Source organism: Streptomyces sp. XY431 (assembly GCF_001279805.1).
In the GTDB taxonomy this organism is placed as follows: Bacteria; Actinomycetota; Actinomycetes; order Streptomycetales; family Streptomycetaceae; genus Kitasatospora; species Kitasatospora purpeofusca.
The window spans coordinates 1-112615 of the sequence record NZ_LGDO01000116.1 but is presented as its reverse complement, the minus strand read 5'-3'; the positions used below and the strand labels follow the sequence as shown (position 1 = coordinate 112615).

The 112615-nt window shown below is 73.2% G+C and carries 106 protein-coding genes, 1 tRNA gene and 1 pseudogene (1 of these 108 cut by a window edge); 69 read left to right on the top strand and 39 right to left on the bottom strand.

Features of this window, described 5'->3' with window-relative positions:
* On the top strand, positions 1 to 798 hold the 3' portion of the coding sequence (locus ADK60_RS14995) for a DUF2637 domain-containing protein (RefSeq protein WP_053646356.1). It extends 270 nt beyond the left edge of the window; 798 of the gene's 1068 nt are visible here — the last part of the coding sequence; its start codon lies off the left edge, out of view; its stop codon occupies positions 796 to 798.
* A 176-nt stretch (positions 799 to 974) separates the two neighbouring features.
* Here ADK60_RS14995 and ADK60_RS14990 read toward each other — a convergent pair whose 3' ends face one another.
* Complete coding sequence (locus ADK60_RS14990; protein WP_052708985.1) at positions 975 to 3224, bottom strand: ATP-binding SpoIIE family protein phosphatase; 2250 nt, start codon at positions 3222 to 3224, stop codon at positions 975 to 977.
* A 282-nt stretch (positions 3225 to 3506) separates the two neighbouring features.
* Positions 3507 to 3950 carry an ATP-binding protein gene (locus ADK60_RS14985; protein ID WP_234325919.1) on the bottom strand — a complete coding sequence of 148 codons (444 nt, stop codon included), beginning with the start codon at positions 3948 to 3950 and terminating at the stop codon, positions 3507 to 3509.
* A gap of 534 nt (positions 3951 to 4484) precedes the next feature.
* Between ADK60_RS14985 and ureA the strand changes: the two genes are divergently transcribed.
* The 3 genes from ureA (at position 4485) to ADK60_RS14970 (ending at position 8003) form a co-directional block, all read left to right on the top strand.
* Positions 4485 to 5195, top strand: a complete 711-nt coding sequence (gene ureA / locus ADK60_RS14980; protein ID WP_045939407.1) for an urease subunit gamma — start codon at positions 4485 to 4487, stop codon at positions 5193 to 5195.
* Complete coding sequence (locus tag ADK60_RS14975; RefSeq protein WP_053646354.1) at positions 5192 to 6895, top strand: urease subunit alpha; 1704 nt, start codon at positions 5192 to 5194, stop codon at positions 6893 to 6895. Before ureA ends, ADK60_RS14975 begins: the two co-directional genes overlap by 4 nt.
* 64 nt (positions 6896 to 6959) lie before the next feature.
* A complete protein-coding gene (locus ADK60_RS14970; protein ID WP_053646352.1) occupies positions 6960 to 8003 on the top strand; it encodes an agmatine deiminase family protein in 1044 nt (347 codons plus the stop codon).
* A 20-nt stretch (positions 8004 to 8023) separates the two neighbouring features.
* Here the strand turns inward: ADK60_RS14970 and ADK60_RS14965 are convergent, their stop codons facing one another.
* Positions 8024 to 8248, bottom strand: a complete 225-nt coding sequence (locus tag ADK60_RS14965) for a hypothetical protein (protein WP_053646350.1) — start codon at positions 8246 to 8248, stop codon at positions 8024 to 8026.
* Between the two features lie 145 nt (positions 8249 to 8393).
* Between ADK60_RS14965 and ADK60_RS14960 the strand changes: the two genes are divergently transcribed.
* A complete protein-coding gene (locus tag ADK60_RS14960) occupies positions 8394 to 9002 on the top strand; it encodes a TetR family transcriptional regulator C-terminal domain-containing protein (protein ID WP_053646349.1) in 609 nt (202 codons plus the stop codon).
* 28 nt (positions 9003 to 9030) lie between these two features.
* On the opposite strand, the gene ADK60_RS14955 is transcribed toward ADK60_RS14960, so the two are convergent.
* Positions 9031 to 10671 carry a PP2C family serine/threonine-protein phosphatase gene (locus tag ADK60_RS14955; RefSeq protein ID WP_053646347.1) on the bottom strand — a complete coding sequence of 547 codons (1641 nt, stop codon included), beginning with the start codon at positions 10669 to 10671 and terminating at the stop codon, positions 9031 to 9033.
* A gap of 305 nt (positions 10672 to 10976) precedes the next feature.
* On the opposite strand from ADK60_RS14955, the gene ADK60_RS14950 reads away from it, so the two are divergent.
* The 3 genes from ADK60_RS14950 (at position 10977) to ADK60_RS14940 (ending at position 13059) form a co-directional block, all read left to right on the top strand.
* Positions 10977 to 11525, top strand: coding sequence for a hypothetical protein (locus tag ADK60_RS14950; RefSeq protein ID WP_159400446.1), 549 nt, complete (start codon positions 10977 to 10979; stop codon positions 11523 to 11525).
* Between the two features lie 134 nt (positions 11526 to 11659).
* Positions 11660 to 12340: a thioredoxin-like domain-containing protein gene (locus tag ADK60_RS14945; RefSeq protein WP_053646343.1), complete on the top strand. Its 681-nt coding sequence runs from the start codon at positions 11660 to 11662 to the stop codon at positions 12338 to 12340.
* Positions 12337 to 13059: a DUF305 domain-containing protein gene (locus ADK60_RS14940; protein ID WP_078896395.1), complete on the top strand. Its 723-nt coding sequence runs from the start codon at positions 12337 to 12339 to the stop codon at positions 13057 to 13059. Before ADK60_RS14945 ends, ADK60_RS14940 begins: the two co-directional genes overlap by 4 nt.
* A gap of 128 nt (positions 13060 to 13187) precedes the next feature.
* Here the strand turns inward: ADK60_RS14940 and ADK60_RS14935 are convergent, their stop codons facing one another.
* Complete coding sequence (locus tag ADK60_RS14935; RefSeq protein ID WP_199839669.1) at positions 13188 to 14690, bottom strand: MFS transporter; 1503 nt, start codon at positions 14688 to 14690, stop codon at positions 13188 to 13190.
* A 142-nt stretch (positions 14691 to 14832) separates the two neighbouring features.
* On the opposite strand from ADK60_RS14935, the gene ADK60_RS14930 reads away from it, so the two are divergent.
* Positions 14833 to 15348 carry a MarR family winged helix-turn-helix transcriptional regulator gene (locus tag ADK60_RS14930; protein ID WP_078896394.1) on the top strand — a complete coding sequence of 172 codons (516 nt, stop codon included), beginning with the start codon at positions 14833 to 14835 and terminating at the stop codon, positions 15346 to 15348.
* Between the two features lie 89 nt (positions 15349 to 15437).
* Positions 15438 to 15983: a GNAT family N-acetyltransferase gene (locus tag ADK60_RS14925; protein WP_053646339.1), complete on the top strand. Its 546-nt coding sequence runs from the start codon at positions 15438 to 15440 to the stop codon at positions 15981 to 15983.
* A 71-nt stretch (positions 15984 to 16054) separates the two neighbouring features.
* On the opposite strand, the gene ADK60_RS14920 is transcribed toward ADK60_RS14925, so the two are convergent.
* Complete coding sequence (locus tag ADK60_RS14920; RefSeq protein ID WP_053646338.1) at positions 16055 to 16567, bottom strand: methylated-DNA--[protein]-cysteine S-methyltransferase; 513 nt, start codon at positions 16565 to 16567, stop codon at positions 16055 to 16057.
* Complete coding sequence (locus tag ADK60_RS14915) at positions 16564 to 18135, bottom strand: DNA-3-methyladenine glycosylase 2 family protein (protein ID WP_053646336.1); 1572 nt, start codon at positions 18133 to 18135, stop codon at positions 16564 to 16566. The genes ADK60_RS14920 and ADK60_RS14915 overlap by 4 nt, the downstream gene beginning before the upstream one ends.
* A gap of 177 nt (positions 18136 to 18312) precedes the next feature.
* Here ADK60_RS14915 and ADK60_RS14910 point away from each other — a divergent pair, with 177 nt between their 5' ends.
* A complete protein-coding gene (locus tag ADK60_RS14910) occupies positions 18313 to 18768 on the top strand; it encodes an ASCH domain-containing protein (RefSeq protein WP_078896393.1) in 456 nt (151 codons plus the stop codon).
* 76 nt (positions 18769 to 18844) lie between these two features.
* Here the strand turns inward: ADK60_RS14910 and rsgA are convergent, their stop codons facing one another.
* The gene (gene rsgA, locus ADK60_RS14905; RefSeq protein ID WP_078896392.1) at positions 18845 to 20008 is read right to left on the bottom strand and encodes a ribosome small subunit-dependent GTPase A; all 1164 of its coding nucleotides are present in this window, start codon (positions 20006 to 20008) and stop codon (positions 18845 to 18847) included.
* Positions 20009 to 20295: 287 nt separating this feature from the next.
* The gene (locus ADK60_RS14900; RefSeq protein WP_078896391.1) at positions 20296 to 21591 is read right to left on the bottom strand and encodes a YihY/virulence factor BrkB family protein; all 1296 of its coding nucleotides are present in this window, start codon (positions 21589 to 21591) and stop codon (positions 20296 to 20298) included.
* Between the two features lie 243 nt (positions 21592 to 21834).
* Between ADK60_RS14900 and ADK60_RS48100 the strand changes: the two genes are divergently transcribed.
* The 13 genes from ADK60_RS48100 (at position 21835) to ADK60_RS14835 (ending at position 32461) form a co-directional block, all read left to right on the top strand.
* Positions 21835 to 21918 carry a putative leader peptide gene (locus ADK60_RS48100; RefSeq protein WP_310593185.1) on the top strand — a complete coding sequence of 28 codons (84 nt, stop codon included), beginning with the start codon at positions 21835 to 21837 and terminating at the stop codon, positions 21916 to 21918.
* Positions 21919 to 22116: 198 nt separating this feature from the next.
* A complete protein-coding gene (locus ADK60_RS14895; RefSeq protein ID WP_045939397.1) occupies positions 22117 to 23841 on the top strand; it encodes a nitrite/sulfite reductase in 1725 nt (574 codons plus the stop codon).
* Complete coding sequence (locus ADK60_RS14890) at positions 23838 to 24017, top strand: eL43 family ribosomal protein (RefSeq protein ID WP_030391290.1); 180 nt, start codon at positions 23838 to 23840, stop codon at positions 24015 to 24017. The genes ADK60_RS14895 and ADK60_RS14890 overlap by 4 nt, the downstream gene beginning before the upstream one ends.
* A complete protein-coding gene (locus ADK60_RS14885; RefSeq protein WP_234371087.1) occupies positions 23998 to 24699 on the top strand; it encodes a phosphoadenylyl-sulfate reductase in 702 nt (233 codons plus the stop codon). Before ADK60_RS14890 ends, ADK60_RS14885 begins: the two co-directional genes overlap by 20 nt.
* A 70-nt stretch (positions 24700 to 24769) precedes the next feature.
* On the top strand, positions 24770 to 25369 hold the full coding sequence (gene cysC / locus ADK60_RS14880; RefSeq protein ID WP_286185279.1) for an adenylyl-sulfate kinase: 600 nt from the start codon (positions 24770 to 24772) through the stop codon (positions 25367 to 25369).
* Complete coding sequence (cysD, locus tag ADK60_RS14875; protein ID WP_053646332.1) at positions 25366 to 26322, top strand: sulfate adenylyltransferase subunit CysD; 957 nt, start codon at positions 25366 to 25368, stop codon at positions 26320 to 26322. The genes cysC and cysD overlap by 4 nt, the downstream gene beginning before the upstream one ends.
* Complete coding sequence (locus ADK60_RS14870) at positions 26322 to 27668, top strand: sulfate adenylyltransferase subunit 1 (protein ID WP_053646329.1); 1347 nt, start codon at positions 26322 to 26324, stop codon at positions 27666 to 27668. The genes cysD and ADK60_RS14870 overlap by 1 nt, the downstream gene beginning before the upstream one ends.
* A 255-nt stretch (positions 27669 to 27923) precedes the next feature.
* Positions 27924 to 29105, top strand: a complete 1182-nt coding sequence (locus tag ADK60_RS14860; protein WP_053646327.1) for an aliphatic sulfonate ABC transporter substrate-binding protein — start codon at positions 27924 to 27926, stop codon at positions 29103 to 29105.
* Between the two features lie 161 nt (positions 29106 to 29266).
* A complete protein-coding gene (locus ADK60_RS14855; protein ID WP_045939392.1) occupies positions 29267 to 30070 on the top strand; it encodes an ABC transporter ATP-binding protein in 804 nt (267 codons plus the stop codon).
* On the top strand, positions 30057 to 30968 hold the full coding sequence (locus tag ADK60_RS14850) for an ABC transporter permease (protein ID WP_053646325.1): 912 nt from the start codon (positions 30057 to 30059) through the stop codon (positions 30966 to 30968). The genes ADK60_RS14855 and ADK60_RS14850 overlap by 14 nt, the downstream gene beginning before the upstream one ends.
* Before the next feature lie 10 nt (positions 30969 to 30978).
* A complete protein-coding gene (locus ADK60_RS14845; protein WP_053646323.1) occupies positions 30979 to 31782 on the top strand; it encodes a sirohydrochlorin chelatase in 804 nt (267 codons plus the stop codon).
* Positions 31783 to 31823: 41 nt separating this feature from the next.
* Complete coding sequence (locus tag ADK60_RS14840; protein WP_053646321.1) at positions 31824 to 32051, top strand: hypothetical protein; 228 nt, start codon at positions 31824 to 31826, stop codon at positions 32049 to 32051.
* On the top strand, positions 32048 to 32461 hold the full coding sequence (locus ADK60_RS14835; RefSeq protein WP_045939388.1) for a type II toxin-antitoxin system VapC family toxin: 414 nt from the start codon (positions 32048 to 32050) through the stop codon (positions 32459 to 32461). The genes ADK60_RS14840 and ADK60_RS14835 overlap by 4 nt, the downstream gene beginning before the upstream one ends.
* Before the next feature lie 58 nt (positions 32462 to 32519).
* On the opposite strand, the gene ADK60_RS14830 is transcribed toward ADK60_RS14835, so the two are convergent.
* Together ADK60_RS14830 and ADK60_RS14825 are read right to left on the bottom strand one after the other, a co-directional pair.
* The gene (locus ADK60_RS14830) at positions 32520 to 32843 is read right to left on the bottom strand and encodes a DMT family transporter (RefSeq protein WP_053646319.1); all 324 of its coding nucleotides are present in this window, start codon (positions 32841 to 32843) and stop codon (positions 32520 to 32522) included.
* Positions 32844 to 32848: 5 nt separating this feature from the next.
* On the bottom strand, positions 32849 to 33520 hold the full coding sequence (locus tag ADK60_RS14825; protein ID WP_053646317.1) for an FMN-dependent NADH-azoreductase: 672 nt from the start codon (positions 33518 to 33520) through the stop codon (positions 32849 to 32851).
* A 144-nt stretch (positions 33521 to 33664) separates the two neighbouring features.
* Here ADK60_RS14825 and ADK60_RS14820 point away from each other — a divergent pair, with 144 nt between their 5' ends.
* Entirely contained in the window at positions 33665 to 34270 is a 606-nt protein-coding gene (locus tag ADK60_RS14820; protein WP_053646315.1) for a TetR/AcrR family transcriptional regulator, read from the top strand.
* 15 nt (positions 34271 to 34285) lie between these two features.
* Here ADK60_RS14820 and ADK60_RS14815 read toward each other — a convergent pair whose 3' ends face one another.
* The 5 genes from ADK60_RS14815 to ADK60_RS14795 all read right to left on the bottom strand — a co-directional run bounded on the left by ADK60_RS14815 (position 34286) and on the right by ADK60_RS14795 (position 40664).
* Positions 34286 to 35050 (bottom strand): RICIN domain-containing protein, encoded by a 765-nt coding sequence (locus tag ADK60_RS14815; protein WP_052708982.1) that lies wholly within the window; start codon positions 35048 to 35050, stop codon positions 34286 to 34288.
* Between the two features lie 59 nt (positions 35051 to 35109).
* Complete coding sequence (locus tag ADK60_RS14810; protein WP_053646313.1) at positions 35110 to 35835, bottom strand: ricin-type beta-trefoil lectin domain protein; 726 nt, start codon at positions 35833 to 35835, stop codon at positions 35110 to 35112.
* A gap of 313 nt (positions 35836 to 36148) precedes the next feature.
* Positions 36149 to 37813, bottom strand: a complete 1665-nt coding sequence (locus ADK60_RS14805; protein WP_079008369.1) for a DEAD/DEAH box helicase — start codon at positions 37811 to 37813, stop codon at positions 36149 to 36151.
* Between the two features lie 157 nt (positions 37814 to 37970).
* Complete coding sequence (locus ADK60_RS14800) at positions 37971 to 38177, bottom strand: cold-shock protein (protein WP_030391310.1); 207 nt, start codon at positions 38175 to 38177, stop codon at positions 37971 to 37973.
* Positions 38178 to 38477: 300 nt separating this feature from the next.
* Positions 38478 to 40664: an MMPL family transporter gene (locus tag ADK60_RS14795; protein ID WP_053646311.1), complete on the bottom strand. Its 2187-nt coding sequence runs from the start codon at positions 40662 to 40664 to the stop codon at positions 38478 to 38480.
* A gap of 556 nt (positions 40665 to 41220) precedes the next feature.
* Between ADK60_RS14795 and ADK60_RS14790 the strand changes: the two genes are divergently transcribed.
* The 3 genes from ADK60_RS14790 to ADK60_RS47640 all read left to right on the top strand — a co-directional run bounded on the left by ADK60_RS14790 (position 41221) and on the right by ADK60_RS47640 (position 44761).
* On the top strand, positions 41221 to 43485 hold the full coding sequence (locus tag ADK60_RS14790) for an MMPL family transporter (protein WP_063783153.1): 2265 nt from the start codon (positions 41221 to 41223) through the stop codon (positions 43483 to 43485).
* 132 nt (positions 43486 to 43617) lie between these two features.
* A complete protein-coding gene (locus ADK60_RS14785) occupies positions 43618 to 44511 on the top strand; it encodes a phosphotransferase enzyme family protein (protein WP_079008368.1) in 894 nt (297 codons plus the stop codon).
* A 118-nt stretch (positions 44512 to 44629) separates the two neighbouring features.
* A complete protein-coding gene (locus ADK60_RS47640; RefSeq protein WP_286185278.1) occupies positions 44630 to 44761 on the top strand; it encodes a hypothetical protein in 132 nt (43 codons plus the stop codon).
* On the opposite strand, the gene ADK60_RS14780 is transcribed toward ADK60_RS47640, so the two are convergent.
* The 4 genes from ADK60_RS14780 to ADK60_RS14765 all read right to left on the bottom strand — a co-directional run bounded on the left by ADK60_RS14780 (position 44733) and on the right by ADK60_RS14765 (position 48982).
* Positions 44733 to 45434 carry an exonuclease domain-containing protein gene (locus tag ADK60_RS14780; RefSeq protein WP_053646309.1) on the bottom strand — a complete coding sequence of 234 codons (702 nt, stop codon included), beginning with the start codon at positions 45432 to 45434 and terminating at the stop codon, positions 44733 to 44735. The genes ADK60_RS47640 and ADK60_RS14780 overlap by 29 nt on opposite strands.
* A gap of 113 nt (positions 45435 to 45547) precedes the next feature.
* A complete protein-coding gene (locus tag ADK60_RS14775) occupies positions 45548 to 46801 on the bottom strand; it encodes a Dyp-type peroxidase (protein ID WP_053646307.1) in 1254 nt (417 codons plus the stop codon).
* 136 nt (positions 46802 to 46937) lie between these two features.
* Positions 46938 to 47558, bottom strand: coding sequence for a hypothetical protein (locus ADK60_RS14770; RefSeq protein WP_053646305.1), 621 nt, complete (start codon positions 47556 to 47558; stop codon positions 46938 to 46940).
* 143 nt (positions 47559 to 47701) lie between these two features.
* On the bottom strand, positions 47702 to 48982 hold the full coding sequence (locus ADK60_RS14765) for a DUF5919 domain-containing protein (protein ID WP_052708979.1): 1281 nt from the start codon (positions 48980 to 48982) through the stop codon (positions 47702 to 47704).
* A gap of 574 nt (positions 48983 to 49556) precedes the next feature.
* On the opposite strand from ADK60_RS14765, the gene glgX reads away from it, so the two are divergent.
* From glgX to treZ, 4 genes are all read left to right on the top strand, one after another.
* Positions 49557 to 51704, top strand: coding sequence for a glycogen debranching protein GlgX (glgX, locus tag ADK60_RS14760; protein ID WP_045939373.1), 2148 nt, complete (start codon positions 49557 to 49559; stop codon positions 51702 to 51704).
* A gap of 124 nt (positions 51705 to 51828) precedes the next feature.
* Complete coding sequence (locus ADK60_RS14755) at positions 51829 to 52584, top strand: hypothetical protein (protein ID WP_053646303.1); 756 nt, start codon at positions 51829 to 51831, stop codon at positions 52582 to 52584.
* Positions 52585 to 52680: 96 nt separating this feature from the next.
* Entirely contained in the window at positions 52681 to 55242 is a 2562-nt protein-coding gene (gene treY, locus ADK60_RS14750) for a malto-oligosyltrehalose synthase (protein WP_053646301.1), read from the top strand.
* Positions 55239 to 56957 carry a malto-oligosyltrehalose trehalohydrolase gene (gene treZ / locus ADK60_RS14745; protein ID WP_053646299.1) on the top strand — a complete coding sequence of 573 codons (1719 nt, stop codon included), beginning with the start codon at positions 55239 to 55241 and terminating at the stop codon, positions 56955 to 56957. The genes treY and treZ overlap by 4 nt, the downstream gene beginning before the upstream one ends.
* Positions 56958 to 57024: 67 nt before the next feature.
* On the opposite strand, the gene ADK60_RS14740 is transcribed toward treZ, so the two are convergent.
* Positions 57025 to 57918 carry a transketolase family protein gene (locus ADK60_RS14740; protein ID WP_045939365.1) on the bottom strand — a complete coding sequence of 298 codons (894 nt, stop codon included), beginning with the start codon at positions 57916 to 57918 and terminating at the stop codon, positions 57025 to 57027.
* Between the two features lie 22 nt (positions 57919 to 57940).
* Positions 57941 to 58645: a thiamine pyrophosphate-binding protein gene (locus tag ADK60_RS14735; protein ID WP_053646297.1), complete on the bottom strand. Its 705-nt coding sequence runs from the start codon at positions 58643 to 58645 to the stop codon at positions 57941 to 57943.
* 55 nt (positions 58646 to 58700) lie between these two features.
* On the opposite strand from ADK60_RS14735, the gene soxR reads away from it, so the two are divergent.
* From soxR to ADK60_RS14720, 3 genes are all read left to right on the top strand, one after another.
* Positions 58701 to 59210, top strand: a complete 510-nt coding sequence (soxR, locus tag ADK60_RS14730; protein ID WP_045939364.1) for a redox-sensitive transcriptional activator SoxR — start codon at positions 58701 to 58703, stop codon at positions 59208 to 59210.
* Positions 59211 to 59322: 112 nt separating this feature from the next.
* Positions 59323 to 59838: a cupredoxin domain-containing protein gene (locus tag ADK60_RS47635; protein WP_079008366.1), complete on the top strand. Its 516-nt coding sequence runs from the start codon at positions 59323 to 59325 to the stop codon at positions 59836 to 59838.
* Between the two features lie 62 nt (positions 59839 to 59900).
* Positions 59901 to 60638, top strand: coding sequence for an AAA family ATPase (locus ADK60_RS14720; RefSeq protein WP_053646295.1), 738 nt, complete (start codon positions 59901 to 59903; stop codon positions 60636 to 60638).
* A gap of 84 nt (positions 60639 to 60722) precedes the next feature.
* Here the strand turns inward: ADK60_RS14720 and ADK60_RS14715 are convergent, their stop codons facing one another.
* The gene (locus tag ADK60_RS14715; RefSeq protein WP_053646294.1) at positions 60723 to 61568 is read right to left on the bottom strand and encodes an oxidoreductase; all 846 of its coding nucleotides are present in this window, start codon (positions 61566 to 61568) and stop codon (positions 60723 to 60725) included.
* Between the two features lie 67 nt (positions 61569 to 61635).
* Between ADK60_RS14715 and ADK60_RS14710 the strand changes: the two genes are divergently transcribed.
* Complete coding sequence (locus ADK60_RS14710; RefSeq protein ID WP_053646413.1) at positions 61636 to 62304, top strand: helix-turn-helix domain-containing protein; 669 nt, start codon at positions 61636 to 61638, stop codon at positions 62302 to 62304.
* A 60-nt stretch (positions 62305 to 62364) separates the two neighbouring features.
* Here the strand turns inward: ADK60_RS14710 and ADK60_RS14705 are convergent, their stop codons facing one another.
* The gene (locus tag ADK60_RS14705) at positions 62365 to 62739 is read right to left on the bottom strand and encodes a hypothetical protein (protein ID WP_159400445.1); all 375 of its coding nucleotides are present in this window, start codon (positions 62737 to 62739) and stop codon (positions 62365 to 62367) included.
* Positions 62740 to 62791: 52 nt separating this feature from the next.
* On the opposite strand from ADK60_RS14705, the gene ADK60_RS44805 reads away from it, so the two are divergent.
* From ADK60_RS44805 to ADK60_RS48095, 4 genes are all read left to right on the top strand, one after another.
* Positions 62792 to 62929: a hypothetical protein gene (locus ADK60_RS44805; protein WP_159400444.1), complete on the top strand. Its 138-nt coding sequence runs from the start codon at positions 62792 to 62794 to the stop codon at positions 62927 to 62929.
* Positions 62930 to 63149: 220 nt separating this feature from the next.
* Positions 63150 to 64619: a DUF8189 domain-containing protein gene (locus ADK60_RS46550; protein ID WP_053646289.1), complete on the top strand. Its 1470-nt coding sequence runs from the start codon at positions 63150 to 63152 to the stop codon at positions 64617 to 64619.
* Positions 64620 to 64856: 237 nt separating this feature from the next.
* Entirely contained in the window at positions 64857 to 66323 is a 1467-nt protein-coding gene (locus ADK60_RS14695; protein ID WP_053646287.1) for a PLL family lectin, read from the top strand.
* Positions 66324 to 66421: 98 nt separating this feature from the next.
* A complete protein-coding gene (locus tag ADK60_RS48095) occupies positions 66422 to 66694 on the top strand; it encodes a DUF397 domain-containing protein (protein ID WP_353651748.1) in 273 nt (90 codons plus the stop codon).
* A gap of 106 nt (positions 66695 to 66800) precedes the next feature.
* On the opposite strand, the gene ADK60_RS14690 is transcribed toward ADK60_RS48095, so the two are convergent.
* Complete coding sequence (locus tag ADK60_RS14690; protein WP_078879565.1) at positions 66801 to 67259, bottom strand: RICIN domain-containing protein; 459 nt, start codon at positions 67257 to 67259, stop codon at positions 66801 to 66803.
* A gap of 398 nt (positions 67260 to 67657) precedes the next feature.
* Between ADK60_RS14690 and ADK60_RS14685 the strand changes: the two genes are divergently transcribed.
* Positions 67658 to 68743, top strand: a complete 1086-nt coding sequence (locus ADK60_RS14685) for a DNA alkylation repair protein (RefSeq protein ID WP_053646285.1) — start codon at positions 67658 to 67660, stop codon at positions 68741 to 68743.
* Positions 68744 to 68750: 7 nt separating this feature from the next.
* Here the strand turns inward: ADK60_RS14685 and ADK60_RS14680 are convergent, their stop codons facing one another.
* Positions 68751 to 69347: an ATP-binding protein gene (locus tag ADK60_RS14680; RefSeq protein ID WP_053646283.1), complete on the bottom strand. Its 597-nt coding sequence runs from the start codon at positions 69345 to 69347 to the stop codon at positions 68751 to 68753.
* An 11-nt stretch (positions 69348 to 69358) separates the two neighbouring features.
* Positions 69359 to 70675 carry an MFS transporter gene (locus ADK60_RS14675; RefSeq protein ID WP_063783149.1) on the bottom strand — a complete coding sequence of 439 codons (1317 nt, stop codon included), beginning with the start codon at positions 70673 to 70675 and terminating at the stop codon, positions 69359 to 69361.
* Positions 70676 to 70737: 62 nt separating this feature from the next.
* Between ADK60_RS14675 and ADK60_RS14670 the strand changes: the two genes are divergently transcribed.
* The 4 genes from ADK60_RS14670 (at position 70738) to ADK60_RS47630 (ending at position 73493) form a co-directional block, all read left to right on the top strand.
* Complete coding sequence (locus ADK60_RS14670; protein WP_053646280.1) at positions 70738 to 71133, top strand: MerR family transcriptional regulator; 396 nt, start codon at positions 70738 to 70740, stop codon at positions 71131 to 71133.
* 292 nt (positions 71134 to 71425) lie between these two features.
* Positions 71426 to 72160: a class I SAM-dependent methyltransferase gene (locus ADK60_RS14665; RefSeq protein ID WP_053646278.1), complete on the top strand. Its 735-nt coding sequence runs from the start codon at positions 71426 to 71428 to the stop codon at positions 72158 to 72160.
* Between the two features lie 113 nt (positions 72161 to 72273).
* Complete coding sequence (locus ADK60_RS14660) at positions 72274 to 73290, top strand: hypothetical protein (RefSeq protein WP_053646276.1); 1017 nt, start codon at positions 72274 to 72276, stop codon at positions 73288 to 73290.
* 68 nt (positions 73291 to 73358) lie between these two features.
* Entirely contained in the window at positions 73359 to 73493 is a 135-nt protein-coding gene (locus tag ADK60_RS47630) for a hypothetical protein (RefSeq protein ID WP_286185277.1), read from the top strand.
* A gap of 13 nt (positions 73494 to 73506) precedes the next feature.
* Here the strand turns inward: ADK60_RS47630 and ADK60_RS14650 are convergent, their stop codons facing one another.
* Positions 73507 to 73977, bottom strand: coding sequence for an SsgA family sporulation/cell division regulator (locus tag ADK60_RS14650; protein ID WP_053646271.1), 471 nt, complete (start codon positions 73975 to 73977; stop codon positions 73507 to 73509).
* A gap of 326 nt (positions 73978 to 74303) precedes the next feature.
* Between ADK60_RS14650 and ADK60_RS14645 the strand changes: the two genes are divergently transcribed.
* Both ADK60_RS14645 and ADK60_RS14640 read left to right on the top strand, forming a co-directional pair.
* Complete coding sequence (locus tag ADK60_RS14645; protein WP_053646269.1) at positions 74304 to 75956, top strand: alpha/beta hydrolase; 1653 nt, start codon at positions 74304 to 74306, stop codon at positions 75954 to 75956.
* A gap of 87 nt (positions 75957 to 76043) precedes the next feature.
* Positions 76044 to 76448: a hypothetical protein gene (locus ADK60_RS14640; RefSeq protein WP_053646267.1), complete on the top strand. Its 405-nt coding sequence runs from the start codon at positions 76044 to 76046 to the stop codon at positions 76446 to 76448.
* Between the two features lie 4 nt (positions 76449 to 76452).
* Here ADK60_RS14640 and ADK60_RS14635 read toward each other — a convergent pair whose 3' ends face one another.
* Complete coding sequence (locus ADK60_RS14635; RefSeq protein WP_053646265.1) at positions 76453 to 77367, bottom strand: LysR family transcriptional regulator; 915 nt, start codon at positions 77365 to 77367, stop codon at positions 76453 to 76455.
* A 77-nt stretch (positions 77368 to 77444) separates the two neighbouring features.
* On the opposite strand from ADK60_RS14635, the gene ADK60_RS14630 reads away from it, so the two are divergent.
* Positions 77445 to 78164 (top strand): CTP synthase C-terminal region-related (seleno)protein, encoded by a 720-nt coding sequence (locus ADK60_RS14630; protein ID WP_053646263.1) that lies wholly within the window; start codon positions 77445 to 77447, stop codon positions 78162 to 78164.
* Positions 78165 to 78207: 43 nt separating this feature from the next.
* Here the strand turns inward: ADK60_RS14630 and coaE are convergent, their stop codons facing one another.
* Both coaE and ADK60_RS14620 read right to left on the bottom strand, forming a co-directional pair.
* Positions 78208 to 78801, bottom strand: a complete 594-nt coding sequence (gene coaE / locus ADK60_RS14625) for a dephospho-CoA kinase (RefSeq protein ID WP_045940249.1) — start codon at positions 78799 to 78801, stop codon at positions 78208 to 78210.
* A gap of 59 nt (positions 78802 to 78860) precedes the next feature.
* A complete protein-coding gene (locus tag ADK60_RS14620; protein WP_045940250.1) occupies positions 78861 to 79499 on the bottom strand; it encodes an MBL fold metallo-hydrolase in 639 nt (212 codons plus the stop codon).
* Between the two features lie 61 nt (positions 79500 to 79560).
* Between ADK60_RS14620 and ADK60_RS14615 the strand changes: the two genes are divergently transcribed.
* On the top strand, positions 79561 to 79986 hold the full coding sequence (locus ADK60_RS14615) for a MarR family transcriptional regulator (RefSeq protein ID WP_053646262.1): 426 nt from the start codon (positions 79561 to 79563) through the stop codon (positions 79984 to 79986).
* A 99-nt stretch (positions 79987 to 80085) separates the two neighbouring features.
* On the opposite strand, the gene ADK60_RS14610 is transcribed toward ADK60_RS14615, so the two are convergent.
* Positions 80086 to 82317 carry an MMPL family transporter gene (locus tag ADK60_RS14610; protein WP_053646260.1) on the bottom strand — a complete coding sequence of 744 codons (2232 nt, stop codon included), beginning with the start codon at positions 82315 to 82317 and terminating at the stop codon, positions 80086 to 80088.
* A gap of 267 nt (positions 82318 to 82584) precedes the next feature.
* Positions 82585 to 84075, bottom strand: coding sequence for a 30S ribosomal protein S1 (gene rpsA, locus ADK60_RS14605; RefSeq protein WP_030307517.1), 1491 nt, complete (start codon positions 84073 to 84075; stop codon positions 82585 to 82587).
* A gap of 413 nt (positions 84076 to 84488) precedes the next feature.
* On the opposite strand from rpsA, the gene ADK60_RS14600 reads away from it, so the two are divergent.
* The 9 genes from ADK60_RS14600 to tgmC all read left to right on the top strand — a co-directional run bounded on the left by ADK60_RS14600 (position 84489) and on the right by tgmC (position 92754).
* Entirely contained in the window at positions 84489 to 85343 is an 855-nt protein-coding gene (locus ADK60_RS14600) for a class I SAM-dependent methyltransferase (protein WP_053646257.1), read from the top strand.
* Positions 85344 to 85349: 6 nt separating this feature from the next.
* A complete protein-coding gene (gene hrpB, locus ADK60_RS14595) occupies positions 85350 to 87878 on the top strand; it encodes an ATP-dependent helicase HrpB (RefSeq protein WP_053646255.1) in 2529 nt (842 codons plus the stop codon).
* Positions 87879 to 87937: 59 nt separating this feature from the next.
* Complete coding sequence (locus tag ADK60_RS14590) at positions 87938 to 88186, top strand: HAD-IA family hydrolase (protein WP_502687423.1); 249 nt, start codon at positions 87938 to 87940, stop codon at positions 88184 to 88186.
* An 86-nt stretch (positions 88187 to 88272) separates the two neighbouring features.
* Positions 88273 to 88908 (top strand): helix-turn-helix domain-containing protein, encoded by a 636-nt coding sequence (locus ADK60_RS48395; protein WP_502687422.1) that lies wholly within the window; start codon positions 88273 to 88275, stop codon positions 88906 to 88908.
* Positions 88832 to 89356 carry a DUF6879 family protein gene (locus ADK60_RS14580; RefSeq protein ID WP_053646254.1) on the top strand — a complete coding sequence of 175 codons (525 nt, stop codon included), beginning with the start codon at positions 88832 to 88834 and terminating at the stop codon, positions 89354 to 89356. The genes ADK60_RS48395 and ADK60_RS14580 overlap by 77 nt, the downstream gene beginning before the upstream one ends.
* Before the next feature lie 25 nt (positions 89357 to 89381).
* Complete coding sequence (locus ADK60_RS14575) at positions 89382 to 90230, top strand: helix-turn-helix domain-containing protein (protein ID WP_053646251.1); 849 nt, start codon at positions 89382 to 89384, stop codon at positions 90228 to 90230.
* A gap of 147 nt (positions 90231 to 90377) precedes the next feature.
* On the top strand, positions 90378 to 90650 hold the full coding sequence (tgmA, locus tag ADK60_RS14570) for a putative ATP-grasp-modified RiPP (protein ID WP_053646249.1): 273 nt from the start codon (positions 90378 to 90380) through the stop codon (positions 90648 to 90650).
* Entirely contained in the window at positions 90650 to 91615 is a 966-nt protein-coding gene (gene tgmB, locus ADK60_RS14565) for an ATP-grasp ribosomal peptide maturase (protein WP_053646247.1), read from the top strand. The genes tgmA and tgmB overlap by 1 nt, the downstream gene beginning before the upstream one ends.
* The gene (gene tgmC / locus ADK60_RS14560; protein ID WP_053646245.1) at positions 91612 to 92754 is read left to right on the top strand and encodes an ATP-grasp peptide maturase system methyltransferase; all 1143 of its coding nucleotides are present in this window, start codon (positions 91612 to 91614) and stop codon (positions 92752 to 92754) included. Before tgmB ends, tgmC begins: the two co-directional genes overlap by 4 nt.
* 72 nt (positions 92755 to 92826) lie before the next feature.
* On the opposite strand, the gene ADK60_RS14555 is transcribed toward tgmC, so the two are convergent.
* The 4 genes from ADK60_RS14555 to polA all read right to left on the bottom strand — a co-directional run bounded on the left by ADK60_RS14555 (position 92827) and on the right by polA (position 98774).
* Complete coding sequence (locus ADK60_RS14555) at positions 92827 to 93588, bottom strand: GNAT family N-acetyltransferase (protein ID WP_053646243.1); 762 nt, start codon at positions 93586 to 93588, stop codon at positions 92827 to 92829.
* Between the two features lie 106 nt (positions 93589 to 93694).
* Positions 93695 to 94834, bottom strand: a complete 1140-nt coding sequence (locus ADK60_RS14550) for a DUF3103 family protein (protein ID WP_053646241.1) — start codon at positions 94832 to 94834, stop codon at positions 93695 to 93697.
* A 480-nt stretch (positions 94835 to 95314) separates the two neighbouring features.
* The gene (locus ADK60_RS14545) at positions 95315 to 96001 is read right to left on the bottom strand and encodes a hypothetical protein (RefSeq protein ID WP_053646239.1); all 687 of its coding nucleotides are present in this window, start codon (positions 95999 to 96001) and stop codon (positions 95315 to 95317) included.
* 88 nt (positions 96002 to 96089) lie between these two features.
* Positions 96090 to 98774 (bottom strand): DNA polymerase I, encoded by a 2685-nt coding sequence (gene polA / locus ADK60_RS14540; RefSeq protein WP_079008363.1) that lies wholly within the window; start codon positions 98772 to 98774, stop codon positions 96090 to 96092.
* A gap of 379 nt (positions 98775 to 99153) precedes the next feature.
* Between polA and ADK60_RS14535 the strand changes: the two genes are divergently transcribed.
* The 6 genes from ADK60_RS14535 (at position 99154) to ADK60_RS14510 (ending at position 105913) form a co-directional block, all read left to right on the top strand.
* Positions 99154 to 99567, top strand: a complete 414-nt coding sequence (locus tag ADK60_RS14535) for a PaaI family thioesterase (protein WP_045940274.1) — start codon at positions 99154 to 99156, stop codon at positions 99565 to 99567.
* 547 nt (positions 99568 to 100114) lie between these two features.
* Complete coding sequence (locus tag ADK60_RS14530) at positions 100115 to 101347, top strand: branched-chain amino acid ABC transporter substrate-binding protein (RefSeq protein ID WP_045940265.1); 1233 nt, start codon at positions 100115 to 100117, stop codon at positions 101345 to 101347.
* 132 nt (positions 101348 to 101479) lie between these two features.
* Positions 101480 to 102409 carry a branched-chain amino acid ABC transporter permease gene (locus ADK60_RS14525; protein ID WP_045940266.1) on the top strand — a complete coding sequence of 310 codons (930 nt, stop codon included), beginning with the start codon at positions 101480 to 101482 and terminating at the stop codon, positions 102407 to 102409.
* A gap of 5 nt (positions 102410 to 102414) precedes the next feature.
* A complete protein-coding gene (locus ADK60_RS14520; protein ID WP_045940275.1) occupies positions 102415 to 104346 on the top strand; it encodes a branched-chain amino acid ABC transporter permease in 1932 nt (643 codons plus the stop codon).
* An 8-nt stretch (positions 104347 to 104354) separates the two neighbouring features.
* Positions 104355 to 105200, top strand: a complete 846-nt coding sequence (locus ADK60_RS14515) for an ABC transporter ATP-binding protein (protein ID WP_045940276.1) — start codon at positions 104355 to 104357, stop codon at positions 105198 to 105200.
* Positions 105197 to 105913 (top strand): ABC transporter ATP-binding protein, encoded by a 717-nt coding sequence (locus tag ADK60_RS14510; protein WP_053646235.1) that lies wholly within the window; start codon positions 105197 to 105199, stop codon positions 105911 to 105913. The genes ADK60_RS14515 and ADK60_RS14510 overlap by 4 nt, the downstream gene beginning before the upstream one ends.
* Before the next feature lie 62 nt (positions 105914 to 105975).
* Here ADK60_RS14510 and ADK60_RS14505 read toward each other — a convergent pair whose 3' ends face one another.
* Positions 105976 to 106638 (bottom strand): ANTAR domain-containing response regulator, encoded by a 663-nt coding sequence (locus ADK60_RS14505; protein WP_053646233.1) that lies wholly within the window; start codon positions 106636 to 106638, stop codon positions 105976 to 105978.
* 91 nt (positions 106639 to 106729) lie between these two features.
* Between ADK60_RS14505 and ADK60_RS14500 the strand changes: the two genes are divergently transcribed.
* Both ADK60_RS14500 and ADK60_RS14495 read left to right on the top strand, forming a co-directional pair.
* A tRNA-Leu gene (locus ADK60_RS14500) sits at positions 106730 to 106812 on the top strand.
* A gap of 103 nt (positions 106813 to 106915) precedes the next feature.
* Positions 106916 to 107704, top strand: coding sequence for a hypothetical protein (locus ADK60_RS14495; protein ID WP_053646231.1), 789 nt, complete (start codon positions 106916 to 106918; stop codon positions 107702 to 107704).
* A 41-nt stretch (positions 107705 to 107745) separates the two neighbouring features.
* Here the strand turns inward: ADK60_RS14495 and pyk are convergent, their stop codons facing one another.
* A complete protein-coding gene (pyk, locus tag ADK60_RS14490; RefSeq protein WP_030391373.1) occupies positions 107746 to 109176 on the bottom strand; it encodes a pyruvate kinase in 1431 nt (476 codons plus the stop codon).
* A gap of 337 nt (positions 109177 to 109513) precedes the next feature.
* On the opposite strand from pyk, the gene ADK60_RS14485 reads away from it, so the two are divergent.
* The 3 genes and pseudogenes from ADK60_RS14485 to ADK60_RS45700 form a co-directional block, all read left to right on the top strand.
* The gene (locus ADK60_RS14485) at positions 109514 to 110593 is read left to right on the top strand and encodes a substrate-binding domain-containing protein (RefSeq protein WP_159400443.1); all 1080 of its coding nucleotides are present in this window, start codon (positions 109514 to 109516) and stop codon (positions 110591 to 110593) included.
* A 29-nt stretch (positions 110594 to 110622) separates the two neighbouring features.
* On the top strand, positions 110623 to 112266 hold the full coding sequence (locus tag ADK60_RS14480) for a VWA domain-containing protein (RefSeq protein WP_053646227.1): 1644 nt from the start codon (positions 110623 to 110625) through the stop codon (positions 112264 to 112266).
* Positions 112253 to 112615 (top strand): annotated as a pseudogene (locus ADK60_RS45700) (hypothetical protein); the annotation flags it as partial. The gene ADK60_RS14480 and the pseudogene ADK60_RS45700, both read left to right, overlap by 14 nt.

Sequence of the window (112615 nt, the reverse complement as noted above, 5' to 3'; positions counted from 1 at the left end):
GGCGGCTGGGAGTACCTGGTGCCGTTCGGCCTGGACGGGGCGGCGATGTTCTGCTCCGTGCTCGCCGTGCGCGAGGCCAGCCACGGCGACGCCGCACTCGGCTCCCGGCTGCTGGTCTGGCTGTTCGCCGGCGCCTCGGCCTGGTTCAACTGGGTGCACGCCCCGCGCGGTTTCGGCCACGCCGGCGCGCCGCAGTTCTTCGCGGGGATGTCGCTCTCGGCCGCCGTGCTGTTCGACCGGGCCCTCAAGCAGACCCGCCGGGCCGCGCTGCGCGAACAGGGCCTGGTCCCCCGTCCGCTGCCGCAGATCCGGATCGTCCGCTGGCTGCGCGCCCCCCGCGAGACCTACGCGGCCTGGTCGCTGATGCTGCTGGAGGGCGTGCGGAGCCTGGAGGAGGCGGTCGACGAGGTCCGCGAGGACAAGCGCGAGAACGCCAGGGAGAAGGAGCGCCGCAAACTCGCGGGGCGCCGCGAGCGGGCCGAGATCAGGGCCATCAACCGCACCCACAGCGTCTGGCGCCCGCGCGGCGGCGGGTCCGGGTCGTCCTCCCGGCAGCTGGAGCCCGGCCCGGAGTCCGCCATAGCGGGCGGCCCGGGCGGCCCCGGCAGCGCCGACCGGCCCGCGGTCGAGGCGTCGGGACGGGCCGAGGCCGTGGAGGGAGCGGTGGCACAGGCGGGCCTGCCGGCCCGTCCCGAACGGCGCACCGTCGACCTCACGCCCGACGACGACACCGTGGCACTGCCCCGGCTGGACTCGCTGGAGCGCAAGCTGAAGGACCTCGAGCAGCAGTTCGGCTGAGGCCGAGGCCCGCACCGAGGCCGACAGTGAGGCCGACACCGAAGCCGACACCGAGGCCGCCGCAGGGCCCCCGGGCAGTACTCCCCGGGGGCCGCGCTCCCCGACGTCGCACCCCGGACGTCGCACCCCGGGCGTCGCACCCCGGGCGTCGCACCCCGGGCGTCACTCCCCCGACGTCACTCGGCCGGCGTCACCGTGAGCTCGAACCACATCCGCTTGCCCGACCCCCGGGGCTCCACGCCCCAGCCGTCGGCCAGCGCCTCGACCAGCATCAGCCCGCGCCCGGAGGAAGCCTGCTCCCCCGGCGTGCGGCGGGTCGGCCAGAGGTCCGACTCGTCCTCCACCTCGACCCGCAGCCGGGCCCGGCCGCCGTCCGCGGCCGGCTCCCGGTAGAGCCGGGCGGTGAACATCGCGTCCCGGTCGGTGTGCCGGATCGCGTTGGTGACCAGCTCGGAGGAGAGCAGCTCGGCGGTGTCGATCAGGTCGGCGACCCCCCAGCGGCGCAGCGCGTCCCGCAGCTCCGCCCGGACCTCCGCGATCCGGGCCAGGTCGGCCTGCCCGATCCGGCGGCGCAGCTGCTGGGCGGCCAGGCCGCCCTCGGGGCCGTCCCAGCGCAACAGCAGCAGCGCTATGTCGTCCTCGCGCTCGCTGGAGTCGGCGGCCTGCGAGGCGATCCGGTCGGCCAGCTCCTCCAGCGGGTCGCGGCCGGTCCGGGTGGCGTCCGCGAGCGGCTCGGCGAGCACCGAGGTCAGCCGCGCGATGCCCTCGTCGAGGTCCATGTCGCGCGCCTCGACCAGGCCGTCGGTACAGAGCAGCACCGTCTCGCCCGGGTCCAGGCTGAACCGGGTGACCCGGTACTCCTCGTCGGGGGCGATGCCGAGCGGGAGCCCGCCGGCCACCGGGACGCTGCTCGCGGTGCCGTCGGCGCGCCGCACCACCGGGTCGAGGTGGCCGGCCCGGACCGCGTACACGACGCCGTAGTCGACGTTCACCTCGGCATAGGTGCAGGTGGCGAAGTGGTCGGTGTCCAGGTCGGCGAGGAAGCGGGAGGCCCGGGCCATCACGGCGGCGGGCGGGTGGCCCTCGGCGGCGTAGGCGCGCAGGGCGATCCGCAGCTGGCCCATGATCCCGGCGGCGTGCACGTCGTGGCCCTGGACGTCGCCGATCACCAGGCCGACGTGCCCGCCGGGCAGCGGCACCACGTCGTACCAGTCGCCGCCGATCTGGAGCCCGGAGCCGGCCGCGAGGTAGCGGACGGCGGTGGTGACCCCGGGTACGGAGGGCACGGTGCGCGGCAGCATGACCCGCTGCAGGCCGGCCGCCAGCTCGTGCTCGGCGTCGTGCAGCCGGGCCCTGGCCAGGGACTGGGCGACCAGGCCGCCGAGGGTGGAGAGCAGGGTGCGCTCGTCGGCGTCCAGCTGGCGGTCGTCGTCGAAGCTGACCACGCAGACGCCGATCGCCCGGCCGCTGGCGACCAGCGGCAGGAACGCCCAGGAGCTGCGGCTGGTGCGGCGGGCCTGCTCCCAGACGTCCGGGTAGCGCTCGCGGTACTCCTCGCGGCTGGCGCAGAACACCGGGGCGCGGCCCCGCAGCGCCTCGGCGGCGGGGTGGCTCGGCGGCAGCACCGAGCGGTCGTAGCCGGCCAGCTCCTCGGGCCGGTAGCCGGAGGCGCCGATGATCTGCACCCGGCCGGCCTCGAAGGAGGCCAGGACGAGGCCGTCCGGCGGCAGGCCGGGCAGCGGCAGCTCGGTGAAGACCCGGGCCACGTCGCGCACGGTGACCGCCTCCGAGAGCGCCCGGGCGGCCTCCTTGATGAAGCGGGAGCGCTCCTCGCGCAGCAGGGCGAGCCGGTCGGCGCGGTCGCGCTTGTGCAGCTCGACGGTGGCGTCCCAGACGAAGCCGACCATCCGGGAGGCCCGGCCGAAGGCGTCGGCGAGCACCCGGCCGCGGAAGCGGACGGCGCGCGTGGTGCCGTGCGGGCCGACCGTCCGGTAGTAGGCGCCGCACTGGCCGAGCTCGGCGACCGCGCGCTCGACCCGGCGGCGCACCACCGGGGCGTCCTCGGGGTGCAGCAGGGCCAGGAAGGAGGCGGAGCTGCGGTCGAAGCGGCCCTTCTCGGCGGAGTCCAGGCCGACGATGGTGCAGGCCCGCTGGTCACCCTCGAGGATGTCGCGGCGGATGTCCCAGTCGAAGGAGCCGATGCCGTTGGCCGCCATCGCCGGCTCCAGCCAGTCCGGCGTGGAGTCGCCCGGGGAGATCGGCAGGCCGCCGGAGAGCATCGGCGCGAGCCGGCCGGCGGCGAGGCCGGGGGCGGTGCGCAGCGCGTGCCGCCGGGCCGCCTGTGCGGGGGGCCTGGCCCGTCCGGAGCCGGTCGTGGGCGGACCGGACGGGAGGGCCGGCCCCGGTGACTCGGGCTCTGTGGGCATGCTGCTCCTGCCGCTGCCGTGGCGGACCGCGCCGACCGTCCGGACGGGCCGCGTGGCGGTGTGATGGGTGGTGCTCGACGGTCGCGCGCCGACGGGCGGTCATCGGTCGAGACGGTAGGAGTTTCCCGCCGCTTCTCGCTCGTGGGCACACATTCCCACCATCCTGGCCAATGTTCGGCCGAGCGGCAATGGCAACGGGCCGGAAATCTTGCCGCTCACCTTCACTTACGGGCATCGTTCGGTCGCGAACAGTGCTCGTGCGACAAACGGTGGGCCCGGAAGTCAGAGTTCGGCGGTGGCGAGTTCGAACCAGGTGACCTTGCCGTCGCCGCGCAGTTGCACGCCCCAGGAGTCGGCGAGTGCCTCGACCAGCATCAGCCCCCGGCCGGAGGTGGCGTACTCCGCTTCCGGGTCGCGCCGGCGGCCGGGGAGTCCGGCCTCGCCGTCCTGGACCTCGATCCGCAGCCGCTGGTCGCCGGTGAGCACCGCGTCGAAGACCGCGCCCCGGCCGGTGTGCTGCAGCGCGTTGGTGACCAGCTCGGAGGTGAGCAGCTCGGCCGTGTCGGCCAGCTCGGGCACGCCCCAGTGGCCGAGCGCGGCGCGCAGCCGGTGGCGGACCGCGCCGACGGCGACCAGGTCGGCGGCCTCCAGTGCCAGGTGGAGCCGGCGGTTCAGCGCGCACCCCGGTGCCGGTACGCCCGGCCGGGCGACGCCCGCCGCGCCCACGGCGCCCGATGTGGCCGCCGGAGCGCCCTGGCCGGTTCCGGTGATCCGGAAGGCGCCCCCCGAACTCGTCCGCTGCCGCGGGAATCGCGACTGACCGTCCATCACCCCTGCCCCCACCCTCGCTCCGGGCCTCCGATCCGGGCCCCCGCCGGTCGGTCGACCCCTTTGGTACTGACCAATCATCGTCATGCCCACCTTTCGGCATTTGGAACAGTGCGCGGGCGATCACCTGGGGTGAAAGGGGCACGAGGCGGTTCGCGTGATCCAGCCGCCCCCGCCGGACAGGTTTGCGAAGCGTACGGGCGGCTTCCGGACCCCGGACGGGTTCCGGGGGCCGGTGCGAGCCCCGTCGCGGGCGGGTTCCTGGGGCCGGAGCGAGCCCCGCCCCGGGGCGACCGGACGCGTCCCGTGTGCCGAACGGCGCGCGAGCGGCAAGGCTGGACAGGGCGGACGGCTCCGGGTTCAATGGCCGGAGGTGTTTGAACGCCGTTCTAAAAGCCCTCACCCTCTCCTGGCGACCGCGAGCGAGGAACCGTGCGACTGACCCCCACCGAGCGGGACCGGCTGCTGATCTTCACAGCAGCCGAGCTGGCCCGCGCCCGCCGCGCCCGAGGCGTGCGGCTCAACATCCCCGAGGCGACCGCGCTCATCGCCGACGCCGTCTGCGAGGCCGCCCGCGACGGCCGGCGCCTCGCCGAGGCCGTCGAGGCCGGCCGCTCCGTGCTCACCGCCGCCGACGTGCTGCCCGGTGTGCCCGACGTGGTCACCGTGGTCCAGGTCGAGGCGGTCTTCGACGACGGCACCCGCCTGGCCGTGGTCGACGACCCGTTCCGCGGCGCCGGCTCGCTCGGCGAGGACGCACCCGGCGGCGCCCTGCCCGGCGACGGCGCCGGCTACGACCCGGTCGAGGAGACCGTCGTCCTCCCCGTCCACAACACCTCCGGCGTCCCGATCTCCGTCACCTCGCACTTCCACTTCTTCGAGGCCAACCCCCGACTGGCCTTCGACCGCGCCGCCGCCTACGGCACCCACCTCGCGGTCCCGGCCGGCTCCTCGGTGCGCTTCGACCCGGGCAGCACCGTCGAGGTCGGCCTGGTCCCGATCGGCGGCGCACGGGTCGCGATCGGCTTCGCCGGCCTGGTCGACGGCCCGCTCGACGCCCCCGGCGCCAAGGAGTCCGCCCTCGCCAAGGCACGCGCCACCGGCTACCTCACCGGCTTCGACGACGCGGAGGTGGAGTCATGACGTCCATCACCCCGCACGACTACATCTCCGTCCACGGCCCGCGCGCCGGGGACCGGATCCGGCTCGGCGACTCCGGTCTTGTCGTCCGGGTCGAGTCGGACTCCCAGCGGCCGGGCGACGAGTTCCTGGCCGGATTCGGCAAGACCGCCCGCGACGGCCTGCACCTCAAGCCCGCCGCCGTCCGCGACACCTGTGACGTGGTGATCAGCAATGTGCTGGTGATCGACGCCGTCCAGGGCGTCCGCAAGACCTCGATCGGCCTCGTCGGCGGCCGGATCGCCTCGATCGGCCGGGCCGGGAACCCCGACACCCTGGACGGCGTGGACGTGGTGGTCGGCACCGGCACCACGATCGTGTCCGGCGAGGGCCTGATCGCCACCGCCGGTGCCGTCGACACCCATGTCCACCTGCTCTCGCCGCGGATCATGGAGGCCTCGCTCGCCTCCGGCGTCACCACGATCATCGGCCAGGAGTTCGGCCCGGTCTGGGGCGTCGGCGTCAACTCGCCCTGGGCGCTGCGGCACGCCTTCAACGCCTTCGACGCCTGGCCGGTCAACATCGGCTTCCTCGGCCGCGGCTCCTCCTCCGACGAGGCCCCGCTGGTCGAGGCCCTCGTCGAGGGCGGCGCGTCCGGCTTCAAGGTGCACGAGGACATGGGCGCGCACACCCGCGCCCTGGACACCGCGCTGCGGGTGGCCGAGGAGTACGACGTCCAGGTCGCCCTGCACACCGACGGCCTCAACGAGTGCCTGTCCGTCGAGGACACCCTCAGGGTGCTGGACGGCCGGACCATCCACGCCTTCCACATCGAGGGCTGCGGCGGCGGCCATGTGCCCAATGTGCTGAAGATGGCGGGCGTGCCGAACGTCATCGGCTCCTCCACCAACCCCACCCTGCCCTTCGGCCGGGACGCCCTGGGCGAGCACTTCGGCATGATCGTCTCCGCCCACGACCTCAAGACCGACCTGCCCGGCGACGCCGCGATGGCCCGCGACCGGATCCGCGCCGGCACCATGGGCGCCGAGGACGTGCTGCACGACCTGGGCGTCATCGGCATCACCTCCTCCGACGCCCAGGGCATGGGCCGGGCCGGCGAGACCGTGCGCCGCACCTTCGCCCTGGCCGGGAAGATGAAGGCCGAACTCGGCCCGATGGAGGGCGACGGACCCGACGACGACAACCAGCGGGTGCTGCGCTACATCGCCAAGCTGACCATCAACCCGGCCGTCGCCCACGGCCTCGCGCACGAGGTCGGCTCGATCGAGACCGGCAAGCTCGCCGACATCGTGCTGTGGCGCCCCGACCACTTCGGCGCCAAGCCGCAGCTGGTCCTCAAGGCCGGCTTCCCCGCCTACGGCGTGGTCGGCGACCCCAACGCCTCCACCGACCGCTGCGAACCCCTCGTCCTGGGACCGCAGTTCGGCGCCCACGGCGCCACCGCCGCCGACCTCTCGGTCGCCTTCGTGGCCCGGGCGGCCGCCGACGGCGCCTACCTCGACCGCGCCGCCGACGGCCTGCCCACCCGGCGCCGCCGGGTCGGCGTCCGCAACACCCGCGGCATCGGCCCGCGCGACATGGTGCGCAACGCCCGCACCGGGCAGGTCGAGGTCACGGAGACCGGCCTGGTCTCGCTCGACGGCGACCCGCTGCGCTCCGAACCGGCCGAGAGCGTCTCGCTCAGCCGCCTCTACTTCCTCTGACCCGCACCTCCTCCGACCGCACTTTCCACGCCCTCACCCACCCGTTCCACCGAAGGACCTCGCGATGACCACCCCCGCCCCCGCCTCGCTCGGCTACCGGATGCCCGCCGAGTGGCATCCGCACGACCGGACCTGGATGGCCTTCCCCACCACCAACCCGACCTTCGACACCCCGGAGAACCTGCACACCGGCCGCGAGGCCTGGGCCGCGGTCGCCAACACGATCGTCCGGTACGAGCCGGTCACCCTGGTGGTCAACACCGGTGAGACCGAGGAGGCCCGCAAGTACGTCTCCGAGCAGGTCGAGATCGTCGAGCGCCCGCTGGACGACGCCTGGATGCGCGACATCGGCCCGTCCTTCCTGATCGACGGCAAGGGCGGCCTGGCCGCCACCGACTGGATCTTCAACGGCTGGGGCGCCCAGGGCTGGGCCCGCTGGGACAAGGACCAGCACATCGCCGAGCACATCACCGGGCTGACCGGCGTCCGCCGCTTCGCCTCCCGGCTGATCAACGAGGGCGGCGGCATCCACGTCGACGGCGAGGGCACCGTGCTCGTCACCGACACCGTCCAGCTCGGCGAGGGCCGGAACTCCGACTGGACCCGCGAGGAGGTCGAGGCCGAGCTGCACGCCTTCCTCGGCACCACCAAGGCGATCTGGCTGCCGCGCGGACTCACCCGCGACTACGACGAGTTCGGCACCCGCGGCCACATCGACATCGTCGCCTCCTTCGTCCGCCCCGGCGTCGTCGTCGCCCACGTCCAGCCGGACCCGGCCCACCCCGACCACGCGGTGTGCCAGGAACTGGTGGCGATCCTCCGGGCCTCCACCGACGCCCAGGGCCGCCCGCTGGAGGTCCTCGAACTCCCCGCCCCCACCGTCCTGCTGGACGAGGACGGCGAGCCGGTCGACTACTCCTACATCAACCACTACGTCGCCAACGGCGCCGTGGTGCTGTGCGCCTTCGACGACCCGCGCGACCAGGAGGCCGCCGCGATCCTCGCCGAGGCCTACCCCGGCCGCACGGTCGAACTGGTCGACGCCCGCGAGATCTTCGCCAACGGCGGCGGCATCCACTGCATCACTCAGCAGCAGCCGAAGGCCTGATCCGGCCGGGCGCCGGGGCGCTACCGGTGGTACCTCCCCAGGTCGTCGGTGGTGAGTCCGTGGGTGCTGTGCATCGCGATCGAGCTGCAGGAGGAGCGGAGGGCCCGTAGCTGGGCCAGCCGCTCCTGCTCGGCCAGCAGCCCGTCGAGGTTCTCGGTCGGGCCGCTGCGGCGCCGGTGCAGGAACACCGCCAGACCGGCCACCAGGGCGGCGAAGCCGGCGAACAGGAGGATCAGTGCGACCATCGGGCCACCTCCTCGGATCGGGAACGTCCCGATCGGTACGTACCCAAAGGAGTGGGAGGTCGAACCGGCCGACCTCCCGCTCCGTGGCCCGCCGGACACGGTCGGTATCGTGAAACCCCTACCGAACCCCGGAGGAACAGCACCGATGGCCGACGCCCGCCCGCGCCGACCGGCCCGCCCGCGCGAGGAGGTCTTCGCCACCGCCCGCGCCGCGATCGCCGAGCACGGGCTCGCCAAACTCACCATGGCCGGCCTCGGCAAGCAGCTCCGGATGAGTGCCGGCCACCTGCTCTACTACTTCGGCAGCAAGGACCAGCTGCTGCTGGAGACCCTCCGCTGGAGCGAGGAGCAGCTCGGCGCCCGCCGACGGGAGATGCTCGCCGACGGCGCCCGCGACGTCCGGGGGCGGCTGGACGAGTACACCGCGCTGTACCTGCCGGAGGGCCCCGGGGACCCGCGCTGGATCCTCTGGGTCGAGGTGTGGGGCCGGTCCCCCGCCAGCGAGGAGCTGCGGCAGGGGCAGCTGGAGATCGAGGGCCCCTGGCAGGCCGACCTGGTCGCCCTGATCGAGGAGGGCACCGCCGCCGCCCGCTTCGCCCCCGGGGACGCCACCGAGCGCGCGATCCAGATCCGCGCCCTGCTCGACGGCCTCGCCGTCCCGCTCGCCCTGGGCCTGCCCGGCGCCGACCGCTCCCGCGCCCACCGCCTCGCCGGCACCGCCTGCGCCTCCCTGCTCGGCCCCGCCGCGGCCTGACCCCTCCGGCCCGCCCCCCGCGGAGGGATCACTCGGTCCAGATCGCGGCGGCGGTCCGGTCGTCGGTGTAGCCCTTGGCGCGGACCTGGACCTGGCGGAGGAAGTCCACGGTGCCCGGCGGGTGCGGGTGCGCCCAGTGCGAGGCCAGGAAGTGCGCGACGGCGGGCTCGTCCGCGACCGGACGGGCCAGCCCCGGGGTGCAGAGCAGCAGAATGTCCCCCGGGGTCGCCGGGACCATCCGGAAGCGGAACGGGCGCGGGCCCGGCACCGGGGACTCCGGCACCGGCGGCTGGCCGTCGGGGTGGTGCAGCAGCCGGGCCGCGTAGGCGTCGATCCAGTGGCCGGAGCGCAGCAGGTACAGCCCGCCCGGGCCGACCCCGAACGCCGCCCGGTACCCGGCCTCCGGGTCCAGCGAGGCCAGCAGGCAGTGCAGCGAGGCGGGGGACGGCTCGTCCTCCCCGTCCGCCGCCCGGTCCGCCGCGCCGTCCGCCGCACCGACCGGGGCCAGTGCGCGGAGCGGAGCGACGGCGCTGAGCGCGAGCCGCTGGAGGCCGTAGCGGAGGCGGTCGCGGGCGCCGTCGCGGAGGTCCGCGGCGAGGCCCTCGCGGCTGCGGCCGACCGCGCCCGCGAGCTGGCGGCAGGCCTCGGCGCTCGCGGTGGCGACCAGTTCGGCGGCCGGGCCGGAGTGGTCGAACCCGCCGAGCACCGCGAGCAGCAGCCCGTCCGCGCCCTCGCCGAACCGGGTGACCAGCAGCGAGTCCCGCCGGGGCTCGCCCCGGTAGCGGGCGGAGTCGCCGCGCACGGAGGCCGCCCGCAGGGTGGTGGCGGCGTACTGGGCCCCCTCCAGCACGGTGTCGGCGACGATGCCGCCCAGCGCACCGGGGTCGGCCTCGGGGACGGCGGTCGGCTCGGGGCCGTACGTGGGCGGGCGTTCGCCGACGTGCGGCACGGGCGGCGCGGAACCGGCCCGTCCGGGGCGGGGGTCCGGCCGCGGGGCGGGCGGCTCGGGTGCGGACTCGGGTGCGGGTGCGGACTCGGGTGCGGGTGCGGACTCGGGTGCGGGTGCGGACTCGGGTGCGGGTTCAGAGGCTTCGGGCTCGGGCTGGGGCTCGGGCGCAGCAACCGCTTCGGCCGCCGGCTCCGGCTCCGGCTCCGGAACTTGCTCCGCCTCCGAGGCGGTCACGGAATCGGGCTCGGCCCGGGGCTCGGGCACCCGGGGAGCCGGTTCGGCGGCCGCGTCCACGGCCTCCGGCAGCTCGGCCGAGGCCGCCGACCCCGCGTCCGCCCAGGCGGGAGCGGGAAAGCGGCGGGTGTCGTCGGCGCCCGGAGCCTCGTCCGCCGGGCGCTGCGGAGCGATCACGCCGACGGCGGTGTCGAACCAGTCGTCGATGCTGTCCCGTTCCAGCACCTCCTGGTCGGCCCGCACCGCCTCGGGCTCCCCGGGCTCCCCGGACTCCCCGGGCTCCGCAGGCCCTGCGGGCCCCCCGTCCGCGCCCCGCTGCTGCCCGATGAGTCCCGCCGCCGTCTCGAACCAGTCGTCGACACTGCCCTCCCCCGGTCCGGCGTCCGGGGTGTCGGGGAGGGTGCCGGCCGGGCCCGCGTAGACCGTGTCCCACCAGCCGTCGCCCGGCCGGAGCTGCTGCTGCGCGGGTGCACCCTGTTCGGTCATCTGGCGGCTCCTGATCGCTGCTGCTCGTTGCTCGTTGCTCGCTGCTTCGTGCGCCGCCCCCGGGCGGGCCGGGCTCGACGTCATTGTCCCCAAGTGCAACGACGCTGTCCGGGTTTCGGCGACAACCACGCACACATCGGCCGATACCGATCACCGGGTTCGACGCCCGTTTCGCTTCCGTTCCTCCCGCAGTCGCCCGAACCGCCCGGACCAGGGTGTTTCCGGGGTATTCAGGCGGCTCCGCGCCCGAAAATGAGAACCGGGGAGGGGGCTCGCTTCACTCGTTCGGCTGATTAAATGTGCGCATGACCGCGTCGGCCCCCAGCACACCCCGGCCGGGGAGGGCCGCTCTCGCGGTCCGCCCGGTGGGCGTGCTGTGGATCCTGCTGCTGGTCGGGCTGCTGACGGCGCTCCCGTGCGCGGCACACGCCAAGGCGGCCACGGCCGAACGGTCCGGCTTCCCGGTGACCGTCCCGGCCGACCCCCCGGTGGGCCCGCCGACCGGACTCGTCGCCGTTCCCCGGGCCGACGCACCCCCGCACCTCCTCGGCACCGCCGCCACCGGTCCGGCCACCGCGCCGCAGACCCTCGGCGACCGCCTCCGCGCGGAGAGCCACCGGCACTGGACCTGGTGCTCGGTCGACGGCGACCCGCCGCACCGCAACAACGGCTGCTCCAGCCACCCGTACTGCGCCCAGGACGCCCAGCTCCCCAACCCGCCGCCGCACCAGCAACCCGCCGCGGCACCCCGGCCGGAGACCGCCGAGGTGCTGCCCCGGGTGGTGCCCGCCGGACTGCTGGTCGGGCCGCACCCCGTGCCCGACCTGCACAAACTCCAAGTGCACCGGTCCTGAGCGGAACCCGCCGCCGGCCCCGACCCTCCCCCGCCGCCCAACACGCGCCGGGCGGGCGGGACCGACGGATCCGCCCCCTCCCACCACCTCTTCAGACCGCCGTGCCCGATGCGCGGTGGGGACAAGGACACTTCATGGGTTCCGCCTCCAAGCAGTCGAACAAGGCTCAGGGCAACAAGCCGAGCGCCAAGCAGACGAGCACCGACCGCCGCGCCCGGATCGCCGAGCTGCGCGCCGCCGAGCAGCGCCGCGACCGCCGCAACAAGATCCTCGCGAGCTCGGTCGCCGGTGTCCTGGTGATCGCCGCGATAGCCACCGGCACCTGGATCGTGGTCGACGCCAACAAGGACAAGAAGGACAAGGCCGCCGCTGCCGCCGCCCCGATCGACGGCGTCCAGACCTTCGGCGACCTGAGCCGCAACCACGTCAAGGAGAAGGTCACCTACCCGCAGACCCCGCCGGTCGGCGGTGACCACAACGCGGTCTGGCTGGACTGCATGGGCACCGTCTACGACCAGCCGGTCGAGAACGAGCGGGCCGTCCACTCGCTGGAGCACGGCGCGGTCTGGGTGACCTACAACAGCAAGGCCACCCCCGACGACATCAAGGCCCTCTCCGACAAGGTGAAGGCCACCCCGTACTCGCTGATGAGCCCGTACCCGGACGAGAAGGGCACCATCACCCTGAACGCCTGGTCGACCCAGCTGGTCGTGGACAGCGCCAGTGACCCCCGGGTGAGCCAGTTCTTCACCAAGTACGTCCAGGGCAAGCAGACCCAGGAGCCGGGCGCCTCCTGCTCGATGGGGCAGATGTGACCGCCGCCGAAGCGGGCGAGCACGAGGACGCCGTCCCGGAGGACGCCCCGGCGCCCTCGCGGCGACGGGTCTGGTGGCCGGCCGCGCTGGCCGCCGCGCTCGCCCTCGCGCTCGGGGTACCGGCCCTGGTGGCGGGCGGGACCTCGGCCTCCGGCACCTCCTCCTCGCTCAGCGTGCCGGCGGACGACTCCCCGGAGGCCGGGTTCGCCCGCGACATGGCGACCCACCACCAGCAGGCGGTGGACCTGTCGTTCATCGTCCGGGACCGGACCACGGACGAGCCCACCCGCACGCTGGCCTTCGACATCATCAACACCCAGGCCAACCAGCGCGGCATGATGATGGGCTGGCTCGACCAGTGGGGGCTCACCCAGCACTCCCCGGCCAAGCCGATGGCCTGGATGGCGATGGGCGGGCACGGGCACGGCGCCGACTACCAGGCGCACGACGGTTCGCTGATGCCCGGCATGGCCACCACCACCCAGCTCGCCAAGCTCCGCTCGCTGAGCGGGCGGGAGGCCGAGGTGTTCTACCTGCAGCTGATGCTGGAGCACCACAAGGGCGGGGTGGAGATGGCCCAGGGCTATGTCGACATGGCGCACAACGAGTCGGAGAAGCGGCTCGCGCAGTCGATGGTGATCGGCCAGACCTCGGAGATCGGCCTGATCACCGACATGCTCAAGGATCGCGGCGCCGCCCCGGGCGTGCCCGCCTCCTGAGCCGCCCCGGCGGTAGGGCACGACCGAACGACCCGCACCACGGCACAGCACGGCCGGGGCGGTGGACGGAACTCCCGTCCACCGCCCCGGCCGTTGCCGTGTCCGTACCCGCGCCCCCGGACCGCCGCTCAGCGCCGCCGCACCGGCCGGGCGAGCGCGACGGCGAGGCCCGCGACGACGGCGAGCACCAGCAGGACCGCCCGACCGCCCACCGCCGGACCGGCCAGGTGGACGCCGAGCACCGGCAGCGCGGTGCCGAGCGCCGTGCCGAGACTGCGGGCCATGTTGACCATGCCGCCGCCGACCGCCGAGCACTCCGCCGGGATCGCCCGCATCACCAGCGCGTTGTTCGCCGGCAGCAGCAGGCCGAGACCGCTGCCGACCACCAGCAACGGGCCCGCCAGCAGCACCGCGGGCACGCCCAGGGCGGGCAGCAGCGCGCAGCCGAGCAGTCCGGCCCCGGCGAGGGCCGCACCGCAGCGGCAGCGGGCGACGTCGGACCAGCCGCGCGGCAGCAGCCCGCCGCCGACCGTCGCGGCCACCGCGAACGCAGCCGGGAGCACGGTGATCACCAGGCCGGAGCGCGCGGTCGGGAGTCCCGCCTCGGCGAGCAGCACCGGGCCGAGGACCAGCGGGCAGAACAGCAGCAGGTAGCCGATCAGCGCGACCGCGAGGCCGGGGCGGACGCCGGGGGTGTTGACCAGGCCGGGAGCGAGGATCGGCCGGGTGGCCCGGCGCTCCTGGCGGACCAGGGCGAGCGCGCACAGGACGGCGGCGGCCAGCAGGGCGACGACCGCCCAGGCGGGCAGCGGCAGACCGGAGGCGGCGGAGAGGGCGAGCAGCAGCGCGGTGGTGGAGCCGCCGAGCAGCAGCAGGCCGGCCAGGTCGAAGCGCCCGCCGTCCGGCTCGGGGCCGACGACGGGACCGACGACAGGACCGGCGGCGGGACCGGCGGCGGGACCGGCGGCGACGCGCGTGCGCGGAAGCGCCGGTGCCGCCTCGCCCCGGGTGCGGGGCAGCAGGAACCACCCGGCCACGATGCCCACCACGGCGACCGGCACATTGATCCAGAACACCCAGCGCCAGGAGGCGTGCGCCACCAGCAGCCCGCCGAGGCTGGGGCCCAGCGCCAGGCCGAGGCCCTGCGCGGCGGCCTGCACCCCGAGCGCCCGGCGCATCGCGTGCCCGGGGACGCCGCGTGCGACCAGGGCGACACTGTTGGCCTGCATCATCGCGCCGCCGACGGCCTGGACCGCGCGGCAGGCGACCAGGGTGCCGAGGCCGCCGGCGAACCCGGCCCCCAGCGAGGCCAGGCCGAAGACGGCGAACCCGCCCAGGTACACGGTCTTGCGGCCGACCAGGTCGGACAGCCGGCCGATCGGCGCGAGCAGCGCGACCAGGACCAGCAGATAGGCGAGGGCGACCCATTCGACGGCCGCGAACCCGGCATCGAACCGGCGCTGGAGCGCCGGGTAGACGAGCGCGGTGACGCTGGCCGTCAGCTGGCCGAGGAACGCCCCCAGGCAGACGGTCCCGACGGCGAGCCAGTGGGCGTACCGGTGGTCGGCTATGCCGCGCGGTCGGGGGCGCTCGGCGAGCAGCCGGGCGGTGAGCGTTGACGCGGCGTTCATACTGAGAAATATATCGGATGCAGACATGTTCGTTCGACGATCTGTTCTGGGTGCGACCGGTCCGTTACCGGGCGGGACCGGTCGCCCCCGACCGGTCCTAGGCCGTCAAAAGGCACCGGTACCAGGCGCTACGCTGTCGGCCATGCCGTCGTCACCATCCGTTCCCGAATCCACCACAGGCCCGCAGGACATCGAGCCGCAGGACACGGAGCCGACGACGATCGAACGCGCCCGCCGGCTCACCGACACGGTCACCCGGCTCCGCCGCGCCCTGCGCAGCAGCATCCGGACCGACTACCCGTGGGAGTCCCTGCCGATGGCGCAGGTCGAGCTCCTCCAGACGCTCGCCGCCGCCCCGCTGCGGGTCGGCGAACTGGCCGCCCGGCAGCGGCTCGCCCCGAACACCGTGAGCGGACTGGTCGGCAAGCTGCTGGAGTCCGGCTTCGTCGACCGCCAGGCCGACCCCGGGGACCGCCGCACCGCCCGGATCGCGCTCACTCCGGCCGGCCGCCGACAGCTCGACGACTGGCAGCGCGCCCACGAGCGCCGGATCGCCGGCGCCCTCGACACCCTCTCCACCGCCGACCGCGACGCCGTGATGCACGCGCTGCCCGCCCTGGAGAACCTCGCCCGCGCCCTCGCCGAGCCCCCGGCCTGAGCAGCCGGCCCCGAGCACCGGGCCTGAGCACCGGGCCTGAGCTGCGAAAACCGCTACCGTCCGGCCGTCGGGGCCACTATCGTCCGGCCATGGACGCCCCCGCGCTGCGACTCGAACCCTGGACCGACGCCGACCTCGCCCTGCTGCGGCTGATCAACACCCCGGAGATGCGCCGGCACGTCGGCGGTCCGGAGAGCGAGGAGCGGATGCTCGTCCGCCACCGCCGCTACCTCGACTTCGTCCCCGCCGGGATCGGCTGCATGTACCGGGTGGTGCTGGAGACCGAGGCCGGGCCCGACGGGGTGTCCCGAGCGGTGGACGTCGGCAGTGTCGGCTACGCCGAGCGCGCGTGGCAGGGCGGCACCGTCTACGAGATGGGCTGGAACGTGCTCGCGCCCTACCGGGGCCGGGGCATCGCCGCCGCCGCGGCGCGGGCCGCCGTCGGGGCCGCCGCCCGCACCGCGCGCCACCGCCATCTGCACGCCTTCCCCTCGGTGGACCACCCCGCCTCCAACGCCGTCTGCCGCAAGGCCGGCTTCACCCTCGTCGGCGAGACCGACTTCGAGTTCCCGCCCGGCCGCTGGATGCGCAGCAACGACTGGCGGGTGGACCTGGGCGCACCCAGGGACGCCTGACCTGCGCCCGACGGGCAGCGGGCAGCGGGCACCGGCACCGGGCACCGGGCACCGGGCACCGGGCACCGGACTCAGAAGAGGCTGGTGCCGCCCTCCAGGTCGAGCAGCCAGCGCTTGCGGTCGACCCCGGCGGCGAAGCCGGTGAGGGCGCCGTTGGCACCGACGACGCGGTGGCAGGGGCGGACGATCAGCAGCGGGTTGGCACCGACCGCGCCACCGACCGCGCGGACGGCGCGCGGGGACTCCCCGGCCAGGTCGGCGAGCTGCCCGTAGGTGACGGTCTCCCCGTACGGGATCCGGTCGAGCGCCGCCCAGACCCGCCTGCGGAAGTCGGTGCCGACCGGGGCGAACGGCAGGTCGAAGGTGGTGCGCCGGCCCGCGAAGTACTCGGTGAGCTGGGTGGCCGGTGCCGCGAGCGCGTCCGGGTCGTGGACCCAGTCGTCGGCCGGCTCGGCGAGCGCGTACTTCTGGCCGGGGGCGGTGACGGTGGCGAGCCCGGCCGGCCCGCCGTCCTCCGGCAGGACGCCGCTCAGCATCAGCCGGCCGAAGGGGCTCTCCATGAAGGTGAAGACGGTGGTGCTCATGCGGGGGTGTTCTCCGTTCGGGTGCTGAGGTCGTCGGCCGGGGCCGCCCAGAGGCGGTGCACGGCATAGGAGCGCCAGGGGGCCCAGGCGCCGGCCGCGAGGGCGGCGGACTTCGGGTCCCCCGGGGCGCCGAGCCGGAGCAGTCCGTGCTTGACGCCGATGTCGCTCGGGAGGAAGACGTCGGGGTCGGCGAGCGCGCGCATCCGCAGGTAGCCGACGGTCCACGGGCCGATGCCGGGCAGGGCGAGCAGCTGGGCGGCCGCCTCCTCCCGGTCGACGCCGCCGTCGAGCCGGACGGCGCCCTCGGCGAGGGCGGCGCACAGGCCGGTGAGCGCGCGGCGCCGGGCGGCCGGCATCGCGAAGTCCTCCGGGTCGGCGGTGGCCAGGGCGGCGGCGGTGGGGAAGAGCAGCCGCAGTCCGCCGCTGGGTTCGGGCAGCTCGGTGCCGTACTTCTCGGCCAGCCGGCCGGCCAGGGTGCGGGCCGCGCCGACGGTGACCTGCTGGCCGAGGACGGCGCGCACGGCCAGTTCGTGCGGGTCGACATGGCCGGGCGAGCGCAGCCCGGGGCGGGCCCGGACCAGCGGACCGAGCAGCGGGTCGGCGCCGAGCTGCTCGTCGACCGCGACCGGGTCGGCGTCCAGGTCGAACAGGACCCGCAGGCGCTGGACGGCGGTCGGCAGGTCGCGCAGGTCGGTGAGGAACAGCCGGCAGTCGAGCCACCCCCGGGTGGCCGGCCGGTCGGTGCCCAGGCCGTCCACCTCGGCGATGCCGGTGCCGTACGGGAGCGCGAGGGTGCGGCGGTAGGTCCGCACGCCGGGGCCCGGGCCGGGCACGACCTCCTCCACGCCGGGGACGGCCCGCAGGGCGAGGAAGTCGATCAGGTGGTCGCTGTCCAGGGCGCCCCGGTAGGCGAGCCGCAGGGCGAGGCCGCCGGCCGGGGTGGCGCCGCGCCGGCCGGCCGCGACCTCGGCGCGCAGCCCGCTCGGGGTGCGGTCGTAGATCTCGCGCACGGTGTCGTTGAACTGCCGGACGGAGGCGAAGCCGGCCGCGAACGCGATCTCGGTGACCGGCAGCCCGGTGGTCTGGAGCAGCAGCCGGGCGGTCTGGGCGCGGCGGGCGCGGGCCAGCGCGATCGGTCCGGCGCCGAGTTCGGCGGTGAGCTGGCGCTGGAGCTGGCGGGAGCTGTAGCCGAGGCGGTCGGCCAGTCCGGCCACGCCCTCGCGGTCCACCACGCCGTCGCCGATCAGCCGCATGGCCCGGCCGACCAGGTCGGCGCGGTGGTTCCACTCCGGCGAGCCGGGGACGGAGTCGGGGCGGCAGCGGCGGCAGGCCCGGAAGCCGGCGTGCTGGGCGGCGGCGGCGCTGGGGTAGAAGGTGCAGTTGACGCGCTTCGGGGTCACGGCCGGGCAGCTCGGCCGGCAGTAGATGCCGGTCGAGGTGACGGCCGTGAAGAAGACGCCGTCGAAGCGGGCGTCCCGGCTGTCCACCGCGCGGTACCGGATGTCGTCGTCGATCACGCTGTCCAGTCTGCGGCACCGGAGGGGCCTCGACCGGCGGGAATCGGACATGGGCGTCGGCCGCACCGCCGGGCACCGGGCCAGGTGGAAAACCAGGAGCCCGCGCCCGCTCCGGCCGGATAGCCTGCCCAGCGGTCCGCCCGGGCGGTGCTCCGGCGTGCCCCGACCCGACCGACGGCCCCGGCATGCCCCGACCCGACCGACGTACCCCGACCGACAGGAGATCCCGTGTCCGAGCAGCCCTACTCCGGTCCGGACGACCCCCGGGTCGCCGCCCTGCGCGTCGAGCAGTTCGCCTTCCCCGGCCCGCTGCGGGACCGACTGGTCGGTGCCGTGCTGTCCGGGGCCAAGACCAGCACCACCGGTCTGGTCACCCAGTACGAGGCCGAGGACGAGCCGGTGCCGCTGGTCGGGACCAGGGGCGCCGTGGTGGACTCGGCCGGACGGATCGTCGCGGTGACCGAGATCTCCGAGGTCCGGATCGTCCGGCTCGACGAGGTCGACCTGCAGCACGCCCTCGACGAGGGCGAGGGCTACACGACGGTCGCCGAGTGGCGGGCCGGGCACGAGCGGTTCTGGCACAGCGACGAGCTGCGCGCGGTGCTCGGCGACCCGGACTTCACCGTGGAGGACGACACCCGGGTGATCCTGGAGCGGTTCCGGCTGGTCGCCGACTTCCGCTGAACGGCCATCGGCCGCCCGCCCCGACCCGCCACCGGTAGCGGGCCGGACGGGCAGCCGGACGGGCACCGGCCCGGTGTCAGCGCTTCACCGGGCCTCCCGTGGCGCGCATCGACTTGGTGATGGTCTTCCACTTCTTCAACCGCTCGGAGGCGAGCCGGGCGTCCGAGCGGGAGGCGATCCACTCGTTCTCCCGCTGGAGCTTGAGATAGCTGTCCATCCGGCGCTCGGGCAGCGAGCCGTCCTCCAGCGCGGCCCGCACCGCGCAGCCGGGCTCGCCCGCGTGGTGGCAGTCGTGGAAGCGGCACCCCTCGGCCAGCTCCTCGATGTCGGCGAAGGCGAGTGCCACGCCCTCGCCACCGTAGAGGCCGACCTCGCGCAGGCCGGGGGTGTCGATCAGCACCCCGCCGCCGGGCAGCAGGACGAGCTCACGGGTGGTCGTGGTGTGCCGGCCCTTCTGGTCGCCCGCCCGGGCGGCCTGGACGGTCATCACATCGACGCCGGCGAGCACATTGGTGAGGGTGGACTTGCCGACGCCGGACTGGCCGAGCACAGCGGTGGTGCCGGGCGTGCAGGCGCGCAGCACGTCGATCCCCTCGCCCGTCTCGGCGCTGACCACCAGGACGGTGACGCCGGGCGCGGCGGCCTCGACGTCGGAGCGGATGAAGTCGGCGTCGTCGACCAGGTCGGCCTTGGTGAGCACGACCAGCGGCTCGGCACCGGACTCCCAGGCGAGGGCGAGGAAGCGCTCGATCCGGCCGAGGTCGGGCTCGGCGGCGAGCGAGGCGGCGATCACCACGGTGTCGACGTTGGCCGCCAGCACCTGGCCGTCGGAGCGCTTGCCCGCGACCTTGCGGATGATCGCGGTGGAGCGCGGCAGCAGGGCCGCGACCGCGGGCATGGGCAGCCCGGGCGAGAGGTCGACGGCGACCCAGTCCCCGGTGCACGGGCAGTTGATCATGTCGGCGTCGCCGACCTGCCGGGTGTCGGCCCGGACGGTGCGGAGCTCGCCCGTCCCGGGGTCGACGAGGACGGCGTCGCACCGGCCCCGGTCGATCCGGACGATCCGGGCCGGGACCAGCCCGGCCTCGGCCAGCGGCGCGAACAGCTCGTCGAGCGCGGTGGTCCAGCCGTAGCCGGCCAGCGACCCGGCGGCCTCGGCAGGCTCGGAACCGTCGCCGTCGACGAAGGCGGTGGAGCGGAAGGAAGAAGAGGAGGACGGAACGGAGGCAGCGTTGAACAACGCAGTGGGCCCTTCGGGAGGAAAGTGATCCCGCCGGGCTGCTGCGGCTGCGTGCGCGAAGGGCTACGTCAGCCGGCGGCCGGCAGGGAGAGGTGAATGCGGTCGCTGCCCAGGGCAGCCGTCATGGCAATCGTGGCCACGAGACTCACCTCCTGCTTTCTCTCCTCGGACGGCGCACCACGCCGCCCGAACCGGACGCTCACACGCTAGCGGGCCCCTCCGGCCCTGCCAACCGGTTTTTCACCTGCGGTTCCGCACGCCACCTGCAGTTCCGCACGCCCCGGAGCTCACCGCCGGTCCCACGGCGGGCTCGGCGGGCGGCTCGGCAGCGGGTACTCGGGCGGCGGCGCGGTGGGCCGGTCGCTGTCCGGCGGCGGCGGGGCCGGCCGGTGGTGCGGACCGCCGCCGCGCGCCGTGATCCGGCCGCGGACGTTGTCCGCCGCGAGCACGTCGGCCCACCGCTCGGGGTACTCGGAGGGCACGTCGGCGTCCTCGCCGTCCTCCTCCCAGTACTCCTCCTCGCCGCCCTCGGCGAGGCCCAGCTCGCGTGCCCGGCGGGCCCGTTCGACGGCGCGCCGGGCGGCCACCTCGCGGACCACGGCGGCGGCGGCCTCCTCGTGCGCGCGCTCGTTCTCGGCGCGGGCGTCGGCGGTCTCCAGGGTGGGCCAGCGGCGGTCTATGGCCGCGTTCATGGCGGCGCCGATGAGCACCGCGAGCGCGACCACGAAGATCCACAGCAGCACGGCCACCGGCGCGGCCAGCGAGCCGTACACCGAGTGGCCCTCGATCGAGCTGACCAGGTAGAGGCGGAGCGCGACGCTGCAGAAGACCAGCACCACCAGGGCGACCAGCGCGCCGGGGATGTCCTCGCGCCAGGGCGTGGAGACCGGTACCGCCAGGTGGTACAGCGTCGTCAGCGAGACGATCAGCAGCAGGATCGCGAACGGCCAGTAGGCGGCGTCGATCAGCCCGCCGCTCTCCGGCACGGCGTTGGTCACCAGCCCGGGCCCGGCCATCAGCAGCGGCAGCACCAGCGAGCCGATCACCAGCGCGCCGAGATAGAGGCCGAGCGACATCAGCCGGGTCTTGACGATGCCGCGCTTGCCGTCGAGCCCGTACATCACCGTGATGGTGTCGATGAAGATGTAGAGCGCCCGGGATCCGGACCAGAGCGACAGCAGGAAGCCGATCGAGATGAGGTCCGGCCTGGTCTGGTCGAAGACCTGGCGGAGCAGCGGCTGGACGACCTCGGTGATGGAGGAGTCCGAGAGCACCGTGCCGGCCGCCTTGACGATGTCGGCCTTCAGCTTGTCGATGGTGCCCGCACCGAGGAAGTCGTCGAGGTAGCCGAGCGTGCCGGCCAGGCAGAGCAGCAGCGGCGGGATGGAGAGGAGGGTGAAGAACGCCGCCTCCGCGGCGAGCCCGGTGACCCGGTACTCGACGCAGGTGTTGGTGGTGTCCCTGACCAGCGCCCAGACGGTGGTCCGCCAGGTGGCCTGCTTGGCCGCCCGCCGGGATCCCTTGCCCCGACGACGGGAGGGGCGCTCGGGGGCCGACCGGGTCGTTTCGCCTGCTGCTTGCACAGGGCCAACGTTATCGGGCCCGGGCCGGTCGGCCGCTCTCCCGGGGCACGGGCGCGACACGGGCGGCGCGCGGGCGGTACGCGGGCGGTACGCGGGCGGCGCGCGAGCGCGGAAAAGAAGGGGATCCGGGGCCCGGTCGGCGGGAGCGGCGGGAACGCTCCGGCATCTCGCGATCCGAAACTACAAGGTCCAAAATACGGACGTTAGTGGACCGCGAGTCGTGCTCCGTGCGAATCTCTTGCCATGCCGAGCGCCGGAACCACCCTAGTAGGTCGACTTCACGTCGATCTCCTTCGCGTGTCCAGCGCCATCTGTCCGGTGACCTGAGCCCAACCCCGCCGCCTCCCACCGCACCCGGCGCCACCTCACCGCCATCCCCGTCGAAGCGGATGCGCAGGCGCCCGCCCGGCCGCCGCGAATGCTCCCCCGGTCCTGAGAAACCCGCAGGTCACAGCAGCTTCGCCGGGTCGAGCACACCCCGCGACCAACCCGGCGTCAGAGCCACCTGCCCCGAAGGACTTCACCATGGCCACCACCCCCGAGACCGCCGAGCCCACGGCCGAGAGCGCCCCGGCGCGCCGCCCCGCCGCGGCTCGCAAGGTGACCCGTCACCGCGGCGAGGGCCAGTGGGGCATGGGTCACTTCACCCCCTTGAACGCCAACGAGCAGTTCAAGAAGGACGACGACGGTCTCAATGTGCGGACACGTATTGAGACGATCTACTCCCAGCGGGGCTTCGACTCGATCGACCCGGCCGACCTGCGCGGCCGGATGCGCTGGTGGGGGCTGTACACCCAGCGCAAGGAGGGCATCGACGGCGGCAAGACCGCGATCCTGGACCCGCACGAGCTCGACGCCGAGTACTTCATGCTCCGGGTCCGGATCGACGGCGGTCGGCTGACGGTCGCCCAGCTGCGCGCCATCGCCGAGGTCTCCGAGGAGTACGGCCGCAACACCGCCGACCTGACCGACCGGCAGAACGTCCAGTACCACTGGATCCGGATCGAGGACGTCCCGGCGATCTGGCAGAAGCTGGAGGCCGTCGGCCTGTCCACCACCGAGGCCTGCGGCGACACCCCGCGCGTCATCCTCGGCTCCCCGGTGGCCGGCATCGCCGAGGACGAGATCATCGACGGCACGCCCGCCATCGACGAGATCCAGCGCCGCTTCATCGGCAACAAGGACTTCTCCAACCTGCCGCGCAAGTTCAAGTCCGCCGTCTCCGGCTCGCCGCTCCTGGACGTCGCCCACGAGATCAACGACATCGCCTTCGTCGGCGTGGTCCACCCCGAGCACGGCCCCGGCTTCGACCTCTGGGTCGGCGGCGGCCTGTCCACCAACCCCAAGCTCGGTGTCCGGCTCGGCGCCTGGGTCCCGCTGGACGAGGTCGCCGACGTCTACGGCGGCGTCATCGGCATCTTCCGCGACTACGGCTACCGCCGGCTGCGCAACCGCGCCCGGTTGAAGTTCCTGGTCGCCGACTGGGGCACCGAGAAGTTCCGCCAGGTGCTGGAGGACGAGTACCTCAAGTACCGGCTGGTCGACGGCCCCGCCCCGGCGGAGCCGAGCGGCCGCTGGCGCGACCACGTCGGCGTGCACCGGCAGAAGGACGGCCGCTACTACGTCGGCTTCGCGCCCCGGGTCGGCCGGGTCGACGGCAAGCTGCTCGGGCAGATCGCCGACCTCGCCGAGGCCCACGGCAGCGACCGGCTGCGCACCACCGCCGAGCAGAAGATGATCGTGCTCGACATCCCCGAGGACCGGGTCGAGTCCCTGGTGGCCGGCCTGGAGGCACTGGACCTGCGGGTCACCCCCTCGCCGTTCCGCCGCGGCACCATGGCCTGCACCGGCATCGAGTACTGCAAGCTCGCCATCGTCGAGACCAAGGAGCGCGGCCGCACCCTCATCGACGAGCTGGAGCAGCGGCTGCCCGAGTTCGCCGAGCCGCTGACCATCAACATCAACGGCTGCCCGAACGCCTGCGCCCGCATCCAGGTCGCGGACATCGGTCTCAAGGGCCAGCTGGTGACGGACGAGCACGGCGACCAGGTCGAGGGCTACCAGGTGCACCTGGGCGGCGCGCTCGGACTGGAGGCCGGCTTCGGCCGCAAGGTCCGCGGCCTCAAGGTCACCAAGGACGGCCTGCCCGACTACGTCGAGCGCGTCCTGACCCGGTACCAGGAGAACCGCACCGAGGGCGAGCGCTTCGCCCAGTGGGCGGCCCGGGCCAGCGAGGAGCAGCTGTCGTGAGTGAGCGTGCCGCCCCGTTCTTCTGCCCGTACTGCGGGGACGAGGACCTGCGTCCGTCCGAGGCCGGGCACGGCGCCTGGGAATGCCACGGGTGCCGCCGGGCCTTCCAGTTGAAGTTCCTCGGCCTGCTGTCACCGAGCAATGGGGGTAACCGGAGTGACCGGCACGACGACTGACTTCGAGGAGCTGGCCACCAGGGCCGGCCGCGAGCTGGAGGAGGCCGAGCCGCAGGAGATCCTGCGCTGGGCCGCCGACACCTTCGGGAAGCGCTTCTGCGTCACCTCCTCGATGGAGGACGCGGTCGTCGCCCACCTGGCCTCCTCGGTGTTCCCCGGGGTGGACGTGGTGTTCCTGGACACCGGCTACCACTTCGCGGAGACCATCGGCACCCGGGACGCGGTCGCCGCGACCATGCCGGTCAACGTCATCACGCTCACCCCGGCGCTGACCGTGGCCGAGCAGGACGCCCGGTACGGGCCGGAGCTGCACGACCGCGACCCGGACCAGTGCTGCGCGCTGCGGAAGGTCGAGCCGCTGAACCGCGGCCTCGGCGGCTACGACGCCTGGGCCACCGGACTGCGCCGCGACGAGTCGCCGACCCGCGCGAACACCCCGGTGGTCTCCTGGGACCCCCGGCGCGGCAAGGTCAAGCTCGCCCCGATCGCCCGCTGGACGCAGGAGGACGTGGACGCCTACGTCAACGCCAACGGCGTGCTGCTCAACCCGCTGCTGTGGGAGGGCTACACCTCGATCGGCTGCTCGCCGCTCTCCTGCACCCGCAAGCCGGGCGAGGGCGAGGACGCCAGGGCCGGCCGCTGGTCCGGCTCCGGCAAGACCGAGTGCGGCATCCACCTCTAGACCCGGCACCGAGCAGCACCCCGCAGAATCCCGCAGACCACCGTCGACCCCCGTTCTAAGGACTTCCACCGTGACCACAGCCGACACCCCGGCCGCCGCCGGAGCCGCAGAGGCGGCCCCCGCGGCCGGCCCCTGCGAGCGCGGCGCCACCGTGTGGCTGACCGGGCTCCCGAGCGCGGGCAAGACCACGCTCGCCTTCGCCCTGGCCGACCGGCTGCGCGCCGAGGGCCACAAGGTCGAGGTCCTGGACGGCGACGAGATCCGCGAGTTCCTCTCCAAGGGCCTCGGCTTCAGCCGCGAGGACCGCCACACCAACGTCACCCGGATCGGCTTCGTCGCCGAGAAGCTCGCCGCCAACGGCGTCAAGGTGCTCGCCCCGGTGATCGCCCCGTTCGCGGACTCCCGCGCGGCGGTCCGCGAGCGGCACACCGCCAACGGCACCGCGTTCCTGGAGATCCACGTCGCCACCCCGGTCGAGCTCTGCGCCGAGCGTGACGTCAAGGGGCTGTACGCGAAGCAGGCGGCCGGCGAGATCTCCGGCCTGACCGGTGTCGACGACCCGTACGAGGCCCCGGAGAACCCGGAGCTGCGGCTGCAGACCCAGGGGCGCGAGGTGGCCGACTCCGCCGCCGAACTGCACGTCTTCCTGACCGAGAGGGGCCTGGCATGACCACCGCGACGGACAGCCTGCTCCGTACTGACGACCCCGACCGGAATTCAGGGGGGCCTTTCACGCTGTCCCACCTGGACGCGCTGGAGGCCGAGTCGGTGCACATCTTCCGCGAGGTCGCGGGGGAGTTCGAGCGCCCGGTGATCCTGTTCTCCGGCGGCAAGGACTCCATCGTCATGCTGCACCTGGCGCTCAAGGCCTTCCGGCCGGCCGCGATCCCGTTCTCGCTGCTGCACGTCGACACCGGCCACAACTTCCCCGAGGTCATCGAGTACCGGGACCGTGTGGCGGCCGAGCACAACCTGCGGCTGCACGTCGCCTCGGTGCAGGACTTCATCGACCGGGGCGTGCTGCGCGAGCGCCCGGACGGCACCCGCAACCCGCTGCAGACCGTCCCCCTGCTCGACGCCATCGAGAAGGGCCGTTTCGACGCCGTCTTCGGCGGCGGCCGCCGCGACGAGGAGAAGGCCCGCGCCAAGGAGCGCGTCTTCTCCCTGCGCGACGAGTTCGGCGCCTGGGACCCGCGCCGCCAGCGCCCCGAGCTGTGGTCGCTCTACAACGGCCGGCACGCCGTCGGCGAGCACGTGCGCGTCTTCCCGCTCTCCAACTGGACCGAGCTGGACGTCTGGCAGTACATCGAGCGCGAGTCCATCGAACTCCCCGAGATCTACTACGCCCACGAGCGCGACGTCTTCGCCCGCGGCGGCATGTGGCTGACCGCCGGCGAGTGGGGCGGCCCCAGGGACGACGAGCCCGTCGAGCGGCGGCTGATCCGCTACCGCACCGTCGGCGACATGTCCTGCACCGGCGCCGTCGACTCCGACGCCGCCACCATCCGGGCCGTCATCACCGAGATCGCCGCCAGCCGCCTCACCGAGCGCGGCGCCACCCGGGCCGACGACAAGCTCTCCGAGGCCGCGATGGAAGACCGCAAGCGCGAGGGATACTTCTAATGAGCACCACCCCGACCGGCACGACCCGGACCGGCACCGCCACCTCGCTGCTGCGCTTCGCCACCGCCGGCTCCGTCGACGACGGGAAGTCCACCCTGGTCGGCCGGCTGCTGCACGACTCCAAGTCGGTGCTCGCCGACCAGCTGGAGGCCGTCGAGCGGGTCTCCCTCAGCCGCGGCCAGGAGACGCCCGACCTGGCGCTGCTCACCGACGGCCTGCGCGCCGAGCGCGAGCAGGGCATCACCATCGACGTCGCCTACCGCTACTTCGCCACCCCCCGGCGGCGGTTCATCCTCGCCGACACCCCCGGGCACGTGCAGTACACCCGGAACATGGTGACCGGCGCCTCCACCGCCGAGCTGGCCGTCGTCCTGGTCGACGCCCGCAACGGCGTGGTCGAGCAGACCCGCCGGCACGCCGCCGTCGCCGCCCTGCTGCGGGTGCCGCACGTCGTGCTGGCCGTCAACAAGATGGACCTGGTCGACTACGCGGAGCCGGTCTTCGCCGCCATCGCCGCCGAGTTCACCGCCTACGCGGCCTCGCTCGGCATCGGGGACGTGCTCGCGGTCCCGATCTCCGCGCTCGCCGGGGACAACGTCGTCGAACCCTCCGCGCACATGGACTGGTACGGCGGCCCGACCCTGCTGGAGCACCTGGAGACGGTCCCGGTCGGCAGCGACCCGAGCGCCGAACCGACCCGCTTCCCGGTCCAGTACGTGATCCGCCCGCAGACCGAGGAGCACCCGGACTACCGCGGCTACGCGGGCCAGCTGGCCTCCGGCGTGCTGCGGGTCGGCGACCCGGTCACCGTGCTGCCCTCCGGCCACACCACCACCGTCACCGGTATCGACGTGCTCGGCCGCGCCACGGACATCGCCTGGTCCCCCCAGTCGGTCACCGTGCGGCTGGCCGACGACATCGACATCTCCCGCGGCGACCTCATCGCGGCCGGCCCGGCCCCCGTCCCCACCAAGGACATCGAGGCCACCGTCAGCCACCTCAACGAGCGTCCGCTGCGGGCCGGCGACAAGGTGCTGCTCAAGCACACCACCCGCACGGTCCGGGCGCTGGTCAAGGAGATCGGCTACCGGATCGACATCGACACGCTGGAGCGGCGCTCCGGCGCCGACGGCCTGAACGTCAACGACATCGGCCACGTGGTGCTGCGCACCGCCGAGCCGCTGGCGCTCGACGACTACACCGCCAACCGCCGGACCGGATCGTTCCTGCTGATCGACCCGGCCGACGGCACCACCCTCACCGCCGGCATGGCGGGCGAGGCCTTCGGAAGCACGGTCACCACCGGCACCGACGACAGCGAACCCGACGAGGAGGACTGGGTCTGATGCCCAGCGAGGCGTTCTCGGGCATGGACAAGGAAGGCGGCCGCATCGGCAGCGGCGTCCTCGGCAGCGGCCAGGGCGGCCTGACGCGATGTGCGGGCCGACAGGGCTGAGAAGCGCCCTGTCACCGGGCCGACCGCCCCGACCGCAGGCCGGCCCGGCTTGCCCGGCACCCCGCACGGTGCCGCAAGCACAACCTTGACCGAACTTCCGCCCCGAGACCGCTTCCTGACGGTCCGTCCGCGAACAGGACTCACCATGGCACCGAACCAGGCACTGTCGCACGGCCACGACCCGCATCCGACCACTCGCCCCCTCGCCGGCCGGATCAGACGCTCCGCCGTGGCCGCCGTGGCCGGCCTCACCGCCGTCACGCTGCTCTCCGCGTGCGGCTACGGCGCCAAGAACGACGACAAGAAGACCAACACCGCGGCCCCCGCCGGTGATTCCGCCTCCACCGGAACCGCGGCCAAGCTCTCCGCCGACACCGTGCGGATCGGCTACTTCGCCAACCTCACCCACGGCACCCCGCTGGTCGGCCTCCAGGACGGCATATTCCAGAAGGAGCTGGGCTCCACCCAGATCAAGACCCAGGTCTTCAACGCGGGCCCGGCCGAGATCGAGGCGCTCAACGCCGGCTCCATCGACATCGGCTGGATCGGCCCCTCCCCGGCGATCAACGGCTTCACCAAGTCCGAGGGCAAGTCCCTGAAGATCATCGGCGGTTCGGCCTCCGGCGGGGTCAAGCTGGTGGCCAACCCGGACAAGATCACCTCGCTGGACGACCTCAAGGGCAAGAAGATCGCCACCCCGCAGCTGGGCAACACCCAGGACGTGGCGCTGCTCAACTACCTGTCCGGCAAGGGCTTCAAGGTCGACGCCCAGTCCGGCGCCGGCGACGTCAGCGTGGTCCGCTCCGACAACAAGGTCACCCCGGACGCCTACAAGCAGGGCTCCATCGACGCCGCCTGGGTGCCCGAGCCGACCGCCTCCAAGCTGGTCACCCTCGGGGCGAAGGTCCTCCTCAACGAGAAGGACATCTGGCCGGACCGGAAGTTCGTGATCACCAACATCATCGTCTCGCAGAAGTTCCTGGCCGAGCACGCCGATGTGGTCGAGGCCGTCCTGCGCGGCTCGGTGAGCACCAACGCCTACATCAAGGCCAACCCGGACAAGGCCAAGGCCACCGCCAACGAGGCGATCAAGAAGGAGGCCGGCAACGCCCTGGAGCCCGCCGTCCTCGACCCGGCCTGGGCCGACATCGACTTCCTGGACGACCCGCTGGCCTCCACCCTGCAGACCGAGGCGGACAACGCGGTCACCGCGGGCCTGCTCAAGAAGCCGAACCTGAACGGCATCTACGACCTCACCCTGCTCAACAAGGTGCTGAAGGAGAAGGGGCAGAGCCCCGTCGCGGACGCCGGCCTCGGCGCCAAGTAGCGCCCGCCGTACCGCAGTACCGCTCCCGAACCCCGGGGTCCGGCCCCCGCCCGTCCGTCCGTTGCCCGCTCGATGCCCCGAGCACGGCCGGGCGGGGCCCGGACCCCGGCCCCGCTCCCTCGTCGCCAGATGCCAGACCAACCACGCAGGAGGTGCCCGGAATGAGCCCGGCACTGACCACCTCGAACGACGCCAACGGCGTCGGCACCCTCGACGGTGCCCCCGCCGTCCGGATCTCGCACGTGCACAAGACCTTCGGCCGCCCCGGCGCGCAGACCCACGTCCTGGACGACATCACCCTCGACGTCGCCCCCGGCGAGTTCGTCACGCTGCTCGGCGCCTCGGGCTGCGGCAAGTCCACCCTGCTCAACCTGGTCGCCGGCCTCGACAAGCCCACCGCGGGCAGCATCGAGGTCCCCGGCGGACGCCCCGCGCTGATGTTCCAGGAGCACGCGCTCTTCCCCTGGCTCACCGCCGGCAAGAACATCGAACTCGCCCTCAAGCTCGCCGGCACGGCCCGCGCCGAACGCCGCCCCGAGGCCGAGCGCCTGCTCGAACTCGTCCGGCTCCAGGGCTCCTACGGCAAGCGGGTGCACGAGCTGTCCGGCGGCATGCGCCAGCGCGTCGCGATGGCCCGCGCCCTCGCCCAGGGCAGCCAGGTGCTGCTCATGGACGAGCCGTTCGCCGCCCTCGACGCCATCACCCGCGACGTCCTGCACAACGAGATCACCCGGATCTGGGCCGAGCAGAAGCTGTCCGTCCTCTTCGTCACCCACAACGTGCGGGAGGCCGTCCGGCTCGCCCAGCGCGTGGTGCTGCTCTCCTCCCGCCCCGGGCGGGTCGCCCGGGAGTGGACGATCGACCTCCCGCAGCCCCGCCGGATCGAGTCCACCGGCGTGGCGGACCTGTCCATCGAGATCACCGAAGAACTGCGTGGGGAGATCCGCCGCCATGGCCAGCACTGACATCACCACCAAGGCCGGGCCGGGCCACGGCGGTACCGTCGCCGACTTCGCCGGCGTCGAGGCCGGGCTGGACGCCCTGGACGCGGTCGTCACCCAGCGCAACTCCACCGCCGAGACGCTGCGGCAGAAGGTCCTGCCGCCGCTGCTCGGCGTCCTCCTGGTGCTGGCCCTCTGGCAGGGCGCCTACAGCATGCACATCACCTCCGCGTACAAGCTCCCCAGCCCGCTGGACGTCTGGCGGGCCGCCGAGGACCTCTGGTACCAGGGCACGCTGTTCTCGATCATCTGGACCAGCGTCTGGCGCGGCCTGTCCGGCTTCGTGGTCGCACTCCTCATCGGCACCCCGATCGGCCTGCTCGTCTCCCGGGTCAGGCCGGTGCGCGCCGCGGTCGGCCCGGTCCTCTCCGGCCTCCAGTCGCTGCCCTCGGTCGCCTGGGTGCCGGCCGCCGTCATCTGGCTCGGCATCAACGACTCGATGATGTACGCCGTCATCCTGCTCGGCGCCGTCCCCTCCATCGCCAACGGCCTGGTCGCCGGCATCGACCAGGTGCCGCCGCTGTTCCTGCGGGCCGGCCGCACCATCGGCGCCACCGGCCTGGCCGGGGCCCGGCACATCCTGCTCCCCGCCGCGCTGCCCGGCTACCTCGCCGGACTCAAGCAGGGCTGGGCCTTCTCCTGGCGCTCGCTGATGGCCGCCGAACTCGTCGCCTCCTCCCCCGACCTGGGCCTCGGCCTCGGCCGGTTCCTGGAGAACCAGCGCGAGTTCTCCGACATGGCGGGCGTCCTGCTCGGCATCATCCTGATCCTGTTCGTCGGCATCGCCATCGAACTGCTGGTCTTCACCCCGGTCGAGCGCCGGGTCCTGCGCAACCGCGGCCTGCTGGCCGCCGTCAAGTGAGGCCCCCCGCATGACCGAACGACGGCTGTCCGCCGCCCCCGCCACCCCGGTGGCGGCGGGCAGCCCCGCCCTGCTGCTGATCGCCCACGGCAGCCGCGACCCCCGGCACGCCGCCGCGGTGGCCGCCCTGGTCTCGCTGCTGCACCGGCTGCGCCCCGGCCTGGAAGTGGCCACCGCCTACCTGGACCACTGCGCACCGCGCATCCCGCAGGTGGTGGACCGGCTCGACCGCGCCGCGATCGCCGTCCCGCTGCTGCTCAACCGGGCCTTCCACGCCAAGCACGACATCCCCGCCGCCCTCCGCACGGCCGGCGCCGACCTGCCGCTCGCGGACGTGCTGGGGCCGTCACCGCTGCTGCTCGCCGCACTCGACCGCCGGCTCACCGAGGCCGTGCCGGAACTCGCCTCCCCCGCCGCCCGCGCCCGCACCGGCGTCGTCCTCGCCGCCGCCGGCTCCTCCGACCCGGCCGCCGACGCCGCCACCAGGGCGGTCGCCGCCGACTGGCGCCGCACCCGCGGCTGGGCCGCCGTCGAGGTCGCCTACGCCTCCGCCGGCGGACCCCGCGTCCCCGAGGCCGTCGCCGCCCTTCGCCGCGACCCGGCCGTCGAGCGGGTCGCCGTCTCCCCCTACCTGCTCGCCCCCGGCCGGCTCCCCGACCGCATCGCCGAGGCCGCCACCGAGGCCGCCGCCGACCACCTCGCCGCCGTCCTCGCCCCCACCCCCGACCTCGCCCGCCTCCTCCTCGTCCGCTACGACGGGGCCCGCGCGGCGACCGGCACAGCGAGCGGAGCCCCCCGGGCCCTCACGGCCTGAACGGGCCCCGGGCCCGGCCCCGACGGCAGTATCGTGAGGCCATGAGCGTCGCCCACGACCACTATCCCGAGCTCCATGACCTCATCGACCGGCTGGACCCGGAGCAGGCCGAGGAAGTTCGCCGCCACGCCCTCCGCCTGGTGGGCGAGGGCGAGGTTCCGCCACGCCATCGGCTGAGCTTCACCGGTATAGGAGTGAGTGCCAACCCCGACCTCGGTTCCGAGGCCAAGCGGATCATCCGGTCCGAGCTCCGGGGAGTCGACGAGTGATCCTGGTCGACACCGGCCCTCTGGTGGCCACCCTCGCCGCCACCGACTCCAACCACGTGCGGTGCACACGGTTCTTCGACAGCTACTCCGGCGAACTGCTGGTCACCCCGTATGTGGTCACCGAGGTGTGCTACCTCGTCGAACGTGACATGAGCAGCAAGGCCGAGGCCTCCTTCCTGCGGGCCGTCGCGGCCGGGGAGCTGCGTCAGACCGAGATCACCGACGCCGATCTCACCCGGATGGCCGAGCTCGTCGAGACCTACGCCGATTTCCCGCTCGGCGCAGCGGACGCTTCAGTGGTCGCCGTCGCCGAGCGGCTCGGCCTGACCGAGATCGCGACGCTGGACCGCCGGCATTTCAGCGTCGTCCGGCCTCGGCACATCGCCGCCTTCCGACTGCTGCCCGACTGAGGAAGCGGCGCCGTCGAACCCCGCTCGGGGTTCGACGGCCCACGGATGCCACCATGCTTCAGTGGCCCGCCGACCCCAGGTGGACCGTGATCAGGCCGGTGGTGATCAGGGCGAGGCCGGCGAAGGTGGTGGGGGACGGGACCTCGTGGCGGACGGCGAGGGCGGTCAGGACGGTTCCGACGGTGCCGATGCCGGTGAAGACGGCGTAGCCGGTGCCGACCGGGAGGTCCTGGAGGGCACGGGAGAGCAGGTAGACCGCGCCGAGCATGAGGGCGAGGCACAGGGCGCTCTGCGGGAGGCGGGTGAATCCCCGGGTCGGTTCGATCGACTGCGCCCAGGCGACCTCCACCACCCCGGCGAGCAGCAGCCAGAGCCACGGCACGGCGGTCAGCCCTCCCTCGGGATGCGGTGGCCGGCCAGCTTGGCGCCGAGTTCCCCGGCCCGGAGCACGGCACCGGCGAAGGAGTCGACGTGCTGGTCGCGGCGCCCGGCGAGGGCGGGGTCGACCAGGGAGTTGACCAGTTCGGCGGCGACGACCTCGCCGTCCGCCACGGCGTAGTGGCCGTTGAAGAAGTCGAGCAGGTAGCGGCCGTGGTGGTCGAAGGGTTCGCGCGGGGTGCCGGGGCCGTAGGCGCCGCCGCGGCCGGCGACGACCACGAGCTTGCGGGGTGCGAGGACCATCTTGGGGAAGGTGACCTGGTCGATCCAGGCCTTGAGCGCGGCGGGGACGCCGAAGTTGTACATGGGTGCGCCGATCAGCACGACGTCGGCCGCGACCAGTTCGTCGAGAAGGGGGCGGACGACCGCCCACGCCTCGCGCTCCTCCTCGGTGCGGACGGCCTCCTCGTAGCGCTCGATGTCGGTGATGCCTTCGCCCAGCAGGGTGTCGCAGATCCGGGTCCAGCCCTCGCGGATCGGCGGGACGGGGTCGGCGGCGAGGTCGCGGTGGGTGACCTCGCCGCCGCCGGCATCGCGCCAGGCGCCGACGAAGGCCGCGCCGAGGCGACGGGAGAAGGAATCGCTGCGCGCGCTGCTGTCGAGGTGCAGGAGGTGGGACACGGTGAACCCCCGGGCGGTCTGGGCGGGACGGTGGCGCCGACTTAAGCGGACACGGCGTCCACTTGTCGACGCACCCAACGATAAAGGGAAGCGGACAATGTGTCCACTTCCCTTGGGCGTGCCTTCGTTCTACCGTTGCTCCCCATGACGACCGAGCTCCCCCTCGCCGACGGCCCGCCGCCCCGCGAACGGGCCGACGCCGCCCGCAACCGGGCCAAGGTGCTGGCCGCCGCCGAACGGCTCTTCGCGTCCGGCGACCCGGCCGCCGTCACCATGGACGACATCGCCCGGGCCGCCGGCATCGGCCGCGGCACGCTCTACCGCCGCTACCCCGACCGCGCCTCGATCGCCCGCGCCCTGCTCGACGAACACGAACGCGCCCTGCAGGAACGGCTGCTGCGCGGCGCCCCGCCGCTCGGCCCGGGCGAAACCGAGGAATCCGGTCCCGCCCCGGCCGAGCGGCTGGCCGCCTTCTACGCGGCGATGGTCGAGCTGCTGGAGACCCACAGCCACCTGGTGCTCGGCGCCGAGACCGGCGCGGCCCGCTACCGGACCGGCGCCCACGCCTTCTGGCGGCTGCACGTCGTCCACCTGGTGCGCGAGGCCGGCCGGCCGGACCCGGAGGTCCTGGCCGACCAGCTGCTCGCCCCGCTCGCCCCCGAGCTCTTCCGCCACCAGCGGGAGCGCGGCATCACCCCCGAGCGGATCGCCGCCGGCCTGGCCGTGCTGGCCCGCGGCGTGCTCGGGTAGTGCCGAAGGGCGGGATCAGGCGGGCGCGTGCCAGAGCTGGTTGGCGGTGTTGGCGAAGTCATAGATCTGCACCAGGGCGCCGTTGGCGGTGTCGTAGCCCCGGACGTCCAGGACGCGGCCGGACTGCGGGTTGACGATCGCGCCGTCGGGCCGGGTCCGCCACTGCTGCGCGCCGGTGCCGTTGCAGTCGTAGATCTGCACCGGCGTGCCGTTGCCGGTGCGGCCGCCCTGGACGTCCAGGCACTTGCCGACGGCGCGGATGGTGCCGTCGGAGGCGATCCGCCAGCTCTGGTTGACGTTGCCCAGGCAGTCCCACATCTGGATCGGGGTGCCGTTGCTGCTGGAACCGCCGCGCACGTCCAGGCACTTGTTCACGTAGCCGGTGATCTGACCGGTCGGCCCGGACAGGGGCGGGGGGCCGAACGTGATCCCCGCCTGCGAGATCGTCTCCATGCCGCCGCACAACGCGCGGCCGATGCCGTTGCCGGTCACCCACCCGTTGCTCATGGCCCCGGTCACGGTGATGACGCCGTTGGCGTCATAGCCGTAGCACATGGCACTGACCCGCCAGGTCTGCAGCGGGTCGATGCTCGTACAGGTGCCGGTGGCGTCCCGCATGCCCTCGGTGAGGGTGCAGCCCGCCGGAACGGCGGCCTGCACGCCGGCGGGCGCGGACGACGCGGGCACTGCGGTCTCGGCGGCACCGGCAGCCGGGGCGGTGGTGAGCGCTGCGGCCCCGGCGAGCAGGGCGGTGGCGAACACGGCGAAGGTACGACGCACGGGAAAACTCCTGAGGGGTGAGGGTGTGGTGGCGCGGGAGGCTCGACCGACGGACCGGATCAGGCGGGGACGTGCCAGACCTGGTTGGCGGCGCCGTTGCAGTCCCAGATGCCGAGCTGGTTGCCGTTCTCCGTGGAGAAGCCCAGGTCGTCGAGGCAGCGACCGGACATCGGGTTGAGGATCGAGCCGTCCGCACGGACCTGCCACTGCTGGGCGCCGGTGCCGTTGCAGGTGTACAGCTGGACCTTGGTGCCGTTGGCCGTGCCCGCACCGGCGACGTCCAGGCACTTGTTGAAGGCCCGGACGGTGCCGTCCACGGCGATCTTCCACTGCTGGGCGTTGGTGCCGTTGCAGTCGTAGATCTGGACGGGGGTGCGGTCGGCGCTGCTGGCGCCCTTCACGTCCACGCACTTGCTCGCGTAGCCGGTGATCGGGCCGACCGGACCGGCGGGCTGGGTGGGGAGACGGCCGGCGTAGACGACGCGCGGGAATTCCACGGTGTCGTTGATCCCGCAGGAGGCGACCGAGGTGCCGTCGCCGAACACCACGACGCCGCTGGTGGGCCGGGAGAACTGCACGGTGTGGTCGGCGTTCCAGTAACGACAGGTGGCACTGACGTACCAGCCCTGGAGCGGGTCGCTGCCGCTGCAGACGCCGTAGGCGTTCCAGCCGCCGGTGTAGGCGTAGCAGTTCCCCGCGGCCGGGGCGGCGGTGGCGGGCGAGGCGAGGGTGGCGGCGGCGCCCAGCAGGGCGGCGCTGCTGAGGAGCGCGGCGGTACGACGCATCGGGAAGATCCTTCCGAGGACGATGAACCGGTCGACCCGCTGTCCAGGAACCGTGATGACGGTGTACCGGTTGTGCGGGCCGCGTGAAGCCTCGGGGTGATGTGCGGCCACGGTCAACACGAGGGGGAGATGATCACGCCAACGGTCCGTCCACGGACGGGCACCGGTACGAACGGATGCGCGAGAACGCCCGCAGGCCGGGGCACCGGACGATCCGTCCGGAAACCACCGGCCCGCGCCGGCACCTCGGAGGCGCATGCGAACGGCCCGGCTCCCCCTCGAAGGGGAGCCGGGCCGTCGGGAGCCGGGTCGGTCAGTCGCCCTGGCGGCGCTGGCGGCCGGTGCCGTAGTTGGAGCCGGACTTGGAGCCGCTGCCCGGCTTCGCCCGCCCGGAGGCGCGGCCGATGAAGCCGGCCGCCTGGCGCGACGCGCCGCCGCCCTGCCCGCCGCCCGCGGCGCCGGTGCGCTGCTTGGGGCGGGGCCGGCGCGGGTTGCCGTTCATGTCGACGTCGGTCGGCAGCCCGGAGCGCTTGCCGGAGCGTCGGCGCGGGGAGCCGTTCTTCGCGGCGCTCCCGCCCTCCCCGTCGGCCTGGGCCGGCGCGGCCGGGGCGGGCACGGCCACGGTGATCGGCACGCCGCTCGGGGTGCGGGCACCGGTGATCCGGGTGAGCTCGACGTCGCCCGGGCGGATCTTCGTGGTGGTGGGACGGATCCCGGCCACCGTCATCAGCCGGCTGACCTCGCGCCGCTGGTCCGGCAGGACGAGCGTGACGACGGTACCGGACTCGCCGGCCCGGGCGGTGCGGCCGCCGCGGTGCAGGTAGTCCTTGTGGTCGATCGGCGGATCGACGTTGACGACCAGGTCGAGGCCGTCGATGTGGATGCCGCGGGCGGCGACGTTGGTGGCGATCAGCGCGGTGACGTGGCCGTCGCGGAACTGGTCGAGCACCCGGTTGCGCTGCGGCTGGGACTTGCCGCCGTGCAGGGCGGCGGCCTTCACGCCGTTGGCCAGCAGCTGCTTGGCGAGCCGGTCCGCGCCGTGCTTGGTGTGCACGAACATGATCACGCGCCCCTCGCGGGAGGCGATGTGGGCGGTGGTGGACGCCTTGTCCGCCGGGTCCAGCTGGAGCAGGTGGTGGTCCATGGTGGTGACCGCACCGGCCGAGGGGTCCACGGAGTGGGTCACCGGGTCGGTCAGGAAGCGCTTGACCAGCCGGTCGACGTTGCGGTCCAGGGTGGCGGAGAAGAGCATCCGCTGCCCGCCCTCGGCGACCTGCTCCAGCAGCTTGGTGACCTGCGGCAGGAAGCCCATGTCGGCCATCTGGTCGGCCTCGTCGAGCACGGTGATCGCGACATCGGAGAGGTTGACGTCACCGCGACCGATCAGGTCGTCCAGTCGGCCGGGGGTGGCGACCAGGACCTCGGCGCCGCGGCGCACCGCGTTGGCCTGCCGGGTGATCGACATACCGCCGACGACGGTGGCGATCCGCAGGTTGACGGCGGTGGCGTACGGGGTGAGGGCCTCGGTGACCTGCTGGGCCAGCTCGCGGGTGGGCGTCAGCACCAGCGCCAGCGGGTGGCGGGCGTCGGCCCGGCGGCCGGCGGTGCGCGCGAGCAGCGACAGGCCGAAGGCGAGGGTCTTGCCGGAGCCGGTGCGGCCGCGGCCGAGCACGTCGCGCCCGGCGATCGAGTCGGGGAGGGTGGCGGCCTGGATCGGGAACGGCTCGGTGACGCCCTGGCGGGTCAGCGCGCTCAGGAGGCCCTTGGGGAGCTCCAGCTCGGCGAAGCTCGCCGCCGGCGGACGGGCCGGGGTGCCCTCGACCACGGTGAAGTCGGCGGGCTCGGCGACCCGGGGGGCGTTCCGGCGCGGGGGCCGGGAGGAGGCGCCGGTACGCGGGGCGCCGCCGGTGCGCGGGGCGCCGGTGCGGGGCTTGCGGGAACGGCCGCCGTCGCGGTGCGGCTGGGCAGGGGTGGTCACAGGATCTCCATCCAGAGCGTGACAGCCCCGGGTAAGGGGCTGGTCCGGCCGTCGGAAAGGAGTTCGCCGCCCCGGCCGTTCGGCGGCATGAGCGAGGGCCCGCACCGTGCGGTGCGGGCCCTCGCTACGCGAAATCGCGCGTCAGCGGAGGCTGACGTCAGCCGATGACGCGGATGTTCTCGGCCTGCGGGCCCTTCTGGCCCTGGGTGACGTCGAACTCGACCTTCTGGCCCTCGAGCAGCTCACGGAAACCCTGAGCCGTGATGTTCGAGTAGTGGGCGAACACGTCCGGGCCGCCAGTCTCCTGCTCGATGAAGCCGAAGCCCTTTTCGCTGTTGAACCACTTCACGGTGCCGGTAGCCATAACCGTCTCCTCTAACTGGGGCATCGGAGCCCACACCTCGTGGACCCCAAGTAGCCGCGATCCCCATCCGGAGGCTGAAACACCGGACAAAACAAATGCGCCTGTTGGTTGGTACCAGCAGGCGCACACATACGTTCATGGGAACCAAAACTGCAACTGATACGACTCTAGCACGTCCGCACCCCGATTGACCGGGGAGTTTCTGCCACACAGATCACGTTTGCCGGATCGGCGGAACGGGCAAACGGCGCCCGCCATGAGGCGGGCGCCGTCCGTGTCGCTACCGGCAGGTGTGGGCGGTCAGCGCCGCCCGGCCGACTCCGGCAGACCGTGGGCGCTGTGCGCGCCCGCCGCCGGACCGGCCTCGCCGTGGCCACCGGTGGCGTCGGCACCGTGGCCGGGCCACCAGGCGGCCTTGCCGACCAGCGCGGTGAGCGCCGGCGTGAAGAACATCGCCATCACGAAGGCCGCCAGGGCGATGCCGAAGGCCATGCCGAAGCCGAACTCCAGCATGAAGATGTTGCCCGCGAGCATGAAGGTCGCGAACGACACCGCCAGGATGAAGCCGGCCGCCGCGACGGTCGGGCCGCCGTGGCGCACCGCCTCGCGGGCCGCCTCGCGCGGGCTGCGGCCCGCGCGGGCCTCCTCGCGCAGTCGGGCGATGATCAGGATGTTGTAGTCGGTACCGATCGCCACCACGAAGAGGTAGATGAGGATCGGCAGCATGAACATCATGCCGTGCTCGCCCTTGATGTTCTGGAACAGCAGGGTCGAGGAGCCGAGGGTCGCGGTGAAGCCGAGGCCCACCGAGGCCATCAGGTACCAGGGGGCGACCACGCTGCGCAGCTGGAGGGCCAGGATCAGCAGGATCAGCAGACCCGCGATCGGGAACACCAGCTTGTAGTCGTGGGACATCGCCAGGTTGATGTCCTTGTAGATCGCGGTGATGCCGCCGACCTTGGCCTCGGTGCCGGACGGCGCCTCGGCGTGGGCGACCTTGCGCAGGTCGGTGACCGTGTCGATCGCGTCGTTGCTGGACGGCTCGTGCTTGAGCAGAACGGTGAAGTCCGCCGTCGCACCGTCCTTGCTGAGCTGCGGCGTCGCGGGGGCCTCGGCAACACCGGGGACGGCGCCGAGCTTGGCGGCGTAGCCGCTGAAGGCACCCTGGTCGAGCTTCGCCCCGCCGTCGGCCGTCAGGTAGACGTGCGTCGGGTCCGCGGCACCGGCCGAGAAGCCGTTGACCAGCTTGTCCTGGACGACCATCGACTCCGCGGTCTTGGGCATGGAGCTGCCCGCGAGGTCGAAGGTCCCGTTGTAACCGAGGGCACCGGCGGTCAGGGCCAGCAGCACACCACCGGAGGCGACGGCCACCAGGGCCGGCCTCTTCTCGACGACGCGGCCGAGGGCGGCGAACCGGGCGTCGCTCGGCTCGTGCATCCACTTCTTGCCGGGCCAGAACACCCCGCGGGCCGGGATGACCGTGAGCACGGCCGGGGCCAGGGTGAGCGAGGCGAAGGCGGTGACGACGACCGCGATGGCCAGCGCCGGGCCGAGCGCCTTGAACATGCCGAGGCTGGAGAGGATCAGCACCGCGAAGGCGACGGTGACCGCGCCGGCCGCGGAGGCGATCGCCTCGCCGACCCGGGAGACGGCGTTGGCCACGGCCTCCTGCCGGGTGTCGCCCGCCCGCAGCCGCTCGCGGTAGCGGAAGGCGAGGAACAGGAAGTAGTCGGTGCCGACACCGAGCACGACGACGATCAGGATCGCCGACAGCACCGGGGTGGACTTCAGGTCGAACGCCTTGGTCGCGTAGGCGATCAGGCCGTTCGCCGTGGGCATCGCGATCACCAGCGAGAGCAGCACCGGCAGGAGGCCGGCCAGCACGCTGCGGAAGATCAGGCCGACGATGATCGCGACCAGGACGACACTGCTGATGCCGATGACGGCGTCGGCCGCGCCGGAGGACTCCTGCTGGTCCAGCTGCTGGGCGGCCTGGCCGCCGAGCTGGTACTTCAGGTCGGTGCCCTCGGCGAGCTTCTTGCCCTCGTCACGGACCGTCTTGGCGACCTCGCCGAACTTCTCCGAGTTCTGGGTGGTCTTGTCGATGGCGATCGGCGCCAGTGCGTACTTGCCGTCCTTGGAGGTCGTCTGGTCGCTGACCGGGACGATCTGCTCGACGTGCTCGATCTTCTTGTCGGTGAGGCCCTGGACGATCTTCGCCACGGCGGCCTTGTCGGCGGCCGTCAGCGGGGCGCCGTCGTTGCGCTCGAACAGGGCGAGCGCGGAGGGCGTGAAGTTCGCCGGGAACGCCTTCTCCTGCAACTGCGCGGCCTGGATGGACTCGTAGTGCTTGGGGAGGAATGCGGCCTCGTCGGTCTGGGCCGTGATCTTCGGGGCCGAGACGGCGATGGCGATCATCGCGACGACCCACGCCGCGATCACCCACCAGGCGCGACGGACGACAAAATGTCCTAGTCGGTGGAACATGCTCGTGATGCCTCCTGGGCATGGTTCACCGCAGCCCTCGGGGGACGGGACGTCGGGCGACGGATCGGATCGGCCCGACTTGTGCGGGGCACAGGTCTAGCCGGTCGGCAGGTAAGTACTCAGAGAGGCTCATCCTACGGTCACTTGCTAGCCGACCGGCAAGCAGTTTTCCCCGTGACCCCGTTGCCGCAGTGCGACCCCCTCGGGGGCGCCACGAAGTGCCCCCGAGCCATTTTCGCGTGCGGAGGACCGGCTTGACCTCGTACTCGGGGTGGAGACGGCTCCCCCTCAGGGTGGAGCTTGCCCCCCTGACCCCAGGAGGAGATATCAGGGTTGCCTGGTAGGGAAAACCCCACCCCGTCCCCCAGGAAGACCACAGGGAGCACTCCCCCGCCAGCCGGATACCCCGTCAGCACCCGCTTCCCTACTGTCGATCACGACGCCGGACCGCACCCGGCGCCGCACTCCGGCGGCCGACCACCGCCGTACACCCGGCCCGCGCCCGCCACCGGCGCCGGCCGCTCTTCCAGGGGGAACCGTGAACACCAAGCCCGGCATGGCCGCCGCCATGGGCGCCTGGAGCGCCCGGCACAGAAAGACCGCCGTCTTCGGCTGGCTGCTGTTCGTCGTCCTCGCCACCTTCCTCGGCGGCCTGCACGGCAGCACCCAGGTCGACGAGGCCGAGGCCATGCCCGGCCAGGTCTCCCGGGCCGCCGAGATCCTCGACCGGGCCGGACTCAAGTCCCCCTCCACCGAGACCGTCCTGATCCAGAGCACCGACCGGACCGCCGACGCCCCCGCCTTCCGCGCCGTCGTCGACCAGGTGATCGCCGGGGTCAACGGCACCGGCAAGGCCGGCGACGTCCGCTCCCCCTACGACACCAAGGCGGTCTCCGCCGACGGCCGCTCCGCGCTCGTCCAGCTCACCGTGAAGGGCGACCACGAGGAGGCCACCGCCAACGTCGGCGCCGTGGTCGACGCCGTCGCCGCCGTCCAGAAGCAGCACCCCGACCTCACCGTGGTGGAACTCGGCGACGCCAGCTCCGGCAAGTGGATGGACGAGCAGTTCGCCGACGACTTCGCCCGCGCTGAGTGGACGGCCGTCCCGCTCGCCCTCGGCATCCTGCTGGTCGCCTTCGGCGCGCTGGTCGCCGCCGTCCTGCCCGTCCTGCTCGCGATCACCGCCTTCGTCGCGGCCGGCGGACTCGTCGCCCTCAGCAGCGGAATCCTGCACACCAGCAACAGCGCCAGCTCGGTGATGCTGCTGGTCGGCCTCGCCGTCGGCGTCGACTACTGCCTCTTCTACCTGCGCCGCGAACGCGAGGAGCGGGCCGCCGGACGCGACCTCGACACCTCGCTGCGGATCGCCGCCGCCACCAGCGGCCGGGCCGTACTGGTCTCCGGCGTCACCGTGGTGATCGCGATGGCCGGCATGTTCCTCACCGGCATCGCCGAGTTCAAGGCCATGGCGTACGCCACCATCGTGGTCGTCGTCACCGCCGTGCTCGGCTCGCTCACCGTGCTGCCCGCACTGCTCTCGATGCTCGGCGACCGGGTCGACAAGGGCCGGGTGCCCTTCCTCCACCGGCTCCGCCGCCCCGGCGCCGCCACCACCGGCGGCCGGTTCTGGAACGCCGTGCTCACCCCGGTGCTGCGCCGACCGCTGGCCGCCGCCGCCCTGTCCGGCGCCGTCCTGATCGGCCTGGCCGCGCCGCTGCTCACCATGCACACCGCCAACCTGACCTTCCAGCAGCAGCTGCCGAAGGGCAACGAGCTGGTCGCCGTCTCGCAGAAGATCGAGGCGGCCTTCCCCGGCAGCCCCGCGCCCGCCTCCGTGGTGATCAAGGCCACCGACATCGACTCCCCCGCGATGACCGCCGCGATCGCCGACCTCAAGGCCCGCGCCCTGGCCTCCGGCCGGATGCACGGACCGGTCGACGTCACCGTCCACCCCGAGCAGAACGTCGCCACCGTCGACATCCCGCTCAACGGCAGCGGCAACGACGCGGTCAGCAACGCCGCCCTGCGCACCCTGCGCGAGGACCTCGTGCCCGCCACCGTGCTCGCCGTGCCCGGCACCGAGGCCCCGGTCACCGGCCGCACCGCCGGCTCCTACGACTTCAACGCCAAGATGACCGGATCGATGCCGGTGGTCTTCGGCTTCGTGGTGGTCTTCGCCTTCCTGCTCATGCTCACCTCCTTCCGCTCGCTGGCCGTCGCCGGCACCGCCGTGGTGCTCAACCTGCTCTCGGTCGGCGCCGCGTACGGGGTGCTGACGCTGGTCTTCCAGCACGGTGTCGGGGCCTCGCTGCTCGGCACCGAGGGCGTCGGCGCGGTCGAGTCCTGGGTGCCGCTGTTCCTCTTCGTGATCCTCTTCGGCCTCTCGATGGACTACCACGTCTTCGTGGTCTCCCGGATCAAGGAGGGCCGCGACCGGGGCCTGCCCACCCGGGCCGCGATCGCCCACGGCATCCGCTCCACGGCCGGGGTGGTCACCAGCGCGGCCGTGATCATGGTGGCGGTCTTCGCGGTCTTCGGCACCCTCTCCATGCAGGCCATGAAGCAGATGGGCGTCGGCCTCGCGGTCGCGGTGCTGATCGATGCGACGATCATCCGCGCGGTGCTGCTGCCCTCGGTGATGACCCTGCTCGACGAGCGCAACTGGTACCTGCCGCGCTGGCTCGCCTGGCTGCCCGACTTCTCCCACGGCGAGACCGTCCCGCCGCTCGGCGCCGGCGCCCCGCTCGCCCCGCTCGCCCCGGCCGCCGCCACCGCCGAACCGACCGTCCCGCAGGCCCGGCACCGCCGGATCGGGGTCTGACCCTTCCCCACCGGGCCCCCGGGCCCGCAGACCCCGGACGACCGCCGGGCCCCGCATCGCGCGGGGCCCGGCACCCGTTTGCCAGAATGATCGACCGTCCTCACCCGGCTGTCACGAAGGAAACCGACCCTCATGCTCCGCTTCGACGAGGGGCGGGCGCGGCTGCTGCTCGCCCGTGCCTGCGAGTCCGCCGGCCTGCCCGACCCCGCCGACGCCCGGCTGCTCGCCCTCGGCGAGAACGCCGTCTTCGACCTCGGCGACCCGGCCGTGGTCGCCAAGGTCGGCCGCACGCCCGAACTGCACGACCGGGCCCGCCGTGAACTCGCCGTCGCCGACTGGCTGGCCGGCCACGGCGTCCCGGTGGTCCGCCCCTACGACGCGGTGCCCGCCGGACCGCGGCTCGCCGACGGTCACCCGGTCACCTTCTGGCACCGGCTCGCCCCCGCCGAGCGGCCCGCCCGCCCGGTGGACCTCGCCCCGCTGCTGCACGCCGTGCACCGGCTGCCCGACCCGCCGTTCGCCCTCGGCCGCCGCGACCTGCTCGCCCCCGTGGAACGCTGGCTCGCCTCCGCCGAGGGCCACGTCGACCCGGCCGACGTCGACTTCCTGCGCGACCGCCGGGACTCCTTCGCCGCCGCGGCGGCCGAGCTCGTCCCGCACCTGCCGACCGGGGTGATCCACGGCGACGCGCTGCCGCGCAACGTCCACGTCGGTCCGGACGGGCCCGTCCTGCTCGACCTGGAGTTCGTCGCGCACGACCTGCGCGAGCACGACCTGGTGGTGCTCGCGCTCAGCCACGACCGGTACGGCGTGCCGGACGAGGACTACCGGGAGTTCACCGGGGCGTACGGCTGGGACGTGCGCGAGTGGCCCGGCTTCGCGGTGCTGCGCGGGGCCAGGGAGACGGCCAGCGCCTCCTGGGTCGCCCAGCAGGCACCGGGCAACCCGGCGGCACTGGCCGAGTTCCGGCGCCGGGTGGACTCGCTGCGGACGGGCGCCACCGAGGTGCGCTGGTACCCGTTCTGACCACGCACCGGGCGGCCGTGCCGGTGGCCGCCCGTGAGCCGGTACTCCCGTGAGCCCGTTCAGCCGTAATCCCGTTCAGCGGTACGCCCGTTCACCGGCAAGCCCTGCACTCCGCGCCATGGCCACCGCCGCCCTCGAACGCCTCGCCGCCCTGCACCGCGAGGGCTCCCTCGACGCGGCCGGGTTCACCGCCGCCAAGGCCCTGCTGCTGCGGACCGGGCTCAGCGCAGGGGCCAGCGGGGGTCTATGACCGCCTCCGGGTCCTTGGCCCGGCGCAGCCACGCCTGGAGGTCCTCGGCCCAGGCCCGGTGCCAGTCGATCTGACGGGCGTGGAGTTCGGCCACCGGGACGTCCCCGACCTGCTCCGGGTAGCGCTCGGCGAGGGCGACCGCGACCCGGACGGCGGCGAGGGCGTCACTGCCCGCCTCGTGGGCGTCGGTCAGCTCGACGCCGTACACCTCGCAGACCCGCTGCAGGGTCCGGGAGCCCTTGCGGTACTTGTCCACCGCGCGGTCGATCACCAGCGCGTCGAGCACCGGCACGACCGGCCCGCCGAGCCGCTCGGCCAGCGCCGGCAGCCCGTGCCGGCGCAGCTCGGCGTCGAGCATCGAGAGGTCGAACGGGGCGTTGAACGCCACCACCGCCCGCCCCTCGGCGAGCCGCGCGCACAGCGCGCCGGCTATCTCGTCCACCGCCTCCTTGGCGGGCCGCCCCTTGGCCCGCGCCAGGTCGTCCCCGATCCCGTGGATCGCCGCCGCCTCGGCGGGGATCGGCACCCCCGGGTCGAGCAGCCACCCGGTGGCATCCAGCCGGCGGTCCCCGACGGTGTCCACGAGGGCGGCCGTGACAATCCGGTCCACGGCCGGGTCGGTACCCGTGGTCTCCAGGTCGAAGCCGACCAGTGGCTGCTGCCACCAGCTCATAGGAATGCGTCCTTCCGTCCTCCACTCGAACAGCCCCTATCATCACCCGCCCCTCCGACAATCCGGCCCCTGGGTCCGTCCCCGGGCGCCCGGCGCGGGCCCCGGTCCCCCGGTCAGGCCGGGGCGAGGAGGGTGCGGCCGAGCCAGTCGGCGGCGTCCTGGGCACCGGGGAGGACGTAGAAGTAGCCGCCGCCGGTGGGGCGGAGGAAGCGGGCGAGGGGTTCGTCGATCAGGCGGGTCTGGACAGTCTCGAACTGGCGGGCGATGTCGCGCTGGTAGCAGCAGAAGGCGAGGCCGAGCTCGGGGACGCCGCCCGCATCGAGGCCGCGGTCGTAGTTGAAGGCGCGGCGCAGGATCCGGTCGGCGCGGGTGGCGTCGGTGCGGGGGTTGGCGAGGCGGATGTGGGAGTCGAGGGCGATCACGGCGCCGTCCGGGTCCTGGGTGAAGTCGGGGGTGTCGCCCTCCTTGGTGCGGCCGAGCGGGGCGCCGTCGGACTTGCGGCGGCCGATGATCCGCTCCTGCTCGCGCAGGGGCAGTTCGTCCCACGGGACGACCAGGGTGCGGATGGCGCGGATCACCTGGTAGCTGCCGCCGACGGCCCAGGCCGGTCCGCCGGCGTCGGCGCCGACCCAGACCAGGGCGTCCATCTGCTGGGCGGAGCCGGTGTCGGGGTTCTGGATGCCGTCCTTGAAGCCGAGCAGGTTGCGGGCGGCGCCGGCGGGGCGGGCGCGGTTCTGGTAGCCGTCGAGCTGCCAGCGCGGGCTGAGCGACTTGCTGGTGGCGCGCAGCAGGTCGCGGATCGCGTGCTGGACGGTGTCCCGGCTGGTGGCGCAGACCTGGAGGGAGAGGTCGCCGTGGCACTCGGCGGGGCGCAGGCCGTCGTTGGGGAAGGCGCGCATCGCGGTGAGCCCGGCGGGGCGGGCGTCGGCGAGGCCGTAGCGGGCGTCGAAGAGGGAGGCGCCGACGCCGACGGTGACGGTGAGGTCGTCGGTGGGCAGGGCGGCGGGGCCGAGGGTGCCGCTGTCGGAGGGCGCGGCGCCGGGGCCGAGGTCGGGCGGGGTGCCGCCGTCGGTGAGGAAGCGGATCCGGTCGGTGAGGGTGCGCAGCAGGGCGGCCAGTGCGGCCCGGTCGTTGACGTGGACGTCGAGGGCGAGGAAGGTGCCGTAGCCGGGGGGCGGGTTGAGGATGCCGGCCTGGTGGACGCCGTGGAAGGGGATCCGACCGGTGGTGGCGACGGGTGCGCCCGGGGCGGGGCCGCCGGCGCCGAGGGTGAGGGCCCCGACGGCGCCGGCGCCGAGCGCGGTGCGGACGAAGGTGCGGCGCGAGGTGCCGGGGGCGCCGGGCTCGGTCGTGTGCTGACTGGTCAACGGCGGGCCTTCCGGGGCGGCGGAGCACGAGGGGGAGGCGGGCCCGGGACCGGGCCGCTGATCATGGAATCGACGCTAGCAACGCCCACCCCGGCCCGCCTCCGCTCGCCGCCCGGAAGGGGGAGCCGCACGGGCCCTACCGGCGGAAGGCGAAGCCGCCCCGGACGAGGTGGAGGCCGGGGTCGGTCGGGGCCTGGCAGGCGGTGGCGGCCGGTGGGGCGGTCGGCTCCGCCGGGACGCCGCTCCAGCCGACCCGCAGCCGCCCCTGCTCGTCGTGGCGGAAGCCGAGGGCCACCTCGGGGTGCCAGTCGCTCGGGAACGGCGGCACCGGGTCCAGGCCCGGGCCGGCGGTGTAGGTCACCGAGTCGACGGTGCCGGTGAGGACGACGGTCCCGTCCCGCTCGGTCAGGCAGTCCACCCGGATCTCGGCCCGGGCGGCGAACTCCCGGTCGGTGCCCCGGTCGAAGACGTGCTGGATGGTGGCGTGCCCCCGGCTCCCGGTGGACGGGCGCCCGGTGGTGTGGGCGTCCACGCCCAGGGTGATCAGCTGGCTGGGCTCGGGGACCGGCCCGAACAGGTCGAGCCTGGCCCAGCCGTGCAGGCTCGCGCTCGACCGCTCGGTGCCCGAGAACGCCGGGGCGGATGCCGGAGCGGACGCCCCGGCAGCTGCCGTGGACGCCGGGGCGGCGGCGGCGAAGGTCGGGGTGGCGAGCACCAGGGCGCTCGCCGTCACGGCGCCCAGCAGGAGTGTGCGCATGGTCGGACCTCGGTTCCTCGGAGGGTGGCCGGGCCGCTCCGGCCCGGTGCTTCCAAGGTGCCGGTCGCGACACCCGCGCCACTTCCGCCGCGAGAGGGACCGTCTCCCCCGCCCGGGGGAGACGGGGGTCAGGACGACGGGAGTCAGGACACCGGGCGGGAGTCCGCCCAGATGCCCTCGAACTCCTCGCGGTAGACCTCCAGCAGTCCGGCGTCCGTGCCGCCCGGCTCCTGGCCGGCGCCGCCGCGCAGCACCAGCGCGGGCGACTCCATGCCGCGGGCGCGCCGCAGGTACGGCTGGACGACGCCGAGGTCGCGGGTCTGCCGCCGGCCGCCGGGGGCCGTCGCTCCCGCCGGCGTGCCCTCGACCAGGTAGGCGGTGAACCTCGGGGTCTCGTCGAACACCCGGATCTCGAAGCCGCCCTGGTCGCGCAGCGCGGCGCGGACCCGGCGGACGTGCAGGATGTTCATCTGGATGGAGCGGCCCAGCTCGCCGCGTCCGAGCCCGAGTTCGCGCTCGCGGCGGCGGACGGCGCTGCTGGCCGGGTTGAGGAAGAGCAGCCGGACCCGGCAGCCCTCGGTGGCGAGCCGGACCAGCCGCTTGCCGGTGTAGTTCTGGCAGAGCATGCCGAGGCCGATGCCGAGCGCGTCGAGCCGCCGGGCGCCGTCGAGGAGGTCCTCGACCGGCAGGTCCCGCTGGAGCCGGACCCGGTCGGGGTGGACGGCGACGACGTCCGCGTACCGGCCGGCGACCAGGGACTCGACCACGTCCGCGGGCACGGCCCCGGTGCCGCCGTCGAGCAGGGCGAGCAGCCGGGCGGCGGCCCGTTCGGCCTGGGCGAGCACGGTCGGGGTGAGGACGCGGTTGCGGGAGACGACGTGCCGGGCGACCTCCAGCTCGTCGAGGGCCAGCTCGATCTCCCGGCGGTCGGCCAGGTAGGGCTCGAAGCAGGGCCAGTGCTGGACCATCAGTTCGCGCAGCTGCGGCAGGGTGAGGAAGACCAGCGGGTCGTCGTCGGCCGGGTCGAGCAGGTAGCCCTTGCGGCGGCTGACCTCGCGGACGGCGCCGGCCCGGTGCGCCCACTCCTCGCCGGCCGGGCCGGCCGCGGCGGTGACCCAGTCCTCGCCGTGGGCGGGCGCGTAGATCGGGTGCAGCACCTCGTCGACGAGCGAGCGGAGCCGCTGCTCGACCAGGTTGAGCCAGACGTAGGCGCGGCCGGAGAGCCTGACCCGCTGGTAGGCGTCCTCCCACTCGGCGCCGGACCAGGCGAGCGCGGGGACCTCGACCGGCCCGCCCTGGGCGGGGACGAGCGAGCGCCCGCCGGTCAGGGCGGGGCGCATGACCACCGTCGGCGCCTCGCTGCGGGCGCCGCCACGGTCGGGGCCGCCGGGCCCACCGCCACGACCGCCGGCGGGGAACACCATGCGCACCTCACCTGGTTCCTGTCGTGAGCCGGCCGGGGCCGCTCGGAGCTGTCTGCCTGTCCGCCTGTCCGCCGTCCGACCGGTCGGCCGCTCGGCGTACCGGGCGACCGGACGACCGGTCGGCGCACCGCCGACGCACCGCCGGTTCGCCGACGGTTCGCCTGATGGATCGCCATGAGTCCCGAACAGCCGGACGATCAAGGGTACTGCCCGCCGCGAACCGCCCGCAGCCGGTTGGGGCACGGCGGCGGCCGGGCCGCCGGGACACCCCAACCGTCTCACCCGCCCCGCCCACCACGAAAGCCCCTCGACGGAGCCGCGAGGGCGCCACGGCCACTCATGACGGCTCGTGACGACGCGCGCGGACACCCGTTCGGGCGAATACGGCACAAATGGACCCGCCGCCGGGGGAAGCGTCGGGGAGTATGCGGACTGTGCCGCCGTGTGCCGTGGGTCACGGTGCCCGAGCGGCGCATGCCCGGCCGCAAGGCCGGGAAGAGAGTGCCTCCGAGGTCCGGGCCCGACCATCGGACTCCACATCAGTTCTCCTTCTACGCAAGGAAGTTGAGGAACCATGCAGGTCTGGCCAGGGACCTCCTACCCCCTCGGTGCCACCTACGACGGGGCCGGCACCAACTTCGCCGTGTTCTCGGAGAGCGCCGACCGGATCGAGCTCTGCCTGCTCGACGAGGACGGTTCGGAGTCCTCCGTCGAACTGCGCGAGACCGACGCCTTCGTCCGGCACGCCTACCTCCCGGGCGTCCAGCCGGGCCAACGCTACGGATTCCGCGTCCACGGCCCCTACAACCCGGGCCTCGGCCAGCGGCACAACAGCGCCAAGCTGCTGCTGGACCCGTACGCCAAGGCGATGAGCGGGAACATCGACTGGGACGAGTCGGTCTACGGCTACCACTTCGGCGCCCCCGAGCGCCGCAACGACCTCGACTCGGCCCCGCACACCATGCACTCGGTGGTGATCAACCCGTACTTCGACTGGGGCACCGACCGGCCGCCCCGCACCGACTACCACCGCACAGTGCTCTACGAGGCCCATGTGAAGGGCCTGACCAAGCTGCACCCGGGGATCCCCGAGGAGATCCGCGGCACCTACGCGGGCGTCGCCCACCCCGCCGTGATCGAGCACCTCGCCAAGCTCGGCGTCACCGCGATCGAGCTGATGCCGGTGCACCAGTTCGTCCGCGACCACCGGCTGCGGGACCTCGGGCTGGCCAACTACTGGGGCTACAACACCATCGGCTTCTTCGCCCCGCACTCCTCCTACTCCTCCACCGGCGACCGGGGCCAGCAGGTGCAGGAGTTCAAGTCGATGGTGAAGGCGCTGCACGCGGCCGGCATCGAGGTCATCCTCGACGTGGTCTACAACCACACCGCCGAGGGCAACCACCTGGGCCCGACGCTCTCCCTGCGCGGCCTCGACAACGTCTCCTACTACCGCCTCGCCCGGGACCAGCGGTTCTACGAGGACACCACCGGCACCGGCAACAGCCTGCTGATGCGCAGCCCGCACGTGCTCCAGCTGATCATGGACTCGCTGCGCTACTGGGTCACCGAGATGCACGTCGACGGCTTCCGCTTCGACCTCGCCGCCACCCTGGCCCGGCAGTTCCACGAGGTGGACCGGCTCTCCTCGTTCTTCGACCTGGTCCAGCAGGACCCGGTGGTCTCCCAGGCCAAGCTGATCGCCGAACCCTGGGACCTCGGCGAGGGCGGCTACCAGGTCGGCAACTTCCCGCCGCTGTGGACGGAGTGGAACGGCATGTACCGGGACACCGTCCGCGACCTGTGGCGCGGCGAGAACGCCACCCTCGCCGAGTTCGGCTCCCGGCTCACCGGCTCCTCCGACCTCTACCAGGACGACGGCCGCCGCCCGATCGCCTCGATCAACTTCGTCACCTGCCACGACGGCTTCACCCTGCGCGACCTGGTCTCCTACAACGACAAGCACAACGAGGCCAACGGCGAGAACAACCGGGACGGCGAGTCCTTCAACCGCTCCTGGAACTGCGGGGTCGAGGGCCCCACCGAGGACCCGGGAACCGAGGAGCTGCGGGCCCGCCAGCAGCGCAACTTCCTCGCCACCCTGATGCTCTCCCAGGGCGTGCCGATGCTCTCCCACGGCGACGAGCTCGGCCGCACCCAGCACGGCAACAACAACACCTACTGCCAGGACAATCCGCTCAGCTGGGTGCACTGGCCGACCGGGGACGGGCCGGACGCCCGGCTGCTGGAGTTCACCCAGGGCATGGTCTGGCTGCGCCGCGACCACCCGGTGTTCCGGCGCCGCCGCTTCTTCCACGGCCGCCCGGTCCCGGGGCGGCCCACCGGCGAGGGCGGCGGGGCCGGCGCGTACGAGGACCTCACCGACATCGCCTGGTTCACGCCCGCCGGGGAGGAGATGACCAAACGCAACTGGGGTGCCAGCTACGCCAAGTCGCTCACCGTCTTCCTCAACGGCTACGCCATCTCGGAGCCGGACCGGCGCGGCGGGCGGATCGTCGACGACTCCTTCCTGCTGATGTTCAACGCGCACTTCGAGCCGCTGGAGTTCACCGTGCCGGCCGGGCACGGGCAGGAGTGGCAGGTCGTGGTGGACACCGCGCAGTCCCGGCTGCCCGCGCCGGGGACGGGCCCGGTGGTCAAAGCCGGGGACGTGCTCTGGCTCACCGACCGCTCGCTGATGGTGCTGCAGCGCCCGGCCTGAGTACCGGTACCCGCGGTGCGCCGGTGTGCCGACGGCCCTTGCGCAGCCGCCGTCGCACGGGCCACCGTGGTCCCCGGGGAGGCCGGAGCCTGCCCGGGGACCGGACCGAGGGGCGGCGGGGGCGATGGCGGGCGATCGGACGACCACGGCGGAGTTCCTGCTCGGGACGCTGCTCTCCGTCCCGGGGCGGGTCGCGGACGCGACGGTCCGGCGCCCGCCCCCGGAGCGGTGGGTGCTCGCACGCACCCGCACCCCCGCGGCGGAGGCCGCCCGGGCCGCCGAACACGCCCTGGTCGAGGGGCTGGTCGAACGGCTCGGCGCGGTCGACGGGGTCACCCTCGTCGTCGCCCAGCTGGACGACCGCCGGGTCACCCCCGGGCTCGGGCTCGACCCGGGCCGCCGTCTGGAGCTGGTCTGCCAGCTCGCCGCGACCGCCTACTTCGCCACCGCGCTGGACCCGCCGGAGCTGCTGCGCCGGATCGACGCGGCGGCCGTCGCCGACTGGGGCACCGGGGCGCACGCCGACCCCCGGCTGCCGCACCCGCCCGGTTCGGTCGCCGCCGCGCTGGCGTACTACCGCGACGGCGGCCGCCACCCGGACGGGTCGCCGCGCGAGCTCCCCGCGCTGTCCGTACCGGGGGCCCTGGGGGCGCGCCTGACCTGGGACGAGCCCGGCCGGACGCCGGTCGCGGAGCCGAGCCCGACCATGTTCAACAGCTCCTTCGCCCAGTACGCGGCCGACCCGGCCGCCGCCGAGGCGGTGCGGGCCGCCCGGGCCGAGCACGGCCGGATCCTCCGCCTCGGCCGTTCCGGCGCCGGCGGGCTGCAGCGTCCCGGCTACTTCACGGTGCCCCGGGGGTGGCGCCGCCGCGGGCACTGAGCGCCCCCACACACACCCACCCCCGACAGGCCCCGCTCACCTGTTCGGTCCAGCAACGGGTCTTGCCCCAGCGCCCCGCCGGGTAGGCATGGAGGCATGACCCACGCCGCCGAGCCCGCGCAGTCCCGCCCGGCCGCCGCCCCCGCCGCCGTGCCGTCGGCCAGCTACCGCCTCCAGCTCCAGCCCGGCTTCACCCTGCACGACGCCACCGCCGCCGTCCCCTACCTGGCCGCCCTCGGTGTCTCCCACCTGCACCTCTCCCCGCTGCTGGCCGCCGCGCCCGGCTCCACCCACGGCTACGACACCGTCGACCACGGCCGGATATCCGAGCAGCTCGGCGGCGAGGAGGCGCTGCGGGCGCTGGCCGCCGAGGCGCACCGGCACCAGCTGCGGCTGATCGCCGACGTGGTGCCCAACCACATGGCGGTCCCCGTCCCCGAGCACCTCAACCGGCCGCTCTGGGAGGTGCTGCGGGACGGCCCCGACTCGCCGTACGCGGACTGGTTCGACATCGACTGGACCGCCCAGCCGGGCCCGGTGGACGCCCCCGGACGCGGCCGGGTGCTGCTGCCCCTGCTCGGCGACCGGCTCGGCGCCGTGCTCGACCAGCTGGCCGTCGACGGCGACACCCTCCGCTACCACGACCACGTGCTGCCGCTGCGCCCCGGCACCGAGACGCTGCCGCTGCCCGAGCTGCTCGCCCGGCAGTGGTACCGCCCGGCCTGGTGGCGGCTGGCCCGCACCGAGCTGAACTACCGGCGGTTCTTCACCGTCAACGAGCTGATCGCCGTCCGGGTCGAGCGCCCCGAGGTGTTCGAGGCCACCCACGGCGTGCTGCTGCGGCTGCACCGCGAAGGCGTGCTGGACGGCTTCCGGATCGACCACCCGGACGGGCTCGCCGATCCGCGCGGCTACCTGGAGCGGCTGGCCGCGGCCACCGGCGGGGCCTACACGGTGGTGGAGAAGATCCTCACCGGCGACGAGCGGCTGCCCGCCGACTGGCCCTGCGCCGGCACCACCGGGTACGACGCGCTGCGCCGGATCGACGGGGTGCTCACCGACCACGCGGGCGCCTGCCGGCTGGCCGGGGCGTACCAGGCGTTCCTGACCGCCTCCCCCGACGGAGCCGCCGGGCCGGACCACGGCGAACCGTGCGCCGATCCGCACCCGGCGCTGGCCGCCGCCCGGCGGGGGCGGGCCGACATGACCGGGCCCGGTGGCGAGCTGTCCGCCGAGGTGGAGCGGCTGGTCCGGCTGGCCGTCCGGCTCGGCGCCGCCCACCCGGCGCACGCCGACCACCCGCCGGAGCGGCTGCGCGCCGCACTGGGCCGGCTGCTGACCGGCTACCCCGCGTACCGCCCCTACGTCCGCCCCGGGGAGCCGCTGCCGGAGACCTCCGCCGAGCAGCTGCATGCCGCCCGCGCGGCCGACGAGGGACCCACCGATGCCACCGACCGGTTCGTCGCCGAGCTCGCGGCGGGCGCGCTCGGGCGCGGGCCCGAACAGGACGAGTTCGCCGTCCGGTTCGGGCAGACCGCGGCCGCGGTGGCCGCCAAGGGCGTCGAGGACACCGCTTTCTACCGCTGGAACGCGCTGCTGAGCCTCAACGAGGTCGGCGGCGAGCCCGCCCGGCCCGGGGTGCGGCCGGCGGACTTCCACGCCTGGTGCCACTACGTCGAACGGCACTGGCCGCACACCATGACGGTGCTCTCCACCCACGACACCAAGCGCAGCGCCGACGCCCGGGCCCGGCTGGCCGTGCTGGCCGAGCAGCCCCGGGAGTGGGCCGCCGAGGCGGCGGCCTGGTCGACGGCGGCCGGGCACGGCACGGACTCGGGCACGGGCTCGGGCACGGGCACGGGCTCCGGCTCGGGCTCGGGTTACGGCTCCGCTTCCGGCCCGGGCCACGACCCGGACAGCGACTGGGTGCTCTGGCAGACCCTGGTCGCCGGCTGGCCGCTCTCCCCGGAACGGCTGGTCGCCGCCGTGCTCAAGGCGGCCCGCGAGGCGAAGCTCCGTACCTCCTGGACCACCCAGGACGTCCGCTTCGAACGCGCCCTCACCGACCGCGTCCACGGTGTCTTCGGCAACCCCGGGCTGCTGCCCCGGATCGAGGGGTACGTGGCCGGGCTCGCCCCGTACGCCCGCTCCAACACGCTCGCCGCCGCCCTGCTGCACCTCACCGTGCCCGGGGTGCCGGACCTCTACCAGGGCAGCGAGGAGCCGCTCCACACCCTGGTCGACCCGGACAACCGGCGCCCGGTCGACCTCGGCGCGCTGGCCGTGCGGCTCACCGACTCGCCGACCGCCCGCACCGGCGACCTGGCCCGGGAGAAGCTGCACCTCACCACCACCGCCCTGCACCTGCGCCGCACCCGGGAGTTGGGCGCCCACCGCCCGCTCACCGCCGTCGGCCCGGCCGCCGGCCACCTGCTCGCCTTCGGACGCGGCCCGGACGTCCTCACCGCCGTCACCCGGCTGCCGTACCGGCTCGCCCGGACCGGCGGCTGGCACGACACCGTGCTGCACCTGCCCGAGGGGCCGGGCTGGACGGACGAACTGACGGAACGTCATTTCCCGTCGGGCCCGGTCCCGGTGGGCGAACTGCTGGCCGGCGACCGGCCGGTGGTCCTGCTGACCAGGAGGGGCACGTCATGAGGTACCAGGTCTGGGCCCCGAACGCCGCCGACCGGGTCGAGGTGGCGGTCGACGGCGCGCACCACCCGCTGGCCCGGGACCTCGTCCGCGCCGGGTGGTGGCAGGGCGACGCACCCGCCGGGGACTACGCGTTCGTCCTGGACGGCGGGCGCCCGCTGCCGGACCCGCGCTCGCCCCGGCAGCCGCACGGCCCGGACGGACCCAGCCGGGCCGTCGACCATGCCGCGTTCAACTGGTCGCACACCGGCTGGCGCGGCCGCCCGCTGCCCGGAGCGGTGCTGTACGAGCTGCACATCGGCACCTTCACGGCCGCCGGCACCTTCGAGGCGGCCGCCGAACGACTGGACCACCTGGTCGAGTTGGGCGTCGACTTCGTCGAGCTGATGCCCGTCTGCCCGTTCCCCGGCAAGCACGGCTGGGGGTACGACGGTGTGTCGCTGTGGGCCGTGCACGAGCCCTACGGCGGCCCCGAGGGCCTCAAGCGCTTCGTCGACGCCGCCCACCGCAAGGGCCTCGGCGTCGTCCTCGACGTGGTGCACAACCACCTCGGCCCGGCCGGCAACTACCTCCCCGCCTTCGGCCCCTACTTCACCGACCGGCACCACACCCCGTGGGGCTCGGCGGTCAACCTGGACGCGCCCGGCTCCGACGAGGTGCGCGCCTATCTGATCGGCAGCGCGCTCGGCTGGCTGCGCGACTACCGGATCGACGGCCTGCGGCTGGACGCCGTGCACGCCCTGGCCGACGACCGGGCGGTGCACTTCCTGGAGGAACTCGCCACCGAGGTCGACCGGTTGGCGGTGGCGACCAACCGCCCGCTGTTCCTGGTCGCCGAGTCCGACCTGAACGACCCGCGCACCACCGCGCCCCGCGAGGCCGGCGGGCAGGGGCTCGCCGCCCAGTGGAGCGACGACTTCCACCACGCCCTGCACTGCGCCCTGACCGGTGAGTCCCAGGGCTACTACGGGGACTTCGCCGCCGCACCGCTCGCCGCCGTGGCGCGGACCCTCACCCGGGGGTACTTCCACGACGGCGGGTGGTCCTCGTTCCGCGGCCGCCACCACGGCCGCCCGTTCCCGCCCGCCCACGGCCACCGGCTGCTCGGCTACCTGCAGACCCACGACCAGGTGGGCAACCGGGCGCTCGGCGACCGGATCTCCACCAGCGTCTCCCCCGGCCGGCTCGCCTGCGGGGCCGCGCTGGTGCTCACCTCACCGTTCACCCCGATGCTGTTCATGGGCGAGGAGTGGGGCGCGGCCACGCCCTGGCAGTACTTCACCGACCACACCGACCCGAACCTCGCCGAGGCCGTCCGCCGGGGCCGGCGGCGGGAGTTCACCGAGCACGGCTGGGCGGCGGACTCGGTGCCGGACCCGCAGGAGCCGGCCACCGTACTGCGCTCGGTGCTCGACTGGACCGAGCCCCGGCGCGGGCCGCACCGGGCGCTGCTGGACTGGAGCCGGACGCTGATCCGGCTGCGGCGGGAGCACCCGGAGCTGACCGATCCCGATCTGGCCGCCGTCCGGGTCGAGTTCGACGAGGACGCCCGCTGGCTGGTGGTGCACCGGGGACCGTACCGGGTGGCGGTGAACCTGGGGACGGCGGCGGCCGCGGTGCCGGCGGCCGGCGAGGTGGTGGCCGCGTTCGGGGGGCACCACCGCTCCGGGGACCGGCTGACCCTCGATCCGGACTCGGTCGCGGTGGTCCGCCGCTGACGGTCCCCGCGTCGGCCCGACGTCGCCAGTACTTCCCGGGTCGCCAGTACTTCCCGGGTCGCCGCCGCTACTTCAGGAAGCCGTCGATCCGCTCCCGCAGCCCGTGCGCATCCAGCCCGTAGGCGGCCAGGTGCTCGGGGATCGAGCCGTACTGCCGGTGCTCCGCCTGCGGCACCCCAAGGGCCAGCAGCCGGTGCGGCCGGTCGGCGAGCGCCTCGTGCGCCGCGTTGGCGGAGGTGCCGACCAGGTACGGCTCGACCAGCACCACGTCCGCCCGCCGCCCGGTGGCGGCCCGCAGCGCGGCGCCGTCGAAGGGCCGGACGGTGGCCGCGTACAGCACGGTGACGTCCAGGTTGGCGGTGGCGGCGAGGACGGCGTCCAGCATCGGGCCGACCGCGACCACCGTGCCCCGGCCGCCCTCGCGGACCACCGTGAACCGGCCCGGCTCGACCTTCACCGCCCGCTCGTTCTGGTGCGCGGACAGCCGGACGTACACCTTGCGGTCGCCGTCGGCCACCGCGTGCCGCAGCAGCCGCTCCGCCTCGTCCGGGTGGCCGGGCACGTGCACCGTCCAGTCGGCCAGGGTGTCCAGCAGGGCGACGTCGCCCGGCGCCATGTGGGTGCGGCCGCCGGCCGGCCAGTCGTAGGAGCCGGCCGCGCTCACCAGCACCGCGCCGACACCCTGGTGGTTGAGGTCCAGCTTGACCTGCTCGAACGGCCGCTCGATCAGGAAGCTGGCGAAGGTGTGGGCGATCGGCCGCATCCCGGTGAGCGCCAGTCCGGCGGCGGCGCCGATCAGCAGCTGTTCGCGGATGCCGACGTTGACCAGCCGGTCCGGGTGCCGCTCGGCGGCCTGCTGGAAGCCCGCGGCGCTGATGTCCGCGAGGACGAGGGCGAGCCGGGGGTCCTCGTCCAGCAGACCGGAAGTGACCTCGATGAAACGGTCGCGCATGGTGTCCATGGATGTTCGGGCCCTTTCCGGCTCAGGAGTTCTTCGGTTCGACGCGGGCGACCACGACCCGCGGCCGGCCCGGGTGCCCGGCGGTGTACGCCGCGTGCAGGGCCTCGTGGTCACGGCCGTCCACGGTCTCCGCCGACCAGCCCTCGGCGGCGAAGCGCGCCGCGATGCCGCCGCGCCAGCCGTGCGTGGCGGAGGAGTTGTCGATCACCAGGGCGTGCAGCCGGTCCAGGCCGTAGGCCCCGGCGAAGGCCACCGCCTCGTGGTTGGAGCCCTCGTCGAACTCCGCGTCGCCGAGCAGCACCCAGACCGCCGGGTCGTGCAGCCCTTGGGCGCGCAGGCCGAGCGCGGTGCCGACCCCGATCGGCAGCCCGTGCCCCAGCGAGCCCGAGCTGATCTCCACTCCGGGGACCAGCAGCCGGTCCGGGTGGTGGCCGAGCGGCGAGTCGTACGCGCCGAAGCTGGGCAGCACCTCCGGGTCGAGGAAGCCCTTGGCCGCCAGCACCGCGTAGTACGCCATCGGGCCGTGGCCCTTGGAGAGCAGGAAGCGGTCCCGGTCCTGGGCCTGCGCCGTCTCCGGGGTGACCCGCAGGACCCGGTCGTAGAGCACCCACAGGGCGTCCAGGGTGGAGGTCGCGGCCGGGCCGTGCTTCTCGTCGCCGGTCATCAGCGCCATCAGGCCCGGCAGGTCGCCGAAACCGGAGGTAGTGGTTCGGGTGCGGTTCGTCATGCCTCCGATGCTGCAACCTGAAGTCGGCTTCAAGTCAAGCGCTACAGTGTCCCCCATGATCGCCAACCGGCCGAGCCGCCACGACCTGCTCACGATCGGCCAGCTCTCCGAGCGGAGCGGCCTCGCGACCTCCGCGCTGCGCTACTACGAGCGACTGGGACTGATCCACGCCACCCGCACCACCGGCAACCAGCGCCGCTACACCCGCGGCACCCTGCGCCGGATCGCCTTCGTCCGCGCCGCCCAACGGGTCGGACTCTCCCTGGACGAGGCCAAGGTCGCCCTCGACCGCCTCCCCGAGCACCGCGCCCCCAGCGGCACCGAGTGGGACGGGGTCGCGCAGTCCTGGCAGAGCCGGATCGACGAGCAGATCGCCGAGCTGGAGCGGCTCAAGGCCAAGCTCACCGGCTGCATCGGCTGCGGCTGCCTCTCGCTCACCCGCTGCGGGCTCTACAACGCCGCCGACCGCGCGGGCGCGACCGGCCCCGGCGCCCGCTACCTGCTCACCCGCGACCCGGCCACCGGCCCCGAGCCCGCGCCGACGGACGGGCCGGACAGCGTCTGACCTGGCGGACGCGCCGCGGCGTGCGCGGCGTGCGCGGCGCGCCCGCCAGGCCGCCGGGGTCGCGCGCTCTAGCGTGGGCGGGTCGCCGCAGGTAACGAGGCTGGAGCCGCTGATGAACCGCCGTTCTTCCCGTCCGTTCCGTTCCGTCCGTTCCTTCCGTCCCTTCCGGACCGCCCTCGTGGGCCTGGCGGTGGGCGGGGTGCTGCTCGGGGGCACCGGCTGTTCGAGCGGCGGGGGCGGTTCCTCGTCCTCCTCGTCGGCTTCGGCTTCGGTGCCCTCCTCCGCCGCTCCCTCCTCGGCCACTTCCTCGGCCGCCAGCTCCGCCGCCTCCACCGCCGCTTCCACCGCCGCCTCCTCCGCTCCGGCCGGGGCGGTGACCGTGACGATCAAGGACTTCAAGTTCGGCCCCGCCACCCTCACCGTGGCTCCGGGCACCAAGATCACCGTCACCAACCAGGACTCCGCCGGCCACACCCTCACCGCCATCGCCCCCAACGCCGGGGCGTTCGACACCGGCCTGCTGGAACAGGGCAAGTCGGCGACGATCACCGCCCCCACCGCCCCCGGCTCGTACCCGTTCCACTGCGACGTCCACCCGAACATGACGGGCACCCTCGTCGTCCAGTGACCGTTCGTGTCGGACCCACCGCCTAGCCTCGGGACGGAACCACCCGCAGGAAAGGCCCGCCCATGATCGTCGACCGCATACGCGTCCATCCGCAGCTCGTCGACCCGGACGACCGCGACGAATGGCCGTGGACGGTGCCCTGCGTGGGCGCGCTGCTCGGGGCGGGGGTGGCGCTGCCCGCGCCGGTGACCTTCCTGGTCGGCGAGAACGGCAGCGGCAAGTCGACCCTGGTCGAGGCGGTGGCGGAGGCGTTCGGGCTGGACTCCTACGGCGGGCGCGGCGGCTCCCGCTACGCCTCGCCGCGCGCGAAGAGCGTTCTCGGCGAGCGCCTCCACCTCGACTTCACACCGCGCGGGCTCGCCATGGCCTCGGGCCCGCGCGCCAAGCGGCGCGGCTTCTTCCTCCGGGCCGAGACGGCGATGGGGATGATGGAGGAGAAGCAGGGCTGGCCCGGCTACTGGGAGGAACGGACCGACCTGATGAGCCACGGCGAGGGGTTCCTCACCGTGTTCGAGTCGATGTTCCAGGGGCCCGGGCTGTACGTACTGGACGAGCCGGAGGCGGCGCTGTCCTTCACCTCCAGCCTGCGTCTGGTCGCCCTGCTCGCCGAACTGGGCCGCGGCGGTGCCCAGGTGATCTGCGCGACCCACTCCCCGATCCTGGCCTCCGTGCCGGGCGCGGCGGTCCTGGAGGTCGGCGAGCACGGGATCCAGCCGACCCGGTGGCAGGACCTCGCGATCGTCGACCACTGGCGCCGCTACCTGGAACGGCCCGAGGCCTACCTCCGGCACCTGCTCTGAGCCTCCCGCCGCGGAACGTTCGCGCCGCCGCAGCCGAGCGGCACCCAACGCAGCCGCCGCCGGGGACGCGCCCCGCACACCCGCTCAGGCGCGCAGCTCCGCCAGGTCCTCCGCACCGAGCACGAGACCACCCGCCGCGAGGTTCTCCTCCAGGTGGTCGAGCGACCCGGTACCCGGAATCGCCAGCACCGACGGCGAGGCCGCCAGCAGTGCGCCGAGCGCCACCTGCGAGGTGGTCGCGCCCACCCGGGCGGCGACCCGGCCGAGCCGTTCGAGGTCGAGCGGGACCAGGCCCCCGCCGAGCGGGAAGTACGGCACGTACGCGATACCCGCCGCCTCGCAGTCGGCCAGCAGCCCCGCACCGTTCTCGAACGAGTTGTTCTGCACCGCCGCGACGGGCGCGACCGCCCGCGCCTCGGCGAGCTGGGCGGCGTCGACGTTGCTCACGCCCAAGTGCCGGATCAGCCCCTCCTCGCGGAGCTCGGCGAGCACCGCGAACCGCTCCGCGATCGACTCGGCGCCCGGCCCGGTCAGCCCGCCCACCCGCAGGTAGACCAGGTCCAGCCGGTCCAGCCCGAGGGCCCGCAGGTCCGCCTCCACCAGGCCGCGCAGCTGACCCGGCCCCGCCTGCCCGCTCGGCACACCGTCCGGACCGGGCAGCGGACCGACCTTGGTCGCGATCACCAGGTCGTCCCGGTACGGGGTCAGCGCCCTGCGGATCAGTTCGTTCGCGCGCACCGCTCCGCGGTTGTAGAAGCCGGCCGTGTCGATGTGGTTCACCCCGAGCTCGACGGCGCGCCGGAGCACCGCGATGCCGGTCGCCGGATCCCGCGGCGGGCCGTCGAAGGTGCCGGCCGCGAGGCGCATCGCGCCGAAGCCGAGCCGGTGGACAGGGAGGTCGCCGCCGAGGGGGAAGGTCGTGGTCGTCATGCGTCCCATGCTGTCCGCCGCCGCGAACCCCGGCGAGACCGTGGCCAGTTGCTGCCAGACTGGACGGATGAGCCATGAGCAGGTGTTCTCGGTCCACGGCGACGCGGAACTGACCGCGCGCGCCGGCCATCTCTTCGAGTCCGCGCAGACCGAGTTCCTGTGCGCGGCCAGGGACCTCCGTACCTGGTCCCGACCGGAGGCGAGGGCCGCGGTCCAGGCCCGGATGCGGGACGCCGCCGCGCCCGGCTTCACCACCCGCAAGCTCCTCAGCCCGGTCGCCCTCGCCGACGAGGAGGCCCGCGTCCACCTGCGGCTGGTGCAGGACGCGGGCGCCCTCGTCCGGATCAGCGGCTCACCGCTGCCGCACGAGACCATCCTCATCGACCGGCGGGTGATGATCCTGGCGGGCCGGGAGAACCCCGCCGGCCGCGAGTACACCGTGACCACGTCGCAGGCCCTGATCGACGGCGTGCACGCGCTCTTCCAGGCCGCCTGGGACAGTGCCGTCGACCTCGACGTCTACCTGTCCGGCGACGTCCCGCACCTCGACGCGGACGGCCGCACGATCCTCCGCTCCCTCGCCTCCGGGCTCACCGACGAGGTGGCGGCCCGGCGGCTCGGCGTCTCGCTGCGCACCTACCGGCGGCGGGTGGCCGAACTGATGGCACGGCTCGAAGCCGGCTCCCGCTTCCAGGCCGGCCTGCGCGCGGGCGAGTTGGGGCTGCGCCGGGCGTAACCGCCGACGTACGGCCCGGCTGCGGGAGGGGTCGGGGAGGAGAACGGACAGGCCCGAGCCTCAGAAGCGTGGGCGGCCGTAGTCGCAGCGAACGGAGTGAGGCCGTGGGTGGCGGCGGGCGGCGCGGGGCGCTTCGACGCGCATCTGCTGGGCGGCGAGGTCGGCCTGCTGGCGGGCCAGCAGGATTTCCATGCCGAGGTCGGGGGAGACGGCGCACAGCTCACCGCGGCGTTCGGCGGAGGGGCGCAGCAGGGCGAGTTCGCCGAGTCGGTCGAGGACGGTCCTGACCTGGCGTTCGTCCTGGTCCAGGCGCTGTGCGAGTACGGTGATGCCGTCGCCGGGGTGAGCGAGCATCACGCGGTGGACGGCCTCGGCGTCGGTGTCCAAGCCCAGCGCGGTGAGCACTTGTCCCCCCGGGGTGGTTCGTACACGCATCCGGAGAGTCATGGCACACGGGATCCTCGCGCGGTCGGGCGGAAGGGTTGCGGTGGCGCTGGTACCGGCGCTCGCCGGGTGGCGGGTGCAGCGCGGGCGGGTACCTCTGGTCGCCGCCTTCTACGAGCGGCTGCTGATCGCTCCCCGCTCTGCTGGCCGGATCGGGCCAGGGACGTTTTCGTCCACCTGAGAGCCCTTCCACCCGCCCTGAGCTGCGGCGAAGCTAGTGATCGCCGCCAGGGAGCACCGCTTCGGGGCGGCGGACCGGACGAAGCGTCACCGCGCCCGCACTCCGGCGCCCCCGTCTCGTCCCCGGCACCTTGCACGCCTCCTCCACCGGGGCGGTCGACCGCCCCGACGCATCACGACCGCCTTCCACCGCCGCTCGTCTGTCGACAGGAGTACCCGCCGTGTCCGCTTTCACCGCCCGCCGCAGCGCCGCCCTTGCCCTCGCCACCGCGATCGTGCCGGTCAGCCTGGCCTTCGGTGCCTCGTCGGCCCACGCCAGCGTGGGCTCGAACATCACGGGCATCGCCCTGGCCAACAACTACAAGACGGCCTGCGCGACCAACAGCGGTGGCACCACCGGCTTCTACTCCAGCTGCACCGGCAACGGCGGCCAGCCCGAGAACTGGTGCGCGGACTTCGCCAAGTGGGTGTGGGCGCAGGCCGGGGTCAACGTCTCGGGCCTGACCCCGGCGGCCGCCAGCTTCGCCCAGTACAACGGCGGCCTGCACAGCACCCCGCACGTCGGCGACGCGGTCGTGTTCAACTACAACGGCGCGGGCTACGCCGACCACGTCGCGATCGTCGCGGAGGTCAGCGGCGGCCAGATCAAGACGATCGGCGGCAACGAGGGCGGCCAGCGCGGCAACTTCGCCGCGACGTCGCGGGTGCGGCTCGACGGGCCGTACAACTCGGCGCTCGGCTACAGCTCCTACATGGGCCAGCGGATCAGCGGCTACGTCTCCCCGATCGGCGGCACGGACAACACCCCGGCCCCCACCCCGGCCCCCGCCCCGGTGGCCAAGGACGTCACCAACCTGTTCGCGCTCGGCTCGGGCGGGACCGTCTTCAACGCCGGTGGCGACTTCGCGTCCGGCGCGTGGAGCGCGTTCCAGCAGGTGCCCGGCAACAGCGGCATCAAGCAGGTCTCCGCCGTGCAGATCGGCTCCATCGTCCACCTGTTCGTCATCGGCTCGGACGGCACCGTGTACACCGCCGACGGCGACACGGCGACCGGTTCGTGGAGCGCCTTCCAGGCGGTACAGGGCAACAGCGGGATCAAGCAGATCACCGCCACCGCCGTCGGCAGCACCGTCCACCTGTTCGCGATCGGCTCCGACGACACCGTGTACACCGCCGACGGCAACTACGCGACCGGCTCCTGGAGCGCCTTCCAGCCGCTGCAGGGCAACAGCGGCATCAAGAAGATCACGGCGACCGCCGTCGGCAGCACCGTCCACCTGTTCGCCGTCGGCTCCGACGACCGGATCTACACCGCCGACGGCGACTACGCGGCCGGCACGTGGAGCACCTTCCAGCTGCTGCAGGGCAACAGCGGCATCCAGGAGATCACCGCCGTCACCACCGGCACCACGGTGCGCCTGTTCGCCACCGGCTCCAACGGGACCGTCAACGCCGCCGACGGCAACTACGCGGCCGGCACGTGGAGCACCTTCCAGCCGCTGCCCGGCAACAGCGGCATCAAGAAGATCACCGCCAACGCCGTCGGCAACACCGTCCACCTGTACGCCGTCGGCTCCGACGACCGGATCTACAACGCGAACGCCAACTACGCGAACGGCTCCTGGAGCGCCTTCCAGCCCCTCCAGGGCAACAGCGGCATCCAGGAGATCACCGCCACCTCGGGGCTCTGATCCTCGGAGGCGTCCCGCATCCGCGGCCGGCCGGCCGCGGATGCGCGCCCTCCTCGGCCCGGCCCCGGGGATCCACCCCGCGGGGCCGGGCCACTGCCCGCCCGTAGCCGTCGTCCGGCCGTCGTCCGCCGGGGTGTGTCCGACCTCCGCTCACCGCACACCCCGCCCTTCCCCGCCCGCACGCCCGTGTTCCGCGCCTCGTACCCGGTCCCGAGACCCAGGAAGAACCGCATCCTCATGAGCAAGCAGTTCCGCAAGCTCCTGCCCGCCGCTGCCGCCGTCGCCGCGCTGCTGTCGCCCCTCGCGGTCACGGCCACCTCCGCCCACGCCGCACTCCAGCCCGACCGTTCCTGCGGAACCGTCACCGACGCGGACTCCACGGCCGCCGCGAGCCTCAACACCGTACTCACCGGCAAACTCGCCCACGCGATGACCGCGTACCGGTTCTCCTGCGCCCGGGCCATCGTCGCCGCCACCCGCGCCCACGACCTGCCCGACCAGGCCGCCGTCATCGCCGTCACCACCGCGATCGTCGAGTCCGAGCTGCGCAACAACCCGAACGTCCTCGACGCGACCAGCGTCGGGCTCTTCCAGCAGCAGAAGTGGTGGGGCAGCACCGAGGAACGCCTGAACCCGGCGTACTCCACCAACGCCTTCCTGGACGGGATGCTGCGGGCCTACCCCAACGGCAGCTGGAAGACCCAGCCGGTGGGCGTCGTCTGCCAGAAGGTCCAGGTCTCCGCCTTCCCCAGCGCCTACCAGCCCCAGGCCGCCGACGCCCAGCGCATCGTCGCCGCGATGACGGCCGCACCCGCCCCCACCCCCGCACCCGCCTCCAAGGCGCGTGTCAGCACGGTCGGTTCGGACGGCGCGCTCTACGCCACCGACGGCGACTACGCGGGCACCGGCTGGTCCGGTACCTGGGCCACCCAGGGCGGCACCGGCCTCAAGGCGCTGGCGAGCGCGGTCACCGGCAACACCATGCACGTCTACGCCCTCGGCGCCACCGGCCGCGTCTACACCAAGGACGCCGACTACACCACCGGCCAGTGGACCACCACCTGGCAGGAGGTCCCCGGCGGCGCCGAGGGCGCCGCCGCCGTCAGCGCGACCACCATCGGCAACCGCGTCCACCTGAACATCATCGGCTCCGACGGCGCGCTCCACACCACCGACGCCGACTACGCGGGCACCGGCTGGTCCGGCACCTGGGTGGCCCTGGGCGGGACCGGCCTCAAGGCCCTCGCCAGCACCGTCACCGGCAACACCATGCACGTCTTCGCCCTCGGCGCCACCGGTCACGTCTACACCATGGACGCCGACTACGGCACCGGCCAGTGGAGCAGCGCCTGGCAGGAGGTCCCCGGCGGCGCCGAGGGCGCCAGGGCCATCACCGCGGCCGCGACCGGCAACCGCGTCCACCTGAACATCATCGGCTCCGACCGGTCCCTCTACACCACCGACGGCGACTACGCCGGCACCGGCTGGTCCGGCACCTGGACCACCCAGGGCGGCACCGGCCTCAAGGAAACAGTCGCGAGCGCGGTCACCGGCAACACCGTCCACGTCTACACCCTCGGCACCACCGGCCACGTCTACACCAAGGACGCCGACTACAACACCGGCCAGTGGACCACCACCTGGCAGGAAATCCCCGGCGGCGCCGACGACGCCAGCGCCATCACCGCGAGCACCACCCGCTGACGCCCACCGCCTGACGGGAGCCCGGCTGCGGCGCGGGAACCGAAAGGCGGCCGAGGGGTGCCGCAACGACCGGGGGAACGGACACACCGTTCCCCCGGTTGTCGGCCTACGACGCGATCTCCACCCAGACGATCTTCCCCACACCGTCACGCGGGCAGCAACCCCAGCGCTGGGAAAGCAACTTGACGAGTACCAGGCCACGCCCGGACTCGTCCTCCCCGGACGCCGCTCTCAGCACCGGCCCCCGACTCCCCGGCCATCCCCATTCAGGGGACAGCAAGGACCCTCACGGGCCCACACTCGCCTTCACCGCCACCGCGTGGGCTTCCTTCCTCACCGCGCTCCGCGCCGGCGAGTTGCCCGCCGGCTGACACAGAAACGCCCTCCCCGGAGATTGAGGCGCCGGGGAGGGCGTTTTTTCATTCCCTTACTGGACAGACCTTCCGATCAGGCGGCGAAAATCGCCCCCGATCGGAATCAGTTCCACTTCTGGTAGTTGCCGCCGTTGCCGCCGATGGCGTAGACGTCGCCGTTCACGTTGCTGTCCAGGTAGCGGCCGGTGGCGACGTTCCGGTAGAAGGCGCCGTTGCCGCCCCAGCTCTTGACCCACTTCTGGTAGTTGCCGCCGTTGCAGCCCAGCGTGTAGACCTTGCCGTCACCGTTGCTGTCGAGGCAGCGGCCGGTGGCCAGGTTCTTGAAGGTGTAGGTCTCGTTGCCCTCGTCGTTGGCCCACCAGACCTGGTAGGAGCCGCCGTTGGCGCCGAGGGTGTAGACGTTGCCGTTGCCGTTGCTGTCCAGGACGCGGCTGGTGGCGAGGTTGGTCAGGGTGACGTAGCCGGAGGCGGCGCTCGCCGATCCGGTGGACAGGAACGTCAGGCCGCCGGCCAGAACGGCCGTCGAGGCAGCAAGGGCAGCGGTGCGCTTGACGAGCTTCATCGCATTTCCTCCCGATGTCGACCGGCCCGTTTGACCGGTCGACGTCGAACTTATCCGCAGAATCACCACATCGGGCGAGGGGATCTCCGGACATGTCCAGCTTCGGCCACCTGGAATTGGGCGATCCGGATTTCTCGGGCGAGAACGGAACAATGCCCGCCGGTACATCGGTGGATATGACCGGACATTCCCCGGATCCGCGCTGGACAGATCGCGCCGATGCGGGGATGTCATGGCAAGGCCAACGCAAAGCGGATGAACAACGCATACCAGACCATTCAGCACCCGAAGTCTTCGACCACGAACTTGGCCGGATCCGGCGGCGCAGGTCGTTGTCGGACCCACCGCGTACCGTTCAACAGCCACCGCAAACCCGCACGTCACCAGGAGGCCACCCCGTGCCCACGGCCGCCGAGATGATCGCCCCGGACACCGTCGCCGCGCTCGCCCGCTGTCTCGTCCGCACCGGCCCGGGCGTCACCACCGACGCCCTCGACCGCTGCGGCGCGACCCTTGACCCGCTCGGCTTCCGTGAACGCGTCGCCGCGATCCGCGAGGCCGTGCTCGCCGACCTCCCGGCCGACTACCCGGATTTCGAGCGGATCCTGTACGACGCGCTGCGGGACGAGGAGTTCACCGGGTGGATGACCTTCCCGGTCGGCGAGGCCGTAGCCGTGCGCGGCCTCGCCGCCTTCGAGCCCGCGCTCGCGCTGCTCGCCGCGCTCACCCCTCGGCACACCTCCGAGAGCGCCGTCCGCCCGTTCCTCCGCGCCGACCAGGCCCGCGCGCTCGCCGTCGTCACGCGGTGGACCGGGCACCCGGACCCGCACGTCCGGCGGCTCGCCAGCGAGGGCACCCGGCCGCGCCTGCCCTGGGCTCCCCAACTGCCCGCGCTGATCGCCGATCCGAGGCCCGCGCTGCCGGTGCTCGACGCGCTGTACCGGGACGAGTCCGACTACGTGCGCCGCTCGGTCGCCAACCACCTCAACGACATCAGCCGCGACCACCCCGCCATCGCCGTCGAGACCGCCGGCCGCTGGCTCGCCGATCCGGCGCCGACGACGCCGCAGCTGGTCCGGCACGGCCTGCGGACCCTGATCAAGGCAGGCCACCCGGAGGCACTCACCCTGTTCGGTCACCGCCCGGACGTCCCGGTGACTGTCGAGGGCCCGCAGGTGCTGACCCCGGACGTTCGGCTCGGCGAGGAGCTGGTGTTCGAGTACGCGGTGACCAACACCCACGACGAGAGCACCAGCGTGGTGATCGACTACGTGGTGCACCACGTGAAGGCCAACGGCGGCCGGACTCCCAAGGTCTTCAAGCTGACCACCCGCACACTGGCGCCCGGCGAGACCCTACGGGCGACCCGACGGCACGCGGTGAAGCCGATCAGCACCCGGCGCTACCACCCCGGCGTGCACCTGCTGGAACTCCAGGTCAACGGCCGCCGCCACGGCGAGGGTTCGTTCACCCTGCACCTGTGACGGCCGGTCAACCGGTGACGGCCGCGACGACGGCGTCCGCCAGCTCCTCGACGGACCGGCCGCCCCCCGCGTCCAGTGGCTCCAGGCCGAGCGCGGCCAGCTCGGCGAGCAGCAGTTCCTGGTAACGCACCGACCTGGCCAGGAACTTGTCCATCAGGTACCGGCCGTCCGGGGTCGCCTCCGGGTAGCGGCCGGCCGTCCGGATCCGGGCGCGCAGGACGGCCTCGTCCGCCCGCAGCCAGTGGGCGGAGACCCCACTGCCGCTGAACCGCGCCACCTCGGGCGGCCACAGCGCCGAGCCCTCCAGGACGAGGCCCGCTCCCGCGCCCTCCGTGATCAGTTGCTCGATCCGGGGCCACAGCCGCGCGTAGTGCTCCCGCACCGAGACGATCAACTCCTCGACGGTGAGGGTCCGGTAGTGCTCCGCCACGTGCGGCGGCACCTCCCACCCCGGTACCGGCCACGGTCGGCCGGGGTGGCGCGCCAGCGTGTCCGTCGACCGGTACGGGAGGCCGAGCCGGTCCGCCACCAGCCGGCCGAGCGCCGACTTCCCGGTGTTCGACGTCCCCCCGATCAGCACCACCCGCACACCGTCGTCCGTCATAACGGCCGACCCTATCCACCGGCCCCGGCCCGCGCCCGCGCACCGGAAGTCGGACCCGCCGACTTCCCGCGCGCGAGGCGTCCGGACAGGGCCGGCGCCACGGCGGCGCACCCGGCCACGGCGATCATCACCAGTCCCGCCCCGACCAGCACGGCGCGCGGCCCCAGTGCGGCCGTCAGCGGACCGCCCAGGGTCGCGCCCGCGGGCGAGGCCGTCATCAGCACGGAGGACCTCAGGGCGAGAACGGAGGTGAGGGCCGGCGGCGGCGTGAGGTCCTGGAACAGGCCGAGCGACAACGCGCCGTACGGGCCGTAGACCAGCCCGACCACGGCGAACCCGGCCACCGAGATCACGGCCGGGCCGGGCGGCGCGAACGACAGCAGGGCGACGCCGTGCGCGGCGACGATCCCCAGCAGCACCCGCCGGACCGCGCCGCGGCGCAGCATGCCGACGGCCAGCGCGCCCAGCACCGCCCCGACCCCGAAGGCCGCCCAGTAGGTGCCGAGCAGCCCCGGCCCGGCCGCCAGCTCCTGCCCGACGAACAGCGGCAGCGCGACCTCCACGGGGCCCCAGGCCAGGTTGAACAGCCAGGTCAGTGCGAGCAGGGCGAGCAGCTCCGGCCTGGTCCGCAGCACCCGCAGCCCCTCGCCGCGCGGCACGGCCTCCCGCTCCGCCCGGTCCCGGGCGGAGGCGGGGGCGGCAGCGGGGACGGCGGACAGCCGCCCGGCACCGACTGCCAGCACAACGAACGACAGGGCGTCCAGCCCGAGCACCCAGGCCGGCGCGACCACCGCCGTCAGCGTCCCCGCCAGTGCCGGTCCGGCGATCATCGCCACCCAACCGCTCGTACTGAGCAGCGCGTTGGCCGCCAGCCGGCGCCCGGCCGGGAGCACCTCGGCCACCAGGGCGTACCTGGCGCTGGCGCCCCACCCGTGCAGCAGCGAGGAGCCGGCCAGCAGGGCCAGCAGCAGCCAGGGCCCCAGCACACCGGACGCCCACCCGACGGGGATCGCGCCGAGCAGCACCGCGCGCGTCCAGGCGTCCGCCCGGATCAGCCGCCGCGCGGGCAGTCCGCGCAGCCAGCGGCCGAGCAGCAGCGCACCGAGCGCGCCGGGCAGGACGTAGGCGGCGACGGCGGCCCCGACGAACAGTCCGGCCCGCCCGGGCGGGGCCAGTTGCAGCGCGAGCCACGGCACGGCGACGGCGCTCATGCCGTCCCCGAGGTCGGACACCGCGAGCGCGGGCAGCAGCCGGCGGAACGGGCCCGGGGCGAACAGCGGACGGTAGGCCGGGGGAAGCCGCCGGACCAGTGGTGCGGATGAGATCATGCAGGCCAGGCAAGCGGTTCACGCGCGCTTGAAGTCAAGCGGAACCGGGGACGGGGGCGGACGTGCAGGATGTCGGTATCGGGGAGCTGGCCCGGCAGACCGGACTGCGGCCCTCGGCGCTGCGGTACTACGAGAGCCTCGGCCTGCTGCCCGCGGCCCGCCGCCTGGGCGGCCGCCGGGTCTGGCCCGCGGCGACGCTGCGCCGGGTCGCCCTGATCCGGATGTCCCAGCGGGCGGGCTTCACGCTGGCCGAGATCCGGGGGCTGCTGGACGACTCCACCACGCGCGGCACCACCCGCCAGTGGCGCGCCCTGGCCGAACGCAAGCTCCCCGAGCTCGACCTCGTCGTCCGGCAGACCCAGCAGCTCCGGGACGCCGTCGCGGCCTGCCTCGCCTGCGGCTGCATGAACTTCGCCGACTGCGAACTCCTCTCCGCCGGTGCGGCCGACGGCAGCTGAGCGCGACTCGGAGCGCGGGCGGAACGCGGGCGGAACGGCCTCCGGAACGTGATCGACATGTGATCCGGCGGCCCCGTCCGGCGGGCTCCGGCGGCCCGCCGGAACGCCCTTTCCCGGGCCTGCGGCACGGTGCGGCCGGTCGTCCGCCCCGGGGTCCGGGGGCCAGGACGGGGGCCGTCCGACCAGGGCCGCAGCAGGGCTCAACGGCCTTTTCGGCGACGGGAATCGGGGGTGAAAGCACGTCCCCGTACTCCTAGGCTGGGAGCATCCCACCCCACCGAAAGGCCCGCCCTTGAACCGCGCCATCCGCTCCGTCGACGACGTCCTCGAGCTGCTCGACGGGCTCTTCCGCCCCGAGGCGGACCGCTGGACCGACCAGGCCGCCGACTGGTGGGACGACTTCTACGCCGACCGGGCCTCGGGGCGGCCGTTCTTCGTCGACAAGCCGGACGAGAACCTCGTCGCGCGGCTCGACGACGGCCTGCTGCCGCCCGGCGCCCGGGTGCTGGACCTCGGCTGCGGGGCGGGCCGCAACGCCGTGCACCTCGCCTCGCTCGGCTTCGAGGTGGACGCCGTCGACCTCTCCGCGACCGCCCTCGCCTGGGCGCGCGAGCGCGCGGAGGCGGCGGGCGTCGCCCCGCGCTTCCACCACGGCAACATCTTCAGCACCGAACTGCCCCTCCCCCAGTACGACCTGGTGTACGACTCGGGCTGTCTGCACCACCTCCCGCCGCACCGCCGGATCAGCTACCTGGCCCTGCTGGAGCGCGTCCTCGCACCGGGCGGGCACTTCGGGCTGACCTGCTTCGCGGCCGGCGAGATGGGTTCGGAGCTGCCGGACGCCGCGCTGTACCGCAACGGCCGGCTGGACGGCGGACTGGCCTTCACTCCGGACGAACTCCGGTGGATCTTCAGCGGGTTCACCGAGCTGGAGATCCGCCCGATGGTCCCGCAGGAGCCCGCGTCCCCGCTCTTCGGCCTGCCCGTGCTGCTCACCGCCCTGTTCCGCAGGCCGCTCGCCGACTGAGGCATGCGGGCGGCCCGGCCGGGAAGGAAGGAGGGTGGACAGGGCGGGCCACCGGACGCAGAGGATCGCGCGGCCGGCCCCGCCGGCCGGCAGCAACGAGGGGACGGGACGCGATGTCCGCCGACGAAACGCCGTGGGACGACGCCGTCGGGCGCGGACTGGGCTTCCTCCACCGGGCGTTGGGGCCCGCTGGACTGCCGCCCGCCCGGCCCGGAGCCGACCCGGAGCTGCGCAGACCGCTCAGCGGCGCCGAGGCGCGCCGGCACCTGCTCGTCACGCACGGGGAGGACCTCGGGTTCGACCCGGACGACGAGGGCTTCTCCGCGATGTGGGGGCTCGCCCTGCTGCGGCCGGACTCCGGGCGGACCGAGGAGCGCGAGCTGATCGCCGTGCTGGCGCCACAGGTCGCCCGCTACCGCGAGCCGGCGGCGCCGCGCTACCGCACCTTCCCGCCCGGCCGCCCGTTCCCCGCCAGCACCGACAGCACCGCCGTCGCAGCCGCCGGACTGGCCCGGCACGGGCTGCTCGGTCCGGCCGAACTGGACGCACTGGCACACGAGTTGCTCGACACCCAGATAGGCCCGGACGACGGTCCGATACCGGCCTACTGGGAGGACAGCGACCGCAGCCCCGCCCGCGGGCGCCGCTACGACGCCGTCGCCGCCGCCAACATCCTGTTCGCCCTGCACCTCCCGGGCGCCGTCGGCCGGTTGCCGCACCCGGCGGCCGAGGCGACGCTCCGCTACCTCGTCGAGCACCTCAACGGCCCCCGCACCGGCACCCTTTACTACGCCGCCCCGGAGGCCTTCCTGCACGCCGCCGCCCGGGCGTCCACCGTCGTGCCCGAACTCGCCGCGCCGGTACGGCGGGCGGTGGGGCACGTGACCACCCAGACCGCCGACACTCCGCTCTCGGTGGCGCTGCTGGTACTCGCCGGAGAGTACGCGGGCGAGACCGCCGAACTGCCCGAGCTGCGCCGCCGGCTGGCCGGGGCCCAACTCGCGGACGGCTCCTGGCCGGCCGGCGGCTACTTCCGCACCGGGCGCCTGCCGCTGTACTTCGGCTCGCCGCACCTCACCACGCTGTTCGCGGTCCGCGCGCTGCGCCCGGAGACGGCCGCACGGCTGTGACCGGGGCCCGCAGGGCCGGGGCCGGGGCCGATCCCCGGGCCGGAACCGAAGCCGGGGGGACCGACCCGGTGGCGGCCCTGCTGGGCGAGATCGTCGACGGCAACCGCAGCGCGCACCGCGTCCTGACCGGCGTCCGCTACCCGGGCCTCCCACTGGACGTCTTCGACCGCCTGCACACCGTCGGGGGCGCGGAGCAGCGGTAGCACGCCCGGTGCCTCACGGCCCCGGCGAGGCGGCGCCGCCCTCGTACAACTTCCGCAGCAGGCCGTCCAGGTCGAGACGGGTGCGTTCCCGCCCGGTCGGGACCAGGCTCTCGGTGCGGGCGAGGAAGGTCCGGACCCGCTCGGCGGGGGCCCGCAGGACGACGCTGCTCCCCTCGCCGGTGAGGGTGATGAAGACGGAGTCGAGCCGCTCGTCCACGCCGGGGTGGACCGAGACGCTGCCGATCCCGGACCAGCCGTGCAGTCCGGTGGCGAGCAGGTCGCGGGCGAACACCCAGGTGATGGGCGTGGCGAGGTCGGTGTGGTTGTCGAGGAAGACGGCGTAGGGGTCGGCGGTGTGGTACCGCAGCCGGGCCGCGACGGAGACGGTCAGACCGGGGCAGACGGCGACCCGGAGGTCGAGCGCGACCGCGCAGCCGTCACCGGGGGCGTACTGCGCGGGGACGCGCGGGCTGTCGTACGTCATGACCGCCTCCGGGTGGTGTGCACTGCCGGAACGGCGACGCGGGCATGCAGAATCGTTTCTTCGCAACCGCCACGGGCGGAAAAGTCAGGGCTCACGGCAGGAACAACGAGCCACCCGGGCTTCGGCAACCCCTGCGTCCGCCCCTCCCCCACCGCGGCGGACCACCCGCACGGCCCCCGGCCGACGGCGCGTCGCGGCGCTCCGGCGCGCACCGGGCCCGCCCCGTCCCTAGGCTGGCGCCGCAGCAGCCCCCGCGCCGCCCCTCGCGCGACCCTGCCCCGAGCCTGCCCCGACCCCGCCGCGACCCCAGGAACGGACCACCTCCCATGCACCCTGTCGTACGCGGCGCCGGGGCCCTCGGCCTCGCCGCGGTCCTGGCCACCGCCACGGCCGCCTGCGAGAGCGGCTCCGGCTCCGGCTCCAGTTCCGGCACCGGCGCCGCGAAGTCCGGGCCGTCCACCGCCTCAGCCGCACCCGGCACTCCCGCCGCCACAACCTCGGCCTCCGCCACCGCGGGCGTCCCGCCGGTGCCGGCCTCGCTCACCGGCCAGCAGCTCGACTGGCAGACCTGCCCGGCGCCCTCCACCGCCCAGGGCGGCGAGGGCTCGGCCCCGGGCGCGCCCTGGGAGTGCGCCACGCTCAAGGCCCCGCTGGACTACACCAGGCCCGACGGGCAGACCATCGACCTGGCCCTGATCCGGGCCGTGGCCACCGGCACCGGCGGGCAGCCCCGGATCGGCTCGCTGATCTACAACTTCGGCGGCCCGGGCGGCTCCGGCGTCGTCACCCTCCCCGCACTGGCCAAGGACTACGCCGACCTCAACGCCCGCTACGACCTGGTGAGTTTCGACCCGCGCGGGGTCGGCAACAGCGCGGGTGTGCGGTGCCTGGACGACGCCGCCACGGACGCCTCCGCCTCCGTCGACGGTTCGCCCGACGACCAGGCCGAGACCACCGCGCTCGAGGCGGCCAACTCCGGCTACACCGCCGCCTGCGAGAAGAACTCCGGCGCCGTCCTGCCCCACGTCGACACCGTCTCGGCCGCCCGCGACCTCGACCTCCTGCGCCAGGTGCTCGGTGACCAGAAGCTGCACTACTTCGGCATCTCCTACGGCACCGAGCTCGGCGGCGTCTACGCCCACCAGTACCCGGGCAACGTCGGCCACCTGGTGATGGACGCCGTCGTCGACCCGACCAAGGACCCGGTGCAGAGCGCGCTCGGCCAGGCGAAGGGCTTCCAGCTCGCCCTGGAGAACTTCATGAAGGCGTGTGCCGCCCAGGCCGGGCCGTCCTGCCCGACCGGCCAGGGCGGCGACGAGGGCACCCGGCGGATCACCGACCTGCTGAACGGCCTCGACACCGCCCCGCTGCCCACCGACAGCGACCGCAGGCTGACCCAGGACCTCGCGGTCACCGGCATCGCCGCCGCGCTCTACAACCCGAACACCTGGAACGCCCTCTCCGTCGGCCTCCAGGAGGCGATGCAGGGCGGCACCGGCACCACCCTGCTCGCGCTCGCCGACGCCTACAGCGGCCGCGACCAGCAGGGCCACTACAGCAACCAGTCCGCCGCCAACCGGGCGATCAGCTGCGCCGACGACAAGTCGCGCTACACCGCCACCGACGTCCAGGGGCTGCTGCCCACGTTCCGCCAGGCCTCGCCGGTGTTCGGCGACTTCACCGCCTGGGGCCTGACCTCCTGCACCGGCTGGCCGGTCCAGGGCAGCGCCGACCTCCCCGAGGTGTCCGCCTCCGGCTCGGCGCCGATCGTCGTCATCGGCAACACCGGCGACCCGGCCACCCCGTACGAGGGCGCCGGGGCGATGGTGCGGCAACTCGGCCCGGGCGTCGGGGTCGAGGTCACGCTCCAGGGGCAGGGCCACGGCGGCTACGACTCCGGCAACGCCTGCCTCAAGCAGGCCGTCGACCAGTACCTGCTGGCCGACCGGGTGCCGGCCGAGGGCACCACCTGCACCTAGGAACCGCCGCGGGCGCCACCAACACCCCACCCCGGCCGGTGACTTCGCAACGTGACACCCTACCGTGGGCCCCGGAAAGGGGACCACATGACCGCCGAGCCGCCACCGCAGGGAAACCGCCGCCTCCTCGACCCCGCACGACCGTTCCCCGAACGGGTCGCCCGGCTGGTCCAGGACTGGGAGGACGACGGCCGGGCCCGCTACCGCCTGGTCGACGGGCGGCCGTTGCTCGCCCTCTACTGCTGGCACCTGGACGCCGCCCGGCGCGGCACCGCCGAGGACGACCCGGCGACCGCGGAGTACATCGCCGCGGCCTTCGCCGCCAACGGCGGTGCCGACGGGTGGGACGCGCTGCTGCGCGAACGGGCCGACTGCGCCTGCCACGGCCAGAGTTGGCGACTGGAGAACATCTCGGTCTGCCTCGGCTGCCTGCGCTACGTGTGCTACCAGGTCGAGGGGCCCTGCTGTCCCGGCGCCCGCATCGTCGGCTGAGCCCTCACGCCACCGGGCCGGCCGCCCCGCCCGTCCGCTCCCCCGTCAGGAGTCGGGCCAGCAGCGCGGCGGGCCCCTCCGGCAGCGCGCCGTGCACCAGCTCCGTCCGGTGCACCAGCCGGGGAGCCCGGACCGGCACCGCCGCCACGTCCGGCACCCCGGCCAGGGCGGTGGCGGGCAGCAGCGCCAGCCCGTGCCCGGCCGCGACGAGGGCGAGCAGCCCCCGCACATCGGTGCCCAGGTAGCGGGCGGCGGGCCGGTAGCCCTCGACGCCGGTGGCGGCACTCAGCCGGTCGGCGGTCGGGGCCAGGCCCGGGGCGTCCAGCCAGTGGGCGGCGGACAGGTCCGCGAGCGCCAGGCCGGAGCGCCCGGCGAGCGGGTGTCCGGCCGGCAGCGCGACGACGAGCGGCTGCTCGGCGACGGCCACGGTGGCGAGCGGGCCGACGTCGGGCAGCGGGAGCGGGTCGCTGGGCGCGGCCGGGCCGTCGACGAGCGCGAGGTCGACCGCACCGGTGGCGACCTCGGCGGGCAGCACGTCCTGGGCGACCACCCGCACCGTCAGGTCCACCGCCGGATACGCCCGGCGCACCTCGGCGAGCGCGCGCCCCAGCTCCGCCCCGACCGCCAGCGGGGTGGCCCCGACGGTGAGGCGGGCGCTCGCGGCACCCGCCAGGCGCGCGATGTCGGCGCGCGCCGCATCGATCCTCAGCAGCAGCGCGGCGGCGTGCTCCAGCAACCGTTCCCCGGCGCCGGTCGGCCCGACCGGACGGCGGTGGAGCACGACCGTGCCGAGGTCCGCCTCCAGCGCCGCGATCTGCTGGGAGACGGCGGACTGGGTGTACCCGAGTTCGCGGGCCGCCTCGGAGAACGAGCCCAGCCGGGCCACCGTGACGAAGGTGCGCAGTTGCTGCGGCTCCATCTGCCATCACATCCACTGATCGAGAGGTAAGGAATCATCGTTGGCGCTGATGCCGCGTCGGCGGTCAGGATAGCCGCATGACGCATCCCACCTCCCGCCTGGCCCTGGTCGGCGACCGCTCGGCCGCCGTCCGCTCGCACGCCCGCATCCCGGGGCTGCTCGACGCGCTCGCCACCCGCGAGCAGCTCGTCCTGGACGCCTACTGGATCCCCACCGAGGACGCCGCGGCCCCCGGCGCGCTCGACGGCTTCGACGCGGTCTGGCTGCTGCCCGGCAGCCCGTACCGCAGCGAGGACGGCGCGGTCGCCGCCGTCCGCACCGCCCGCGAGCGGGGCATCCCCTTCCTCGGCACCTGCGCCGGCTTCCAGCACGCGGTGCTGGAGTACGCCCGGCACGTCTGCGGCATCGACGGCGCCGCGCACGGCGAGAGCAACCCGGAGGAGGCGGACCGGGTGATCGTGCCGCTCAGCTGCTCCCTGGTCGGGCACGAGGGCGCCGTCCGCCTGACCCCCGGTTCGCTGGCGGAACGGGTGCTCGGCGCGCCGCGCACCCTGGAGCGGTACCACTGCGCGTACGGGCTGAACGACGGCTATCTGGAACGGCTGCGCGCGGACGGTCTGCGGTTCACCGGTGCCGACGACGCGGGCGAGCTGCGGGTCCTGGAGCTGCCGGAGCAGGTCCACCCGTTCTTCCTCGCCTCGCTGTTCCAGCCGGAGCTGGCCGGGGACGGCACCCGGGCCCACCCGATGATCCGGGCCTTCGCGGCCGCGGCCGTGACCCACGCCGCCGCGGCCTGAGCGGCCCGGCGGCCCGGCGGCCCGGATACGGGTCTCCGGACGATCAGCGCCGGGCGGTCAGCCGCTCCCACGCCTCGTCGACCCGCGGGGCCAGCTCCGCCAGCGGGCCGCTGTTGTCGATCACCAGATCGGCGATCGCCAGCCGGTCCGCCCGGCTCGCCTGGGCGGCCATCCGGGCCCGGGCCTCGTCCTCGGTCATGCCGCGCAGCCGGACCAACCGGTCGATCCGTACCTCGTCCGCCGCGTCCACCACGACCACCAGGTCGTACAGCGGGCCGAGCCCGTTCTCGGCCAGCAGCGGCACGTCGTGCACCACCACCGCGTCCGGCGCGGCCGCCGACTCCAGCTCGGCGGACCGCGCCCGGACCAGCGGGTGGACGATCGCGTTCAGCGCCTTCAGCCGGGCCGGGTCGGCGAAGACGACCGCGCCGAGGGCGGGCCGGTCGAGCGAGCCGTCCGCCGCGAGCACGCCCGGGCCGAACTCGGCGGCCACGGCCGCGAGGCCGGGCGTCCCGGGGGCGACCACCTCGCGGGCGATCACATCGGAGTCCACGATCACCGCGCCGTGGGCGGCGAGCAGCCGCGACACCTCGCTCTTGCCCGCGCCGATGCCGCCCGTCAGTCCGATCTTCAGCATGGCGTCAGGCTACCGGCGCGCACCGCCCTCCCGTCACCCCGGGCCGCTCCGCCGCCCCCTCACTCCACGTCGAGGCTCTCGCCCTCGCCCAGGGTGCGCAGCTCCGCGCCGCCGGGTCCGCCCGGGCCGAGCAGCCGGGTGTGCACGGCGAGGCCGACCGGGCTGAGCACCGCGTCGTGCACCGGCACCGCCTGCCGCGCCCCGGCCTCCCGGACGTAGTCGACAAGTTCGCCGACCTTGGTCCACGGCGCGGCGATCGGCAGCAGCAGGGTGTCCACCGGACCCGGCGGGACGAGCAGCGCGTCACCGGGGTGGAACAGCCGCCCACCGAAGAGGAAGCCGATGTTCCGCACCAGCGGGATGTCCGGATGGATGACCGCGTGCCACTCGCCGTGCACCGAGACCGGGATCCCGCCGAGGTCGAAGGCATCGCCCTCGCCGACCGCCGTCACCCGCCGGGCGACCCCGTCCAGCTTCCCGGCCACGTCCGGGTTGGTCCACACCCGAAGCTCCGGATCCGCCTCCAGGGCGGCCCGCAGCCCGGCCTCCTCGAAGTGGTCGATGTGCTCGTGGGTGATCAGGACGGCGTCCGCGCCGGCCAGTGCGGCGGGGTCGGTGAACGATCCGGGATCGACGACCACGGTCGTCCCCCCGTGTTCGAGGCGTACGCAGGCATGTCCGAACTTGGTGATCCGCATAGGCAGAACATACAGCAAAGCTACACAGTTTTGCTGTAGATCTTCGGGGTAGGCTTCTCCCGTGAACAGTCCGCACCCCGAGACCCTCGAACTCGCCGCCGACCTGCGCAGCGCCATCGGCGAACTGGTCCGCGCACTGCGCCCCGGCGACACGCTGCCGCAGAACCAGGCCGGCGTACTCGGCCTGCTGGTCCGCGAGGACAGCGCCCGCACCGTCGCCGAACTGGCCGACCGGCAGCGCGTCCGGCACCAGTCGATGGCCCGCACGGTCGCGCTGCTCACCGAGGCCGGTCTGGTTACCCAGCAGCCGCACACCACCGACCGCCGCAAGCTGCTGGTCTCCGCCACCGAGGCCGGCCGCACCGCCCTGTACGAGCAGCGCGCCCGCCGCGAGGCGCGGATCGCCTCGGCGATCGAGGCCCGTCTCACCTCCGACGAGCGCGAGACCCTGCGCACCGCTGTCGCCCTGCTCCGCCGCCTGCCCTGACCGCGACCGGACCGCCTGCCCCGCGACCGGACCGCCCACCCCGACCGCGACCGCGACCGGCCCGACCGTCGCCCCGGCCCCGACGCCCGCCCCGGGAGCCTACGAGCCGGTGCCGACCAGTTCCTCCGCCGGACGCTGCGCCGGCAGCACGGCCGGTGCCAGCTCCGGCAGCTCGACGTGCTCGCTCAGCCCGAACCGGTCGTGCAGCCGCCGCAGCGGGCCCGGCGCCCACCAGTTGAACTCGCCGAAGAAGCTCATCGCGGCCGGCACCAGCAGACAGCGGACCAGGGTCGCGTCGACCGCCACGGCGACGGCCAGCGCGATGCCCATCTGCTTGACCATCAGCATGTCGCCGAGGGCGAAGCCGGCGAAGACGATCACCATCAGCAGTGCCGCCGAGGTGATGATCCGACCGCTGCGCTGGACGCCCAGCTCCACCGCCCGGGTGCAGCTGTGGCCCTTGTCCCGCAGCTCCTTGATCCGGGCCAGCAGGAAGACCTCGTAGTCCATCGACAGCCCGAAGGCGAAGGCGAACACCAGGACCGGGATGAAGGTCTCCAGTCCGCCGGTCGGACTGAAGCCGAGCAGGCCGCTGAACCAGCCGTCCTGGAAGACCAGGGTCAGCGCGCCGAGCGAAGCACCAAGCGAGAGCAGGTTCATCAGCAGGGCCTTGACCGGCATCACCACCGAGCCGGTCATCAGGAAGAGCAGGATCAGCGTGCCGAGGGCCACCAGGCCGAGCGCGATCGGCCCCCGGGTGAGCAGCTCGCCCTGGAAGTCGACCACCGAGGCCGCCCCGCCGGTCACCTGGGTGGTCAGCCCGCCCCGGTCCGCGCGCAGCTCCTTGACGACCTGCTTGGCCTCTCCGCCCTGCGGATCGCCGTGCACCAGGACGTCAATGGTGGAGACGGTGTCGCTCACGGGCGTGACGGCCCGCACCCCACTGACGCCCGGCAGCTGGGCCACCACGTCGTCCGCGTAGGCCTGGGCGACCGTCGCGCCGCTCTGCACCACCACCGTGATCGGGGCGGCCGAAGCCTGCGGGAAGCGCTGGTCGACGGTCTCGGCGACCTGCCGCCCGGCCGAGGAGGCGGGCAGCACGGCGGCGCCGGAGTTGCGCATCTCGGCGTGCAGGAACGGCGCCCCGGCGGCCATCAGCACCCCGGTGCAGACCAGCGCGACGAGCACGGCCCGCTTGCGGACCCGGCGCACGGTCCGACTGAAGAAACCCTCGTCGGGGACGGGCGCGGTGGGCGTCCTGATCCGGCGCCCGGCGAAGCCGAGCAGCGCGGGCACCAGCGTCAGCGCGGCGGCCACCGCGATCACCACGACGCTCACCCCGGCCGCGGCGACCGCCCCGAGCACCGGGCTGGTGAAGACGAACAGCCCGGACAGGGCGACGGCGACGGTCAGTCCGGAGAAGGCGACGGTGCGCCCGGCGGTGGCGGCGGTCCGCTCCACCGCGGCGGCGATCGACGCTCCGTGTCCGCGTTCCTCGCGGAAACGATTCACCATGAGCAGCGCGTAGTCGATCGACAGTCCGAGCCCCAGCACGGTGGCGATCGGCAGCACGCTGGTGTCGATGTCCATGATCTTGCTGAAGCCGAACATGGCCAGCAGCGCCCCGCCCACCGAGGCGACGGCGCCGATCACCGGCAGGCTCGCGGCGGCCAGGCCCCCGAACACCAGGACCATCACGATCAGGGTGAGCGGCAGGGTCACGATCTCGCCGAAGCGGGTGTCCTTCTCGGTCTGCTTCTTGACCTCGTCCTGGAGCACGAGGTCCCCGCCGACGGTCACCTTGCCGCCACCGGGCTGGACCTCGGACTGGATCGCGGCCAGCCGCTGGGTCACGGCGCCGGCCTGCGCGGAGGTGCTGCTGTCCGCCATCCGCACCGAGACCAGGCTCGCGGTGCCGTCGGCCGAGCGGAGCGCCTCGGCGCCCGGGCCGGGGCCGTAGGCGTCGACGGCCGAGGAGACCCCGGGCAGGGCCGCGATCTCGGCGGTGGCCCGGGTGACGGCGTCCCGGACGGCCGTGTCGTCCACGGACCGGCCGTCCACCACGGCGGTGACGGTGCCCCGGGCCGGGTCGGCGGCGGCGACGACGGCGCTGCCACGGTCCGCCTCGGCGGAGGCGGAGGAGGCGCCGGCCACCGTGCCCTCGAAGACCCGGCCGCCGATCAGCACGCCTATGACCAGGACGACCGCCCAGAAACCGAGCACCCAGCGCCGCTGCCGGTAGCAGAACCGGCCGAGGGCGGCGAGACGTCCGGCGACCCGGGGGTCGGCGGACGGACGGGCGTCGGACGCAAGGGGGGAAGCGGAGGTCACGGCAGAGCGACGGCGCATATGCGGGGGGTGCCTAGCGTGTGGGGCCGGGTGAGCGACCCATCGGGCAACTCCCCCCAAGGTAGGCCCTAGGTCCCGAATCACCCATAGGCATCCGATGAGCCCCTAATCACAAAAATCCGACCCATAAGGAATAAATAATGAAGGCCGAAAAACAATGGACCCCGCTCGGAAACCGAGCGGGGTCCATCGATGACACCAAGCGCTGATCAGCCGGTCTTAACCGGCCTCAGCGGCAGGGGCAGAGCTTCAGCTCTGGCCGCCGGCCAGCTTCTCGCGCAGGGCGGCCAGGGCCTCGTCCGAGGCCAGGGCGCCCGAGCCCTCGTCGCTGCTGGACGAGTAGGAGCCACCGGCCGCGGCGGCGACGGCGTCGCCACCCTCGGCAGCGGCCTCCGCGTCGGCCTCGCGGCTCTTGATGACCTGAGCCTGGTGCTGCTCGAAGCGGGTCTGGGCCTCGGCGTACTGCCGCTCCCACTCCTCGCGCTGCTTCTCGAAGCCGGGCAGCCAGTCGTTCGCCTCGGGGTCGAAGCCCTCCGGGTAGATGTAGTTGCCCTGGTCGTCGTACGACGCGGCCATGCCGTAGAGGGTCGGGTCGAACTCGACCTCGGCCGGGTTGGCACCCAGCGCCTCGTTGGCCTGCTTCAGCGAGAGGCTGATGCGACGACGCTCGAGGTCGATGTCGATGACCTTGACGAAGATCTCGTCGCCGACCTGGACGACCTGCTCCGGGATCTCGACGTGGCGCTCGGCCAGCTCGGAGATGTGGACCAGACCCTCGATGCCCTCGTCCACGCGGACGAACGCACCGAACGGAACCAGCTTGGTGACCTTACCCGGAACGACCTGGCCGATCTGGTGGGTACGGGCGAACTGCTGCCACGGGTCCTCCTGGGTCGCCTTCAGCGACAGGGAGACGCGCTCGCGGTCCATGTCAACGTCGAGAACCTCGACGGTGACCTCCTGGCCGACCTCGACAACCTCGGACGGGTGGTCGATGTGCTTCCAGGACAGCTCGGAGACGTGCACCAGGCCGTCGACGCCACCCAGGTCCACGAAGGCACCGAAGTTGACGATCGAGGAGACGACGCCGGAGCGCACCTGGCCCTTCTGCAGGGTGGTGAGGAAGGTCTGGCGGACCTCGCTCTGGGTCTGCTCCAGCCAGGCACGGCGGGACAGGACCACGTTGTTGCGGTTCTTGTCCAGCTCGATGATCTTGGCCTCGAGCTCCTTGCCCACGTAGGGCTGGAGGTCGCGGACGCGACGCATCTCGACGAGCGAGGCCGGCAGGAAGCCACGGAGGCCGATGTCGAGGATGAGACCACCCTTGACGACCTCGATGACGGTACCGGTGACGATCCCGTCCTCTTCCTTGATCTTCTCGATCGTGCCCCAGGCACGCTCGTACTGAGCGCGCTTCTTGGACAGGATGAGACGACCCTCCTTGTCCTCCTTCTGGAGAACCAGGGCCTCGATGTTGTCGCCGACGGCGACGACCTCGTGCGGGTCGACGTCGTGCTTGATCGACAGCTCGCGGGACGGGATGACGCCCTCGGTCTTGTAACCGATGTCGAGGAGAACCTCGTCACGGTCGACCTTCACGATGACGCCCTCGACGATGTCGCCATCGTTGAAGTACTTGATGGTCTCGTCGATCGCGGCCAGGAACGCCTCGGCGTCGCCGATGTCGTTGAGCGCGACCTGCGGGGTGGTGCTGAGGGAGGAGTCGGTGGGGCTCGTCATTAGGAAAAGGGCTCCGGTGCGGACATGAAAGTCGTAGGTAATGCCACGCGGAGGGCCCGTATCGCTCCCACCGAAAGCCGGACAGCCAAGAACACGGCACACCGGAAAACCCGAGAACGGGAGATCGGCGTCCGTCTTGCGACCGTGGGGTCTTCGACAGATGCGAGCGCGACCTGCTCCGTCCGAGGCGCGCAGGCCCGCAGCGCAACTTGTAGCATACGGGGACGGCCAGGCACGGTCAACGCCAACAACGGCAAGACGGTGGAGCCCGGCATGGAACAGGCCATATCCTCCGATTGCGCACCGCAAGGTGGCGGCCGAAAGGGACCCCTTCCCCGGATGCCACCGCCGGGATCCCGGCCCTCTCGGACCGGATCGCGACAGCGGCGCTTCCGCAGACGACACCCTACGCGATGGGCCTTCTCACCGTGACCGGCACCCCCCTCCCCGAGCCCGACGATCTTGACGAGGACGGCGACGACGCGGTAAGGAGGTCCGCCGGCGTCGGCGAGAGCAGCCGCGCCAGCCGCCACTGGTGGGACCGCAACGCCGACGAGTACCAGGACGAGCACGGCGAGTTCCTCGGCGACGACCGCTTCACCTGGTGCCCCGAGGGCCTCGACGAGGCCGACGCCCGGCTGCTCGGCGACGTCACCGGCCGCACCGTGCTGGAGATCGGCGCCGGCGCCGCCCAGTGCTCGCGCTGGCTGGCCGCCCGCGGCGCCCACCCGGTCGCCCTCGACATCTCCTACCGCCAGCTCCAGCACTCCCGCCGGATCGACCTCGCCCGCGGCGCCGCACCCGTGCCCGTCGTCCAGGCCGACGCCGCCGTCCTGCCGTTCGCCGACGCCGCCTTCGACCTCGCCTGCTCCGCCTACGGCGCCGTGCCGTTCAGCGCCGACACCGAGGCCCTGATGCGCGAGGTGCACCGGGTGCTGCGGCCCGGCGGGCGCTGGGTCTTCTCGGTCACCCACCCGATCCGCTGGGCCTTCCCCGACGAACCCGGCGTCGAGGGGCTCACCGCCGTCTCCTCGTACTTCGACCGCACCCCCTACGTCGAGGAGGACGAGCAGGGCCGCGCCAGCTACGTCGAGCACCACCGCACGCTCGGCGACCGGGTCCGCGAACTCGTCGCCGCCGGCTTCCGGCTGGTCGACCTCGTCGAACCGGAGTGGCCGGAGGGGCACGAGCAGGACTGGGGCGGCTGGTCGCCGCTGCGCGGGCGGCTCATCCCCGGCACCGCGATCTTCGTCGCCGAGCGGGGCTGAGCCGGCTTGCCGCCCCAACGATCAACAGGGGCGTCCTGGCGCGACCTGCCCGTCCGCACCGCCCTGCCCGCGCTGCACGAGGCGCTGGACGGGCCCGGCACCGCCGTCCTCGCCGCGCCGCCCGGCACCGGCAAGACCACCCTGGTGCCGCTCGCCCTGGCCGGACTGCTCGCCGACGGCCGGCCCGTGCGCCGGGTGCTGGTCGCCGAGCCGCGCCGGCTCGCCGTCCGGGCCGCCGCCCGGCGGATGGCCTGGCTGCTCGGCTCCTCCGTGGGCCGCGAGGTCGGGTACACCGTGCGCGGCGAGCGCCGGGTCGGCCCGGAGACCGTGGTCGAGGTGGTCACCACCGGCGTGCTGCTGCAACGCCTCCAGCGCGACCAGGAACTGCCCGGCGTCGACGTGGTCGTGCTCGACGAGTGCCACGAACGGCACCTGGACGCCGACACCGCGCTCGCCTTCCTGCTCGACGTGCGCGCCGCCCTGCGGCCCGAACTGCGCATCGTCTGCGCCTCCGCCACCTCCGACACCGCGGCCTGGGCCGAACTCCTGGACGACGCGCCGGTGGTCGAGGCGCACGGCGTCTCGCACCCGGTCGAGGTGGTGTGGGCGCCGCCGCCGCGCGCCGTCCGGCCCGCGCACGGCACCCGGGTGGACTTCGCGCTGCTCGACCATGTCGCGGCGGTGGTTCGGCGGGCGCTGGGCGAACGGGACGGGGACGTGCTCTGCTTCCTGCCCGGCGTCGGCGAGATCGCCCGGGTCGCCGGGCAGTTGGGCGGGGTCGGGGCCGAGGTGCTGCAGTTGCACGGGCGCGCGCCGCAGGCCGTGCAGGACGCGGCGCTCACCCCTTCGTCGGGACGTCGCGTCGTCCTCGCCACCGCCGTCGCCGAGTCCTCCCTCACCGTGCCCGGTGTGCGGATCGTGGTCGACGCCGGACTCGCCCGGGAGCCGCGCACCGACCACGCCCGGGGCCTGGCCGCCCTGGTCACCGTGCGGGCCTCGCTCGCCGCCGCCCGCCAGCGCGCCGGCCGAGCGGGCCGCGAGGCCCCCGGCACCGTCTACCGCTGCTGGCACGAGGCCGAGGACGCCCGCGCCGCCCGCTTCCCCACCCCCGAGATCGCGCTCGCCGACCTCGCTCCGTTCGCCCTCCAGGTGGCCTGCTGGGGCGACCCGGACGCCACCGGACTCGCCCTGCCCGACGCTCCGCCCTCCGGCGCGATGGCCGCCGCTCGGGAGACCCTGCGGGCGCTCGGGGCGGTGGATGCCGACGGCCGGGCGACCGAGCGCGGCGTGCGGCTCGCCCGCACCGGGCTGCACCCGCGGTTGGGGCGGGCGCTGGTCGACGGCGCACCCGCCGTGGGCGCCCGCCGGGCGGCCGAGGTGGTCGCGCTGCTCTCCGAGGAACCGCCGCGCGCACTGGGGGACGACCTCGCGGCCGTGTGGCGCGGCGTGAAGGACTCCCGCGACCCCTACGCCGGACGCTGGCGCGACGAAGTCCGCCGCCTGCAACGTGCCGCCGGCGACGGACCTGCCACCGCCCTGCCCGACGCCACCGCCGTCGGACTCGTCGTCGCCCTCGCCTTCCCGGAGCGCATCGCCCGGGCGCGCGTCGAGCGGCCCGCCCCCGGCGAGCGCAGCCCGTACCTGATGGCCTCGGGGACAGCCGCCGAACTCGCCCCGGGTACGGCGCTGGGCGCGCTGCCGTGGCTCGCCGTCGCGACGGCCGACCGGCCGGCGGGGGCGCACTCGGCGCGGGTACTGCATGCGGCAGCGCTCGACGAGGACACCGCACTGCTCGCAGGCGCGCCACTGCTCGCCAAGCGCGCCGAGGTCCATTGGGACACCCGGCGGGACGAGGTCGTCTCCCGGCAGGTGGAATCCCTCGGCGCCATCGAACTCTCCGAGAAGCCGCTCACCCGTCCTGATCGGGCCCTCGTACGGGCCGCGATCCTCGAAGGCCTCACCCGCGAGGGCGTGAGCACCCTGCTGACCTTCCCGTCCAACCTGCGCGAACGCCTGGCGTTCCTCCACGCGGCGATCGGCGACCCATGGCCGGACGTGTCTGATTCCGCGCTGCTCGAACGCGCCGAGGAGTGGCTGGAACCCGAGCTGTCCCGCGCCCGCCGCCGCGCCGACCTGGCAAGGATCAATACGACGGACGCTCTGCAACGCCTCCTCCCCTGGGCGAGCGGCCAGGCCGGGCGTCTGGAGGAGTTGGCCCCCGAACGCATCACCGTGCCCAGCGGCTCGAGGATACGGGTGGACTACAGCACCGAACGCCCGGTACTGGCCGTCAAGTTGCAGGAGCTCTTCGGTTGGAGGGCCGCCCCGGCATTGGCCGGCGGGAGGGTCCCGCTCACCGTGCAGCTGCTCTCCCCCGCCGGCCGCCCCGCCGCCATCACCGGTGATCTGGAGGGTTTCTGGAAGAACGGCTACCACGCCGTGAGAGCAGACCTCAGGGGCCGCTACCCCCGCCACCCCTGGCCCGAGGACCCGACCACGGCGGAACCGACGAAGCGCACCAACGCCCGGAAGTGACAGCGGTCCAGCGGGTACGGTCCCGACGAGGCCACCCCCCCCAGAGGACGAGGCGCGCCATGGCGTGGGACTTGTTCGACGTGACGGTGGTCTCCGAACGGGAGGGCATCGCCAAGCCCGGCCCGGCGATCTGCCGGCTCACCCTGGAGCGACTCGGGCTGCCCGGCGAAGCGTGCGTATTCGTGGACGACCACCCGAGGAACCTGCCCCCTGCCGAAGCGCTCGGCATCACCACCGTCCTCGCCGACGGTGCGCCTGGCACAGCCGGCCGCATCGCCTCCCTCCTCGGCGTCCCCGCAACCAGCTGAGAAGCCGTCAATCCGGCTGGTCATCGGTCGATTCCGATTCCGGGGGCAGGACGGCGGGGGTGCGGTCCGCCTTGAAGACGCTCCCCATGACGCAGTGGTCCGACTACTCCACCGGCCAACGCATCAAGATGCTGCGAGCCGGCATGACGCAGGAAGAAGTCTCCGAGGCCGCCGGCGTCTCCATGCCGACCATCCGCAAGGCAGAGAAGGAAGGGGGCAGCACCGGACCGCCGTCCCTGCTCAAGCTGTTCCTGCGCAGGAAACCCCACCATCGCGGGGCGAAGGCAGTCCTTCATCCCTCCATTCGCGCGCCTCTCGCGCGACCATGCGCCGTTGACGTGCCTCACCCCCGACTTCACCGTGTGTACCGCGACGACTACCCTCAACACCGCCGGACCCAGGAGACCACCATGGCGCTGGATTTTGCAGGGATCGACCCCGAGAGCAAGTCCGGTGGCTCGCCGACCGTGTGGATCGAGGACGAGGCGAACGAGCTGGTGATCCAGGGTTGGAAGGCGGGCGCCACGCTCGAGGCCCGCATCCGCGGGACCGAGTGGGTGCCCGGCCGCGAGAGGGGCATCCCTGAGCACGAAACCGTCATCCGCATCCCCTTGCGGATGATCCCGATCCTGCGAAAGGCGTGCGATGACGCAGAACGTGCCGGACTTTTCCGCCCTGTTGAAGGGAGCACGGCGGACGGCCGTCCATCTGGAGATGCGTGATGTCTACGGCGTCGCCGACGAGACAGCCGAGTTCGAGGAGTTCAAACAGATCGGCTCGGTCGATCTGGACCCGGACTCGGACGGCTGGGCCGGCTGGGTGCCACTCGTTCGAGAGACCGTCGGCCGTGGCGTGGTCATGCGCCGGGCACGGATCGTGTCGGAGCCGGTGACCGACTACATCCGGTGGGAGCACGCACTGACCCCAGTGAACCTCGCTGCGGGTGAGCACGTGCGGTGGCTCCCCCGACGCCTCGCCTCGGACATTCCACTGCCCGGCAACGACCTGTGGCTGATCGACGACCGACTGGTCCTCTTCCACTGGTTCACGGGCGACGGCGATTGGGCCGGGCACGAGTACACCGAGGATCCGGCCGTGGTGAAGATGGTCTCCAACGCATTCGAGATCGTCTGGGAACGCGGCGTCCCGCACGACCGGTACATCGTCTGACCACTCGGACCATCGCGGACAGTTCATGGCCTCCTCTCCGTCCTCAGCTGCCCAATCCGCCCGTCAGGCCCTGGCCGACAGGCTCCAGGACCTACGCAAGGACGCGGGGCTCACCGGCCGTGAGCTGTCCGCGCGGTGCGGCTGGCACCCGGCGAAGACCACCCGCATCCAGAAGGGCGAGTCGGCTCCCTCCGACAACGACATCCGGGCCTGGTGCGCGGCCTGCGGAGCGGAGAACCACATCCCCGCACTGATCGCGGCCTCACGTTCGGTCGCATCGATGTACGTGGAGTGGAAGCGCCTCCAACGCGCCGGCCTCCAACAGCTCCAGGAGACCTACACCCGTTCCTACCGGGACTCGCGCCTTCTGCGCTTCTACTCCTCGGACGTCGTTCCCGGCATGCTCCAGACCCCCGGCTACGCCGCTGCGATCCTCTCCCGCTTCGCAGATCGGGCAAGTTCACCCGGCGACCTCGAACAGGCGGTCGCCCAGCGAATGCGGAGCACCGAGCCCATGCACCAGGGCAACCACCGCATCGTCTGCCTGGTCGAGGAGTCCGTCCTCCGCTACCGGATCTCCGAACCGGCGGTCATGGCTGACCAGTTGGCCCGATTGCTCTCGATCAGGGCGCTTCCCAGGGTCAGCCTCGGCATCATCCCTTTCACCACGCAGCGGACCATCTGGCCGGTGGAAACCTTCCACGTCGTCGATGACCACCTGGTCGAGATCGAACTGGTCACCGCCCGCGTCCGGGTCACCAGCCCGCCCGAAGTCGGCGAATACCTCGAAACCTTCCGCGAACTGCAGGAGTTCGCGGTCTACGGCCGGGAGGCCGGCGCCCTCATCGCCTCGGCGATCGACACCCTCGGGTGAATCGCCGCAACCATCCGCAACTCCGTGGGGGTCGTCCGATGCCTCTCCGTACCGTGGTTGCTGTTCCCGCTCGCCCCACACCACCTGAACCCCGCGCGCACAGGAAGTCGACCCCATCGACTTCCCACTCCCGATCAAGGAGGACGCATGACACAGACCCCCGCCCCCTGGGGCATCGGCAGGATGGGGCCCTACCCGGCCACTGCCACGCTCCCGGCGTTCACGCCCGTGATCGACCCCGAGACGCAGATCGCCGTCATCGTGGACCGGAACGGCCGAACGGTCGAGCTGGGGAGCCACGGCACCAGCACCAGCGGTGTCACGCCCACCCGGACGAGCCCCGGTGACGGGGCCACGCCGGGCGGCGCCACGGACAGCGATGTCACCGAGTCCTACGACCAGGACCAGAGTTCCGGCTGATGGACAACCGAAGCGGGTCGGTGCTGGTGCTGACCAACTCCTCCGATGTGACGGCGGATGCGGTACTGCGGGTGCTCGCCGAGCGCCGGGTGCCGGTGGTCCGACTCGACCCCGGCACCGACCTGCACACGGGTGCCTCGCTGACCGCCACCTACCGCACCGGCGGTCAGCGAGGCACCCTCCGTACGTCCAGCCGTGAACTGGACCTCACGGCGGTTCGGTCCGTCTGGGTTCGCAGGCCCTCGTCCTACCAGGGGCCGCCGGACCTAGAAAGCCAGGACCGCCGGTTCGCCGCCTCGCAGGCGTTCTGGGGGGCGGGTGGCATTCTGGCCTCGCTTCCAGGGGCCCACTACATGAACCATCCTTGGAACAACCGGGCGGCGGAGTACAAGCCGGCTCAGCTCGCCGCCGCACAACGCTGCGGATTCCAGGCACCCGAGACCCTGATCACCGACGACGACCGCGAGGCCCGGAAGTTCACTGCCCGCCATGCCGGCGGCACGGTCTACAAACCGGTGTGGAACTCCCCGTACTCGGTCGACGGGCAGGCCCGGTCCGTCTGGGTCCGCGAAGTCCGCAGCCGGGAGATCACCGAGGCCGTGAGGGTGTGCCCCCACATGTTCCAGGCCAAAGTGCCCAAGGTGTTCGACACCCGAGTGACCGCCGTCGGAGACCGACTGTTCGCCACCCGCGTCGACAGCCCGGATCTCGACTGGCGGTACCGGCAGGACCGGATGCGCTGCAGTCCGATCGACATCCCCGCACCGGTTGCCGAGGCGGCCACCCGTTACCTCGCCACCTTTCGACTGGCCTTCGGTGCCTTCGACTTCGCCGTCACCGCCGACGGCAGGTGGTACTTCCTGGAGTGCAACCCGAACGGGCAATGGGCCTGGCAGCCGGCCGAGACGACTCACCGGATCGCGCTCGCGATCGCCGACGAACTGGAAGGAGGCCACGGCCAGTGACCACGTCCGACACCCTCCGCGCCACCCTGGTCGACCAGCTCACCGCAGACGGCGCGCTCACCGACCCCGTGTGGAGCAAGGCCGCCGCCGCCGTGCCGCGCGAAACGTTCGTCGGCAGCTACTTCGTCCCGATCGACGGCACCACCCCCACCAGCTACCGGACAATCCGCCACGGCGACCCCGGATGGCTGGAGGGGGTCTACGCCGACCAGACCCTCATCACCCAACTCGACGGCCGCACACGCCCGGAAGACACCGGGGAAAATCCGGTGACCGGGGCACCCTCGTCGTCCTCCACGTTGCCCTCGCTCGTGCTGGGCATGTGGCAACAGCTCGGCACGGCCGCCGGGCACCAGGTGCTCGAAATCGGCACCGGAACCGGTTACTCGACCGCTCTCGGCGCACACTGCCTCGGCGACGGGAACATCACCAGCATCGAGTACGACCCCCAGGTAGCCGAACGCGCCGCTTCCGCTCTTCAGGCCGCCGGCTACGCCCCGCGCCTCATCACCGGCGACGGTCTCGGCGGGGACCCGAACGGCGGTACCTTCGACCGGCTGATCGCGACCTGCGCGGTCCGCCACCTGCCGATGGCCTGGCTGCGTCAGGTGAGGCCGGGCGGCCGCATCCTGGTCACCCTGTCCGGGTGGAGCTACGCCAACGCCCTGGCGCTGCTCAACGTGACCGGCCCCGGCGAGGCCACTGGACGCTTCCTGCCCGGCTGCACCAGCTTCATGATCGCCCGCCCTCACGACCGGCCGCCCCGTCCGACCCTGGCTCTGCTCCCTGGGGACGAACGCCCGAGCCGGATCGATCCCGCGAAGCTCGACACCTGGACCGGCAGCTGGATCGCGCAGCTCGCCGCGCCCTCCGCCGAACGGATGGGAAGCGGAGCGCAGCAGATCCTCTCGGACGTGGCCACCGGCTCGCAGGCCCGGACCGCGCCCGACCCCGCGGGCGGCTGGACCGTGGTCCAGCGCGGACCGCTCCGCCTGTGGGACCAGGTGGAAGACGCCATCGAGACCTGGCAGGACGCGGGCGAGCCGCACCAGGTCGCCTTCGGCATCACCGTCTCGGCCGCGGGGCAACGGGTCTGGCTCGGCACCGAGGACGGGCCTGGCTGGGACCTTCCGATCTGACACCAGTACTCAAGCGGCCAGGCCGCGCACAGAAAGTCGGCGGCTCCGACTTCCTGTGCGCAATGCCGTAGCTCAGGAGGAAGCCCACCAGGTCGAGGGCGACGCAACCACGTACCCCAGCGACTCGTACAGCGGCCTGCCCAGCTTCGAGGCGGTGAGGGTGGCCGGGAGGTACGCGAGGTGGGCGAGGGCGCCGAGCATGACGGCTCGGCCCACCCCTCGTGACCGAAAGGCCGAGGAGGTGGCGATCCAGTAGTGGCTGGCGACGCCGTCGGCCAGGACGCTCACGCCGGCTCCCGCGACCGCGCCGTCGACCGAGGCCAGGAACACGTCCACGCCCGGCTGTTCGATCAACGCGGTCGGGAAGAGCTCGCCGGGGCGGTAGGGCTCGAAGCCGTCCAGCTCGAAGCCCTCGATCACGACCCGCTCGGCCACCTGGAGGTCCTCGGGGCGCCGCACCCGGGTCACGTCCAGCGCCGGGGCGGCGACGGGTCCGGGCAGGCGCAGCATGATCGGCATCTGCCAGGTGCGCATGCCCAGGTGGCTCAGGTCCGTCGAGCTGAACGGGTCCTCGACGGTCACCGGGCCGGCGGCGCGGCGGGTCAGCTCGCTCAACTCGGCCGCTTCGGCCGGGTCGAGGCCGGGCTCCTGGATCAGGATCCGCAGGCCCGCGCGCTCGTCGCCGTCGACGGCGACGAAGCCGCGGCGCCGGATCACCTCGTGCCCCCGGCTCCGGCCGGTCGCGGTCCAGAAGGCGGCGGAGTTGCGGGCCTGGAGCGTCGGCGCCTCGGCCAGGGAGACGGGCCGGTCGGTCGAAGTGGATTCCATGGTCATCGTGCCCACGGTAGTACGGAATTGACTCCGTGACACGGGTTGATCAACTGCGGGCCGGGCCGGCGCAGCACGGTGAGGCGCTGCGCCGGCCCGGCCCCGTGGACGGTCAGAGCTGACTGACCCAGTACGGCTCGACGGTCATCCAGCCGTTTCCGCGGGCGCCGTTGAGGCGGCCGGTGCTGGTGCGGGCGAGGGTGTACCAGGACTCCACGTAGTCCGGGTCGTCGGTCCACCAGGAGGCGGGCAGCGCCGCGAGGACGGCGTTGACCAGCGGGATGTAGGCGCCCTGGTCGGCGATGGTGAGCAGGACGGCGGCGACGGCCTGGGCCAGCGCCAGGTAGTTGGTGTCGCCGTCGTCCTCCATCAGGACGACGTCGGCCAGGTTGTACTTGTAGTTCGACCAGTTCACCAGGATCTGGTTCGGGTAGTACACCGTGCCGTCGTACTGGAGGTACGGCATGGCGACGGAGTCGACCCGGACCTTGCCGTCGAGGCCGAAGCCGGAGACCAGGCTGAACATCTCGGCGGCGCCCTTGAACCAGGGCTCCTCGTCGTCGTTCACCTCGACCGAGGTGATCTTGGTGCCCCACCAGCCGGCCGCCTGCACGGCGGCCGGGGCGGCGGAGGCGGCCGGGGCGATCCCGCGGGCCGCCAACTCCCGCTGGAGCAGGTCGATCCCGGCGGTCAGGGCCTTGGCCGTGTCGATGTCGACCAGGTAGACCGGGCGGGTGGGCAGGGTGGCGGCGTCCAGGCCGCGGACCCGGCCGGCGGTGTCGTAGGCGCGGACGGTACGGGCGTGCTCGTCGGTGCCGGCGATCGCCACCAGCGGCGCGGCGCCGGCGTCCAGGGCGGCCCGCATCGACGGGTCGGCCAGCTGGACCCGCAGCAGCGGGCCGAGGTCGCCGAGGCCCTTGGCGGTGGCCACCGCGCGGTCCGCGCGGGCGGTCGTGGCGGCGAGCCCGCGGGCGGTGTCGCCGGACAGTCCGGCGGCGAGCGGGGCGAGTTCGGCACCGGCGGGCGCGGCGGCGGTCGCCGTGCGCAGCCGCTCGCGCAGGGCGGGGTCGGCGAGGGAGGCGGCCAGGGTGCGGGCGACCTCGTCCTCGATCGCGGTCACCTTGGAGGAGGCGGCGGCGGGGGCCGGTGCCGGGGTCGGGGCCGGGGCGGCCACGGCCTGGCCCGCGCCGAGCGCGAGCAGGGGCAGGGCCGTCAGCGCGACAACGGCGCGCCGCAGGCGGGACTGGGACATGAGGGGATCTCCAGACTCGTCGGGTGAGGCGTCGGAGCATCGGAGCGGTGGTGCGTCGGAGCGGTGGAGCGGTGGAGCGGTGGAGCGTCGGAGCGGTGGCGCCGCGCCCCCGATCAAGGACGGCGGCGCCATGACAAGTGAAGAGGCTCCCTGACCCGGTATCAACCCCCCGGGGCCACCGCGACGCCCGGGCGCTCCCGGCGGATCCCCCGGATCGCCGGGAGCGCGGACGGCGGCCCAGCGCCCCGCGCCCTGCCGCCACCGCTCAGGACCGCTGCTCCGGCGGGGCGACGGCGGGCGGGGCGTCCGCCGGCACGGCATCCGCGGGGGCGTCCCCGCCGGGTCGGGCAGCGGCGGGTGGGCCGGCCGCCGCCGCGGGGAGTTTCCGCGCCGTTCGCCGGGCGGTGATGAACTCCACCGGGCCGGCGGCTGTCCGGGAAGGACGCCTCCTGGCCACGGCCGGCAGTGGGTGGCCCCCACTCACCCGCCGCCGGAGAAACCCCCGCCGGAATTGGCCGAGCCCGAGCCGCCGTAGACCCAGCCGCCGGAGGGCCGCCGGGGCTCGGGGCGGACGCGACGTTCGGTACGGCGCAGGACGGGGATGCCGGCCGGCCCGAGCAGGTCCTCCAGGGACCGCTGGAGCGCGTCGACGTCGGTGCCCTTCGGCGCACTGTGCGGGCCCTCGCCGCCGGTCGAGGTCACCACCGTGATGTCGAGGGTGCGGACGGCCGGCGCGGGGTCGCCCTCGTAGGGCTCCTCCACGGACTCGCGCAGCTGGATCCGGCGCAGGCCGGAGATCGGGGCCCAGGCGCCGGCGCGGGCGCCCCGGACGAACCGCAGTTCGGTCGGGTTCCGGGCCGGGGCGAACTGCACCCGGCGGACCGACCGCAGCTCGGCGGCCGCGACGAACGGCCACAGGAGCAGTGCGGCGGACACCCACAGCGCCGCGCAGACGGTCACCGCGCCCACGAAGGTGGCGCCGACGATCACCGCGACTGCCACGAGCAGCATGCCGACGGGGAGGAACGCGAAACCCACGGCGAGCAGGACGGCGAGCGTGCGCAGCACCAGGAGCGCGGCGGCGGGCCAGGAGCCCCCGCCCGGCTCCAACACGAGGTCGACGGTGGTGCCGTCACGGCGGCGGCGGAGCACCTCATCGGCAGGCATACCCGCCAGGGTAGGCCCGCTCCCCGGTGCCGAGAAGGCCCCGGGCGCCGCCTCGAAGAAGCTGCGCCCGGGGACTGCTGACGGAACGTCAGTGTGCCGCGACCTCCCAGTTGACGCCGACGCCGACCGAGACGTCCAGCGGCGCCCGCAGCGGGTAGGCGCCGGCCATCTGCTCGCGGACGACCGCCTCGACCGGCTCGCGCTCGCCCGGGGCCAGCTCCAGCACGATTTCGTCGTGCACCTGGAGCAGCATCCGGGAGGTCAGCCCCGCCGTGCGCAGCGCCTCGTCCACCCGCAGCATGGCGATCTTGACGATGTCGGCGGCCGAGCCCTGGATCGGGGCGTTGAGCGCCATCCGCTCGGCCATCTCCCGGCGCTGGCGGTTGTCGCTGTTGAGGTCCGGCAGGTAGCGGCGGCGGCCGAGCAGGGTCTCGGTGTAGCCGGTGGCGCGGGCCTCCTCGACCACCCGGTGCAGGTAGTCGCGCACGCCGCCGAAGCGCTCGAAGTAGGTGTCCATCAGGCCCTGCGCCTCGGCCGGCTTGATGCCGAGCTGCTGGGAGAGCCCGTAGGCGGACAGGCCGTAGGCGAGGCCGTAGGACATCGCCTTGATCTTGCGGCGCATCTCGGCGTCGACGGAGTCGCCGGGGACCTCGAAGACCTGGGAGGCGACGGTGGTGTGGAGGTCCTCGCCGGTGGCGAAGGCCTCGATCAGCGCCTCGTCCTCGGAGAGGTGGGCCATGATCCGCAGCTCGATCTGCGAGTAGTCGGCGGTGAGCAGCGACTCGTAGCCCTCGCCGACCACGAAGGCCCGGCGGATCATCCGGCCCTCCTCGGTGCGGACCGGGATGTTCTGCAGGTTCGGGTCCTGCGAGGAGAGCCGGCCGGTGGCGGCGACCATCTGGTTGAAGGTGGTGTGGATCCGCCCGGCCGGGGAGACCGTCTTGAGCAGGCCCTCGACGGTGGTGCGCAGCTTGGCCTGGTCGCGGTGGCGCAGCAGGACGACCGGCAGTTCGTTGTCGGTCTGGGTGGCGAGCCAGGTGAGCGCGTCGGCGTCGGTGGTGTACCCGGTCTTGATCTTCTTGGTCTTGGGCAGCGCCAGCTCGCCGAAGAGGATCTCCTGGAGCTGCTTGGGCGAGCCGAGGTTGAACTCGTGGCCGGCGGCGGCGTGCGCCTCCTCGACCACCCGCTGGATCTCGGCGGCGAACTGCGCCTCCAGGCCGGTGAGCCAGTCACGGTCGGCGGCGATGCCGGTGCGCTCCATCCGGGCGAGCAGGGCGGCGATCGGCAGCTCCATGTCGCGCAGCAGCCCGGTGGCGCCGACCTCGGCGAGGCGGGTGTCGAACAGCGCGGCGAGGTCGAGCACGGCGCGGGCCTGGAGCATCAGCGCCTGGGCACCGGCGGTCGGGTCCTCCTCCGGGGCGTCGAAGGCGAGCTGGCCGGACTCGGCGGCCGGGGCCGGGGTGAGCGAGCGGGCCAGGTACTCCTCGGCGAGCACCTCCAGGGTGAAGGTGCGGCGGCCGGGCTTCTCCAGGTAGGCGGCGAGGGCGGTGTCGGCGACGACGCCCTCGATGCTCCAGCCGCGCTCGGCGAAGGCCCGCATGACCTGCTTGGCGATGTGCAGGGCCTTGGGGGCGGCCGGGTCGGCCAGCCAGGCGGCGAAGGCGCGTTCGTCCTCCTCGGCGAGCAGCGCCGGGTCGAACCAGGCCGCCGTCTCTCCGGCGGCGAGCGCGACCTCGGAGACCTCGCCGGCGCCGAGCGCCCACCGGTAGACGGCGGCCAGCGCGACCGGGGTCTTGTCCGCGGCGTGCTCCCGCAGCCAGGCGGCGAGGGTGCCCGGGTCGGTGAGGAGCTCGCCGTCGACCTCGACGCCGGGGGCGAGTTCGGCGGCCTCGGGCTCGGCGGCGGCGGCCGGGTCGATGCCGTGGACGCGGTCGCGGAAGTTGGCGTTGCGGAACTCCAGCGTCTCCATGAGCGCGGTGACGGCCGGGGCGTCGAACGGCGCGCGGGCCAGCTCGGCCACGCCGAGCGGGAGTTCGACGTCCCGGACCAGCTCGGTGAGGACGCGGTTGCGCTTGACCGAGTCGAGGTGCTCGCGCAGCTTCTCGCCGATCTTGCCCTTGACCTCGTCGGCCCGGGCGACGAGTTCGTCGAAGGAGCCGAACTGGTTGACCCACTTGGCGGCGGTCTTCTCGCCGACGCCGGGGATGCCGGGCAGGTTGTCGGACGGGTCGCCGCGCAGGGCGGCGAGGTCGGGGTACTGGCGGGGGGTGACGCCGTACTTCTCGGCGACCTTCTCCGGGGTGTAGCGGGTCAGCTCGGAGACGCCCTTGGTCGGGTAGAGCACCGTGATGTGCTCGGTGACCAGTTGGAGCGAGTCGCGGTCGCCGGTGACGATGTCGACGTCGTAGCCGGCCGCCTCGGCGGCGGTGGCCAGGGTGGCGATGATGTCGTCCGCCTCGAAGCCCTCGGCGGTCAGCCGCGGCACGTGCATCGCGTCGAGCAGCTCGCCGATCAGCCCGATCTGGCTGCGGAACTCGTCCGGGGTCTTGGCCCGGTTGGCCTTGTAGTCGGGGAACTCGACCGAGCGGAAGGTCTGGCGGGAGAGGTCGAAGGCGACCGCGAGGTGGGTGGGCGCCTCGTCCCGGACGGTGTTGGCGAGCATCGAGGCGAAGCCGTACACCGCGTTGGTCGGCTGGCCGGTGGAGGTGTTGAAGTTCTCCACGGGCAGCGCGTAGAACGCCCGGTAGGCCATGGAGTGCCCGTCGAGCAGCATCAGGCGGGGCCGCGATCCGGCTCCGCCACCACCCGCCGCGCCCTTGTCCGTACTCTGCGTAGCCACGTCAACGTCCGTTCCTGCCGATTCCACTACCGGTCACCGATCCTAGGGCCCGCCACTGACAAAAGGGGCACGCCGGGGGCGGGCGTCCCCGGGGTGCGCTCGCGCCCCGGGTGCCACTCCGGTTTTCGCCGCCACCGCCTCTACCGCCGAGTAGGACGGTCGTACGATCACAGGCAGCACGACGACGCGACCCCCGAGCGGCAGGAGTTCCCCCATGACCGATCCGGCCCCCGACACCGCCCCCGACGCCGGTACCGGCACCGCCCCCGGCAGCACTCCCGACGTCTCCCCCCTCATCGACGTCCCGCAGGAGATGCTGGACCACTTCGCCAAGCTCGGCGTGGACCCGGCCACCTTCTCCGGCGGCCGGCTGGGCGACAAGCTGGGCATCAGGATCGTCGAGGCCTCGGGCGACCGGGTGGTCGGCACCATGCCGGTGGACGGCAACCAGCAGCCGTACGGGCTGCTGCACGGCGGCGCCTCGGCGGCACTGGCGGAGACGCTCGGCTCGGTCGGGGCGATGCTGCACGCCGGTCCGGGCCGGTACGCGGTGGGCGTGGACCTCAACGCGACCCACCACCGCTCGGCGACCTCCGGCCTGGTCACCGGCGTGGCGACCGCGGTGTTCAAGGGCCGTACCGCCGCCACCTACGAGATCGCAATCACCGACGACACCGGCAAGCGGGTCACCAGCTGCCGCCTCACCTGCATGCTGCGCGACCTCTGAGCCGATTCTCCGTCAAATCCCTTGCCCGCCCCCTTGTTTGACCTTCGACAACGCTGGGAAGTCGTTGGTCTGGACAAGGGGGCGGTGGCATGTCCGGCCGTCCGCAGCGATGTAACCGTGCGTAACAACTAGGAAATCCGAGCAGTCGAGGACCCCGGGGGGTCGAGTCCACCCGAAAACAGCGCCCGGCGGCGCCTGACGTCCGATATTCGGACGCATACGCCCGACCCCAACAGCGCGAACACTCTTGTCCGGTAATCGGTGAGTTCAGGAGTCACCTGCCCTTCTACGCCTTACATGGCGCGTGTTGGCGTGGAAATACTGGGCACCGGGCAGGCCGGTCGGGCCGAAACGACCACATGCTGAGACGACTTCTCCGTGTGCTCATAACAAGAGAATCACAGCCTCGCCGCAGCACTGCCAGAGCCGCCGAGCGGCATCTAGAGTCACGGCCAGTCACCGCGCCACCGGAATGGGCCAGGCCCACCGCGCATCCAGGCTCCCGCCGTTCAGGCGCGGCGCCCTCCTGAACCGAAGGGGACCCCCCGTGCGTCATCGTTCAGCAGTTGTCGTGAGCATTGCCGTGATCGGCGCCCTCACCCTCACCGCATGCGGCTCCCGCGACGACAAGAAGTCCGGGGACAGCGGCCAGGGCGGCGGCTCCACCACCGTCACCATCGGCGTCGACGCGCCCCTCACCGGCGACCTCTCCGCCCTCGGCCTCGGCATCCGCAACTCCGTCGAGCTCGCGGTCAAGCAGGCCAACGAGAAGAACGAGGTCCCCGGCGTCAAGTTCCAGATCAAGGGCCTCGACGACACCGGCAAGCCCGCCCCCGGCCAGCAGAACGCCACCCAGCTGGTGGGCGACAAGGACGTCATCGGCGTCGTCGGCCCGCTGAACTCCAGCGTCGCCCAGTCGATGCAGCAGATCTTCAACGACGCCAACCTCGTCCAGATCTCCCCCGCCAACACCGGCGTCGCCCTCAGCCAGGGCGAGAAGTGGGCCAGCGGCGTCAAGGCCCGCCCCTTCAAGAGCTACTTCCGCACCGCCACCACCGACGCCGTCCAGGGCCCGTTCGCCGCGGACTACCTGATCAAGGACGCCAAGAAGACCAAGGTCTTCCTCATCGACGACCAGAAGACCTACGGGGCCGGCCTCGCCGCCACCTTCAAGGGCCAGTTCGTCAAGAACGGCGGCCAGATCATGGGCGAGGAGCACGTCAACCCCGACGACCGCGACTTCGCCGCCGTCGTCACCAAGGTCAAGTCCTCCGGCGCCGAGGCGGTCTACTACGGCGGCGAGTACCCCGCCGCCGGCCCGCTCTCGCTCCAGCTCAAGGACGCCGGCGTCAACATCCCGCTGATGGGCGGCGACGGCATCCAGAGCGGCGACTTCATCAAGCTCAACCCCAAGGGCCAGGGCGACCTCGCCACCGCCGTCGGCCTGCCCGTCGAGCAGCTGCCGACCGCCGCCAAGTTCATCGCCGACTACAAGGCCGCCGGCTACAAGGACGCCTACGAGACCTACGGCGGCTACTCCTACGACAGCGCCTGGGCCATCATCCAGGGCGTCAAGGCCGTCGTCGCCGCCAACAACGGCAAGCTGCCCGACAGCCCCCGCGCCAAGGTCGTCGAGGCCGTCCAGAAGGTCTCCTTCGAGGGCGTGACCGGCAAGGTCTCCTTCGACGAGTTCGGCGACACCACCAACAAGCAGCTCACCGTCTACACCGTCAAGGACGGCAAGTGGGCCGTGGAGAAGTCCGGCACCTTCAGCGGCTGACCCTCACCTGATCACAGGTCAGGAACGCCACAGCACGTCGGAGTTACCGCGCGGGGGCGCCACGAGTGCCCCCGCGCGCACCCACATCCACCACCCACGCGGACACCCCACACGCACAACGGAGGCCCAGCGGTGCACGACCTACCGCAGCAGCTGGCCAACGGCCTGATCCTCGGCGCCCTCTACGGCCTCGTCGCGATCGGCTACACGATGGTCTACGGCATCGTCCAGCTCATCAACTTCGCCCACGGCGAGATCGTCATGGTCGGCGGCTTCGGCGCCCTGACCGCCTACCTCGCCCTCCCCGGCGGCACCACCCTGTGGCTGGCCCTACCGCTGATGCTGATCGCCGGCATCCTGGTCTCCACCCTCACCGCCGTCGCCGCCGAGCGCTTCGCCTACCGGCCGCTGCGCTCCGCCCCCCGGCTCGCCCCGCTGATCACCGCGATCGGCCTGTCCATCGCCCTGCAGCAGCTGGTCTTCGCCTTCTACCCGGACGCCAAGAAGGCCCGGGTCTTCCCGAAGATCCCCGGCGACCCCTTCGAGATCGGCTCGGTCGCCATCCAGCGCAGCGACATCTTCCTCCTCGTCGCCGCCCCGCTCTGCATGCTCGCCCTCGGCTGGTTCGTCACCCGCACCCGCTCCGGCCGCGCCATGCAGGCGACCAGCCAGGACCCGGACACCGCCAAGCTGATGGGCATCGACACCGACCGGATCATCGTGATGGCCTTCGCCATCGGCGCCGCCTTCGCCGCCGTCGCCGCCGTCGCCTACGGCCTGCGCAGCGGCCAGGTCGACTTCCGGATGGGCTTCCTGCTCGGCCTCAAGGCCTTCACCGCCGCCGTCCTCGGCGGCATCGGCAACATCTACGGCGCCATGCTCGGCGGCATCACCCTCGGCCTCGCCGAGGCCCTCGCCACCGGCTACATCCAGCACCTGCCCGGCATGCACCTCTTCGGAGGCGGCGCCTGGAAGGACGTCTGGGCCTTCGTACTCCTCATCGTCGTCCTGCTCGTCCGGCCCCAGGGGCTGCTGGGCGAGCGCGTCGCGGACAGGGCGTGAGCACCATGACCACCAGCAGCACCGAGACCACCCCGGTCATCGCCCTCCCCGGCCGCACCGCCGCCCTCCTCACCGCCCTCGGCGCCGCCGCCACCGCCGGCTCCGCCCTGATGCCCTGGACCTGGACCTCCGAGTACCCCGGCGACCTGACCTTCTACGGCTCCCCGGCCGGCCTCCAGTGGCTCGCCCTCACCGCCGGACTGGTCACCCTCGTCCTCCTCCTCGCCACCCAGGGCGTCCCCGGCCTGCGCTGGGCCGCCCCCCGCCGCAGCAGCAACTCCGTCGTGCTCGCCGCCGCCGGCGCCGTCGCCGTCGGCTGGTTCTCGGTGGTCTCCATCTCCACCGACCTCGGCGGCCTCGCCAACCTCGAACCCGGCGGCTGGGTCCTCGCCATCGGCTCCCTGCTCGCCCTGGCCGGCTCGCTCGGCCTGCCGCTCGACCGGCGCACCGCCGTCCCGCTGCGGGTCCTCGACCGGCGGCTGTTCCTGCTCGTCCCGATCGCCCCGGTGCTCTGGTTCGCCACCCACGCCGTCCCCGAGGACAAGCCGGTCGCCCCCGTGCTCACCGCCCTCGCCGGCGGCCTGGCGATCGCCACCGGCGCCGTCCTGCTGGTCCAGCTCGGCCACGCCGCCAACAGCTGGCTGCGCCTCGGCACCGTGCACCGGCCGCTCCCCGCACCGCGCGCACTGCCCTCCTGGGTCGAGGTCGCGCTGATCGTGGTCGCCTTCGCCATCGGCCTGTTCGCCATCACCTTCGGCATCGACACCGAGTACGGCGAACTCTTCACCGGCTACCTGCTGCTGGCCGCCTCCGTGGTCGCCTCGCTCGGCCGCTCCGGCCTGCTGCCCCGACTGCGCGCCCTGACCGTCAAGTACCAGACCGTCACCACCGGCGCCGCGTTCGCCGCCGCCGCCAGCTTCCCGTTCACCCAGACCAGCGACCAGTACACCTCGGTCGCCACCAACATCCTGATCTTCGCCACCGTCGCCCTCGGCCTGAACATCGTCGTCGGCCTGGCCGGCCTGCTCGACCTCGGCTACGTCGCCTTCCTCGGCGTCGGCGCCTACAGCGCCGCCCTGGTCTCCGGCTCCCCCGCCTCGCCGATCCACGTCCAGTTCCCGTTCTGGGGCGCCGTGCTCACCGGCGCCGTGGTCTCCATGGTCTTCGGCGTCGTCATCGGCGCCCCGACCCTGCGACTGCGCGGCGACTACCTCGCCATCGTCACCCTCGGCTTCGGCGAGATCTTCCGCATCACCATGCTCAACCTCAACGGCACCACCGGCCCGAAGATCACCAACGGCTCCAACGGCATCCCCCGGATCCCCGACCTGGACATCCTGGGCTGGAACCTCGGCAAGCCCACCACGATCTTCGGCTTCGAACTCGGCCGGTTCTCCAACTACTACCTGCTGATGCTCGTCGTCACCGCCCTCGTCGTCCTGGTCTTCGCCCGGGTCGGCAACTCCCGCATCGGCCGCGCCTGGGTCGCCATCCGCGAGGACGAGACCGCCGCCGAGGCCATGGGCATCAACGGCTTCCGCCTCAAGCTGCTCGCCTTCGCCCTCGGCGCCTGCCTGGCCGGCCTGGCCGGCACCGTCCAGGCCCACGTCAGCTACACCGTCACCCCCGACCAGTACACCTTCGCCGAGGCCCTGCCGCCCAACTCCGCCTTCCTGCTCGCCGCCGTCATCCTCGGCGGCATGGGCACCATCAGCGGCCCGCTGGCCGGCGCCACCCTGCTCTTCCTCATCCCGAAGAAGCTCGAGTTCCTCGCCGACTACCAGCTGCTCGCCTTCGGCATCGCCCTCATCGTCCTCATGCGGGTGCGCCCCGAGGGCCTCATCCCCAACCGGCGCCGCCAGCTCGAATTCCACGAGGCCGACATCCCGGCGCAGGCCACCGGCGACACCGTCGCCCTCTCCAAGGCAGGGGCGTGACCCTCCAGATGACCACCACCGACGCCCCCGCGCCCACCCCGGCACCGGCACCGGCCCCCGCCGAGACCCTGCTCGACGTCTCCGGCGTGACCATGCGGTTCGGCGGCCTCACCGCCGTCAACAACGTCTCCCTGACCGTCGGCCGGGGCGAGATCATCGGCCTCATCGGCCCCAACGGCGCCGGCAAGACCACCTTCTTCAACTGCCTCACCGGCCTCTACGTCCCCACCGAGGGCACCGTCACCTACCAGGGCGCGGTCCTGCCCCCCAAGCCCCACCTGGTCACCCAGGCCGGCATCGCCCGCACCTTCCAGAACATCCGGCTCTTCGCCAACATGACCGTCCTGGAGAACGTCCAGGTCGGCCGGCACAGCCGGATGCACCAGGGCCTGCTCTCCGCCGTCCTGCGCGGCCCCGGTTACCGCCGGTCCGAACAGGAGAGCCGCGACAAGGCCATGGAACTCCTGGAGTTCACCGGCCTCGCCGGCAAGGCCGAGCACCTCGCCCGCAACCTCCCCTACGGCGAGCAGCGCAAGCTCGAGATCGCCCGCGCCCTCGCCTCCGACCCCGGCCTGCTGCTCCTCGACGAGCCCACCGCCGGCATGAACCCGCAGGAGACCCGAGCCGCCGAGGAACTCGTCTTCGCCATCCGCGACCGGGGCGTCTCCGTCCTCGTCATCGAGCACGACATGCGCTTCATCTTCAACCTCTGCGACCGCACCGCCGTGCTGGTCCAGGGCCAGAAGATCGTCGAGGGCGACCGCGAGACGGTCCAGAACGACGAACGCGTCATCACCGCCTACCTCGGCGCCCCGCTCGAAGGCACCGCCCCCGTTACGGAGACCGACCAGTGACCGCACTCCTCGAAGTCAAGGACCTCCGCGTCTCCTACGGGAAGATCGAAGCCGTCAAGGGCATCAGCTTCACCGTCAACCAGGGCGAGGTCACCACCCTGATCGGCACCAACGGCGCCGGCAAGACCACCACCCTGCGCACCCTGTCGGGCCTGCTCAAGCCCACCGCCGGCACCATCACCTTCGACGGCCAGGCCCTCTCCACCGTCCCCGCCCACAAGATCGTCGCCCTGGGCCTGGCCCACTCCCCCGAGGGCCGGCACATCTTCCCGCGCATGACCATCGAGGAGAACCTCCTCCTCGGCGCCTTCCTGCGCAACGACACCGACGGCATCACCAAGGACGTCGAACGGGCCTACGGCCTCTTCCCGATCCTCGGCGAACGCCGCAAGCAGGCCGCCGGCACGCTCTCCGGCGGCGAGCAGCAGATGCTCGCCATGGGACGCGCCCTGATGTCCCGGCCCAAGCTGCTGATGCTCGACGAGCCTTCCATGGGCCTCTCGCCGCTGATGATGCAGAAGATCATGGCGACCATCGTCGAGCTCAAGGCCGACGGGACGACCATCCTGCTGGTCGAGCAGAACGCCCAGGCGGCGCTCTCGCTCTCCGACCGGGGCTACGTCATGGAGACCGGCAGCATCGTCCTCCAGGGCACCGGCGCCGACCTCCTGCACGACGAGTCGGTCCGCAAGGCCTACCTCGGCGAGGACTGACCTCCCCGCACCACACGGAAGGGCCCGGCGCGTCACGCGCCGGGCCCTTCGCCTCGTTCCTGCTACTCCGCGGGGTCCGCGGCCTCGTCGGCCTTCTTGCGGTCCTGCGCTGCGCCCTCCTCGATGACCGCCTCGGCCACCGCCGCCATCGTCATCCGGCGGTCCATCGAGGTCTTCTGGATCCACCGGAACGCGGCCGGCTCGTTCAGCCCGAACTTGGTCTGGAGCACGCTCTTCGCCCGGTCCACCAGCTTCCGGGTCTCCAGCCGCTGGGTGAGATCCGCGATCTCCTCCTCCAGCGTCCGCATCTCCGTGTACCGGGACACCGCCATCTCGATCGCCGGCACCAGGTCGCTCTTGGAGAACGGCTTGACGATGTACGCCATCGCCCCGGCGTCCCGCGCCCGGTCCACCAGCTCCCGCTGCGAGAACGCGGTCAGCATCAGCACCGGCGCCAGGTGCGCCTCGTGGATCTGCTCGGCCGCGGACAGCCCGTCCAGCACCGGCATCTTCACGTCCAGGATCGCCAGATCCGGCTTCAGCTCCTGGACCAGCCGGACCGCCGTGGCCCCGTCCCCGGCCTCGCCGACGACGGTGTACCCCTCCTCCTCCAGCATCTCCTTGAGGTCGAGGCGGATCAGCGCCTCGTCCTCGGCGATCACAATGCGGGTGATCTGGGGCGAATCGGTCTCAAGCGGCGATGCCTGCTCGTCGGCGGTGCTCACGGGGCTCCTCGTTCCGGCGGGGTACTGCATGCACGAGGGTACCTAGCTGCGCCGAGCGGTGCGCGCAGGGTATCCTTCACGGGCGCGACTAGCCGGGTTGGTGGAAGGGCAGACACGATCGCCTCAAAAGCGATTGCCTGAAAGGGCGTGTGGGTTCGAATCCCACACTCGGCACTCGATATTGCCTCATATTCCCAGGCCATGGGAATTTCATCACATTGAGTGGCATTCGACCGAACTCCAGTCGCGGCGCACGCCGCCCCGGAGGCTGGCGCGCATGACCACCAATTCTGTACGCGAACAGGCTGTCCACCTTCTTCGCGGGGGCATGGCCAACGCCGCGGTCGCCCGCCGGTTCGGCGTTCCGCCCGGGACCGTTTCCTGGTGGAAGCACCAGGATCGGCTGAAGCACGACACCTGCCCCGGCCGGAAGCGGTCCACCTGCCTCCATTGCTACGGGGATGCCCTGGACCGCCCCGCCTATTCCTACCTCCTCGGCCTCTATCTGGGTGACGGCCACATCCTGCTGCCGAACGAGTACCGCAGAACATCGAGCCTCCAGATCACCTGCGACGAGAAGTGGCCCACGGTCATGGACTCGGTCGAGCGCGCCATGCGGCAGGTACTACCGACGAACTCGCCCTGCCGGGTCCGGCGGACCGGCTGCCGGGACGTCAAGGTCTACTCGAATCATCTGCCCTGCTACTTCCCCCAGCACGGCCCCGGAAAGAAGCACGAGCGCACCATAGCCCTGCAGCCGTGGCAGCAGGAGATCGTCGACGCCCACCCGTGGGAGTTCCTGCGCGGGCTGATCCACTCCGACGGCTGCCGGATCACGAACTGGGCCACCCGCACCGTGAACGGGACCGTCCGGCGCCACGAGTACCCGCGCTACTTCTTCACCAACACCTCGACCGACATCGTCCGCCTCCTTACCGACACCCTCGACGCGGTCGGCGTGCAGTGGAAGGCCTCGACCCCCCGCCCGACCGGCCAGATCAACATCTCCGTCGCCCGCAAGGCCTGCGTCGCCCTGATGGACGCCCATATCGGCCCGAAGCACTGACGCCGGTGCGGCTCCGCCCGGGGCGGAGCCGCACCGGGCGGTCAGTTGTCCAGGGCGCCCACGTGGTGGACCCGGACGAGGTTGGTGGAGCCGGCGAGGCCGGGCGGGGAGCCGGCGGTGATGACGACGATGTCGCCCTTCTCGCAGCGGCCCAGGGAGAGCAGGGCGGCATCGACCTGTTCGACCATCTCGTCGGTGGTCGGCGCGAACGGGCCGAGGAAGGTCTCCACGCCCCAGGTGAGCGCCAACTGGCTGCGGACGGCCGGTTCGTAGGTGAAGGCCAGGACCGGGATCGGCGAGCGGTAGCGGGTCAGCCGGCGGGCGGTGTCGCCGGACTGGGTGAAGGCGATCAGGTACTTGGCGTGCAGGAAGTCGCCGATCTCCGCGGCCGCCCGGGCGACCGCGCCGCCCTGGGTGCGCGGCTTGTTGCTCGGGGTGAGGACGGGCAGGCCGTCGGCGAGGACGTCCTGTTCGGCGGCCTCGATGATCCGGCCCATGGTGCGGACCGTCTCGGACGGGTACTTGCCGACCGAGGTCTCGCCGGAGAGCATCACCGCGTCCGTGCCGTCGAGGACGGCGTTGGCGACGTCGGAGGCCTCGGCGCGGGTCGGCCGCGAAGAGTTGATCATCGAATCGAGCATCTGGGTCGCGACGATGACCGGCTTGGCGTTCCGCCGGGCGAGCTTGACCGCCCGCTTCTGCACCATCGGCACCTGCTCCAGCGGCATCTCCACGCCCAGGTCGCCGCGGGCGACCATGATGCCGTCGAAGCGGTCGACGATGGAGTCGAGGTTCTGCACCGCCTGCGGCTTCTCGATCTTGGCGATGACCGGGACCCGGCGGCCCTCCTCGTCCATCACCCGGTGGACGTCCTCGACGTCCCGGCCGCTGCGGACGAAGGAGAGCGCGATCAGGTCGGCCCCGGTCCGCAGGGCCCAGCGCAGGTCGGCGACGTCCTTGTCGCTGAGCGCGGGCACCGAGACGGCGATCCCGGGGAGGTTGAGGCCCTTGTGGTCGGAGACCAGGCCGCCCTCGACGACGAGGCAGCGGACCCGGGGCCCGTCGACCTCGACGACCTCCAGGGTGACCCGCCCGTCGTCGACGAGGATCCGCTCACCGGCGGTGACGTCCCCCGCCAGGCCGGGGTAGGTGGTGCCGCAGCCGTTCTGGTCCCCTTCGACGCCCTTGTCGGTGGAGATGGTGAACTCGTCGCCGCGTTCGAGAAGTACCGGGCCCTCGGCGAAGGTTCCGAGGCGGATCTTCGGGCCTTGAAGGTCGGCGAGCACGCCGATACTGCGGCCGCTCTCGTCCGCGGCCTTGCGGACCCGGCGGTACCGCTCCTCGTGCTCGATGTGGGAGCCGTGGCTCAGGTTGAATCGGGCGATGTCCATCCCGGCGTCGACCAGGGACTTGATCTGGTCGTACGTGTCGGTGGCGGGCCCGAGGGTACAGACGATTTTTGCTCGGCGCATAGTGCTGAGAGTAGGCATTACCGGCGCGTAACGTCGATGCCGGTCCGGACAACGGGATGGCCGTTGCCGTAAGGAGAGTTGAACAATCTGACACGACGTCGGACCGACGTGCGAGAGGTCCCCGGCAGTCCGTCCGTACTCGATCCCCGATGCGATTCCGTGAAGGGCTGTTCACCCCTGGTTCACCAGGACTTCCGCCCCCGCTCCCGGCCCGGCGGGACGCTCGTCACCCGGGTGGGGAGAGCACGTTGTGACGAGGGGGGAAGCTTCCGGAATGAAGCGCGTGATCGGAGTACTGACGGTACTTCTGGTACTCGGGGGTCTGGCGTTCGCGGTCGTGAACAGAACGAAGGATCCCAAGGACGACCCCAAGAACGATCCGGCCAAGGTCGTCACCCTCGCCGGCATGGTCGGCTCGGAGAAGGGCGCGTTCTTCGACGACCAGCAGGTCAAGGACGCCCTGAAGGCCCGCGGACTGGTGGTGAACACCCAGAGCGCCGGCTCCTGGCAGATGGGCGATCTCAAGAACGACAACCTGGACTTCGTCTTCCCGGCGAGCCAGCAGCCCGCCGAGGCGATCAAGGCGGACCACAATCTGAAGAGCACCCCGACCCGGCCGTTCTACTCGCCGCTGGTGATCGTCACGTACAAGTCGACCGCCGAGGTGCTGAGGCAGAACAACCTGGCGTCCCAGGACGAGACGAGCCACGTCTGGAAGTTCTCGATGAAGGACTTCCTCGACGGCGTCGACAACAGGACAACCTGGCAGAAGCTCCCGAGGCCGCCCGCGAACGAGAAGCCGGGCGACCTCGTCGGGTCCATCTTCCTGACCACCACCAACCCCGAGACGTCCTCCTCGGGTGCCCTGTACCTCGCCATGGTGTCCTACCTGCTGAACGCCAACCAGGTGATCCCGGCGCCGTCGGGAGTGACGCAGCAGATCGGCGACAAACTGCAGGCGGTCATCTCCCCGCAGGGGGTCATGAAGAACTCCACCGAGGAACCGTTCATGGACTTCGTGTCCGGGAACGGCCGCCCGCTGGTGCTGGCGTACGAGTCCCAGGCGCTCGAACTGGTCCTGAAGAAGAAGGCCCCGACGGACATGGTGATGCTCTACCCGGACACCACCGTGGTCTCCGACCACACGATCGTCGCCTTCAACGACAAGGGCCAGCGGCTCGCCGACGCGCTGGCCGACGACCCGGCGCTGCGCGACCTGGAGATCAAGTACGGCTTCCGGCCGTCGGGCGCGGCGGGAGCGGCGGCGTTCGCCGCCAAGGTCCAGGAAGCGCAGAACAGCAACCCGGAAGCGCGGTTCGCGTTCGCACCCGACCTGGGTGTCGCGAAGGTCTCGCAGGCCACGGTGCCGACGCCGGCGGTCATGAAGCAGCTGGTCGACGCCGCGAAGGCCAAGTGATGGGGGACATGAGGACAGGAGTGGGCACGATGCGCAGGAGTGGTGTGCGGGGCCTGATGGCCGGTCTGGCGCTGCTGGTGGCGACGTCGGTGGCGGCGTGCACGTCGTCGCCCGCGCCGCCGCCGAAGACCGGGCCCAGCGATCCGCCGGCGGCCAGCGCGCAGCCGGGGGTGCTGCGGGTGCTGGCCGGCAGTGAACTCCAGGACATGGCGCCGGTGCTGGAGGAGGCCCAGAAGGCCACCGGGGTGACGGTGCAGTTCGCCTGGACCGGTTCGCTGGACGGCGCGGACGCGGTGTCCGCGGGCCGGACCGACGGTAAGTACGACGCGATCTGGTTCCCGTCGAACCAGTACCTGCACCTGGACGAGGGGAGCAAGTCGAAGCTGCTCTCGGAGACGCCGATCATGGCCTCGCCGGTCGCGTTCGGCATCCGCTCGGCGGTGCTGGGCGACCTGGGCTGGGGCGACGGCTCCAAGGTGACCTGGGGCAATCTGGCGGAGGCGGCGTCCGGCGGCAAGCTGTCCTACGGCATGGCGGACCCGTCGCGGTCGAACTCCGGCTTCTCGGCGCTGGTGTCGGTGGCCTCGGCCTTCTCGGGCGCGAACGCGGCGCTGACCGAGGCGGATGTGCAGAAGGCGACGCCGCAGCTGAAGCAGTTCTTCACCGGCCAGAGGCTGACGTCCGGTTCCTCGGGCTGGCTGGCGCAGGCGTACAGCCGGGCGGAGAGGGGCTCGATCGGCGCGCTGGTGAACTACGAGTCGGTGCTGCTGTCGATGAACAAGACGCTGGCTGCTGACCAGCAGCTCACTGTGGTCCGTCCGATCGACGGCGTCATATCAGCGAACTACCCGCTGACGCTGCTGAGTTCCTCGGCGCAGCGGGAGCGGGAGTCGTTCCAGCGGCTCACCTCCTACCTGCTGAAGGAGGATGTGCAGAAGCGGATCTCGGAGCTGACGCTGCGCCGTCCGGTGACGGCGGGAGTGGCCCCGGCGGCGGGGCTGCCGACGGACCGGCGGCACGAGCTGCCCTTCCCCGGCACCCGGGCGGTGGCGGACGGGCTGCTGTCCTCGTACCAGAACGAGCTGCGCCGGCCCTCGCGCACGGTGTACGTGCTGGACACCTCGGGCTCGATGGCCGGGCAGCGGCTGTCCTCACTGAAGTCGGCGATGGGCCGGCTGACGGGCGCGGACGACACCCGGGGGGTGCGGCGGTTCCGGGACCGGGAGGAGGTCACGCTGATCTCCTTCGCCTCGAAGGTGAAGTCGACGAAGACCCATTCGGTGCCGACCGGCGCGGGGGCGCAGCAGGAGCTGGCGTCGATCAACGGGGATGTGCAGGCACTGTCGGCGGACGGCGGGACGGCGGTGTACTCCTCGTTGCAGGAGGCGTACCGGGTGATCCAGCGGCAGCAGTCGGCGGCCGGGGACGACCGGTTCACCTCGATCGTGCTGATGACGGACGGGGAGAGCAACGAGGGGGCGTCGGACAAGGACTTCCGGACCTTCTACGAGGGGCTGTCCTCGGCGCAGAAGGCGACGCCGGTGTTCCCGATCCTGTTCGGTGACGCCGCGAAGGGGCAGTTGCAGGGGATCGCCGACCTGACCGGCGGCAAGCTGTTCGACGGGACGGGCTCGCTGGACGGGGCGTTCGAGGAGATCCGTGGCTACCAGTAACGGTGGCGGGAACGACCCCGGCGGCCCCGGTGACCGGGTCTGGGCGTATCTGACCTCCGCCCGGCACTACGTGGCGAGCGGGGCGGCCGTGGCCGGGGCGGGGGCGGCGATCGGGTTGCAGAGCCCGGTGGCGCTCTCGGCGCTGCTGGTGGCCGGGCCGTACGTCGCGACGGTGGCCCTGTGGCGGCGCAAGCCGTCGGAGGGGCTGGGCGGGCCGGAGGAGTCGGAGGAGCCGCTGGGCGTCTCGCTGAGCGTCCAGCGGCCGACGCCCCGGCCCGCGCCCCCGGCGTCGGAGGCGCCCCGGGCGGCCCCGGCGTACCCGGCCCCGGCCCCGGCCCCGGCCCCGGCT

Excerpts from the sequence above, each read along its gene's own strand:
- ADK60_RS14950 (WP_159400446.1), top strand. The coding sequence starts at position 10,977 with ATGACCGCGTCGGCCCCCAGCACACCCCGGCCGGGGAGGGCCGCTCTC.
- ADK60_RS14555 (WP_053646243.1), bottom strand. The coding sequence starts at position 93,588 with ATGACCATGGAATCCACTTCGACCGACCGGCCCGTCTCCCTGGCCGAG.
- ADK60_RS14600 (WP_053646257.1), top strand. The coding sequence starts at position 84,489 with ATGGGCCTTCTCACCGTGACCGGCACCCCCCTCCCCGAGCCCGACGAT.
- rpsA (WP_030307517.1), bottom strand. The coding sequence starts at position 84,075 with ATGACGAGCCCCACCGACTCCTCCCTCAGCACCACCCCGCAGGTCGCG.
- ADK60_RS14495 (WP_053646231.1), top strand. The coding sequence starts at position 106,916 with ATGACCACCAATTCTGTACGCGAACAGGCTGTCCACCTTCTTCGCGGG.
- ADK60_RS14715 (WP_053646294.1), bottom strand. The coding sequence starts at position 61,568 with ATGACGACCACGACCTTCCCCCTCGGCGGCGACCTCCCTGTCCACCGG.
- ADK60_RS14590 (WP_502687423.1), top strand. The coding sequence starts at position 87,938 with ATGGCGTGGGACTTGTTCGACGTGACGGTGGTCTCCGAACGGGAGGGC.
- ADK60_RS14840 (WP_053646321.1), top strand. The coding sequence starts at position 31,824 with ATGAGCGTCGCCCACGACCACTATCCCGAGCTCCATGACCTCATCGAC.
- ADK60_RS14945 (WP_053646343.1), top strand. The coding sequence starts at position 11,660 with ATGGGTTCCGCCTCCAAGCAGTCGAACAAGGCTCAGGGCAACAAGCCG.
- ADK60_RS48395 (WP_502687422.1), top strand. The coding sequence starts at position 88,273 with ATGACGCAGTGGTCCGACTACTCCACCGGCCAACGCATCAAGATGCTG.
- ADK60_RS14795 (WP_053646311.1), bottom strand. The coding sequence starts at position 40,664 with ATGTTCCACCGACTAGGACATTTTGTCGTCCGTCGCGCCTGGTGGGTG.
- glgX (WP_045939373.1), top strand. The coding sequence starts at position 49,557 with ATGCAGGTCTGGCCAGGGACCTCCTACCCCCTCGGTGCCACCTACGAC.
- pyk (WP_030391373.1), bottom strand. The coding sequence starts at position 109,176 with ATGCGCCGAGCAAAAATCGTCTGTACCCTCGGGCCCGCCACCGACACG.
- polA (WP_079008363.1), bottom strand. The coding sequence starts at position 98,774 with ATGCTGCTCGACGGGCACTCCATGGCCTACCGGGCGTTCTACGCGCTG.
- ADK60_RS14820 (WP_053646315.1), top strand. The coding sequence starts at position 33,665 with ATGACGACCGAGCTCCCCCTCGCCGACGGCCCGCCGCCCCGCGAACGG.
- ADK60_RS14930 (WP_078896394.1), top strand. The coding sequence starts at position 14,833 with ATGCCGTCGTCACCATCCGTTCCCGAATCCACCACAGGCCCGCAGGAC.
- ADK60_RS14800 (WP_030391310.1), bottom strand. The coding sequence starts at position 38,177 with ATGGCTACCGGCACCGTGAAGTGGTTCAACAGCGAAAAGGGCTTCGGC.
- ADK60_RS14960 (WP_053646349.1), top strand. The coding sequence starts at position 8,394 with ATGGCCGACGCCCGCCCGCGCCGACCGGCCCGCCCGCGCGAGGAGGTC.
- ADK60_RS14920 (WP_053646338.1), bottom strand. The coding sequence starts at position 16,567 with ATGAGCACCACCGTCTTCACCTTCATGGAGAGCCCCTTCGGCCGGCTG.
- ADK60_RS14860 (WP_053646327.1), top strand. The coding sequence starts at position 27,924 with ATGGCACCGAACCAGGCACTGTCGCACGGCCACGACCCGCATCCGACC.
- ADK60_RS14935 (WP_199839669.1), bottom strand. The coding sequence starts at position 14,690 with ATGAACGCCGCGTCAACGCTCACCGCCCGGCTGCTCGCCGAGCGCCCC.
- tgmB (WP_053646247.1), top strand. The coding sequence starts at position 90,650 with ATGGACAACCGAAGCGGGTCGGTGCTGGTGCTGACCAACTCCTCCGAT.
- ADK60_RS14645 (WP_053646269.1), top strand. The coding sequence starts at position 74,304 with ATGCACCCTGTCGTACGCGGCGCCGGGGCCCTCGGCCTCGCCGCGGTC.
- coaE (WP_045940249.1), bottom strand. The coding sequence starts at position 78,801 with ATGCTGAAGATCGGACTGACGGGCGGCATCGGCGCGGGCAAGAGCGAG.
- ADK60_RS14690 (WP_078879565.1), bottom strand. The coding sequence starts at position 67,259 with ATGAAGCTCGTCAAGCGCACCGCTGCCCTTGCTGCCTCGACGGCCGTT.
- ADK60_RS14965 (WP_053646350.1), bottom strand. The coding sequence starts at position 8,248 with ATGGTCGCACTGATCCTCCTGTTCGCCGGCTTCGCCGCCCTGGTGGCC.
- ADK60_RS14680 (WP_053646283.1), bottom strand. The coding sequence starts at position 69,347 with ATGACGGACGACGGTGTGCGGGTGGTGCTGATCGGGGGGACGTCGAAC.
- ADK60_RS47635 (WP_079008366.1), top strand. The coding sequence starts at position 59,323 with ATGAACCGCCGTTCTTCCCGTCCGTTCCGTTCCGTCCGTTCCTTCCGT.
- ADK60_RS14845 (WP_053646323.1), top strand. The coding sequence starts at position 30,979 with ATGACCGAACGACGGCTGTCCGCCGCCCCCGCCACCCCGGTGGCGGCG.
- ADK60_RS14720 (WP_053646295.1), top strand. The coding sequence starts at position 59,901 with ATGATCGTCGACCGCATACGCGTCCATCCGCAGCTCGTCGACCCGGAC.
- ADK60_RS14710 (WP_053646413.1), top strand. The coding sequence starts at position 61,636 with ATGAGCCATGAGCAGGTGTTCTCGGTCCACGGCGACGCGGAACTGACC.
- ADK60_RS14740 (WP_045939365.1), bottom strand. The coding sequence starts at position 57,918 with ATGGACACCATGCGCGACCGTTTCATCGAGGTCACTTCCGGTCTGCTG.
- ADK60_RS14635 (WP_053646265.1), bottom strand. The coding sequence starts at position 77,367 with ATGGAGCCGCAGCAACTGCGCACCTTCGTCACGGTGGCCCGGCTGGGC.
- ADK60_RS14575 (WP_053646251.1), top strand. The coding sequence starts at position 89,382 with ATGGCCTCCTCTCCGTCCTCAGCTGCCCAATCCGCCCGTCAGGCCCTG.
- ADK60_RS14765 (WP_052708979.1), bottom strand. The coding sequence starts at position 48,982 with ATGGTGTTCCCCGCCGGCGGTCGTGGCGGTGGGCCCGGCGGCCCCGAC.
- ADK60_RS14990 (WP_052708985.1), bottom strand. The coding sequence starts at position 3,224 with ATGCCCACAGAGCCCGAGTCACCGGGGCCGGCCCTCCCGTCCGGTCCG.
- ADK60_RS14790 (WP_063783153.1), top strand. The coding sequence starts at position 41,221 with ATGGCCGCCGCCATGGGCGCCTGGAGCGCCCGGCACAGAAAGACCGCC.
- ADK60_RS14895 (WP_045939397.1), top strand. The coding sequence starts at position 22,117 with ATGGCCACCACCCCCGAGACCGCCGAGCCCACGGCCGAGAGCGCCCCG.
- ADK60_RS14915 (WP_053646336.1), bottom strand. The coding sequence starts at position 18,135 with ATGTCCGATTCCCGCCGGTCGAGGCCCCTCCGGTGCCGCAGACTGGAC.
- ADK60_RS14520 (WP_045940275.1), top strand. The coding sequence starts at position 102,415 with ATGACCACCAGCAGCACCGAGACCACCCCGGTCATCGCCCTCCCCGGC.
- ADK60_RS47640 (WP_286185278.1), top strand. The coding sequence starts at position 44,630 with ATGGCCACCGCCGCCCTCGAACGCCTCGCCGCCCTGCACCGCGAGGGC.
- treY (WP_053646301.1), top strand. The coding sequence starts at position 52,681 with ATGACCCACGCCGCCGAGCCCGCGCAGTCCCGCCCGGCCGCCGCCCCC.
- ADK60_RS14870 (WP_053646329.1), top strand. The coding sequence starts at position 26,322 with ATGAGCACCACCCCGACCGGCACGACCCGGACCGGCACCGCCACCTCG.
- ADK60_RS14810 (WP_053646313.1), bottom strand. The coding sequence starts at position 35,835 with ATGCGTCGTACCGCCGCGCTCCTCAGCAGCGCCGCCCTGCTGGGCGCC.
- ADK60_RS14660 (WP_053646276.1), top strand. The coding sequence starts at position 72,274 with ATGTCCGCCGACGAAACGCCGTGGGACGACGCCGTCGGGCGCGGACTG.
- ADK60_RS14535 (WP_045940274.1), top strand. The coding sequence starts at position 99,154 with ATGCTGGACCACTTCGCCAAGCTCGGCGTGGACCCGGCCACCTTCTCC.
- ADK60_RS14755 (WP_053646303.1), top strand. The coding sequence starts at position 51,829 with ATGGCGGGCGATCGGACGACCACGGCGGAGTTCCTGCTCGGGACGCTG.
- ADK60_RS14925 (WP_053646339.1), top strand. The coding sequence starts at position 15,438 with ATGGACGCCCCCGCGCTGCGACTCGAACCCTGGACCGACGCCGACCTC.
- ADK60_RS14735 (WP_053646297.1), bottom strand. The coding sequence starts at position 58,645 with ATGACGAACCGCACCCGAACCACTACCTCCGGTTTCGGCGACCTGCCG.
- ADK60_RS14770 (WP_053646305.1), bottom strand. The coding sequence starts at position 47,558 with ATGCGCACACTCCTGCTGGGCGCCGTGACGGCGAGCGCCCTGGTGCTC.
- ADK60_RS14785 (WP_079008368.1), top strand. The coding sequence starts at position 43,618 with ATGCTCCGCTTCGACGAGGGGCGGGCGCGGCTGCTGCTCGCCCGTGCC.
- treZ (WP_053646299.1), top strand. The coding sequence starts at position 55,239 with ATGAGGTACCAGGTCTGGGCCCCGAACGCCGCCGACCGGGTCGAGGTG.
- ADK60_RS14480 (WP_053646227.1), top strand. The coding sequence starts at position 110,623 with ATGCGCAGGAGTGGTGTGCGGGGCCTGATGGCCGGTCTGGCGCTGCTG.
- ADK60_RS14695 (WP_053646287.1), top strand. The coding sequence starts at position 64,857 with ATGAGCAAGCAGTTCCGCAAGCTCCTGCCCGCCGCTGCCGCCGTCGCC.
- ADK60_RS14955 (WP_053646347.1), bottom strand. The coding sequence starts at position 10,671 with ATGACCGAACAGGGTGCACCCGCGCAGCAGCAGCTCCGGCCGGGCGAC.
- ADK60_RS14630 (WP_053646263.1), top strand. The coding sequence starts at position 77,445 with ATGACGCATCCCACCTCCCGCCTGGCCCTGGTCGGCGACCGCTCGGCC.
- cysD (WP_053646332.1), top strand. The coding sequence starts at position 25,366 with ATGACCACCGCGACGGACAGCCTGCTCCGTACTGACGACCCCGACCGG.
- ADK60_RS14975 (WP_053646354.1), top strand. The coding sequence starts at position 5,192 with ATGACGTCCATCACCCCGCACGACTACATCTCCGTCCACGGCCCGCGC.
- soxR (WP_045939364.1), top strand. The coding sequence starts at position 58,701 with ATGATCGCCAACCGGCCGAGCCGCCACGACCTGCTCACGATCGGCCAG.
- ADK60_RS14850 (WP_053646325.1), top strand. The coding sequence starts at position 30,057 with ATGGCCAGCACTGACATCACCACCAAGGCCGGGCCGGGCCACGGCGGT.
- ADK60_RS14550 (WP_053646241.1), bottom strand. The coding sequence starts at position 94,834 with ATGTCCCAGTCCCGCCTGCGGCGCGCCGTTGTCGCGCTGACGGCCCTG.
- ADK60_RS14620 (WP_045940250.1), bottom strand. The coding sequence starts at position 79,499 with ATGCGGATCACCAAGTTCGGACATGCCTGCGTACGCCTCGAACACGGG.
- ADK60_RS14675 (WP_063783149.1), bottom strand. The coding sequence starts at position 70,675 with ATGATCTCATCCGCACCACTGGTCCGGCGGCTTCCCCCGGCCTACCGT.
- ADK60_RS14515 (WP_045940276.1), top strand. The coding sequence starts at position 104,355 with ATGACCACCACCGACGCCCCCGCGCCCACCCCGGCACCGGCACCGGCC.
- ADK60_RS14545 (WP_053646239.1), bottom strand. The coding sequence starts at position 96,001 with ATGCCTGCCGATGAGGTGCTCCGCCGCCGCCGTGACGGCACCACCGTC.
- tgmA (WP_053646249.1), top strand. The coding sequence starts at position 90,378 with ATGACACAGACCCCCGCCCCCTGGGGCATCGGCAGGATGGGGCCCTAC.
- ADK60_RS14855 (WP_045939392.1), top strand. The coding sequence starts at position 29,267 with ATGAGCCCGGCACTGACCACCTCGAACGACGCCAACGGCGTCGGCACC.
- ADK60_RS14780 (WP_053646309.1), bottom strand. The coding sequence starts at position 45,434 with ATGAGCTGGTGGCAGCAGCCACTGGTCGGCTTCGACCTGGAGACCACG.
- ADK60_RS14580 (WP_053646254.1), top strand. The coding sequence starts at position 88,832 with ATGACGCAGAACGTGCCGGACTTTTCCGCCCTGTTGAAGGGAGCACGG.
- ADK60_RS14640 (WP_053646267.1), top strand. The coding sequence starts at position 76,044 with ATGACCGCCGAGCCGCCACCGCAGGGAAACCGCCGCCTCCTCGACCCC.
- ADK60_RS14650 (WP_053646271.1), bottom strand. The coding sequence starts at position 73,977 with ATGACGTACGACAGCCCGCGCGTCCCCGCGCAGTACGCCCCCGGTGAC.
- ADK60_RS14970 (WP_053646352.1), top strand. The coding sequence starts at position 6,960 with ATGACCACCCCCGCCCCCGCCTCGCTCGGCTACCGGATGCCCGCCGAG.
- ADK60_RS48100 (WP_310593185.1), top strand. The coding sequence starts at position 21,835 with ATGCCGAGCGCCGGAACCACCCTAGTAGGTCGACTTCACGTCGATCTC.
- ADK60_RS14705 (WP_159400445.1), bottom strand. The coding sequence starts at position 62,739 with ATGCGTGTACGAACCACCCCGGGGGGACAAGTGCTCACCGCGCTGGGC.